Source organism: Enterococcus sp. AZ129, assembly GCF_051714505.1.
GTDB lineage: Bacteria > Bacillota > Bacilli > Lactobacillales > Enterococcaceae > Enterococcus > Enterococcus faecalis.
This window is the reverse complement of sequence record NZ_JBIORY010000001.1, coordinates 1,338,872-1,454,214: the sequence shown is the minus strand read 5'-3', so window position 1 is coordinate 1,454,214 and position 115,343 is coordinate 1,338,872. Positions and strand designations below refer to the sequence as shown.

Sequence of the window (115,343 nt, the reverse complement as noted above, 5' to 3'; positions counted from 1 at the left end):
GTGCTGGCAAACGCTTGGGTACGATTATTTTAGCGCGTGTTGAAAAATCCTTTAACGAGGATGATTTAGTGTTAGCTGAATATAGTGCGACCGTTGTCGGCATGCAAATTTTGTATCATCAATCCAGAACAATTGAAGCAGAAGTTCGCAGTGCGACTGCCGTGCAAATGGCCATCAACACTCTTTCCTATAGTGAATTAAAAGCCGTCCATGCCATTTTTGAAGCCTTAGATGGCGAAGAAGGTCGTTTAACTGCTTCAAGTATTGCAGATGAAATAGGCATTACTCGTTCCGTAATTGTGAATGCCTTAAGAAAATTAGAATCAGCTGGAATTATTGAATCACGTTCTCTTGGTATGAAAGGGACTTATTTAAAAGTATTAAATCAACAATTTATTAAAGAGTTGGAAAAATAAGCAATTGCTCGTATCAACTAGGAGGACAACGCAATGACTGTACAAATTGAAAATGAATTTCTAATCGCAACATTTGCTGAAGAAGGAGCAGAATTAGTAAGTTTACAATCAAAAGAAACCGGCATTGAATATATTTGGCAAGGAAATCCTGAATTTTGGGCCCGCCATGCGCCCGTACTTTTTCCGATTGTCGGTCGTCTAAAAGAAGATACGTATATGTACCAAAATCAAGCGTATCATTTAACTCAACATGGTTTTGCTCGTGATCAAGTATTTGATGTGATTGAAAAAGGTGGAGAAGAAGTTTCTTTTTCACTAAAATCAACAAAAGAAACCAAGAAGAAGTATCCTTTTGATTTTGAACTAGTGATTACTTATACATTAGAACACCAAGAATTGACTGTAAACTACCAAGTAGAAAATACAGGGAAAGAAGAGATGTATTTTGGGATTGGTGGTCATCCAGCCTTTAATGTACCTTTAGAATCTTCACTAACGTTTGAAGATTATTATCTAAGTTTTTCACCTAAAAAATCACGGACACAAATTCCCTTAGCAGGCCCGTTTATTGATTTAGCGAATAAAACGCTAGCCCAAACGAATACCAGCTTTGACTTAACGCATCAATTATTTGAAAATGATGCAATGATTTTTGAAACAAAAGGTCAAACAGCGATTACAATTGCCACAGACGAAAGTGAGCATCAAGTCACTTTGAGTTATCCAGAAATGCCTTTTGTGGGGATTTGGTCACCGACACCGAAAGAAGCGCCTTTTGTCTGTATCGAACCTTGGTGCGGGATTGCTGATGCTGTCGACGCAACTGGCCAACTTGCTGAAAAATTTGGCATCAATAAGTTACCAGCTAACGAACTATTTAAAACACAGTATATGATTAGTGTAAAATAAAGAAAAAGGCTGTGAACATTATTTGTTCACAGCCTTTTTCTTTATTTTTTTGCACGTAAGCCAAAAGAAAGGCGACTTTCTGTTCCATTTTTAATTCGCTGAATGTTTTCACGATGACGGACAAAGATAAAAGTAGTCAAAGCAATCGCAATCACGGTTAATAACCAGTTAAATGTTGGTAAAATAGCTGGTACAGTGAAAGGCAAAATAATAGTAGAAAGTGTAATTAGTACAGCGCTAATCATACTTGTTAAACTCACCATACTGGTTAGATACAGACAAATCACAAAAATAAGAGCAGAATAAATAAAAAATGTGGGGCTGTATGCTAATAACATGCCAGCGCTAGTGGCTACGGCTTTACCACCTTTGAAATTGGCAAAAATAGGGAAGGTATGCCCTAAAACAGCTGCTACCCCAAAGAAGAGCGGATTCACGCCTTGTAAACCAAACAAATAGGGTAATGAAGTGGCTAACGTTCCTTTCAAGATATCCATTAATAATACCGTAATTCCGGCAGGTTTCCCTAAGACACGAAATGTATTGGTTGTTCCTGTATTCCCACTCCCAAATTGGCGTATATCTTTTTTAAAGAAAAGTTTGCCAATCCAAACACCTGAGGGAATCGAACCTAATAAATAGGCAACAAGTAACAAAATGACGATTTTCATCAAGTTAACCTCTTTCTTATTCAAACTAGGATTTATTTTATCATGAATAGAAAAACGGAACAACGTCTAATAACTAAAACAAGAAAAGTTTTTCTTTTGCTTGAGGAAGCGTTGACAAATGGTTGATAACCGTTATAATAAATGTGTGTCATTAGACAAAGACGTCTAATCACTGGTTTGAAAATTAGTTATCAACGAAGATACAATATATATGTACTTATGAAGTGTCAGGGAAAGAGGTGCGAATCCTCTACAGACCTACCTACTGTATGGTGGATGAAACCAATAAGACCACAGATTATTCTGGAAGGATTGGGAGTAAGAAGAAGCTAAGTCAGGATACCGGCTTGATAAGTCTAATCATTCTTTTGTAGGAAAAAGAAGGGGCTTTGAAGATAACTGGCTGAGTATATCATTAGCATAGTTAAGTGACTGCTTTTTTTCTATTGGAGAAAAAAGTGGTTTTTTTGTATTGTTTTGACGTTGAGACAAAGGAGGTTCATTTCAGAAAATTTTCCCCAAAATAAAATAGACGAATGCGAGGATGAAAAAATGAAAAAATTTACTTTAACAATGATGACTTTAGGTTTAGTAGCAACACTTGGCTTAGCAGGGTGTGGTAAACAGGAAAAGAAAGCAACTACCTCTTCTGAAAAAACAGAAGTAACGTTACCAACCAAAGACCGTAGCGGCAAAGAAATTACTTTACCCAAAGAAGCAAACAAAATTATTTCCTTAGTACCATCAACAACAGAAGTGATTGAAGACTTAGGTAAAACCGACCAATTAATCGCAGTTGATACTCAAAGTAGCACAATGATGACTGATTTAAAAAAATTACCACAAATGGATATGATGGCTGTCGATGCAGAAAAATTGATTGCCTTGAAACCACAAATTGTTTATGTGAATGACATCAATTTAGCTAGCTCAGAAAGTGTTTGGAAACAAGTGGAAGATGCTGGAATTACAGTCGTTAACATCCCCACTAGTACAAGTATCAAAGCAATCAAAGAAGACGTCCAATTCATCGCGGATAGCTTATCTGAACATGAAAAAGGACAAAAGTTAATCAAAACAATGGATCAAGAAATCGACGAAGTAGCCAAAATTGGTAAAACCATTAAAAAACCAAAAACTGTTTTGTTTGAAGTAGCTGCCTTACCAGACATTTATAGTTTTGGTAATGGGACATTTTTAAATGAAATGATTGAAACAATTGGGGCAAAAAATGTTTTGGCAAATGAAAAAGGCTGGTTACCAGTGACAGAAGAAGCGGCCATTGCTGCAAAACCAGAAGTCATTTTAACCAATGTTAACTATATGAAAGATCCCGCCAAAGAAATTTTAGCTCGTAAAAACTGGGAAAGCGTTCCTGCAGTTCAAAACAAAGAAGTTTTCGAAATTGACAACATGTCTAGCTCTTTACCAAATAACCACATTACCAAAGCATTAAAACAAATGGCAAAAGCTGTTTATCCAGAGGAATACAAGGATTTAAAAGATGAGTAAAAAAACGTGTCTCATACTGATGCTCTTGATTAGTATGAGCATGCTCTTTTTGGGTATTAAAATTGGAAGTGTTCAGATTTCGTTAACGGATTTGCTTCAAATTTTAGTGAAAAAGACGGTTTCAGAAGATGGGATTTTAGAAGGAATCATCTGGAATGTTCGGTTACCGCGTGTCGTGATGGCCTATCTCGTGGGCGCAGGCTTAGCAGTAAGTGGCACGGTGATGCAATCGCTCTTAGGTAATCCTTTAGCTTCTTCGTATACTTTGGGCGTATCAGCGGGAGCATCCTTAGGTGCTGCGTTAATCATGGTAACTGGAGTAACTGCTTCGATCTTAGGGGCATTTTTATTGCCTTTAACTGGTTTTATCTTTGGCTTAGCAACGGTCTTTTTAGTTTTGTTATTTACGCAAACAATGGATAGTCAAATGTCCAATCAAACAGTTGTTTTAGTAGGAATGATTATGACCTTGTTTGTCGGTGCTATTTTGACGTTGATTACAGCACTTTTCCAAGATTATTTGAAACAATTAGTCTTTTGGCAAATGGGTAGTTTTTCTGGCAGTAATTGGCAAAAAATTGCTATTTATTGTCCAATCTTGCTTGTCAGCAGTCTGTTTCTTTGGTTTGATGCCAACGCATTGGATGTTCTCGGTTTAGGAGAAGAACATGCGATGTTAGCGGGAGTAGAAGTCAAAACAGCAAAACTACGCATTATTCTTTTGGCTAGTTTACTAGCAGGAAGTGCGGTTTCATTTGTCGGTGTGATTGGTTTTGTTGATTTAATAGCACCACATATTGTCCGTCGCTATTTAGGGGCGACTCATCGCTGGCTGATTCCCGGTTCAGCAATCTTAGGTGGGACCATCATGGTACTAGGGGACACAATTGCCCGCACGATTTTATCACCAAGAGAAATTCCCATCGGGGCTGTAACAGCCTTGATTGGAGCGCCATTCTTCTTGTATATTTACTTTAAAAAAAGGGGCGTTGCTGCATGATTGAATTAAAAAAAACAGCTGTAACGCTCCAACAAACCCCCATTTTAAAAGATATTTCCCTCGTTTTTCCGACAGGTAGTAAAACTTGTATTTTAGGTCCAAATGGTTGCGGTAAAACGACACTTTTAAAAACGATTGCCGGACTTGTCCCTTATAGTGGTTCTGTTTTAATTGATGGTCAAGAAGTTCATGGACAAAAGCGGAAGGAATTGGCAACGAAAGTAGCGATGATGAGTCAATTCACGACAGTTGCTTTTGATTATACGGTTTACGAAACAGTTTTGATGGGGGCGTATCGACAACAAGCACAACGTTTTTTACCTATTGTTTCTAAACAAGAAAAAGAACGAGTCCTTTATTATTTAGAACGCACGGGTTTATTGCCTTTAAAAGATAAAGTTGTCAATCAGCTTTCAGGAGGACAACAACAACGAGTATTTTTGGCTAAATTATTTGTACAAGATCCAGAAATTATTTTATTGGATGAACCCAATAATCATTTGGATATTCGGTATCAACAAGAATTGATTCAGCAGTTAAATGAGTGGAGTGCGCAAGAAGGGAAAACGTTAATCGGGGTGTTTCATGATATCCGTTTAGCGTTAACGCTAAGTGAAAAAATTGTGTTTATGAAGCAAGGGAAAGTGGCCGCGCAAGGTGATTTTCAAACGTTGGCTTCCAAAGAATTTTTACAAACAATTTTTGAAACAGATATTGTCTCCTATTTTCAGAAACAACATAAAGTTTGGGAAACTATTCAATAATTTTGACAAGTTTTTTGGAAACAGGTAAGATAAAGGCAAAGAATCAGAAACACAATGGCGTGTTTTAACAAATCGGCAAAGGAGCCCAAGACTAAGTACGTGATGGTACTTGCTTTGGGCTCCTTTTTTATGGAGGTAGCGATGAAACGAATCATTCTAATGGGAGCTATCGGGTGTGGCAAAACCACGTTATGTCAAGCTCTGCAAGGCAAAGAATTAATTTATGATAAAACACAGGCGGTGGAATTTCATGCAGAAATGATTGATACACCGGGCGAGTTTATTTTGCATCGGCAATATTATAATGCGTTAAACGTCACAGCGGCAGAAGCAGATGTGATCGGTTTGGTCCAAAGTGCTGTAGAAACACAACAAGTTTTTTCACCAGGATTTGGTAGTATTTTCCCGAAAGAAATCATTGGTATTTTAACCAAGATTGATTTAGCAAAAGATTCTCAGCAGTTAGAGATTGTTCGGCAACAATTAAAAAGTGCGGGTGCAACAAGAATTTTTGAAATTTCTTCTGTTGAAAAAATTGGCTTGCAAGAATTAGTAGATTATTTAGAGGAGGATGAAGCAGAATGAAAATTTATACAAAAACTGGCGATAAGGGAATGACGAAATTAGTCGGCAGCTCAACCGTCGCTAAGGATTCTGATCGAGTTGAAAGTTATGGAACGATTGATGAATTGAATTCTTGGGTCGGCTATATTATCAGCCAACTTCCACAAGAAAATCAAGAAATTAAAGAAGAACTAGAAGCTTTACAACATTTACTTTTTGATGCGGGAACAGATTTGTCAACACCGATTGAAGCACAACGACCATTTAAATTACAAAAGGAAAGTGTGCATTGGCTAGAACAGCGGATTGATTTCTACACTGCACAATCACCAGATATTGATCGTTTTATTTTACCTGGCGGAACCCCAGCAGCCAGTATGGTTCATGTGGCTCGGACGATTGCACGGCGCGCAGAACGCATCATTGTTCGTTTAAATTGGACAGCCAAAATTAACGAAGAGGTATTAATTTTTACCAATCGTTTATCAGATTATTTTTATGCGTTGGCTCGCTATTTAAATGTTCAAGCACAACGACCTGATGTTTTTTATGAACGAAGCGAAAAAGTTTTCCACAAAATTAAAGAAGATGGATTGTAAACAGTTGCTTTTCTAAAAAACTTATGGTAAATTTCAGATAGATTAAACGAATATTTTATGAAAAATATGAATGGAAGCCAGTGAGAATCTGGCACGGTCCCGCCACTGTGAAGAAGCAAGGTTGCTTTTAAGTCAGGTCTTTTCATTTTTTCATTATTGGGCATGCTGTTTCGAGGCAAAACAGGATGTTTCTTAACAACGCTTGTGTTGAAAATCCAGCCCAAGATATTTGTATTAATCCAATTAATGGCACGAGGAAGTGCTTTTGGGAATTTTGGGCTGGTCTTTCAATGTTGAAGGAGATTTCAGGTACAATGACGTACTGCTATATTCCCTTTTTTATTGACAATTAATTAAAGGCGTTGTACTCTATGGATAAGGTTTCGTGTACAATGGCGTATACATAAGGAAGCAAAGACGCTTCAGACAGATGATTTTTCGTTTGTTTGAAGTGTCTTTTTGTATTTTATTAAGGAGGAATTGAGATGAAAACAATTCATTTCCCTACCGAACTATGGGTAGGAGAAGGCGCATTAGCCAATTTGGAAACACTTCATGATAGACGTGTTTTCATTGTCACAGATCCATTCATGGTTGACTCTGGATTTGTGAATGAAGTGACAAAGCATTTAACAAAAAGTGAATGGCAAATTTTTAGTGATATCATCCCCGATCCACCAATTGATAAGATTGCTGCGGGAATTAAGCATTTAGCGGCATTTCAAGGAGATACGATATTAGCTTTAGGTGGGGGATCCGCTATTGATGCGGCCAAAGCAATGAAATTTTTTGGCAAACGTACTTTGCAAACTCAGATTGCTGAGTTTATTGCGGTTCCTACAACTAGTGGGACTGGTTCAGAAGTTACGAATTTTTCAGTGATTACGGTTGCTGAAACTGGCACCAAAATCCCGCTTGTAACAGATGAAATTCAACCAGAAATTGCGATTTTAGATACAAATTTAGTGATGAGTGTGCCACCAAAAATCACAGCGGATACAGGAATGGACGTCTTAACGCATGTTATTGAAGCGTATGTTTCAACAGAAGCAAATCCGATTTCAGATGCGTTGTGCGAAAAAGTCGTTCGCTTGGTATTCGACAATTTAGAAATAGCCTTTAATGAGGGTAGCAACCAACAAGCCCGTGAAAATATGCATTTAGCTTCATGTATGGCAGGGATGGCGTTTAATGTTACTTCGTTAGGCTTGAATCACGGTATTGCTCATGCGGCCGGTGCGCGTTTACATGTGCCACATGGACGAATGAATGCAATGCTCTTACCTGAAGTCATTGCATATAACAGTGGCTTAGCGAATGGCAAAGTCACCAACGAACCAACAGCCAAACGTTATGCGCAGTTAGCAAATTGTCTAAATGATACACAGACAACCAATGCACGGATTGGTGTTCAACAATTTATTCGACAAATCAAGCAACTCCGTCAAAAATTAAACATGCCTGCCACTTTTAGTGATTATGGTTTACCAAAAGAAGAAGTCCAAGCTGCGATCCCAAAAATAGCTGAAGGCGCATTGATGGATGGCTGCACCAAAACAAATCCTGTCCAACCAACGGCAGCAGAAGTGACAAAAATTTTAAATTCTATCTTATAAGCGATTGACAGGATGAAATCGATAACATATAATGTGGGTAGCACAACGGCGTGCTTCAAAATTTAAGAGCAAAGAAGCTCCTTAGTAGAAAGCGAAAGTGGAACCTTTACGTTTTTTATTGAGGATTTTTTATTTGCTAAATTAAAGGAGCGAGTCTGGTTGGAAGAAAAACAACGAATGATTCAAGAATATGTTCCTGGGAAACAAGTAACGTTAGCGCACATCATTGCTAGTCCTAATAAAGAAATTTATACAAAATTAGGATTGCCAGAAGGCACCAGCAATGCACTAGGTATTTTGACAATCACTCCGAGCGAAGCGGCAATTATCGCTGTTGATATTGCGACTAAAAGCGGAGATATCCAAATCGGTTTTATTGATCGTTTTTCTGGATCGGTAGTCATTTCTGGTGACGTAAGCTCAGTGGAAGCAGCCTTACAAGCGGTGATTGAAGGTTTACAACAGATTTTAAACTTTTCTGTAACTTGTAAAATTACCAGAACATAGCGTTGAAAGGACAAGGGCGTGAAGAAAATGGATGGACGAATTGTAATAGTCGATGATGAACCTATTACGAGACTCGATATTCGTGATATTGTGATAGAAGCAGGGTACGAAGTAGTCGGTGAAGCAGCTGATGGTTTTGAAGCAATTGAAGTATGTAAAAAAACACAACCTGACCTAGTATTAATGGACATTCAAATGCCAATTTTAGATGGTCTAAAAGCAGGTAAAAAAATTGTTCAAGACCAACTAGCCAGTAGTATTGTCTTTTTATCTGCATACAGTGACGTACAAAATACGGACAAAGCTAAAAAATTAGGCGCACTGGGTTATTTAGTTAAACCTCTAGATGAAAAATCATTAATACCTACAATTGAAATGAGCATTGAACGAGGCAAACAAACGCAGCTGTTACTAAATCAAATCGATAAATTAAGTTTAAAATTAGAAGAACGTAAAATTATCGAAAAAGCCAAAGGTATTCTTGTAAAAGAAAATCATATATCGGAAGAAGAAGCCTACCAAATGTTGCGTACGTTAAGTATGAACAAACGCGCACGTATGAGTGAAATTGCAGAATTGATTGTAATGGATGATGAATAAATGAAACGATTAGAGCAATTATGTCACCAATATACCAATCTTTCAGAATCAGACATTAAAGAATTACAACGTACAGCACGTTATCTTTCTTCGACAACACTCTATCAAAGTGCAGATGTTTTTATTGATGTGTATAAGGAAATGTCACAGCAAGCACTAGTCGTTTATCATAAGCCGCCTGCGAAGACAACTTCTTTATATAGCGGAGATGTCGTCGGGATGGAAGCTTTATTAAAAAATGAACCTGGTGTTCTGCGTACCATGCAAACTAGCTTAAATAGCATTGGTTTGTTAGCAGTGACTCAGGAAAATCGTTTGATTAAGCAAAATATCTATCCCATTCGCAATGAACATCGAACGATTGGTGTCATTATTGTCGAGATTGCGGCAGATGAAGAGATTCAAGCGGATTTACAAAAAGAGGAGCTAAATAACTGCCAGTTAGCAAAAGTAGCGAAATCAACTAGTCAAGTCGACGCATTATTTATTGATCAATTGGCAGAAGCCGTTTTGATTTTTGATGCGGCGGGTCACTTATTAATTACCAATCACAATGCACAAGAGCTTTATCGCAAACTTGGTTATCGGGATAATATCATTGGAATGAATTATGACAATTTGTCCATCGATTATACAACTTTTGAATATGTGTTGTATCAAATGAAATATAAAATGAGTAATCAACCAATTGAAAGCAAAACGACCTACCTTAATTATTATTTTAAGGTTCGGAAAGTGTGGTTGGCATCAGAAGAACAACTGATTATGATTATTCAAGACAATACAGAATTTAAAGAAAAAGAAGCGGAAATTATTTCCAAATCTGTTGCGATTCGTGAAATTCATCATCGTGTTAAAAATAACTTGCAATCGGTGGTTTCCTTATTGCGTATTCAAGAACGGCGAACGCAAAGCCCCGAAGCAAAGAAAGTCCTTCATGAAAGTGTCAATCGAATTATGGCGATTGCAGCCACCCATGAATTGCTGTCAAAACAAGTCAAAGATGACGTTGCTTTACGGCAAACATTGGAAGCAGTGATGTATAATTTTAGACATCTTTTTCAAGGCGCACAACCCATTGAGATGATGATGGATGTTGATCCAGCCATTATGGTTTCTAGCGAACAAATGGTCACCATTTCCCTTGTTGTCAACGAACTATTACAAAACATTTTTGATCACGCATTTGAGCCACAAACAAGTGGCGTTGTTAAACTTAGTGGAACATTAGATAATAAAATGATTACCATTACTGTTACAGATAATGGTAAAGGCTATGACGTTCATCAAAGTAACGAGACCAGTTTAGGTTTGATGATTGTCAAAAGCTACGTAAAAGATAAATTAAAAGGAAAAATTACAATTGAATCCAATAAACAGGGAACTAAAACCTGTTTCTATTTCGAACAGAACACCAGTGATGTTGTTCATTGATTAAGCAAAGGCGCTTAAAGAAAAGTAGAAAGAAATTTTCTAACGATTCTTTAAGTGCCTTTTTGTATGCAAAAGGAGGCGAGTCAGGCGATGTCGAAGGAAACACTTTTAACCGTAGGGATTGATTTAGGGACGTCTACAACCCAATTAGTCTTGTCAGAATTAACTGTTGAAAATTTTGCCTCTGCGTTTACAGTACCACGTATCAGCATTTCTGATAAAAAAGTCATTTACCGAAGTGACATTATCTTTACACCCTTACTTAACCAATCAGAAATTGATGCAGAACCTATCAAAGCGTTTGTAGCGGAGCAATATCGCCAAGCAGGCATTCATAAACAAGATATTCAAATGGGTGCGGTAATTATCACAGGTGAAACTGCTCGAAAAAGCAATGCCAACAATGTGCTACGAGCACTTAGTGGCTATGCAGGTGATTTTGTCGTTGCTACGGCTGGTCCTGATTTAGAAAGTATCATTGCTGGGAAAGGCGCTGGTGCTCAAACTTATTCTGAAACGAAACGCAAACCAGTGGTTAATTTAGACATTGGTGGGGGAACGACAAATTTAGCTGTCTTTAAAGATGGTGAAGTGATTGATACGGCTTGTTTCGACATTGGCGGACGCTTAATTAAATTAGATCAACAACAAAAAATCACCTATATAGCTCCGAAGATTCAAGAAATTATAAATAAAAAAGGGCTAACCTTGCACCTTGGTGACCAAGCCACCGAACAAAACTTACTGCCAATTATTTTGGAATTAGTTGCCGTGTTAGAAAATAGCATTGGCTTGGGGACACAAAGTCCGTTCTACCAGTTATTAGTAACCAACCATCCACTACGAAAAGCTGAGGAATTACCAATTGTAACATTTTCTGGTGGTGTGGCTGATTGCTTAAATACGACAAGTACGAATCTCTTTAAATATGGGGACATCGGCTTACTTTTAGGGAAATACTTGAGAAAGTCACTGGTTTTTTCGGAAAAAGAAGTCTTAGAAAGCGCAGAAACAATCCGAGCGACGGTCGTCGGAGCAGGTTCACATACTGCTGAAATTAGCGGAAGCACGATCGCTTATCGTGAGCAAATTTTGCCGGTAAAAAATATCCCAATTCTAAAATTAGCGCAAGAGGATGAAACCCTTACTGTGACAGAACTAGGCCAGCGAATCCAAGAAAAACTCAATTGGCATCGTATTGAAGAAACGCCCCAGATTGCCCTAGCAATTAGAGGCATGAGCAATCCAACATTTGCTGATATTCAACGCTATGGTCAAGGGATTGTGGAAGGATTAGCTAGTTTAGTTGCTGAACAAATTCCCATTATTGTTATGGTGGATGAAGACATGGCGAAAGCTTTAGGGCATGCCTTAAGTGCCCATCTGCCAAAAGACTATCCGTTTATCTGTCTTGATTCGGTCAAAGTAGAAAACGGTGATTATGTAGATATCGGTTTACCAGTGGCAGAAGGAGCCGTCCTTCCAGTCATTGTTAAGACCTTAGTATTTAATTAAAAAGGAGCGACACAAAGATGATTTTAAAAACCAAACTATTTGGCAAAGTCTATCAATTTACATCCGTTAAAGAAGTCTTAGCCAAAGCCAATGAAGAAAAGTCTGGCGACAAGTTAGCTGGCGTAGCTGCTAATTCAGCCGAAGAACGCGTGGCAGCGAAAGTCGTTTTATCGGAATTGTCCTTAAATGACTTGTTTAACAATCCCGTTGTTGATTATGACGAAGACGAAGTGACACGCATTATTATTGACCAAGTCAATATGCGAATTTTTGAAAGTATTAAACATTGGACAGTCGCAGAATTACGCGAATTTATCTTATCTTCGGAAACAACCGATTTTGATATCAAACGAATTTCCCGTGGACTCACTTCAGAAATGATTGCTGCTGTCTGTAAATTAATGTCCAACATGGATCTAATTGTTGGCGCAAAAAAAATCAATATTGAAAAAACCGCCAACACAACGATTGGCCGTCCCGGAACTTTTTCAAATCGTTTACAGCCGAACCATCCAACCGATAATGTCGATGGCATTATGGCTTCAGTTATGGAAGGTCTTTCTTATGGCGCCGGTGACGCGTTAATTGGTTTGAATCCTGTTGATGATTCTACAGAAAGTGTTAAACGGATCTTAAACAAATTTGAAGAGTTCCGCAGCGAATGGGAAATTCCAACACAAACTTGCGTGCTTGCTCACGTAACGACACAAATGGAAGCCATGCGTCAAGGCGCGCCAACTGGCTTAGTCTTTCAATCCATCGCTGGTTCAGAAAAAGGGAACACAGCATTTGGTTTAAATGCAGAAATTTTAGCTGAAGCACAAGATTTAGCGCTTCACAGTGGTCAAGCAGCTGGTCCTAATGTGATGTATTTTGAAACAGGTCAAGGCTCAGAACTTTCTTCTGAAGCAAACTTTGGCGCAGACCAAGTGACAATGGAAGCGCGTTGTTATGGCTTAGCCAAAAAATTTGATCCGTATATTGTAAATACCGTTGTCGGCTTTATTGGACCAGAATATCTTTACGATTCAAAACAAGTCATCCGCGCTGGTTTAGAAGATCATTTCATGGGAAAATTAACTGGAATTTCAATGGGCTGTGATGTCTGCTACACCAACCATATGAAAGCTGATCAAAATGATATGGAAAACTTAGCAATGTTATTAGCAACAGCTGGTTGTACGTATATCATGGGGATTCCTCATGGCGATGATGTCATGTTAAATTATCAAACAACTGGGTTCCATGAAACTGCGACGATTCGTGAAACATTAGGCTTACGTCCAATTAAAGAATTTGAAGAATGGATGGAAAAAATGGGCTTAATGGAAAACGGAAAATTAACAAGTCGCGCTGGCGATGCATCTGTATTTATTAAATAAACGAGGTGAGAATACAAATGAACGAAAAAGAATTAAAAGAAATGATTGCCGGAATTTTAACAGAAATGGTCGCTGACAATCAAGCGGTTTCGACTGCCACTGTGACTGCTGAAGAAAAACCAGTCACAACACACGTCACTGAAACGACAGAAATTGAAGAAGGCCTAATTCCTGACATTACTGAAGTAGATTTACGTAAACAATTACTATTGAAAAATGCCGTAGATCCTGAAGCACTATTAAAAATGAAAGCTTTCTCGCCAGCTCGTTTAGGCGTTGGTCGTGCAGGGACGCGTTATATGACTAGTTCAACATTACGTTTCCGAGCGGACCATGCGGCAGCACAAGATGCAGTCTTTTCAGACGTAAGCGAAGATTTGGTAAAAGAAATGAATTTTATTTCTACAAAAACAATCTGTAATAGTAAAGATGAATATTTAACACGTCCAGATTATGGTCGTCAATTTGATGAAGAAAATAGTGAAATCATTCGGAAAAATACGACACCAAAAGCCAAAATCCAAATGGTCGTAGGGGATGGCCTTAGTTCAGCTGCTATCGAAGCGAATATTAAAGAAGTCCTACCAGCAATTAAACAAGGATTAAACATGTACAACTTAGATTTCGACAATGTAGTTTTTGTTAAATATTGTCGTGTGCCAGCAATGGATAAAATTGGTGAAATCACTGACGCTGATGTTGTTTGCTTGCTAGTTGGCGAACGTCCTGGTTTAGTAACAGCAGAATCTATGAGTGCCTACATTGCCTACAAACCAACTGTCGGTATGCCAGAAGCACGGCGGACAGTTATTTCAAATATTCACAAAGGTGGGACACCGGCTGTTGAAGCAGGGGCCTACATTGCCGAAATTATCAAAAAAATGTTAGACAAGAAAAAATCTGGTATTGATTTAAAAGAAGCTGAATAAAGGAGGATTTCTCATGAAAAATGATCGTCTAGGCGCAAATGTCCTAAGTATGAAAGTCATTCCCAATGTCGATCCGGCATTAGCAAAAGAATTATCATTGAAACCAGAACATCGCTCATTAGGAATTGTTACTTCCGATTGTGATGATGTCACTTATGTTGCATTAGATGAAGCAACCAAAGCCGCCGATGTTACTGTAGTTTACGGTAAAAGTATGTATGCTGGCGCAGCAAATGCTTCAACCAAATTAGCCGGTGAAGTGATTGGCATTATTGCTGGTCCGAGTCCTGCCGAAGTCAATAGTGGCTTGAGTGTCATTACGCAAGTCATTGAAGAAGAAGCCAGCTTCTATAGTGCTAACGAAGATGACAGTATTGTTTATTTTGCACATGTAGTGTCAAGAACGGGTAGCTTTTTATCTGAACAAGCGAATATTCCTGAAGGTGAAGCGATTGCTTATCTGATTGCTCCACCGCTAGAAGCAATGGTTGGCTTAGATGCAGCAATGAAAGCTGCCGATGTTCAAATGGGTGTCTTTTATGGCCCACCTTCTGAAACGAACTTTGGCGGCGCCTTATTGACAGGTAGTCAATCTGCATGTAAAGCTGCTTGCAGTGCGTTTGAACAAGTCATTCAAAATATCGCTGACAATCCGTTGAGTTATTAAGGATGTGACTTGAATGAAAGCATTAGGAATGGTCGAAGTCAAAGGATTTTTAGGTGCCATTAGTGTGGCCGATGCGGCATTGAAAGCCGCCGACGTTACTTTGTTAAAAGCTGAAATTATTAATGGCGGTTTAACAACTGTGGAACTGATTGGTGACGTTGCCGCGGTCCAAGCTGCCGTTGAAGTAGGCACGGAAGTAGCTAAAGAATTAAATTGTTTAATTGCTCATCATGTGATCTCACGGGTTGATGCTCAAACGGAAGTGATTTTATCAGATCCAGAACCTAAGTCAGCACCTGAACCGATGGAACAAGTAGAAGTAATTGAAGAAGAGATTGAAACACCAGATTTGGAAGAACACACTGGCACACGCCAAAAATTAGAAACACAACGCGTGGTTGATTTACGCAAACAAGCCTACAAAATGAACCTAAGTAGTTTAAAGAAAAGTGAGATTAAATTTGCCAATAAAGAAGCTTTAATTCAAGCAATCATGGCTGAAATAGAAAAAAGTGAAGACGAGTGGAATTAGTAGATAAAGACTTACGTTCCATCCAAGAAACAAGAAATTTAATCAGAAAAGCCAAAGAGGCACAACAAGTATTAGCAACATTTTCGCAAAAACAAATCGATGCGATTGTCCAAGCAGTTTCAGAGGCTACGTTTAACCAACGAGAAAAGTTAGCGAAAATGGCCAATGAAGAAACAGGATTTGGTATCTATGAAGATAAAATCATCAAAAATGCTTTCGCTTCAAAAGTAGTATATGACGAAATGAAGGACAAAGCTACAGTTGGTGTGATCCATGATGATGCTGCCAAAAAAGTCACTGAAATTGCTGTCCCAGTTGGTGTGATTGCAGGATTAATTCCTTCTACCAACCCGACATCAACAGTCATTTACAAAGCATTAATTTCATTAAAAGCTGCCAACAGCATTGTTTTTTCACCACATCCCAATGCGTTGAAATCGATTATTGAAACAGTGGAAATTATCCAAAAAGCGGCTATTGCTGCAGGGGCACCAGAAGGTTGTGTCTCGGTCATCAAAACGCCAACCATGCAAGCGACCAGCGAATTAATGAAAAATAAAGAAACAAATTTAATTTTAGCTACTGGTGGAAACGCAATGGTTAAAGCCGCGTACTCTTCTGGAACACCAGCAATCGGTGTTGGGCCTGGTAATGGACCAGCCTACATCGAACGAAGCGCAAATGTTCCTCATGCAGTGAAACAAATAATGGATTCAAAAACTTTCGATAACGGTACAATTTGTGCATCGGAACAATCAATTATTGTTGAAACTGTCAACCGTGAAGCGGTCAAAGAAGAGTTAATTAAGCAGGGCGCGTATTTCTTAAGTCCAGCCGAAGCCGACAAATTAGCTAAATTTATTTTACGACCAAACGGTACAATGAACCCGCAAATCGTGGGTCGTTCCGTTCAACATATTGCTTCATTAGTTGGTTTATCTATTCCAAAAGATCGCCGCTTAATTGTTGCCGAGGAAACACATGTAGGCTTGAAATATCCATTTTCAAGAGAAAAATTGGCACCGATTATTGCTTTCTATACAGTTGAAAACTGGGAAGCAGCTTGCGCGTTATCAATTGAAATTTTGAAAGGTGAAGGTGCGGGTCATACGATGGGTATTCACACAGAAAACAAAGAAGTCATTCGTGAATTTGGCTTAAGAAAACCCGTCTCTCGTTTGCTTGTTAACACCTCGGGTACACTTGGCGGCATTGGTGCTTCAACTAACTTAGTGCCAGCATTAACACTTGGTTGTGGCGCAGTTGGTGGCAGCTCAACTTCTGATAATATTGGAGTTGAAAATCTGTTCAATTTACGTCGTGTTGCTTATGGCGTGCGTGATTTAGAAGAGATTCGTCAAGAATTTGGTCAAACACCAACCACATCTGTGGCTACTTCTTGCGAAACAACCAATCAAGAAGAACTAGTAAATGCCGTGGTGGCTCAAGTTTTAGCTCGCTTAAACTAACAAGAAACGAGCGAGTAAGAGTAAAATAAATGAATTATTGGATTTAGGGTTTGGGACCTAAGTCAAATTGCTAATTGTCCCAAATTTTTAAAAATAAAACATACATCTTAGGAGGAAATTATAATGTCAAGTACAAATGCTTTAGGAATGATTGAAACTCGTGGTTTAGTAGGTGCTGTTGAAGCAGCCGATGCAATGGTGAAAGCGGCAAACGTTACTTTAATTGGAAAAGAACAAGTCGGTGGCGGTTTAGTTACAGTAATGGTTCGCGGTGACGTTGGTGCTGTAAAAGCAGCAACAGATGCTGGTGCTGCCGCAGCAGAACGTGTTGGCGAATTATTATCTGTCCATGTAATTCCACGTCCACATACAGAAGTAGACGCTATTTTACCACACGCAACAACTGAATTATAATTTTGATTTTTTGGGGCAGAGGTAGGTGCATTACTTCTGTCCTAAACTTTCATTGAGGAGGGGTGTTATGACAGTTATTACAGAAGATATGCTTCGCAACAAAAGGCTTAAAAAAGAACTAGAAGATGGCACGGATTTTGTGTTTCCTGTAGGCAGTTTTCTGACGCCTGCCGCCAAAAGCTATCTACGCGAGCATCGGATTAATAGCAGCTTCTCTTCAACAAACCCATTGCTTTCTGAGGTTCATTCAGTGAAGGCCTCCTCACAAAAACAAAAACAAGAACATTTATCAAAAGAAACAATTTATGAGATTCGGCACTTAAGCCATCTATTGTATTTGCCTTTCTTAACGAATGAAGCGTTATCAACAGAAGGTTGGTTATATTTCGAACAACAACAACTGTGGTTAGAGAAATTTATTTTAGAACAGTCGCTTGTAATGGAACCAGTCATTTTGGAATCAAAGGTAACTATTCTAACTAACCAACAGAGACAATGGCGCTATTCCTCAAAAGAAATTCAATTACAACTAGATAAAATTATTCTCCAGTTAAAAGGAGAATCACAACTGTTCGGCCTTTTTCAATCTTGGGCTACAGAATTAATTAGCACCATGGCTGAAATATCACGAAACTAGGAGATGAACAAATTGGATTCAATGAATGAAATTGTTGAAGAAGTTGTTAAACGAATTCAGCAACAACAACAAAATACTTTTGAAGTTGAAGCTTCTGGCCGACATGTTCATTTGTCTCGTCAAGAGATTGATGCATTATTTGGACCGGGATATCAACTAACAAAAGTGAAAGATTTATCACAACCTGGACAGTTTGTTTGTAAAGAACGAATTACGGTTGCTGGACCTAAAGGACTTTTTCAAAATGTGGTTATTTTAGGCCCTGAACGTAGCGAATCACAAGTCGAAGTTTCTATGACGGATACACGTATTTTAGGAATTAATGCCCCAGTTAGAGAGAGTGGCAAGACAGAAGGGACACCAGGCGTCACGCTGATGAACGGATCAGCAGTTGTGACATTAAGTCACGGCTTAATTGTTGCCAAACGTCATATTCACATGACACCCGAAGACGCCTTGAAAAATAAAGTAAGCAATAGCCAAATTGTGCAAGTCAAAGTGGAAGGCACACGTCCGTTAATCTTTGATGATGTAGTTGTGCGAATCAGTCCGCGATTTGCAACGTACATGCACATTGACTACGATGAAGCCAACGCTTGCGGCTTAACCAAAGGAGCTCGTGGCTATATTCTTAAGTAAAAGGAGGAAGGACAATGAACGTTTCTGAAATGGAAAATTTGATTCAACAGATTACTGATCGAATTTGCCAACAATTGCTGTCGTCGTCTTATTCAGTGGCTTTAGCAGAAGCAAAAGAAGCATTGCCTGAAGAAATGTTTGTTCGTTTTCCTGATGTAAATTGGGTAACCAAGGAGCAGAAGCTAGCACGAGGCTTGGTTGTAAAGAGGCTAACGATTTCCCAAGTAAATGCGATTGCGCATTTACAGGAAACGGATGAATTAGTCAAAAACATCTTAGCATTCTTATTTGAAGGTAAGCCGGTATTGGTTTTAACCCCAATACCTTCAGTGACTAAAAATTCACGATTGAAGTATCGTTTGAAACAAACGATTCAGGAAAACGTGGACATGTGCCAACAGTTTGGGCTGATTTTTTATCATGATTCAGAAAATTACGCTGTGTTTCAGGCGGCCTGTCAAAAACAACTTCGTTCTTTGGCGGAGACCAAACGAACCTACATTACTGAAAAACAATTGATAAGAATGACAGAAGCAGGTGTTTCTTTAAGTAAAAATGCCTATTTAACCCCGTTAGCGAAAGATTATGCTAGGAAACATCAATTGCTGACGTAAGGAGGAAAAACGATGCTTTTAGGAAAAGTGACTGGTAGCCTTTGGTCAACAAGAAAAGATGAAAAATTAAATGGCTGGAAATTTATGATGGTTGATATTTTGAATCAAGAGGACGAAAAGCAAGGATTTTTAATTGCTGCTGACAACGCTGGAGCTGGTGTCGGGGACAAAGTGTTAATTAGTCAAGGCAATGCTGCCCGTATTTCGGCAGAAGATCCGAATGTCCCAATTGATGCAATGATTGTTGGTGTCATTGATTCTACAGAGGAAGAATAGGGAGGACGAGACATGAGCATTAATGAAATTATTATGTATATTATGGTTCTTTTCATGATTATTGGAGGAATCGATAAATGTATTGGCAACAAACTAGGTTTAGGGGAGCAATTTGAGGAAGGGATTATGGCTATGGGTTCTCTAGCGCTTTCTATGGTAGGGATTATCACTTTAGCGCCTGTCTTAGCCAATCTTTTAAGTCCGATTGTCGTTCCTGTCTATGAATTACTAGGGGCTGATCCAGCAATGTTTGCCACAACCTTATTGGCTAATGATATGGGGGGCTTTGCGTTAGCGCAACAATTAGCCAATGATCCACAAGCTGGTTTATTTGCGGGGGCAATCTTAGGTGCAATGATGGGGCCAACGTTAGTCTTTACAATTCCAGTAGCGCTTGGCATTATCCAAAAAGACGACCAACAATTCTTAGCAACAGGTGTTTTGAGCGGGATTATTACAATTCCTTTTGGTTTATTAGCAGGCGGTTTAACAGCTGGCATGCCATTGTCATTGATTATTCCTAACTTAATTCCAATTATTATTGTTGCTGCTTTAATTATTTTAGGTTTATGGTTAGCGCCAAAGGGCATGATTAAAGGCTTCCAAATTTTTGGTCAAGGCGTAGTGATTGTCGCTATCTTTGGTTTAGTTGTCGGGGCGATTCAACTATTATTAGGAATTACAGTGATTCCTGGCATTGCACCAGTTACTGAAGGAATTGAAGTCGTTGGCGGGATTGCTTTAACTTTAGCTGGCGCTTTCTGTTTAGTAGCAGTGATTACGAAAGTCTTTAATAAACCATTGATGAAACTAGGAAAAGTTTTAGGAATGAATGAAGTAGCGGCTGCAGGAATGGTTGCTACATTAGCTAACAATATTCCCATGTTCCAAATGTTAAAAGACATGGATAATCGAGGAAAAATTATTAATATCGCTTTTGCTGTTTCGGCTTCTTTCGTTTTAGGTGACCACCTTGGTTTTACTGCAGGCGTAGCAAAAGAAATGATTTTTCCAATGATTGTTGGCAAATTAGTTGGAGGGATTACCGCCATTTTTGTGGCTATCTTTATGGCAAATCGAATGCTAGGGAAACCCGAAACAGAAGTGAAATAATGAGGTGTAAATATGACAGAATTAAATCGTGAAATGATTGAAACGCTTGTTCGACAAATTGTCACAGAAAAATTAATGCCGACTAAACAAGTGGATCCAAGTGGGATTATGTCCATCAAATTACCCGAAATCGACGTAACAGAAGACGACCGCTTAGATACAGGCAACCCAGCGGACATTGTTTACACAAAAGATCTGTTTTCTTTAGAAGAAAGCCAGCGCCTTGGTTGCGGTTTAATGGTGATGAAAGATACCACCTTCGACTGGACACTAGAATACGATGAAATTGATTATATTATTTCAGGACAATTAGATATACTGATTGACGGACGTAAAATTTCTGCAACAGCCGGCGAAATTATTTTAATCCCGAAAAGTAGCAAAATTCAATTTTCAGTGACGGGTGATGCCCGCTTTGTCTACGTGACCTATCCAGCAGATTGGCAAAGTCAATAATTATTTTACCGGCAGTCAGAGAATAATTTTGCCAAAACCCTTTACTCAGCGTTATAATAAATAAGAACGAAAAAAGGGGTTGAGTGAATGACATTTGAGAATCCAAGTCAAAATCAAATTTTTGATATTTTAAAACAAGCAAAAAATATTGCGGTAGTTGGTTTGAGTAACAAGCCCGACCGCACGAGTTACAAAATTGCGGAAATTTTACAGCAACATGGCTATCGTGTGTTACCTGTCAATCCAGTTTTAAAAGGTGAAACGGTGCTTGGCGAAACGGTTTATGGGGCATTAACAGAGATTCCTGAAAAGATTGATATTGTTGACGTCTTTCGGCGGAGTGAATTTTTGCCAGAAGTGGCCGCAGAAACATTGAAAACAGAAGCGCCTGTCTTTTGGGCCCAACTAGGTTTGGAAAATGAAGAGGCAGCGAACTTGTTATTAAATGAAGGTCGTCAAGTTATTATGAACCGTTGTATTAAAATTGAATTGGCAAAAATGGCAGATGCTGAATAAACACGTGTAATTTTATAAAGAAAGAGCGTCCTGAACGGAAAGCTCTTTTTTTTTTGACCCAGATAGAGTATTATTGTAATGATGGTTTTAGAAGGAGCGAACGGAAAACGCAAGAAACCCGCTCACTCTTCTTCTAATTCTTTAAGAAATAGTTAATGTACGCTTATTAACTAAACGAGAATCTAAGTATAAGGAGTTTTTTCTTTGGCTAAAAAAATTAACAATGAGTACAATGATGCCTCTATCCAAGTCCTAGAAGGATTGGAAGCAGTGAGGAAAAGACCTGGTATGTATATCGGTTCAACCGATAGCCGTGGACTCCATCACTTAGTCTATGAAATTGTCGATAACGCAGTCGATGAAGCGTTATCTGGCTACGGGAATGAAATCAACGTAACTATCCAAAAAGATAATAGTATTTGTGTTGCAGACTCTGGCCGCGGAATGCCAACAGGGATGCATGCTTCTGGTATCCCAACAGTAGAAGTTATTTTTACTGTCTTACATGCGGGTGGTAAGTTTGGCCAAGGTGGCTATAAAACTTCAGGCGGACTCCATGGGGTGGGTGCCAGTGTTGTTAATGCCTTATCTAAGTGGTTAGAAGTTCATATTGTTCGTGATGGCGTAGAATACATGGAACGATTTGAGGACGGCGGTAAACCAGTTGGTACCTTAAAAAAAATCGGCAAAACAAAAAAACGCAACGGCACCTCCGTTACTTTTTTACCTGACGACACCATTTTCTCTACGACAAATTTTTCTTACGAAATTTTAGCAGAACGTTTGAGAGAATCAGCTTTCTTATTAAAAGGCGTCAAAATTACTTTAACAGATGAACGTGGGGAAGAACCCAAAGAAGAAGTCTTTCACTACGAAGAAGGCATTAAAGAATTTGTTGCCTATCTAAATGAAGAAAAAGATACATTAACACCCGTTGTTTATTTTTCAGGAGCCAAAGAAGGTATTGAAGTTGAATTAGCCTATCAATACAACGACGGCTATTCTGAAAATGTTTTATCTTTCGTTAACAATGTCCGCACAAAAGATGGCGGTACCCACGAAGTCGGTATGAAAACGTCAATGACAAAGGCGTACAATGAATATGCACGGAAAGTGGGACTATTAAAAGAAAAAGATAAAAATTTAGAAGGTAGCGACTTCCGCGAAGGCTTAGCAGCCGTCCTTTCTATTCGAGTACCAGAAAACTTACTACAGTTCGAGGGCCAAACCAAAGGGAAATTAGGTACACCTTTAGCAAGAACCGTTGTCGATAACGTCGTAGGCGAACAAATGGGCTTCTATTTACAAGAAAACAGTGAAATGAGTCAATCATTAATTCGGAAAGCGATTAAAGCCCGTGAAGCCCGTGAAGCGGCTCGCAAAGCTCGTGAAGAAAGCCGGAACGGTAAAAAACGGAAAAAAGGTGAATCGTTACTTTCTGGAAAATTAACACCGGCTCAATCTAGAAATCCTAAGAAAAATGAACTATATCTTGTCGAAGGAGACTCGGCCGGTGGCTCAGCAAAACAAGGACGCGACCGGAAGTTTCAAGCCATTTTACCGCTACGAGGAAAAGTCATTAATACGGAAAAAGCGAAAATGCAAGACATCTTGAAAAACGAAGAAATCAATACTATGATCTATACAATTGGCGCAGGCGTCGGTCCTGAATTTTCAATTGAAGATTGTAATTATGATAAAATCATCATCATGACCGATGCGGATACCGATGGTGCCCATATTCAAGTGTTGCTATTAACGTTCTTCTATCGTTATATGAAACCATTAATTGAAGCCGGCAAAGTCTACATTGCCTTACCACCACTTTATAAAGTCTCTAAAGGAACTGGAAAAAAATCAGTCATTGAGTATGCTTGGACCGATGGTGAATTGGCAGAAGTGATTGATAAAGTTGGTAAAGGCTATATGCTCCAACGCTATAAAGGTCTGGGGGAAATGAATGCAGAACAACTTTGGGAAACAACGATGGATCCTGAAACTAGAACCTTAATTCGTGTTCGGATTGATGATGCAGCTCAAGCAGAACGCCGTGTGACCACATTAATGGGCGACAAAGTCGAACCTCGTCGAAAATGGATTGAACAACATGTTCAATTTACATTGGAAGAAGATGGCAGTATTTTAGATCGTTCAGAAGAAGACACTTCTGCACCAACAGGAGAAAGTCTTTTAGATGCGGAAAAAACAAAAGAAGCAGAACAAACCGATGACACTGAAATCAGTTTGTTTGACATAGAGTAGGGAGTGACAATTTTGGAAAAACGCCAAGAAGTTCAAGAATTAACCCTTGAAGAAGTAATGGGCGATCGTTTTGGAAGATATTCCAAATACATCATTCAAGAACGGGCCCTACCAGATATTCGAGATGGGCTAAAACCAGTACAACGCCGCATTCTCTTTTCAATGAATAAAGACGGCAATACCTTTGATAAAGGCTTTCGTAAATCAGCAAAATCTGTCGGAAACATTATGGGGAATTATCATCCCCATGGCGACAGTAGTATTTATGAAGCGATGGTCCGTCTAAGTCAAGACTGGAAATTACGGGAAGTACTAATTGAAATGCACGGAAACAACGGAAGTATGGATGGCGACCCACCAGCGGCGATGCGTTATACAGAAGCTCGTTTATCACAGTTAAGTGGTGAGTTGTTAAAAGATATCGACAAAAATACCGTCGATTTCGTCTGGAATTTTGACGATACAGAAAAAGAACCCACTGTTTTACCAGCCAAATATCCTAATTTATTGGTAAACGGCTCAACGGGAATTTCAGCAGGCTATGCAACAGAAATTCCTACGCATAATTTAGCGGAAATCATTGATGGAACTGTGTATTTAATTGATCATCCTAATGCAAGTTTAGAGAAATTAATGGAATACATTCCAGGACCAGATTTCCCAACAGGTGGGATTCTACAAGGAAAAGCAGAAATTAAAAAAGCCTACGAAACCGGCCGTGGTAAAGTAATTTTACGTGCGAAGACAAAGATTGAGCCTTTAAAAGGCGGCAAACAACAAATTGTTATTTCTGAAATTCCTTACGAAGTCAATAAAGCAACGCTAGTGAAGAAGATGGATGAAATCCGTTTAAATAAAAAAGTAGACGGCATTGCCGAAGTTCGTGACGAAAGTGACCGAACTGGCTTGCAAATTGTTGTTGAACTAAAAAAAGATGTCAATGCAGAAGGTATTTTAAATTATCTGTTTAAAAATACTGAATTACAAATCAATTACAACTTTAACATGGTAGCCATCGACAACATGACCCCGCAACAAGTGGGCCTAAAACGGATTTTAGAAAGTTACATTACGCACCGCAAATCAGTTATCATTAACCGTTGTCAATTTGAGTTGGACAAAGCTCGCAAACGTGAGCACATTGTTGCTGGTTTAATTAAAGCATTGTCTATCTTAGATAAAGTGATTGCAACAATCCGTGGCAGTAAAGATAAAAAAGATGCGAAGAAGAACTTAGTATCCGACTACGCGTTTACTGAAGAACAAGCAGAAGCAATCGTCACTTTACAGCTATACCGTTTAACCAATACAGATATTACTGATTTACAAGAAGAAGCGAAAACTTTGGAACAACAAATTGCTGAGCTATTGAACATTTTAAACAATGAAAAAGAACTATTCTCAGTCATGAAAAAAGAACTTCGCGAAGTTAAAAAGCAATATGGCAATCCGCGCTTAACTCAAATTGAAGAGGAAATCCAAGAAATCAAGATTGAAACAGCTGTGTTAGTTGCGCAGGAAGACGTGGTCGTAACCGTGACGCACGAAGGCTATATCAAGCGGAGTAGTATTCGTTCTTATACAGCATCAAAACCAGAAGAAATCGGCATGAAAGAAGGCGACTTTTTACTATATGCTGGCGAAGTCAATACATTAGATCATCTTTTACTAGTAACAAATAAAGGGAATATGATCTATCGCCCCGTCCATGAGTTGCCAGATTTACGCTGGAAAGAAATTGGCGAACATATTTCTCAAACCATTTTAAATCTTGCTATCGATGAATCGATTATTGCTGTATATCCTTATAAAGAGTTAAGTCCGACAAAAACCTTTGTTTTCATTACAAAAGCTGGCATGATTAAACAAACCAAAATGGCTGATTTTGAGCCTTGGCGCACGTATAAGAGCCGCCCGACATCTTGTATGAAATTAAAATCAGACCAAGATGAAATTACCAATGTTTATTTAACAAATGATCAAGACTTATTGGATGTTTTCCTCGTTAGCAATCGCGGTTTTGGCTTACGTTATCCATTATATGAAGTACCAGTCGTGGGTAGTAAAGCGGCTGGAGTTAAATCAATGAACCTCAAAGAAGACGATTATGTCGTTAATGGTTTACTGGTTCATTCTGAAGGGGATACACCGATTGTCATTGTTACCCAACGTGGCGGTGTTAAACGCATGTTAGCCCAAGAATTAACACAATTAGGACGAGCAAAACGTGGATTAATGGTCTTACGAGAATTGAAGAAAAATCCACATCGTGTTGTCTTTATGTCTGAAAGCACCGATTTAGATTTATTAGTCACTACGCAAAAAGGCACACAAGAAGTTATTCAGTCGAAAAATTATCCAATCAGTGAACGAACATCCAACGGTTCCTTTGTCATCGATGAACAAAAAGATGGCCAAGTAATGGAAGTCCACGAGATGCATTCTGCAGTGATTGAAGAAGAACAAACAAACTAAACTGTGTTATAAATATCTCCACAGCAGCCATCTGTATTAATACAGATGGCTGCTGTTTTTAATACAGAAGTACATTTTTCACAAGTGATAACAACTATAAATCGTTCTTATTTTCACAAGTATAAATGTTTATATATCAGCATTTAGAATCTTTGATCCCCATTTATTTATTAAGAAAGTGCAATAAATAATAAAAAAACGCTTGCATCTAAAAGGTTATGTGTTATACTAATCACATAAAGCTGTTACATACAATCAAGTAGCAGTTAACTAAGGAGGCAAACACTTCATGAAACAATGGGAAGGCTTTAAAGGCGACAAATGGAGAACAAGCGTTGACACTCGTGATTTTATTCAAAACAACTACACAGAGTACAAAGGCGACGACAGTTTCTTAGAACCAATCGCTCCGAGCACTGACAAATTATGGACAAAACTACAAGAATTATTTGAAATCCAACATGAAAAAAATGGCGTTTATGACATGGATAGCGATATCCCAGCAACTATTACGTCACATGAACCTGGTTACTTAATCAAAGAAGAAGAAAAAATTGTCGGTTTACAAACAGATGTACCATTAAAACAAGCATTTATGCCATTCGGTGGTATTAAAATGGCGAACAATGCCTTAGTTTCAAATGGTTATGAAACTGACGAAGAAATGACAAAAATCTTCACAGAATACAGAAAAACACATAACCAAGGTGTTTTTGATGCCTACACAGCTGAAATGCGTTTAGCACGTAAAAACAAAATCATTACTGGTCTTCCAGATGCTTATGGCCGTGGCCGTATTATCGGTGACTATCGTCGTATCGCATTATACGGTATCGACTACTTAATGGAACAAAAGAAAAAAGATCATGATAACACTGGTAACAAAGAAATGACAGACGATGTTATTCGCTTACGTGAAGAAATTTCTGAACAATACCGTGCGTTAAATGACTTAAAACAAATGGCTGCTTCTTATGGTTTCGATATTTCTCGTCCTGCTGCAAATGCGCAAGAAGCAATCCAATGGTTATACTTTGGTTACCTAGGTGCCATTAAATCTCAAAATGGTGCGGCAATGTCAATTGGTCGTATCTCAGCATTCTTAGATATCTATATCCAACGTGACTTAGAAGCTGGTTTAATCACTGAATTCGAAGCACAAGAAATGATTGACCATTTAATCATGAAATTACGTATGGTTAAATTTGCACGGACACCAGAATACAACCAATTATTCTCTGGTTATCCAATTTGGGCAACATTATCTATTGCTGGTATGGGTATTGACGGTCGTTCATTAGTTACCAAAAATGACTTCCGTATCTTACACACCTTAACAAACATGGGACCATCTCCAGAACCGAACTTAACTGTATTGTATTCTTCTCACTTACCAGAAGGCTTCAGAACATATGCAGCTAAAATCGCGAAAGAAAGCTCATCTATCCAATTTGAAAACGATGACTTATTACGTGAAAACTGGGGTTCTGACGACTGTGCAATCGCATGTTGTGTTTCTGCAACAGTTATGGGTAAAGATATGCAATTCTTCGGCGCTCGTGCGAACTTAGCGAAAGCTGTTCTTTATGCAATTAACGGCGGGGTCGACGAAAAAACTAAAATGCAAGTAGCACCAAAATATCGTCCAATGACTGGTGACAAATTAGATTACCACGAATTCATGGAACGCTATAAAGACATCTTAGACTGGTTAGCTGAATTGTACGTTAACACATTAAACATTATTCATTACATGCATGATAAATATGCATATGAAGCACCACAATTAGCTTTAATGGATACTGATTTACAACGGACATTCGCAACTGGTATTGCCGGAATCTCTCATGCGACTGATAGTATCATGGCAATTAAACACGGTGAAGTAGAAGTAATCCGTGACGAAGATGGTATGGCAATTGATTATGTACCAACAAAAGAATTCCCAACATACGGAAACGATAACGAAGAAGCCGATGCAATGGCTAACTGGATTTTAGATTACTTTATGACACAAATTAAACGTCAACACACATACCGTAACTCTAAACCAACGACTTCATTATTAACAATCACTTCAAACGTTGTTTATGGTAAAGCAACAGGGAACACGCCTGACGGACGTCGTGCCGGCAAACCTCTTGCACCAGGTGCGAACCCAAGTTATCAAGACGGTAAATTCTTAGGTGAGAAAAATGGCTTGTTAGCTTCATTAAACTCAACAGCTCGTTTAGAATATACAATCGCTTTAGATGGTATTTCTAATACACAAACCATCAACCCTAATGGTTTAGGTAAAGACGACGACACAAGAATTAACAACTTACGTAACGTATTAGATGGCTACTTCGATAAAGGTGGTTACCACTTAAACGTAAACGTATTTACAAACGAATTATTATTAGATGCACAAGCACATCCAGAAAAATATCCAAACTTAACTATCCGTGTATCTGGATATGCCGTGAAATTCCGTGACTTAACTCCTGAACAACAAGCAGACGTTATTTCAAGAACTTCACACGACAGACTATAAAAAACATTTACATTATTTAACTGAAAGGGTGACATTTAACGTGTCATCCTTTTCGTTTGAAAGAAGAGGGATCATTATGACAACACCAGTTACAGGTAGAATTCATTCAACAGAAAATTTTGGTACCGTTGATGGCCCAGGTGTCCGTTTTATCGTATTTACACAAGGGTGTCGCATGAGATGTCAATTCTGTCATAATCCAGATACTTGGAAAATTGGTTCCGGTGGTCGTGTGGTGACGACTGACGAAGTATTAGAGGAAGCATTACGTTTTCGCTCTTATTGGGGCGAAAAGGGTGGTATCACTGTCAGTGGTGGTGAGCCGCTATTGCAAATGGACTTTTTAATCGATTTATTTAAAAAAGCCAAAGCACAAGGCATTCATACAACCTTAGATACGTGTGGCAAGCCTTTTACTCGGGAAGAACCCTTCATTAGTCAATTTGATGAATTGATGAAGTACACAGATTTACTCTTATTCGACATCAAACATATTGATAACGAGCAGCATAAACTGTTAACAACGCAATCAAATGATAATATTTTAGAGATGGCTACCTATTTATCTGAAATTGACAAACCTGTTTGGATTCGCCACGTATTGGTGCCTCAACGTAGTGATTACGACGAATATTTAATCCGTCTGGATGCCTTCATAAAAACATTAAACAATGTAGATAAAGTTGAAGTGCTTCCTTACCATACGATGGGCAAGTACAAATGGGAAGAACTAGGTATTCCTTATCCATTAGAAGGAATTGAACCTCCTAAAAATGATCGTGTTGAAAATGCGAAAAAACTACTACATGTCGAGGACTATCAAGGTTATCTAGCACGTTAACAAACGAAAAAATAGAAAAGAAGACAATTTTTTTGTTGTTTCTTTTCTATTTTTTGTTATCATTAAGAGTGAATCAAAACCAAGGAGTGTGTATTATGTCAAAAATTTTAGTTTTTGGACACCAAAATCCTGATACAGATGCTATCGGAGCAGCAATTAGTTTTGCTTACTTACAAAAAGAATTAGGAAAAGAGACAGAAGCTGTCGCTTTAGGAACACCAAGTGAAGAAACTCAATATGCCTTAGATTACTTCAATATTGAAGCACCACGTGTTGTCACTGAAGCAGCTAGCGAAACAAACCAAGTCATGTTAGTGGATCATAACGAATTCCAACAAAGCATTTCAGATATCGCTGAAGTAAACATTTTAGCAGTAGTGGATCATCACCGGATTGCCAACTTCGAAACAGCAGATCCATTGTATTATCGTGCAGAACCAGTAGGGTGTACCAGTACAATCATCTATAAAATGTTTAAAGAAAATAACGTGACAATTCCAGCTCAAATTGCTGGTATGATGGTCTCAGCGATTATTTCTGATACATTATTATTTAAATCACCAACTTGCACACAAGAAGACATCGATGCAGCGCACGCCCTAGCTGATATTGCTGAAATTAATTTAGAAGGCTATGGTCTTGACTTATTAAAAGCAGGAACAAATTTAAGCGATAAATCAGCTGAAGTCCTTTTAGATTTAGATGCTAAGAGCTTCCCAATGAATGGCAAAACAGTTCGCGTTGCTCAAGTAAATACCGTCGATTTAGCAGAAGTTTTAGATCGTCAAGCTGAATTAGAAGCAGCTATGGCCGCAGAAAATGCAGCCAATAATTATGACTTGTTTGTCTTAATTATTACGAATATCCTAGACAGTGATTCTGAATTATTAGCGATTGGTGCGGAACAAGCCAAAATTGAAGCAGCGTTCAATGTAACATTAGTTAACAATCGTGCGTTCTTACCAGGCGTTGTTTCTCGTAAAAAACAAGTAGTACCACAATTAACAGAAGTCTTTAACTAAAACCGTAAGCGCCTAAGCAACGCGATAAATTCCTTGTTGCTTAGGCGCTTCAATAGTAAAGGGGCGTTAACATGAATGATTTAGCAATTTACTATCATTCTCCGCAACAAACGAAACAATACAATCATTTGCTCAACCAATCACTTTTTTTCCCTCTTGTTACTTTTATGTATGAACATCGGGAAGAAAGAATCATTTTAAGACAATTAAAAGCGGCCTTTGCAACAGAAGCCAAGTTAGAACAATTTTTATCAGAAGTGATTGATTGTCAGTTAATCATTCGGGAAAATCGTCAATATCGTTTGAATTTTCCTATTTATACGGCAGCTGAAGTTGCGAGTTTGACTTTGGCTGAAGACGAACTTCCTAAGTTTCAAGGAACTGTAACAGAGCAATTATTTTGGCTAGCTGAATCTTTTTGGCCACAAGTGTTTCCAGAAGAGGAATACTATTTTTTTGGCGTGAGCGGTGGCCCCTCATTTTATCAAAAACAAAGATTGGCCTCGGCACAACTATCTATGATTACGCTTGAAAAAGAAAAGACAGAGGTTCCAACAATGCCTCGTTATTTTGATTACTTGGGCAAAGAGCAACCCTTGCCAGAAGCCTTCAGCGCTTTATATGACTTGCTAGGGGACGTAAATCCTGAATACTATCTTTCACAAGCGAGAAGAGTCATTAAACAAGCTCTGCGAGGCCGCAAAGTCAGTACTGTGCCTAATATTTTTCAAGAAAGTTTGCACTTGACCCAAGTGATTGCGATTGACCAGGACCACTTAAAACTCCTTTTACCAGTAGCAACGGAACAAGCCGAGCCTTTAGAAGCACAGTCGGATATTCTAGCATTTTATTATGAAAAAATTGCTAACCGATCGGCCATCGAACGCTTAGTTTTTATGCAACAATTGATTGAGCAACTAGGTACGAACTCTTTAAGTTATCTTAGAATAAATTAAAGTTACGATAATTATATTATGTAAACTAAAAAATCAATAACAAGAAATGACGCCGCTTCTTAGTGAGAAATGGCGTCATTTCTTTTGCGAACTTTTTTCGTCCAAAACCCACCAGAAATGAACTTAGGCTCATAGGAAATGATAAATGCTCTCGGCTCTAATTGATTGATTAATTTGTACAATGTACGTTCGTTTTTTCTTGGGGAAAGAATTTCTAAAACCATTCGTTCTCCTTCGCGTCCGTAGGCAACACTTTGTGTAACACCATAGCCGTGTTCACGAAGTGTTTCTGGTAAATGAAATTGTTCAGTAGTAGAAGGGAGGATAACCGATACCATAATATAACCCAAGGCCAAATAGTCTTCGATTTTAATTCCTACACTAATGCCAACAGCGTAACCAAGCGCATAAACAAGTAAATTTAAAGGATTGTCTAAACGATTCAGAACCATACTTAGCCCTAAGACATAAATTGTTATTTCACCCATACTAACCAGCGGTGCAATAACCCGATAACCTTTCATCGTTAACATAAAACGAATAGTATTTAAGGTAATATACGCAAAATTAATGATAAAAATCATAGCTAACATTTTCAAATCAACGACCATAAAATAAGTACCTCTTTTCAAAATCTTTACATCCAGCCCTCATTATAGTACAGAAAAACTGAGAATCAAAGGCGAAACACTTATAGAAATGAATTCTTTTTTGAATACTCGCTCATATTATTCGCCTAATTTAACTGTTATTTGATATAATCTTAGTATGAAGTAAGAAGGAGGTAAGCGATGAAAATTTTTGTTTGGATTTTGTTATTTTTATTAGTAATTAACGTTATTGCTGCCTTAATTACTGTTTTTAGAAAACCTCGTAGTATTTCCAGCGTTTTAGCATGGATGATGACGTTGATTTTCTTGCCTGGTATCGGCTTTATTATTTACTTATTCTGTGGGCGAGGTATCGATGGACAAGAAGTTTTTAAATTGTCTGATGATGAAAAACAAATGGTTCAACGAATTAAAGAAAAAGTGGACGTTGATAACAAAAAAGCAGGGCGCGATAAACGTTATGATTTACTTTATGATGCGAAAGTTTTAAATCGTTATTTCCGGAATATGGACGCATCACCGTTGGCCAAAAGAAATAGTTTGCAATTATTTACAGATGGCCAAGAAAAATTCCAAGCATTATTTGAAGATATTCGTGCAGCGAAAGAAACCGTTCATGTGGAGTATTATGCGTTTTTTAATGACACAATTGGCAATCAATTTTTAGATGTATTAATCGAAAAGTTGCATGAAGGCGTGGAAGTTTACTTAATTTACGATCCTTGGGGTTCACCCGGTGCAAATAAAAAGTTTTTTGCTCGTTATGTTGACGCTGGAGGAAAAGTAGCTCCCTTTATTACTTCTCGCGATATGATCCGTAAAACACGTCTAAATTATCACTTGCATCGAAAAATTGTTGTCATCGATGGGAAAATTGGCTGGACCGGCGGGTTCAATGTTGGGGATCAATATTTGAATGTCACCGAAAAATTTGGTTACTGGCGAGATACCCATATTCGTTTGGTCGGGACGGCCGTATTTTCATTACAAGAGATATTTATCATGGATTGGAATGCTTCAGTCAAATATCCTGAAGAACGTATGACGTATCATGAAAAATATTTTAAATTACCAGAAGATCATGAAGTGGAGCATTTGTCCTTACAAGTTGTTTCAGATGGTCCTGATTCAGAAGAAGAAATTTTGAAAAGCGGGTTTGTTCGGATGATTTTTTCTGCAGAAAAGAGTGTCTGGATTCAAACACCGTATTTAATCCCTGACGATAGTATGATTAATGCGTTGTTAGTGGCGGTTCGTTCAGGTGTCGACGTGCGAATTATGATTCCTTGTATGCCTGACCATCCCTTTATTTACCGCGCAACACAATATTACGCGAATTACTTACACAAACGCGGCATTAAAATTTATATTTATGATAGTGGGTTTATTCATGCAAAAACAATGGTGATTGATGATGAATTAGCTATGGTTGGGACAACAAACCAAGATATTCGCAGTTATTCATTGAATTTTGAGGTAAGTACGTTTATTTACAATCCCGACATTGCGTGGATGTTAGCGCAAGTCTTTGAAGAAGATATAGAAAAAAGTGTCTTACTAACCGACGAGATAATTAAAAAACAAGGGTACTGGCTACGCTTCAAGCAAAACTTTTCACGCTTGTTGTCCCCAGTCTTGTAATCAAATAAATCAGCAGTGAATGTAGTAAACTACTATTTTCACTGCTGATTTTAGTAACAAAACACTGAGGTGGTCTACCTAATTCATTGATAATCCCTCTAAATAATGGTAAATTAAAAATAAATTCAATCAGCTATTCTATCGTGAGAAACATAGTTATTACGTAGATCAGATCAAAGGGACATTCACGACGAGCAAATATTGAGTGTGTTTGCTGAAACGTGCATGTGTGATTTGGTCTTTTTTATTGAGCTGTTATTTTATAGATAAGGAGTGGTCATCATGGACTACCAAGCAATAGCAAAAGAAATTTTGAAAGACGTAGGTGGCAAAGACAATATCGTGGATGTCACACATTGTTATACACGATTGCGTTTCGTATTGAAAGATACGAAACAAGCGAACAAAGAAGCCTTACTACAAACAGAAGGTGTCATTTCTGTTGTTGAAAGTGGCGGGCAGTATCAAGTGGTTTTAGGCAATAAAGTCGCGCATGTCTATAATGCTCTAGAACCTTTGTTGGCTCAGCAACTTACGACCAAAACATCCACAAAAGAAAAAAATTCATTAGGCAATCGAATTTTAAATACTGTTGCCGCGATTTTCACACCTGTCGTACCAGCAATTGCCGCTTCAGGCATGTTAAAAGGAATTATAGCCATCGCTGTGATGGTCGCAAACAATTTTTACCAGGTCGATTTAAAACCTTTGAATACGTATATTATTTTAAGCGCCGCTTCCGATGCACTTTTTTATTTTATGCCAGTTATTTTAGGTTATTCAGCTGCTAAGGTTTTCAAAACAAACGAATATATCGCCATGGTAATTGGTGCCACCTTATGTTATCCAACCATCGTTTCATTAATGACTGAAAAATCAGCGGTTACCTTGTTTGGATTACATGTGACCAAAGCCAATTATGTTTCCACGGTAATTCCAATTATTCTTGCAATTTTTATTTTAGCTTATGTGCAACGCTTTTTGGAAAAAGTTATTCCAGAAGTTCTAAAAATTATTATGGTTCCTACGCTATCATTACTTTTAATGATTCCAGCCACTTTATTATTATTTGGACCGATAGGGATTTATTTAGGTGACGGCGTGAATTGGTTGTATTATTATATAATGAATTTTAGTCCCATCTTGTTAGGCGGTTTTATCGGCGGAATTTGGTGTGTCTTAGTCATTTTTGGGGCTCACCGCGGACTTGTGCCAATTGGGATTAATGATGTCGCTCGAACAGGACGGCAAAATTTGCTAGCGTTTGCTGGTGCAGCGAACTTTTCTCAAGCGGGCGCCGCATTTGGCGTGTTTGTCCGCACAAAAAATAAAGACTTGAAAGCTGTTGCTGCCTCTGCAACAGTGACTGCATTATTTGGTATCACAGAACCAGCCATTTATGGTGCAAACTTGCGGTTAAAAAAACCGATGATTTATGCGGTGGCTAGCGGAGCAGCAGGTGGGGCCTTAATGGGCTGGGGCGGTTCCTACGGGACAGCCTTCGCTAACCAAGGACTCTTGACCATCCCAGTTTACGCAGAAGCAGGAACCAAAGCCTTTATTTGTTATTTATTAGGTTGTGGCATTGCTTTTTTTGGTGCATTTCTATTAACGATTTTTCTAGGCTTTAATGATTTACCGATTGACGAGTCACGTCAAGAACCCAGCTTAAAGACCGAGGCAACGACCGTCAAAGAAAAACAACGGATTCAAGCACCTGTTCAAGGACAACTCGTATCTTTAGACCAAATCAACGATGAAGTCTTTGCTTCTCAACAAATGGGAAAAACGCTAGCTATTTATCCGACAGAGGAACAAATTGTTTCACCAGGAAATGGGCAAGTGACGGTTTTATATCCAACTCATCATGCAATTGGCTTAAAGTTAGACAATGGTGCTGAAATCCTCCTTCACATTGGAATCAATACCGTCGAATTAAAAGGACGGGGATTTGAAACGTTCGTAAAAGTAGGAGAAAGGGTCAGACTAGGACAGAAACTGCTCTCTTTTGATAAACAAATCATCCAAGCTGCTGGTTATGATCCAACCGTCTTAGTCATCGTAACAAATACTGCGGAAATGGCTATAATTGAGACAACCAAACAAACAGAGATTACACCACAAACAAATTTATTTTTCATGCAAGTAAAGGAGCAAAACTAATGGTTAAACAATTTAAGAACGATTTTTTATGGGGCGCTTCTTCCTCCGCTTTTCAAATTGAGGGCGCTTGGAATGAGGACGGCAAAGGCCTAACAGTAGCTGATTATAATTCTTTTAAAAAGTCAGCTGTTCAAGCAGATACGAAAGTCGCCAGCGATTTTTACCATCATTTCAAAGAGGACATTGCGTTAATGAAAGAATTAGGCTTAAAAACCTATCGTTTTTCTCTTTCATGGGCACGAATCATTCCAACAGGTGATGGCGAAATCAATCAAGCCGGCATCGATTTTTATAATGCCGTCATTGATACACTTTTAGAAAACGATATTTTGCCGTTTGTCACACTTTATCATTTTGATTTACCTTTTGCGTTGGTGGAAAAATACAATGGTTGGGCGGATCGTCGCTGCGTTTCCGCATTTCAACGCTATGCGCAAGTCTGTTATCAAGCGTTTGGTGATCGAGTCAAAAATTGGCAAGTTACGAACGAACAAAACTTAATGATTCGTGTCGATGAACGAATGAATATGTACGATGTTGCACCAGAAAATACTGAAAAAATTCGTGCACAAATGGATTACCATATGTTTGTTGCCCATGCGCTAGCGACGAATGATTGTCACCAATTGGTCGCTGGGGGAAAAGTCGGTCCCTCTGTTTCCTCAACGATGACTTATCCTAGTTCCAATAAACCTGAGGATGTTTGGGCAGCTCGTATGAATGATAACTTTAAAACAAATTATGCTCTAGAAATGTATTGTTTTGGCGAATACCCTGGTTACTATCAAGAGTATTTAACCAAATGCGGCATTTATCCCGAAACACAGCCAGAAGATCAAGCAATTCTGAAAGCCGCTAAACCAGATTTTATCGCCCTTAATTATTATCGGACGTTAGTTGCTAGCTATTTACCGACAGATGAGCAACACCCATTGGGTACGAAAGAAAAGGACATTGATTTTGATCTATACGGTTATTTTAAAATCGAAAAAAATCAACATTTAAAAACCTCTAAGTATGGTGCCCAAATTGATCCAACTGGTCTACGTTTAGTTTTAAATGATTATTATCGTCAATACCGTTTACCGTTAATCATTACAGAAAACGGCTTAGGCACACCAGATCACCTAACAGAGGACGGAAAAGTTCATGATGACTATCGAATTGCGTATTTGCATGACCATATTGCTGCTTGTCATGCGGCTATTTCTGACGGTGTTGAGTTGTTTGGCTATTGCCCTTGGTCGGTCATGGATATTTTAAGTTCTCATCAAGGATTCAAAAAACGCTACGGTTTTATTTACGTCAATCGTGAAGACCATGAGTTAAAAGATTTACGACGTATTAAAAAAGATAGTTTTTATTGGTACCAATCAGTGATTAAAAATAATGGGTTACCAGAAGAATAATGACCAAAAAGGATCATCCGTTGGCATAAGCGGGTGATCCTTTTGTTTTCAAGTTTTGTCGTTCCGTGTTAGGCTTAAGTTAATAAACCCATTAAAGGTGGTGAGAGAGATGAATAATTACGATTTATGGAAATGGGCTGCCGGGAAACGAACCGAAAAAGATAAAAATGAAACCTATAGCGCCAAAAATTGGTGGTATGTTTTACTAATGCTCGGTGTATTTGTAGGGATCATGTTGTTGTATTATTTAATCTCTGTGCTTTGGAATTAAGGGAAAATGGGCAAATGAGGAATTAAGAGTAAATATCCACCCGCATAGCGGGTGGCTTTTTAATAGCCCTAGAAGGGCTCGCTACCTGCTGCTCCCTTTAAGGGAGCTTTTTTTAGAGACCGCCAACCGCTACCATTCTATTCTTATCTAGTTGTTACTTACTAAATGGATCTCTATACTCTCTTTTGTTTATACTATCCCTTACTCGATCTTCTGCTTCTTGTTCTCGTATATACTTAGCTATCGTTTTTTGGTTCAGACCTACAGTGCTCACATAATAGCCTTTTGACCAAAATGATCTATTCCCATAATTATATTTTAAATTCGCATGACGTTCATGAATGATTACTGCACTTCTTCCTTTTAAGAAACCCATGAATCCTGATACACTCAACTTCGGCGGGATTCTTACCAACATATGGATATGGTCAGGCATTGCATGAGCTTCAATGATTTCGACTTCTTTCATTTCACACAATTTTCTCAGTATTTTTCCAATATCCTGCCTTAACTGACCATAGATTACTTTTCTTCTATATTTTGGTGTAAATACAAGATGGTACTTACAATTCCAACGAGTATGTGCTAAACTTTTATCGTCGTTCGACATACAAAAACTCCTTTCGATTAGATAACGGTTGGTAGCCTTTATCTATTATATCGAAAGGAGTTTTTATCGCTAAAGCTCTGAGCTCCACGCGCAGTACGCGTGGTTTTTTTGTCGAAATCTCTTTAGAGATTTCAACTGACTAAAGTCATTAATAAAAAAAGACACCTTTTCAGGTGTCTTTTTTAACAGGATTCAGACAATGATAGCTGAATCGGAATAGGATAATTTTCCTCGAGTGCAACATCAGGATCCTTCATTCTACGAAGCAGTAAGTCAATCATAACGTCACACATCTCGTCGATTGGCTGAACAATGGTTGATAGTTGTGGGGCAATTCTTTTGATTAATTTTGTCCCATCATAACCAATTACTTTTAATTCTTCAGGAATGGATATCTTCAATTTTTGAGCAATATTCATAACTGTAATTGCTGTCAAATCATCTGTACAAAAGATGCCGTCTACAGTTTTATTTTGAAGCAAACGTTCGATTTCTAGATTTTTTAATGTTGTAGAGGTTCCATTATCAATTTGTAGAATCGTTTTTTCTGCGCCATATTTTTCCATCGTTTGTTTATAACCAGCCAATCGATAATCGCTAGGTGCGCCTGTGTTATTAGCACCAGTAATAATTGCAATCTTTTGTGCACCACTTGCAAATAAGGCTTCAGTGGCTTTTTGGCCACCTTGAAAGTTTTGCGAAGAGACAATTGGAATGCCAGGTGCCAAGAAACGGTCAAAGGAAACAATAGGTAGTGAAACATTTTCATATTCGTTAATAGCTAAGTTATGGCTACCAGTGATTACACCGTCCACTTTATTTGCAGCGAGCATTCGTAAATAGGTGCGCTCTTTTTCTGGATCTTTTTCACTATCACATAAAATCACTTTATATCCTTGAACAAAAAGCTTTCTTTCCAGTGTTTCAATTAATTCACCAAAAAATGGATGACTAACAGAAGGGAAGACTAAACCAATCAGCTGCGTACTTTTTCCTTGGAGGCTTCTGGCTAATCCATTGGGTTGATAATTTAATTCTTCCATCGCTTGATGAACTTTATCAATTGTTTTTTGACTAAGATAACCATAATTATTAATCACGCGGCTCACCGTTGTCGGGCTCACACCAGCAAGCTTTGCTACATCCGTTAATTTAACCACCATTAAAATTCACCATCATTCCTAATTATTCGTATTTTCCAGCTCATAAAAACAAGCTTTTGCCGTCTTGGATAGATGAAGATACCGTTGCGCTTTATCTGGAAAGAAGCGACCAGTCATCGTTTTTTCACCTTTATTTACATAGATTTCTGCAACAGAGCAATCAACAAAAATAGTTAACTGAACTGACTTATTTTTCCTAATTTTAGTTTCACGAATTGTGCCATACTTTTCAGCAAAAGGTTGGCCAGCAAATGTTCGATCAAGGGTTATTTTACCATGAATCGTATCAATTGTAATTAAAAGTCCTTTTGAACCCGTTTCGTTCGCTAAAAGCCGAATAAAAGCAATCTCATTTTTGGGAATATCCACTTCTAATTCAAAAGAAGCAGTAGATAAAAAATGGCAGCCATTTGATAAAGTAGTAGCGGATTGACGAAGCATTTCTGTTTCAGAAACTGGATATTGAAATAGTTTCCCGTTGTGAATTGTGAGTTCTTTAATCAGACTTAAGCCATTTGCCCAACCCTCCACATCACTTGGGTAAGTGATTTCTGGCAACCCAATCCAACTGACCGCAAGTGCACGACCATCTGGCGCATTAAAGGCTTGAGTAGCGTAGACATCAAACCCTTCATCTAAATTTTCAAAAGGCCCAGCCTGAACTAAAGAAAGATTCTCCAAATCAAACGTTTCGGCCAATGTGTACATATTCGGATAGATATTCTGATAACTTTTTACAGATGGAGATAGACCTTGTGGGCAAAATAATAAGACAGGCTGGCCATCAATAAATACCAAATTGGGGCATTCAACCATGTAGCCTAATTCTTGGTCGGTGAACGTCAATTCGCCAAGTTGATGAAAATTGTGTACGTTTCGATCTTTAGAAAAATAGACCACAATTTTTCCTTGTCTATTTAAATCACTAGCACCAATTAATAAAACAAGTCCTTCTTGATAAGGAAATACCATCGGATCACGAAAATGGGAAGAATAATTGGGGTCAATTGGTAGGAATGGTGTTGATTCCTTTGTGATCGCACCTAAAGAATTCAGCCATGCAATATTTTGATATGCAAATCGTTGCCAAGTTTGATCACGAACATTCCCTGTATAAAATAAACATAGTTGGTTATCTATTGGTAAAGCTGAACCTGAATAGACGCCATGAGAATCATATTCAGAGTCGGGATAAAGGGCAATTCCTTCATACTCCCAGTGAATTAAGTCGGAGGAAGTTAAGTGGGCCCAACTTTTTAGTCCGTGAACACTCCCGAAAGGAAACGCTTGATAAAATAAATGCCACTGGTTATTGAAATACGAAAAACCGTTGGGATCATTTAGTAGTCCTGTCTGTGGTTGAATATGATACTTAAAACGCCAACTAGATTGCGCGATAATAGAAGTTAGATTTTCGAGGTGAGCAGATGTCCAAGAAGAATAAGGCGCATAACGTAATTCATCAGTCCATTGGTTCATGATGCTTGACATAAGTAATGTCTCCTTTATTAGAAAATAGTAGTTAGTCTAATAGTATAAACAAATCAGAAAAAAGTCAAACGTATAACATATATAAATCTATTTAAATCAAAAGGATATTATAATTTACATTTATTTATGATAAACGTTTGACATATTACGCAAAAACGAGTATCATACAAAATGTAAAAACGGTTACAGAAAAAAATTAACAGGACTAGTTTAAGAGTGAGGAGAACCAGAATGAACAGAAATTGGTGGCAAAAAGAAGTGGCCTATCAAATTTATCCATGTAGCTTTTCGGATAGTAATAATGACGGAATCGGTGATTTACAAGGCATTATTCAAAAACTGGATTACTTAGAAAATTTAGGAATTACGCTGATTTGGCTGAGTCCAATGTACCCGTCGCCAATGGCTGACAATGGATATGATATTTCAGACTATTATGGTATTTCTAGCGATTTTGGTACAATGGCAGACTTCGATGAACTCATTGAAGAAGCAAAAAAACGAAACATAAAAGTTATTTTAGATTTGGTGGTAAACCATACATCTGATGAACATGCTTGGTTTCAAGATGTTTTAAAAAATCCTCAAAGTCGTTTTCGAGACTTTTATATTATAAAAGAAGGACGAGAAGCACCTACAAATTGGCGGTCTAACTTCGGTGGTAGTGTTTGGGAAAAATTACCTGGGGAAGATGCCTACTACTTTCATGCCTTTCATAAAAAACAGCCGGATTTAAATTGGGAAAATCCTGAACTACGCAAAGAAATCTATCAAATGATTCGTTTTTGGTTAAACAAAGGAATTGCTGGTTTTCGTGTAGATGCGATTAATTTTATTAAGAAAGATTTGACTTGGACAAACTTACCTGCTGATGGGGCAGATCAATTAGCCAAAGTAACAAAAGCTAGTAGAAACATGCCAGGAATGAGTGACTTTCTGAACGAGTTAAAAGAAAAAGCTTTTGCTGGTTTTGATATTGTCACAGTTGCTGAAGCGGCCGGCGTCAATTATCCAAATTTATCAGAATTTATTGGAGAAACAGGGTATTTCGACATGATTTTTGACTTTAAATGGGCTGATTTGGATGTGAAATCAGGAAGCGAATGGTTTTATAGAATCGATTGGTCTTGGAATGATTTACGCACATTAATTTTCAAACAGCAAGAAGCCATGCAAGAGGCTGGTTGGAGTGCAAATTTTATTGAAAATCATGATCAACCTCGAGCGACAACGAAATATTTAAAAGAACAGGCTCAACAGCCAAATGCGGTTAAAACATTCGGCGCCATGTATTTCTTTTTAAGGGGCACGCCTTTTATTTACCAAGGACAAGAATTAGGAATGACCAATTTTGAAAGGGGTTCGATTGATGAATTCGATGATATTTCTAGCATTGATCAATACTATCGAGCAATAAAAGAAGGATTTACGCCCAAAGAAGCCTTGTCACTTGTCAATTTGCGTAGTCGAGACAATGCCCGCACGCCTTTTCCATGGAATGATTCTATGTATGGCGGTTTTTCAAGCGTCAAGCCTTGGTTAGGAATGGTGGATAATCATAAAGAAATCAATGCCGAAGCAGAAATAAAAAATAGTCAAAGTATTTTTCATTTCTATAAGCGGATGATTGCATTTCGTCAAAAGAGTCCCTATACAGACATCTTACTTTATGGAACATTTGAGGGACTATCAAATCTTCCAGATAATGTTATTGCTTATAAACGCAAATTAAATGAAAAAACAATTTACGCCTTTTTTAATTTTGGTGAGGCGGTTCCAATCCCTCATTATTTAGTTAATGGCACAGTTATTTTTGATACACAGTCTGAAGAACGAGAGCAATTAGTTCAGCAGGGAACATTATTAAAAAGCTATCAAGGACTATTGATTACTATAAATGAGTAGCTAGGAGGAGTATAACATGGCAGAAAATTATCAGCAGGCAGCCAAAGACATTATTCAATTAATCGGTATGGATAACATTATATCGGTCACCCATTGTCAAACGCGGTTACGTTTTATTTTGAAGGACCATGAACAAGTAGATGGTAAACAACTAGAAAAAATTGATTTAGTCAAGGGTGTTTTTTATAATGGTGGTCAATACCAAGTGATTTTAGGAACTGGTATTGTGACTAAAGTGTATGATGAAATAGAAAAACTTGGAATCAATGTTGTGTCAAAAGCAGAGCAAACAGCAATTTTAAAAAATAATGAAACGGGCATGCGCAAAACAATGCGCATTTTAAGTGAAATATTCATTCCAATTGTTCCAGTAATTGCAGCAACAGGATTGTTCCTAGGGTTAAAAGGTGTTATTTTTAACGACACTTTTTTACAATTATTCGGAGCAAGTGTAGCCAATATTCCTGAAAGCTTTCAACAAATTGTCTCTGTCATTACAGATACCGTCTTTGCTTTTTTGCCAGCTTTGATTGTTTGGTCTACCTTTAAAGCATTTAATGCGACGCCTGTAATCGGGATTGTTATTGGTTTAATGATGGTATCACCCATTTTACCAAACGCTTATGCAGTTGCAACACCAGATTCTGGCGTGAAAGCTATTATGGCTTTTGGCTTTATCCCAGTTGTCGGTGCACAAGGGTCCGTTTTAAGTGCAATTGCTGCTGGTATAATTGGCGCAAAGATTGAACTTTTTTTCCGAAAAAAGATGCCGAATATTCTCGATCAAATTTTTACACCTTTTATGACTATGTTAATTACTTTTTTAATCATGATTCTCGGAATTGGCCCAATTTTGCATACCGTTGAGTTAGGCATGGTAGATGTTGTCCAATGGTTGATTGGGTTGCCCTTAGGATTAGGTGGTTTCGTGATTGGTGCCTCATATCCTTTAATGGTTTTGATTGGTATTCATCATACACTAACTATGGTAGAAACATCATTATTAGCAAATACAGGATTTAATGCATTGATTACAATATGTGCCATGTATGGGTTTGCCAACGTTGGCAGTTGTTTAGCCTTTGCGAAAAAAGCGCAAGATAGCAAAGTGAAGTCGACAGCCATTGGTTCTATGTTGTCTCAATTATTTGGAGTTAGTGAGCCTGTGTTATTTGGATTACTTATTCGTTGGAACTTAAAACCGCTGCTATGTGTCTTGTTTACATCAGGTTTAGGCGGAGCAATTTTAGCTATTTTTCATATTCAATCAAATTCTTATGGCTTAGCCGTTATTCCTTCTTTCTTAATGTATATCTATAGTGCACATCAATTAGTGATCTATTTATTAGTCGCACTTTTATCTGTCGGTGTATGTTATGCATTAACCAGTCTATTTGCAATTCCACAAGAGGTTTTAATTTCAGATAAAGTAATCGAAGAGGAAGAACGCGAAGTCTTTGAAATGCAACATAACACCTTAGATGAACAACTTTTTTCTCCGGTAACTGGTTACGCCATGAATCTTACTGCTGTTAATGACCCGGTATTTTCAAGCGAGATGATGGGCAAAGGTTTAGCAATCATGCCAACAGCGAACAAGGTTTACGCGCCTGCAGATGGTTTATTAAACTTGGTTGCAGAAACTGGGCACGCTTATGGTATCCAAACGGACGCAGGAGCTGAAGTATTAATTCATATAGGAATTGATACCGTCACATTGGGGCAGGAGGTCTTTCAGACACAAGTAACCCAAGGTCACCGTGTTAAAAAAGGAGATCTTTTAGGAACGTTCGATCGAAAAGCCATTAAAGAAGCTGGGCTTGACTCAACTGTCATGGTTATCATTACAAATACTTCAAGTTATTTAAGTGTAGAGCCAATGATGTCAGATCATAATGAAATTACGCCGGAACAAATCATTTTAAATCTAAATACACCTAACTAAACAAAAGAACAGCAAGAAGTAGTTATCACTTCTTGCTGTTCTTTTTCTTAATAAAAAACCAATGATTTTCGGTTGTATTTGTCTATCCGTTTGTAGTATGATTGAGTCAGTTTTAAAGGAAACATGCCAAGTATGGAAGACCATACTTGACACGCATTGACTAATTAAACATGGGGAACGTTGCCATAAGTTGATGTTCCAGTCAATAATGCAAGTAAATCAAACATAGCATGTACCTCCTTTAATTGATAATCAAAGTATAACATTTTTTAATGAATTTACATAATAATACAAGTGGAGGTCTGTTCGTGAAGGTAGCAGGAGACAAAATAAAACAAGCGAGAAAACTTAAAAAAATCACACAATCAGAGCTGGCTAACGGCATCTGTACGCAAGCAACAATTAGTAATATTGAAAACCGTAATCTATGTGACAGTTTAGATATTTTCTCATCTATTTGCCTCCGATTAGATTTAGAAGTAGAAGAATGCATGATGATTTCTGAAGAAAAGAAAATTGAAAATCTACTAAACAAAGTCGAGGATTTATCTTTACGGCTATTTCACTTAGAGGCCTACAATTTATTACAAGAAGTGCCTGAAGGTCTTATCTAATAATGAACTAACGACTAAATTGTTATATTATAAGGGAATTACTTGTTTATTAGGAAAAAAAGATAAAGCAGAGGCCTTGTTTTACCTATATCGGGGCGCGGAAATTGACCGTAAAGTCAATATTTACAACATTTTAAGCCTGAATGCGCTAGGTACGCTATATGAACTGGAAAAAGATATGAGAAAAGCGCAAGTGTATTACGAAAAATCATTACAAGAATTGGAACAATTTAAATTAGAATGTTCCTTGGAGCGTTGTAGAATTTATTATAATTCTGCTAAATTCTACTCGGAAATGAAAGACTACCAAAAAAGTGTCATTTTAAGCGAAAAAGGGATTCAGATTTGTCGTGACAAACACTCCATTTATTTGCTAGATTATCTTTTATATGAAAAAGCCTTTAACAAACAAATGCTCGGGGAAGACACAGCCGATGACTATCGTCAAGCCTATTATTTTACACAATTTTTTGGCAATACAGAAGTCCTACAATATATTGAGAAAGATATGAAAGCCTTTAATATTTCCTATTAATTTAATCAAAAAGCCGATAAAAGCTGAAAACCCAGTTTTTATCGGCTTTTTGAAAAGTCTAGGCAAGTTGCTTTTAAAAATCAGCAGTCACGGTTACGATAAGCAAGACGAAGTATTTAGGAGGATTTAAAAATGAAAAGAGTAATGTGGTTTAGACGTGATTTACGATTACAGGATAATAAAGCATTAGCACACGCGTTACAAAATTCTGCAGCTGATGAATTGATTTTATTATTCCAAATGAATCCTCAACAATTTATTCAAGAAAGTGCTAATCATAACGCTTTTTTTGCAAGTTTAGCCTCGTTTAAAGAACGAATCGATCAAGAGGCACATTTACAAATCATGGTCGGCGAACCGTTAGATTTATTTTTACGTTTGAAACGCAAATTACCCGATTGGCAGGCCATTTATTTTAATGAAGATACTTGTGGCTTTGGGGCAAAGCGGGACCAGCAAGCTATGCGCTTTTTTGAAGAAAATAATATTCAGTCTTTCTCTTTTCAAGATGCCTATTTGCATGGCTCTGAAGAAATTAAGAAGAACGATGGCAACAAGTACCAAGTGTTTACGCCCTATTACAATAAATGGAAAGAGGCGCCTAAAGAAACACCGATTCCTGTTTCCTATACAGCTGAAAAAATTTTTAGTGCGTGTCTTTTTCCAGAAGAGGAAGCAGCATATGGGGAACAGATTGCGAGGATTCCTTTAACACACTATAGTGTCGGCGAAAAAACAGCCAGAAGGTGCTTAAATACTTTTATTGATCAAAAACTTCGATCCTATGAAAATAAGCGTGATTTCCCTTATCAGGATCAAACGAGTCATCTGTCTACTTTTTTAAGAACGGGAGAACTTTCGATTCGCACCATTTGGCAAGAGCTTGCATCTGCGCCTTCTAGCTTAAGTAAAGAAACCTTCAAAAAAGAATTAGCTTGGCGCGACTTTTACAATATGATCTATAGTACGTTTCCACAACAAAAAGAGGAAGCTATTCAAGAAAAATTTCGTTATATTCAATGGACAAATGACCCAGAAATGTTTGTCAAGTGGCAAAAAGGGGAGACGGGGTACCCTATAATTGATGCCGCCATGCGACAACTGAATCAAACTGGTTGGATGCACAACCGCTTAAGAATGATAACTGCCTCTTTTTTAGTTAAAAATTTACACATCGATTGGCGTTGGGGTGAAAAATACTTTCAAAAAATGTTGATTGATTATGATGCCGCCAATAATATCGGTGGCTGGCAATGGGCTGCTTCGACAGGAACGGACGCTGTCCCGTATTTTCGGATTTTTAATCCAATTATCCAGTCAAAAAAATTTGATAATGACGGCCAATTCATCAAAAAATATGTTCCAGAACTTAAGCAAGTGCCACAAAAGTATATTCATCAACCAAATCTAATGAACGAAGCCTTACAAACGCAATATCATGTACATTTAGGAGAAAATTATCCAAAACCCATTGTCGATTATGCATCAAGTAAAAAACAAACATTGTTTCTATATGAAGCGAGCAAAGAAATTCATCAAGAAATGAACAATCCAACGTTTCAATAAACAGTAAACCCAACTAGCTTAGCAAACAACTTGTAAGGTTAGTTGGGTAAATTAATTAGTCGAAAGAGAAGTGCAATTTATCGGCTAAAGTTTTTTATTTTATTCTAGTTTACATAATATACATTATACAAAGTAGAGTAAAAAGCATTGGAAAGCAAACAAAACCAGTCCTTAGTTTATCTAGACTGGTTTTGTCACGTACGTTATATAAATTATGCTTGTTGATTAATTGCTTGTGCGACACGTGCTCCATATTCTGGATTTACTCTAGTGAACAAATCAATTTGACGCGCGATGATTTCTTGATTTTTCACTTGACCTAAAGATGCCGCTATATTGTTAATTAAGTTTTCTTTTTCTTCGCTTGGCAGCAAATTATACAAAGCGTTTGCTTGTGTAAAGTGATCTTGATTATAGCTATAATTACCAACATTTCCCTCAACTTCAAAGGAACTAATTTTCGCCGTAGGATCTTCTTTTGGTGTTTCAGTGTAACTATTTGGTTCGTAATTAATTTCGCTATTGCCATTGTCAAAACGCATATTGCCGTCTTTTTGGTAGTTATTTACAGGCGCTTTTGCTTGGTTGATTGGCAATTGGTGACTATTAGCGCCCACGCGATGACGATGTGCGTCCCCATAAGCGAACAAACGTCCTTGCAATAATTTATCTGGAGAAGCTTCAATACCAGGAACGAAATTCCCTGGTGAAAAGGTTACTTGTTCAACCTCTGCAAAATAATTCTCTGGATTTCTATTTAAAGTCATCGTGCCAACTTCAATCAGCGGATACTCTTTTTGAGAAACCGTTTTTGTTACATCAAAAAGAGTTTCTTTCATTGTTAACGCGTCTGCATATGGGATAATTTGCACAGATAATGTCCAAGAAGGAAATTCTTGATTTTCAATTGCATTATGCAAATCTTCAATATGGAAATCTGGGTTTTTCCCAGCAATTTCTTCTGCTAATTGACTCTCTAGATTTTTGATTCCTTGATTCGTCTTGAAGTGATATTTAACAAAAAATACTTCTCCAGCAGCATTGACCCATTTGAATGTATGGCTACCAAAACCATGCATGTGACGGAACGACAACGGAATGCCACGATCACTCATTAAAATTGTTACTTGATGAAGGCTTTCCGGTGAATGAGACCAAAAATCCCAAACAGCTTCTGGACTTTTCAAATGCGTCCGCGGATTTCTTTTTTGGCTATGAATAAAATCTGGAAACTTAATTGCATCACGAATGAAAAAAATGGGCGTATTATTGCCAACTAAGTCGTAATTTCCTTCGTCTGTATAGAATTTAAGCGCAAAACCGCGAGGATCACGCAATGTATCTGATGAACCTAACTCTCCAGCTACAGTTGAAAAACGAGCGAATAAAGGTGTTTCTTTGCCAACTTCAGATAAAAAATCGGCTTTAGTATATTGTGCCATTGATTGGCTCACCTTGAAAATCCCATGAGCACCAGCACCTTTGGCATGAACAACCCGTTCTGGTACGCGCTCACGATTAAAATGAGCTAATTTTTCTAATAAATGAACGTCTTGGATTAGGACAGGTCCAAATTCTCCTGCAGTTAGCGAATTTTGATTATCGCCAACTGGACTTCCTTGTGACGTAGTTAAATGTTGATTTTTCACCTAAAACACTCCTTCATCTAAAATTATACTCATTGTATAAAAAAACCACTCTGCATAACAAAAATAATGCTTAAAAACACTCGAAAACATTTGTTATTTAATAGAATGATTAAAAATAGCAGTAGAATTTAAATCAAAAACAAATGTATTAATTTTAAACTGTTTACACCATCTAAAATAACAACCAATAATTCAAAGAAAACTAAAATGCTGTTTTTTTATTCAAAAAAGACCTAGCATCCCAATCATGCTAGGTCTTTCGTTACTTTTTTTGAGGGACCGTTTTTATTGGTCATTCAGCGTTATTGATTGATCGCAACAGTCGTGTCTTCAGTCGATAGACCTGTCATAGAGGTGCTATCGGAAAATATTTTTTCAACTTCTTGTTCTGATAAAATATTTTCTTTCTTAGGCATTGAAATCGTCGCTTTTTTGGCTTTTTGTGTAATGCTAATTTTACTAGATAATGATTCAAGTCCCATGTCAACGTTCTTGTCTTGCTGCGGTTTCACATTAATCAACATATTTGTTTTATTTTCTTTTGTATTAACAGAAACTTTGGCAGAAACATCTTTGACTTTTTCGAAAGGATCTTGTTCTTTACCTTTCTCAGATGCTTCTGTCGTAATTTTGATTAACTTTTGTAATTCTTTTTTTGTAAACGTATGGGTAATGGTGTCCCCTTTTTTCTCGAACGTATCCTTGTCTAATCCTTCTAAAAACTCTTTGTATTCCTTAGCAGACTGTTTTCGTTCTTTTTCCGATTCTTGATACTCTTTGATTGTATCTTGCCATTCTTTCGTACTTTCCTCGTTCATGGCTAAAAGATCAATGTATTTTCCTTTTAGTTTTTCTGTATCTAACTGAGAACTATCGATAGCACCGTCAGTCATTGAGTCTGCGACAGCGACAATATATTCCATCATATCTGTTGCTAAATAGAGTTTTGGCTCTTTGCCCTCGTTATCTAACGATCCAACCAATGAAATCGGTACATCCATTCCCATCGCTTTTAATTTCATCTCTAAGTTGAATGCTTTTTCTTTTTTGGCATCTACTTGAATCTTCCCAGAAAGCGATGCGTCTTTGATTTGCGTGATGAGCATCCCAATCATAGGATTCGTTTGTGCACCATCTTCTTGTGAAAATTTCATGTCACTAATTGACATAGAGAAATCCCAAACCCCAGATTCTTGTGCGTTTTGATTGCCAATCCCTTGAATGAACTCATCTTTCGCACTTTTGCCACAGCCTGTCAGTAACAAAGCTGAACAGAAAACGCCTGCGACAATCCCCACTTTTCTTTTTAACACACTTTTTCCCCCTCATTATATAAAAAATTAATTCCCTTTTATTAAGAATAGCAAACATTGCTTATAAATAGCAATGTTTAATTTTAGATTTCCTCTCTTTTAATAAGTGGGATTGATTTAATCTTTTAGGTTTGAATCATTAAGCTGTATTATTTTTAAAATAAAATTGCTTTTCGCCAAAAAATACTGGGAAAAGTTCTGCTAAACTGCCAGCTAAAGGACCTTCTCGCAATTCTTTTTCAGTGACCCAAAACAAGGGTTGTTCCGTTTCTTCTGGTAGTTCATCCGCTGTTTCTGCAATGAATAATGTGGCTAATTCCCGCGCACCTGAACAATCATTCAGCCATTCTGCAACACCTACTAATTGTGGCTTCAGCACTAATCCTGTTTCTTCAAGGAGTTCGCGAACCATGGCTGTTTCCATGCCCTCGTTTTTTTCAACATGTCCGCCAGGGAACGTCCAACCAGGCCAATCCTTTTTTTGTCGTTCTTGCACAAGGATTTCATTTTTCTGATTTCTAATCATACATAATGTTGTTAATTCTACTTCAAAATTCCGATTCATTTGGCACCTCATCATTTTTTCCTTTGTTAAGGTTACGATACAGAAAAACAGAGAAAGATTCAACTAAGAATTTTCTCTGTTTTATCATCTAACTCTTTAATAAGTCGTATTGCGATTGATATAAATGATGATATAACGCATGTTTTGCCATTAGTTGATCATGAGATCCTTCTTCCACAATACGACCACCATCAATATAGAAAATTTTATCGCTATTTTTGATGGTAGAAAGTCGATGAGCAATAATAAACGATGTCCGTCCTTTCAGAAGTTGTTGTAGTCCTTCTTGTAACAATTCTTCTGTTTTTGTATCAATACTGGAGGTTGCTTCGTCTAAAATTAAAATTTTGGGATCTGCCAGTAAAGCACGAGCAAATGAAATTAATTGGCGTTGTCCTGCCGAGAGTGTACTACCCCGCTCTTCCACAACTGTTTCATAGCCATCTTTTAAATCCTTGATAAAATCGTGCGCACGAACAATTTTTGCGGCTTGGATGACTTCTTCCTCTGTGGCTGCTAAATTTCCGTACCGAATGTTTTCAATAATCGTTCCTGAAAAAATAAACGTATCTTGAAGCATTACCCCCATTTGTTTTCTTAACGAACGGAGTGTCACATCGCGAACATCATAACCATCAATTTTAACGGCCCCTTCATTCACATCATAAAAACGACTTAACAAATTGATGATTGTTGTTTTACCCGCACCTGTTGGCCCAACCAAGGCGATTGTTTGTCCTGGCTCAATATGAAAACTAACATCGGTCAAAATATTTTTTCCTTCTTCATAACGGAAATAAACATGCTGAAAGTCGACGGTTCCTTTAATTGGCGGCAACTCAATAGCGTGCGGCGCATCTTGAATTTCTGGAACAACATCCATCGTTTCAAAAATCCTTTCCAAATAGGCAGTTGCAGTAATCAGAGAATTGTAGAAGTTACCAATATTGATGACCGGATTCCAAAAGTTATTGATATAACCGATAAAAGCAATTAGCATCCCAGTGGTAACGGACACACCTAATTGACGGATTCCTACGAAATAGATAAAACAAGTCGTAATGACGGATATATTTTGCACTGCTGGCCATAATAAATACTGGACACGCACAGCTTTCATAAAGGATTGACGATATTCTTCGCTTACCTCGTTAAAAATCTGGAAATTTTCATCCTCTCGTGCAAAAGATTGTGTAATTTTAATTCCTGAAATACTTTCATGAATATAGGCATTTAAGTTTGATTGTTTATTGCTAAGCTCTTGGTAAGCTTTCCGTTGTTTCCCTTGGATAAACAGAACCATCACGAACAACACAGGCAATAGCAGCAAACTGTATAAGGTTAATTTCACATCAATAAATAACATGAAAATTAAGGTGATAATCACATTAAATAAATCAGAAATTAAATTGATCAATCCGTTACTTAGTAAATCACTTAACGTATTGATGTAATTGACCACCCGAATTAAGATTTTTCCATGCGGCCGACTGTCAAAATAAGAAAATGGTAATTTTTGTAGATGCTCAAAAATTGAAAAACGCATATCTTTTAAAATATCTTGTCCAATTTCTGTGATGGCATATATCCGATAACGCATACACCAACCAATAATCACCAAGGAAAATAGGAAAATAGCCCCTAGTATTAAGAGTAACGAGAGATTCTTTTGTGGAATTACTTGGTCAATCGCAATTTTAGTAAAGTAAGGGCCTAACATACTTGCCAGATTAGCTAATATGATGACAAATAATGTTTTAAAAACAGCTTTTTTGTAAGGCTTAATATAGGCGCCTAATCGTTTATAGTGAGACCAATTAAATTCTTTTTCTAAAGTCTCATCCACATCAAACGTATTTCTAGCCACGCGACTCACCTTCCTTTGTCAGACCTAATTGTTTTTGATATACGTCAAAATATTTGCCTTTTTGTTCGACTAATTCGCTATGCGTACCGCTTTCCACCACGCGGCCTTTTTCCATCATCAAAATTAAATTGGCCTCTCTCACAGAAGAAATTCGGTGGGCAATAATAAATGTCGTTTTCTTTTCCGTCAAACGGCCTAGTTCTTTTTGAATTTTTGATTCTGTTTCCATATCAACAGCGGAAGTTGTGTCATCTAAAATTAAAATAGCTGGATCTTTGGTTAAAGCACGGGCCAGTGAAATCCGCTGTTTTTGGCCACCAGATAGGCCAACGCCGCGTTCACCAACAATTGTTGCATAACCTTCGGGCATTCTGGAAATAAAGCTATGGGCATCAGCAATTTCAGCCATCATTTGCACTTGTTCCAAGTTAGCCAATGTGTTACCAAAAGCAATGTTATCTTCTATTGTATTGGAAAAAAGAAAGACATCTTGCATAACCATGGAGATATTTTCTCGCAATTTACGAACAGAATAGCTTTTAGCATCTTTTCCATCAATATAAACAGTGCCTTTTGTTGGATCGTAGAACCGAGCGATTAAGTTAACTAAAGTGGTTTTGCCTGAACCAGTTTCCCCTAAAATACCAATTGTTTCACCAGGTTTTGCTGAAAATGAAACATCCGATAAAATGGGGGTTTCAGGATCATCTGAAAAATGAAAGGACACGTGATCAAACGTCACATAGCCTTGGATTGGTTCTGCTTCTTTTTCCCGAGCAATGGGAATCTTCGGTTTCGTTGCTAATAACTGACGAATTTTAATGGACGATGCCGTAAAGCGTTGCACATCATTGATCAACCAGCCACTCATTCGCATCGGCATGTTCAACATCCAGAGAAAGCCGTTAAAGGCCACTAAATCACCAATTGTCATCCGACCTTGAATTACAAAGAGGCCACCAAGAACTAAGGCAATAACATTTAAACTACCTGCAAAACCGTCTAACCACGGTAAATATTTTTTAGAGACATCTGCGGAAGCCATATTCCATTTTTTATAGTCTTCATTGTGCTTGTTAAACTTTTCAATTTCATAAGGTTCTTGAGAAAAAGCTTTAACCACCCGATTTCCACCAATATTTTCTTCGACCATTGAATTTAACCGAGAAAAACTTTCCCGAATCTCAAAAAATACCGGATGCGATTCCTTCGACATTTTTTGTGTTAACAGAAAAATCAAAGGCGTAATTAAAATTAATGCCAGCATCAATTGCCAATTGATCGTCCCCATCACAATCACGGCTGCGATGAACCATAAAATACATTCTAAAAGGTTATAAGTGACCCAAGAAACGAAATGGCGGATAGCGTCTGTATCCCCTGTCATTCGCGCCATAATGTCGCCAACACGTGTATGATTAAAGAAATCAAAATCTAATTCTTGAAGTTTGATATACATATCTTTTCTTAAGTCAAATAACGCAGATTGTCCGACCGATTCAAACAAGACTTGATAACTATAACGAACAACTGTCCGAATAACGGTCACCCCAATCATAATCCCAAGAATTGGGACAAGCTCTTCAATCTTCCCCTGATTGATTACTTGGTCTACAATTCTGCCAGATAACAATGGAATAATAACAATTAAAATAGCGTTAATAACGACAAAAATAACAGCTAGCAGTAACTTATTCTTATTTTTTTTAGCATATTGCCAAATCCATTCAAAACTATTCATTTTCTCCCCTACTCTCTCTTGTTTTTATGGACGTGTATAAGATTACTGTTTTTTTATAGGAAAAGAAATGGGCATTCTTGTATATTTTGATGTACAATATAGTATAGAAAGCGGATACAAGTAGGAGTGATTTTTTATGAACTACACAAATAGTCGAACGTTTAATCCTGAAATTTTATATGCCTTTGATCCTTGGAACGAAGAGACCCACCCTTATAATTGTCATCATCATGAATTTCTGGAAATATCTATTCTTTTAGAAGGTGAATCTGAATATATTGTTCAAGGGCAACAGTACCATGCCACTGCTGGTACAGTGTTTCTTTTTAATCCACGAACGGAACATGGTGAGCAACAAAAAGCAGGAACTTACTCACATCAACTACACATTGGCATTTCAAATCTCTATTTAGAAGGCTTAGCGCGAAACGTATTTCCAAATAAATCAGCTTTATTAGATTTAAGTCATTTACATGGTGCTTTTTTAGAAAAAGCTTGGCAAATTGTTCATGAATTAAACCATCAAGAAGTTGAATCAGCGTTACAAATTAAAGCTTTAGTTATTGAACTATTGGTCTATATTTTAAGAAGCTTAGCAGTTGATCAAGAAAATAAAATTGAAACTCGGCTATCGAAAACGGAAAAAAGAAAAAGAAATTTAGTCAATCATACGATTTATTATCTGGAAACCCACCATGACGAAGAAATTACTTTGGAACAGTTAGCTGAAATGTTATATGTTACCCCGACTTATTTGTCGAAAACCTTTAAAGCGGCCACAGGCGTTGGGCCAATCAATTATTTAATTCAAATCCGCTTAAACCATGCGAAAGAATTGCTGAAAAATGATTCCTTAAGTGTCAAAGAAGTGGCAAAAACGGTTGGTTACGAAGATGCCTATCATTTTAGTAAATTATTCAAAAAATATTATGGAAAATCTCCTTCACAATTTTAAGATAAAAAAACAAGGAATCGTCGGCTTCATTGCGTCCGTTTCCTTGTTTTTGCTTTACGTTGACTCTTTTAACTGTTTCGTCATTGTATAATCGGTGTGGCGTTCATTTCCCATATAAAAATCATGTTCATCTGTTTTGACGAAGCCCAATGATTGATAAAATTTTTGCGCTGGATGATTATGTTCCCAAACACCTAGCCAAACCGTCTCTTTTTCTGCTTCTTCTGCTAATTCAATTGCTTTCGTAATCAAATGTTTGCCTAAGCCTAAACGCTTAAAAGATTTACGAATATAAATGCGCTCAACTTGTAACGCTTGTGGATGTTGATAGGTAATCTGAGCATCACCGTGATTTAATTTCACATAACCTGCAAGTTCATTATTATAAAAAGCAAAGAAATATTGCGAATCTTTATGTAAGATTTCGCTTTCTAAAACTGCTGGACTAAATTTCCTCTCATAATGTGCCTGTAAATCCTCTTCGTTTTCGCCATCTCCATAAGTATCTGCAAAAGTCTCTTGGCAAATGGCCTCTAATTCTGGTACGTCTGCGACGGTACACTCTCTAATAAATACTGACATACTAAAACTCCTTTGTAGATTAAATCAAGTGTTTAATTAAAATTAAACAAGGATTCCAAGCGTCCCATAATGTCGGAAAAACCTCAAGGCGCTTAAAACCCAATGATTCGTAAAAACGAATAGTATGATCGTACACGGAATAATTTCCTTCGTCAACTGTTTTGACTTGAATAAAAAAATAGTTATTTTTAGAATACGTTTCCACGCTTTCTATCAATAACTTGCCGATACTTTTGCGATGATACCGCTTTTTAACTGCCATACAATGGATTTCTACTGTATCTTTACTTGTTTCTGAAAGTGTTATAAAACCGAGTATTTTATTCTCTACATCCTTTGCCACCCACATAGGTAAAGTGCTAGCTATATCGATATACTTGCGGGTCTCTTTTTCAAGGCCAAACCATTCTGGAAGATTAAACAATACTTCTTGTGCTGCCTGAGTCTTTTTATCTGCATTTTTTTCCCTTATAATTGTAAATTCTTTCAATTTACAACCTCCTTTTTGTTTACATAACAAAATTATTGTATACCCAATCCTTTTTATTAAATAATAGCATAGGTAGTTTAAAAATGTAAGTTAGTCATTTATTCTTTATTATTTCCTTAAAACGACGCCTTTTCTCGCTAAATCTGCCCTTCCTTTGTTTTTTTCTGTTAAACTAAACGTATTAAGTCTATGAGGAGCGTGCGTATATGGATTATCTGAACACCTACAAGCGATTGCTAGCATTGGCAGATGCAGGTCTTTTTTACGGGAAAGATGCTTTTGATCAAGAACGTTACCAAGAACTACGGGAACTTACGTTACAACTTATTAGCGCAACCGGACACGAAGCGACTGTCTTGCCCGACTTAGAAAAAATCTTAACTAAAGAGGAAGGTTATCCAACACCGAAAGTAGATGTTCGCGGTTTGATAAAAAAAGAGAATCGTTTTTTATTAGTTGAAGATTTACGGACCAAAGAATGGTCATTACCTGGTGGCTATGCCGAAATTGGCTGCTCTCCTAAAGAAAATATTGAAAAAGAAGTATTGGAAGAAACTGGCTTAGTTGTTACAGCAAAAGAATTGCTTGCTGTTTATGATACAGATAAACGAAAAGACATTCCTCAACTATTTCAGTACTATAAAATGATCTTTTCTTGTGAGATTTTAGAAAATCATCCCTTTGAAAAAAACATTGAAACCTCGAATTGTGCTTATTTTTCTTTAGATAATCTCCCCCCTCTTTCTATCAAACGAACAACGAAAGAGCAATTAATGGCATTAATGAACCAAACAACTGGAGCGCTTAGTGACTAACAAAAAAGATGAAGAACTTCTGTTCTTCATCCTTTTTCTATTATTATTAATTACATATTTTCTAAAGCGGCTTGGGCTAATAAGTTTAAGTAGTTCCAAGGGCGATCAAAATGTGGTTGGAAGAAGAAATCAGAAATCGCTAAATCTTCGACAGTCATTTTATTTTGGACCGCTAACGATAAAGTATTGGCAGATTGTGTGATATCATATTTAGACATCAATTGACCACCAACAATGCGTTGTGTTCCTTTTTCATAGACTAATTCCATCAGAACTTTTTCAGTTGTTGGCATAAACTCTGGACGATAGTTATCTTCGAAAACAGTTGCTTCGACATCTAGTCCGTTTAATTTGGCACTTTCTTTTGTCACACCTGTTGAACCAATTTTCCAACCGAATAAATATAAACCAGAAGTTCCCTGTGTGCCACGATAAGCCAATTTTTGTTCAGTCAAATTACGACCTACTAGCATACCTTGACGAACAGCATTCGTTGCTAATGGGATATAATTTTTTGTTTGACTTGGGTTGTAGTGAACAACTGCACTATCACCCGCAGCAAAAATATCAGGATTGCTTGTTTGCATATACTCATTGACTTCAATTGCACCATTTGGTAACATGTCAACTTTATCTTTTAATAATTCTGTATTTGGACGGAAACCAACACACATAATCACCATATCTGCTTCGAATTCTTGACTTGGTGTAATGACTTTTGCTACTTTTCCTTGCTCATCTGCTACGAATTGTTGGACATTTTCACCTAAAGCTAAATTAACGCCACGATCAACTAATTCTTTTTCTAGAACATCTGTGAATGGCTTATCTAAATATTTATTTAAAATGCGGTCTAACCCGTCAACTAAAGTAACTTGTTTACCTGATTCTACAAAAGCTTCTACTAATTCAATACCAATATAACCGCCACCAACGACAACGACACGTTTGGCATCTTTCGCTTTTTCGATGATCACGTTGGCTTGTGAATAGTTCTTACATAATAAAATATTTTCAGCATCAATTCCTGGAATTGGTGGAATAATTGGCCAAGAACCAGTTGTCATTACTAATTTATCATAAGAAACGGTCTCTGTTGCACCCGTTTGTAAGTTTTTCGCTATAACAGTTTTGTCGTCCACGTTGATTTCTTCAACATTGTGTTCCATCTTCACTGTTGCTCCTAAAGAAGCCAGTTCTTCTGGATTTGAATAAAATAAATCAGCAGCATTTTTAACTACGCCTCCAACGTACAAGGCAATTCCGCAAGATAGGAAGGAAATATTGTCATTTCTTTCATATACAGTGACTTCCGCCTCCGTGTGATTTGCTAAAATACTTTTAACTGCTGAAGTTCCAGCATGGGTACATCCTACGACTACGACTTTCATGTTGTAAATCCCTTCTTTCACAATCTTTGTTTTGCAGAGGTGACGTCTCCCTCTGTCTGTTTAAAATATATCAGAGGAATCAAGCTTATTCGAGTTCTATGCTTGTGAATCGCATATAAAAAAATTCACAAAATGTTGCTAATTCTTAATAATAGCTAGTTAATTTTTTGTTTTTAAGAATTTAAAAGTCAATAACCACACAAAAAAACAAGCATAAGAGTGAAAACTCTTACGCTTGTGAAATTTGCCTAGACAAGTGACTTATCTTTTGATAAATTTTTAACAGTATGTAATTTTTTACACATTCTCCTGTTGTGCTTGTTGGCAATCTGGACATAATCCATATAATTCTAAACGATGTTCATTAATTTCGAAGCCTGTTAATTTACTAGCGGCCATTTCAACGTCCTCTAACCCTGGATAATGAAAATCAACGATTTTACCACATTTTTGACAAATCACGTGATAATGTTTCTTCGAACTAAAATCAAAACGACTAGATGCATCGCCATAACTCATTTCTTGAACGAAACCGATTTCAGTAAATAAACGTAGATTGTTGTAAACCGTTGCTACACTCATATTTGGAAAATGATCTTCTAGTGCGCGATAAATTTCATCAGCTGTTGGGTGTGTATGATTTTCGATTAAATATTCCAAGATAGCATAACGTTGCGGAGTAATTCGGATATTGGCTTCTTTTAATTCAGCAAGTGCATTTTTAACCAATACGTTGTCCATCTTTGTATCCCTCCCCTGTCTATCTTTCTTAAATAATACTATTTCTTATTACGATTGACAAGAATTATTGTAGGATTCTCGTGGAAAAAACGAGCATTTTACTAAACTAAGAGAAATGCTCGTTTTTTGGCGTGTTTTTTATTCTGGAAATTCGTAAAGAGCTGTCGAAAGATAACGTTCACCGTTATCCGGAACCAGCGCTAAGACACGTTTGCCTGCGCCTAATTCGACTGCCAAATCAATGGCGGCTTTAATTGCTGCCCCTGCTGAAATCCCCACAAGGATGCCTTCTTTTGGCCCCATTAAACGAGCAGTTTCTAATGCGTCTTCACTAGAAACAGCGGCAACTTTTTGATAAACGGTGGTGTCTAAAACGTCTGGGACAAAACCAGCGCCTATTCCTTGGATTTTATGTGGACCTGGTTCGCCACCTTCTAAAACAGGCGACTCCGTTGGTTCTACTGCAACAATTTCAATATCTGGAAAAATCCGTTTCAATTCATGGCCAACTCCTGTAACGGTTCCTCCAGTGCCAACACCAGAAACAAACGCATCTAAGCCACGTTTACCGAAGACATCAACAATTTCTTTTCCTGTTTTTTGTTCATGTACCATTGGATTAGCTGGATTATTAAATTGCAAAGGCATGAAGTATCCGTGTTCTTCTGCTAATGCTGTGGCTTTTGCAATTGCCCCTTTCATTCCTTCGGCACCAGGGGTTAATAATAGATCAGCCCCATATGCTTGCATTAATTTGCGGCGTTCAATACTCATAGTATCTGGCATCACAATCTTAACTGGATATCCCAACGCAGCACCTACCATTGCTAACCCAATGCCTGTATTACCACTAGTCGGCTCAATAATTGTTTGTCCAGGTTTTAGGCGACCATCTGCTTCGGCTTGTTGGATCATGCTTAAAGCAATTCGATCTTTCACACTGCCACCAGGATTAAAGAATTCTAGTTTAACAAAAACATCTGCAGCTCCTTCTGGTACCATCCGTTTTAATTTCACAACTGGGCTTTGACCAATTAACTCTGTTACTGATTTTACATAACCTTTAGTCATAATCCTACATCCTCCAATTTTACAAACAATATAATAATTCTTTCTCTAAGCATAGCTCAAAAAAACGATTTCTACCAGAAAAACGAATTTTAGTTTGTGAAAAATTAAATAAAAAAACGGATTATGCTCATCAAATAATTGCTGCTGGCCCTACCTATTTTCACGATAAAAGACCTTACAAAAACTACTGCTTTTGTAAGGTCTTTCTTCAACTAAATAATTGCAAAATTAACCGATTTGGATGGTTTGACCCACCGATAAAACAGAATCCAATGTTAATCCATTTAGTGACATTAAATTATCAACTGTCGTTCCAAAACGTGCAGCAATGTCCCACAATGTGTCGCCGTTTGCGACAGTGTAACTTTGACTAGCTACAGTTTCTGCTGTTGCTGTTGCAGAAGCCGCTGTATCGATTGTTGTATCAACGGTTCCCGTTGTATCTGAATAACTAGTGGTTTGAGCGACTGGTGCTCCCCAATCATATTGAGTTAAATTATATGCTTCAATTAACCAATTCAATTTTTCGGCATAGCCTGGATCAGTTGCATAACTTCCAGCTAAAGCGGCTGTTGCATCGCGATAACTGCTAGTATTACTCTTCCAAACGCCTGAATAATGGTATGTATCCCCAAAAGCAGTGGAACGAATAACATTGGCATGATCTTGGAACGATTCCGCATAAGAATTATAACTTCTAAATGCTGCTGTGACGGTCACCCATTGTCCGTCTAAATATTCTTTTGTTGGCATATAAACAGATTGTCCATTATAACTTCCTTTTACACCAAACAAGTTATAGTTCGGTGCAGATGCTAACCCAGAACTACCATAACTACTTTCTAGCAACGCTTGAGCAATCATGACGGAAGCATACATATCATTGCTATTGGCAACGGCTGCTGCTGAATTTCCGATTTCATTAATAAATGCTTGCTGGCTTGATTCTGCTTGGGCAGGTACCGCAGCACCAACCACAGGTGCTAAAATCATTGAAGTCCCCGCAACGGCGGTAGCACGTTTATAAGCTTTTTGCTTTTTAAGAGCTTTTTGAATATGTTTACTACTTCTTGTTAACTGTTCGCTCATTCATTTTTCCTCCTCACTGTCTCACTTTTCTATTTTACCGTTAATTTCCTATTGAAACAAGAAATAAACGTATTAAATTTTGAGTTTTAAAATTTCTGTAATGTAATTGAAATCTTGTTTGTATTTAATTAACCCTCTTCACACTTGTGAAAACAACCACTTCTTCTTTTCAATTTGATGAGATTTTTGTTATTTATCCTCTTACTTTTCTTTATTTATTGTGATAAAATTTTTAATGGACTTGTCACTTTTTGAACAAACTTTATAAGAGAAGTCTGTTTTTGTAGTCAAAACAACTATTACCGAGTAGTTGTTGTATTACAAAATGAATTACATAGAAATGTAGGTGGTTAGATGAAGAAACAACAATCGGGTTTAACAAATCAAGTGACGTTTTTATTAGCGTTAACTTGCGGGGGCGTGGTCGCCAATATGTATTATATTCAACCAATTGGCACCCAAATTGCTCAGGCCTTTCAAGTCAGTATTGGTTCTATTGGTTTTGTTACTATGCTGACCCAATTAGGGTATGCGCTAGGCTTACTTTTTCTTGTTCCATTAGGCGATGTCGTTGATCGCCGCAAATTAATCATTCGAGTAGCTGCGCTCTCCTCGCTGTCTCTAAGTGCTGCGTTTTTTGCACCAAGTTTTCTCCTGTTTGCACTCTCTTCTTTTTTTATTGGGTTGCTCTCTATTGTCGCCCAAATTATTATTCCTTATGCAGCGGTCATGGCGGGGCCAGCGAACCGTGGTAAAGTAACAGGTCGAATGCTGGGCGGACTATTGACAGGGATTTTATTGTCTCGAACGATCTCGGGTTTCATTGCTAGTGCAGCTTCTTGGCGAACAGTCTACTTAATCGCCGTAATATTCGTGTTAGCATTGGTCGTTCTACTTCAATTAAAATTGCCCAAAACAGTGATACATACTCAAACTTCAAATCGATTAACTTATTTAGGTTCTTTGAAAAGTCTTCCTAAGCTAATCAAATCGCAACCTTTGTTAAGAGAAGCAACTGTCAATGGCTTTTTTATGTTTGCAACCTTTTCAATCTTTTGGTCTACATTAATTTTCTTTGTTAGTAGTCCAGCTTATTATTGGGGACCGAAAGAAGTCGGTATTTTAGCAATTTTTGGTTTATCGGGAGCATTCGTAGCACCCATCATTGGTCGTCTATCCGATTATTATCCAGAACGGAAGATTGTTTTGATTGGCCTGTTGATGCAGTTCGGTAGTTTTATCTTACTTTTTCTAGGTGGAACACATGTGGTCTTACTAATCTTAGCAATTATTGTTTTAGATATCGGTACTCAATTTGGGCAAGTAGCCAATCAAACACGCGTCCAAAATTTAGGAGAAGAAGCCAGCAATCGTAACAATACCGTCTTTATGTTTTTCTATTTCATCGGCGGTTCACTGGGTTCATTGATTGGTACATTAATGTGGCAAAACTATGCTTGGTCTGGTGTTACTTTAACTGGTATTGGGTTCCAATTGTTCGCATTATTTTTCCACTTTATGCTCTTTGCTCCCAAAAAGAAATGAAGCAAAAAAACCTGAATGCTATCACAAGCATTCAGGTTTTTTATCGTTTATTTATAGTGATTTATAGGTATTAACCACATTTTCAGGAGTAAAGCCGAATTTTTCAAGAACTAGACCGCCAGGTGCAGAAGCGCCGAAGTGATCAATTGTAATTGTTTTGCCTTCTGTTCCTACATAGCGTTCCCAACCAAAGCTTGCTGCAGCTTCAATCGCCACACGTTTGGTCACAGCTTTAGGTAACACACTTTCTTTATATTCAGCAGATTGTTTTTCAAATAAATCAAAACTTGGCATTGACACGACAGATACATCGATGCCTTCTTCCGCTAATTTCGCTTGTGCTTCCACTGCTAGATTTACTTCAGAACCAGTCGCAATTAAAATCCCTGCTGGTTGTTCACCTTTTTGTGGTGACAATACATAAGCACCTTTTTGAACAGAATCAGAAGCGTGTTCTAACGTTCCTTCTAAAACAGGTAAGTTTTGACGACTTAGAACTAAAATAGTTGGTGTTTCCGTAGAAGTCATAGCAATTTTCCAAGCAGCAACAGTTTCATTGCCGTCTGCTGGACGAATCACATGAACATTTGGAATGCAACGAACACTTGCTAATTGCTCAATTGGTTCGTGTGTTGGCCCATCTTCACCCACCGCAACAGAGTCATGCGTTAAGACGTAAGTTACAGGAACTTTTTGTAAAGCGGCTAAACGGATTGCTGGACGCAAGTAGTCAGTAAAGACGAAGAATGTCCCGCCATAAACATGGCTACCACCGTGTAATTGAATCCCGTTCATTGCTGCAGCCATTGCAAATTCGCGAACACCAAACCAAATATTACGGCCTTCGTATTGACCAGGTTCGAAATCTTTTTCTGCAGCAACCATTGTATTATTTGAGGCTGATAAATCAGCTGAACCGCCCCAGAAACTTGGAACAACTTTTGAAATAGCTTGAATCGTTTCTTTACTTGTTACACGACTTGCGGCACTTGTTCCTAGTTCATATTTAGGTAATTCTTGTTCCCAACCTTCAGGTAATCGGTTGGCAAAAGCTTCTTTAAATTGTTTGGCTAATTCTGGATGCGCATGTTCATAGTTCTTAAACATCTCATTCCAAGCCGCTTCTGCTTTTTGGCCTTCGTCAATCATCGTTTCTTTAAAACGAGCAGCGACTTCCTCTGGCACAGTAAAGTCAGGATATTCCCAACCATAAACAGCTTTAGCCGCTGTAATGCCCTCTTCACCAATTGGCGCGCCGTGAACGGAAGAAGTTCCTTCTTTTGGTGCTCCGTAACCAATGACTGTTTTAACTTCAATCAATGTTGGTTTATCTGTTTCAGCTTTAGCCGCTTCAATCGCAGCCTCTATTTCATCTAAATCATTGCCATCTTTAACTAAAATATGTTGCCATCCGTATGCTTCATAACGAGCCCCAACATTTTCAGTAAAGGCTTTAGAAGTTGGTCCATCTAATGAGATGTCATTTGAATCGTACAAGACAATTAATTTACCTAATTTCATATGACCAGCCATTGAACTTGCTTCTTGAGAAACACCTTCCATTAAATCGCCGTCACCACAAATTGCGTACGTATAATGATCCATAATAGGGAAACTATCACGATTATAAGTTGCAGCTAAATGCGCTTCAGCCATTGCCATACCAACAGCCATAGCAATCCCTTGTCCTAGAGGTCCTGTTGTTGCTTCAACACCATCTGTGTGGTGCACTTCTGGATGCCCTGGTGTTTTACTATCCCATTGACGGAAATTTTTCAAATCGTCAATTGTTACGTTGTATCCTGATAGATGTAATAAGCTGTACAACATTGCAGAGCCGTGGCCTGCTGAAAGTACAAAACGATCACGATCAACCCAGTTTCTAGAAGTTGTTGGGTTCACCTTTAAATGTTTTGTCCAAAGTGCATACGCCATTGGGGCAGCACCCATTGGTAAACCAGGATGTCCTGAGTTCGCTTTTTGTACGGCTTCAATACTTAATGTCCGGATTGTATTAACGCCCAATTGATCTGTCTTGTCAAACAAAAAAATCATCTCCTAATTTAGGTTTTTTTTACCTTTATTCATAGTGTAGCTTATTTCGACAATGAAAGCAATTACTTTCTGTTGTGAAGTCCTTTTTCACGTTGAATTTGTTTTAGTTTTTCAGGAGTCACATCGGTCCCTTCTTGATCCACGACCTTCATTCCTTCAATATGGTGACGCATCCCTCCACGAAATGCTTCTAAATACTCTTTACGTAATTCTTGTTGTTCGACTTTTTCTTTCGCACTAAGTTCTTCCACTTTTGCTTTATTCGCTAATTCATTTATACGGGCAATTTTTTCTTTCGATAACATCAAAATCCCTCCTTACTCTCACTGTCTATATTATAAGAACTGCCTTAAAAAAACAACTATATTCTGATATTTATAAAACACGAACGCTTGTTTGATTTCGTTCGCATTTTATGGTACACTAATTTTATCAATTGAAAGAAGGTGCGGGTTTTGGCGAAACGTACAGAAACAAGACAATTAGAAGTACTTAAATATATATACGAACAAGTCGAATTAAAGGGTTATCCGCCAACCGTTCGCGAAATTGGGAAGGCTGTTGATTTATCCTCAACTTCTACCGTTCACGGACATTTAGCTCGTCTTGAAAAAAAGGGTCTAATCTTACGTGACCCAACAAAACCGCGAGCAATCGAATTAACACCAGAAGGCTTGGAAAAGATCGGGATTCAACCGACAACTATTCCGATGTTAGGTGTCGTAACTGCTGGTGAACCAATTTTAGCGGTGGAAGAAGCATCAGATTTCTTCCCGTTACCTCCTGATTTACGTACAGAAGAAAATGCTTTATTTATGTTGACGATTCGAGGAGAAAGTATGATTAACGCAGGTATTCTAGATGGCGACCAAGTGATTGTTCGTAAGCAATCGAATGCCAATAATGGCGACATCGTAATCGCAATGACCGATGAAGATGAAGCAACCTGTAAACGATTCTTCCGAGAAGTAGATCATATCCGCTTGCAGCCTGAAAATGATGCATTAGCGCCTATTCTTTTAGATAACGTTACAATTTTAGGTAAAGTTGTTGGTTTATATCGCAATCATATTTAATAAAAAAAGGAAGTCACTCCGTTGAGCGGCTTCCTTTTTTGCTTGTTAACAAGTGAATAGCCTTTTGGGCTTCCTCGATAACCTCTTCTTCAGTTTCTACAGAAAGTAGATAATTTAAAGCTTCTAAACTTTGCTCGGGTTCTCTTTTTGCGAGCTGACCTAACGACCAAGCAGCTGTTCCACGAATGACAGGACGCTGATCATTTAAACAGAGAATAATTTGTGGGATAGCTTCACGGCCGCCCAAATTCGCTAACGCAATTAAAGCATTCCGTTGCAATGGTTTTTTACCACGCCAAGAGCCTGCTAAGTGTCCGAATTGCTGTTTAAATTCTTTATTGGAAATAGTTAATAACGGTGCCAATTTGGGATAAACTTCTTCAATCTTTGGTTCCATCTCTTCATGAAAATGAAAATCTTTTCCTTTATTATAAGGGCAAACCAGCTGACAAATGTCGCAACCATAAATGACGTTACGCATTTTTTTCCGATACTCTTCAGGCATCATGCCTTTTGTTTGCGTTTGATAAGACAAACATTTTTGAGCATTCATTCGACCGTCCCCTAACAAAGCCCCTGTAGGACACCCTGTGATACAACGAGTACAATCACCGCAACCATTTGGAACAGGTTCATCTGGTTCAAATTGAATGTTGGTGGTCACCTCACCTAAATATACAAAGGAACCAAATTCTTCGGTAATCAGTAGACCATTTTTACCAATGAATCCTAAACCCGCCCGCTGAGCAACAGCGGTGTCAACATATTCGCCAGTATCTACTTGCGGCCGAAAGCGCCAGTGTTCTTTTTCTGCTTCAGTGGCAGCTTGCTCTTCAATAAAAGCAATTAATTTTTGCAACCGATCCTGCAAAATGTGATGATAATCAATTCCCCAAGAGGCTCGCGCAAATTGTCCACGCTTTTCATCTCTAGGCATTTTTTCCTGAGCTTTGGTGGGATAAGCTAAAGCAATGGAGATAATACTTTTAGGATGCTCAAACGTTTTTTCTGGGTAAATTCGTTCTTCCACATTTTGATGTTCAAATCCCGAGTTATATCCTCGCTCTCGTTGTTCATGCAGAGAATCTTCTAATTCAATAAATGGTTCAGCATGAGTAAAGCCGATTTTATCGATGCCTAAACGTTGACTCTCTTGAATAATTTTTTCTTTCAATGTCGGCATTGCTCATGCCTCCCTTCATTTTATTATTTATCGTTTCGATGATACGTTTCATAGTCATGTGCATAGAGATTTTTCTCGTCCACGACGCCGGGAACAGTGGCAACTTTTTCCCAAACAGACCAGTCAATTTCTGGAAAGAAGGTGTCGCCTTCAAATGTTTCATGAATCATCGTCCGATATAAGACATCGCATGCGGGAATCAGTTCTTTAAAAACGACAGAACCTCCACCAATAACGGTCACGCCTTCATAGTTGTCAGCATACGCAAGAATCTCCTCTACGGAATGCATAACCAAAACGCCTTCAGCTTGGTAATCCAGATTACTGGTAAGAACAATCGTTGTTCGATTTGGTAACGGACGACATCCCATGCCTTCGAAAGTTGCACGTCCTAAGACCAATGTATTATGAATTGTTTTTTCCTTGAAAAATTTCAAGTCGTTGGGTAAATGCCAAGGCAATTTGCCTTCTTTACCAATCACTCCTTGTTCATCTTGGGCCCAAATGGCTGCTAACATAGCTTCTCTCTCCTTTTTATACGGCAATCGGCGCTTTAATCGTTGGATGTGGGTCATAGCCTTCTACTTTAATATCTTCCATATCAAAATCAAAAACAGAAGCCTTGTCTGGATTCAAAACGAGCGTTGGGAAAGAACGAACTTCTCGTGATAATTGTTCTTGCATTTGTTCCACATGATTTTGATATAAGTGGGCATCTCCTAGCGTGTGTACAAACTCCCCCACTTCTAAACCTGTTTCATGCGCAATCAGATGTGTCAATAAAGCATAGCTTGCAATGTTAAAAGGAACACCTAAAAAAACATCGGCACTGCGCTGATAAAGTTGACAGCTTAATTTTCCTTCATTTACATAAAATTGAAACATAGTGTGACAAGGCGGCAACGCCATTGAAGGCACATCTTCTGGATTCCAAGCGGAAACAATTAAACGGCGAGAATCAGGATTGGTTTTAATCATTTCAATCACATTAGCTAATTGATCAATAAAGCTACCATCTTTGGTTTCCCAGTGACGCCATTGCGCACCATAAATATTCCCTAATTCACCATATTTTTCTGCAAACTCTGCATCATTTAAAATGGCGTCACAGAACTTTTGATGTTCTTCTTTGTATTGTTCTGCAAACGCTGGATCTTGTAAGACACGATGCCCAAAATCCGTCATGTCTGGTCCTTGATAATCTGCGCTTTTTACGTAACGTTCGAACGCCCATTCATCCCAAATATGATTATTTCGCTCTAACAAATAGCGAATATTCGTGTCGCCTTTTAAAAACCACAATAACTCACTTTTAATCAAGCCAAACGGTACTCGTTTGGTTGTTAGTAAGGGAAATCCTTTGGCCAAATCAAAACGCATTTGATAGCCAAATAAACTATACGTACCAGTTCCTGTACGGTCTTCTTTAAAATGACCATCTTCTAAAATCTTTTTTCCTAGCGCTAAGTATGCTTCTTCCATCTTATTCCCTCCGTCTCTTAATCCGCGTATTCACTCAAGTATTCCCAACGATTCATTTTTTCTTCTAACAATTGTTCCGTTGCTGTTATCGCTTCTTGTAGTTCTTGTAAACGAACAAAATCATCACCCTGATGATTCATTTCTTCAGTTAATGTTTCTAATTTCGTTTCTAATTGTGTGATGTCTTCTTCAATTGTTGCCCACTCTTTTTGTTCCATATAAGTCAGCTTTGTTTTTTCTTTCTTTTCTGTCGATGCTTCTTTTACTGGTTTATTGAGTGGTTTTTCTTTGACCTTTTCTTGTTCTTTTTGGTTCGCCAAATATTCACTCATCGTGCCATAAAATGATAGGATCTGACTATTTCCTTGAAAAACTAACAATTTATCCATTGTTTTATCCAAGAAATAACGGTCATGAGAAACCGCAATTACCGCTCCTTTGAACGTTTGAATATAATCTTCTAAAATGGTCAACGTATCAATGTCTAAATCGTTGGTTGGCTCATCCAATAATAACACGTTAGGCTGACTAATTAATAATTTTAAGAGATATAACCGGCGTTTTTCTCCACCAGACAGTTTGCCAATCAGTGTGCCATGCATAAAACGAGGAAATAAAAAGCGCTCTAACATTTCAGCGACCCCAACGCTGCTTCCATCACTGCGTTTCACTTCTTCTGCTGCTTCTTGCAAATAAGCAATCATCCGTTGATTAGGATCCATTTCTTCGTTTTGCTGGGTATAATAGCCAATTCGGACGGTTTCACCGATACTATATAGACCACTCTCTAAAGGAATGCGGCCAGCTAAAATATTTAATAATGTGGATTTGCCTGCACCGTTTTTACCAGTAATGCCAATTCGATCGTTTGCTTGAATGAGTAAATTAAAGTCTTTCAAAAGCTGTTTATGATCAATGGCATAATTTCCTTCCTTGATTTCCAGAACTTTTTTCCCTAAACGCTGCGTGGCAAAGTCTACTTCTAAGGTGCCATTGGTTTGTACCTGATGCAAGTTTTCTTTTAAATCCTGAAACCGATCAATTCTTGCTTGCTGTTTCGTTCCTCGTGCTTGAACGCCTGCTCGCATCCACGCAAGTTCTTGTTTGAAGAGGCGTTTTCTTTTTTCTTCTTGTTCTACAGCGACACGTTCACGTTCGGCTTTTTCCATCACATACGTTTCATAGTTTCCTTTGTATTCATACAGTTTTCCAAAAGAAAGTTCGAAAATCCGATTGGTTACTCGATCTAAAAAGTAGCGGTCATGGGTCACCATTAAAACCGCGCCACGATAGTTATTTAAAAAGTTTTCCAGCCATTCAATCGTTTCATAATCCAGATGGTTCGTTGGTTCATCCAATAACAGTAAATCAGGCGCTTCAATTAAGACTTGCGCCAAGCTTACTCGTTTTAACTGCCCACCAGAAAGCTCACCTATTTTCTTTTCCAATGTGGGAATGCCTAATTTTTGTAAAATAATTTTTGCATTGGTATCTGCTGTCCAAGCATCTTGTTTATTCATGGCTTCTTCTGCTTGCGTGTAACGTCTTTGAACCCCTTCGTCTAAACCATTCTCACTTAAAGCAGCTAACGCTAATTCATAATTTTTGACCGCTTTTATGATCGGGCTGTCTCCCTGAAACACGGCTTCTGCAATCGTAATATTCTCGTCAAATGTTTGATTCTGGGAAAGGTACCCAATTTGATAATCACTTGGCTGCTGAATTGCAGCAAGATCACCATCACCGCTATCTACGCCAGCAATAATATTTAATAAACTGGTTTTCCCTGTGCCGTTAATCCCAATTAAACCAATGCGATCTTTTTCATGAATCAAAAAAGAAAGATGATCAAATAGTGTTTTTTCCCCATATGTTTTGGTTAAATCTGTTACTTTTAATTCTTTCACCGACACTACCAACTCCTTCTATTTTGGTCTTGCTTATTGTATCAAAAATTGGATTATAAAAAAAGTGCATGAGATAAAAATCGTCTTGGTTTCATCTCATACACTATTACTTATTCTTTATTAAAATTTTTAACAAATCGTTTCAGCGGAACGTTATTCACTTCGCCGCTAATCGAATAACTCTCTAATAAATTGACATTTTTTCGTAACTCGTTCGCTTCGATAATTGAAATGCGTTCAGATTGTTCGTAATGATCAATCATCCGTCGTTCTTCTTGGAAGCCTAATAATAGGTCTTTGACATAGTCTGTCTCCGTATGAACAATATACGAATCAATAAATTCGCCTTTTTCAAACTTATGGGCTAAATCCAAGCGTCCGTCAATGAAGAAATCAATTAAATCATCATCATAAACACCGCGCAAATTATCTAAACTCTTCAGAATAACTTGAGAATTTCTTAGAAAAACTTGGCGAATATTTTCTAGTTCTTCATTTCGTAATTCTTTTTCTTCTTCAGAAGCTTCACCACGATTGAAAAATAGCTTAGGATGTAAAAGAATCGAAATGATTTGTCGAGCAAATAATAACCAAAAGCCTACAATCGATAATAATTGTTTGGCAATCGACCGTTGCATCCGTGTAATCAAGCGTTGATACATACGATAACTTCTGACACTAATTTCTCCTTGTTTCAGACTTTCTTCTAAGCCGTCTCGTTCAATGGACACAATTAACGTCCGCAACTCTTGCACTTCTTGTTTTCGTTCCGCACTTAGCTGCTCGGTATACAATTCTTTTAAACGATCTTGATAATTTTCAATGACCGCATTCATTTCACCACGAGGATTCTCTTCATTTTGCTGTTTTAAGACATCAATGACATCACGTAATAAATCAATTTCGACTGACTCTTCATTTTCCACTTCCGTCTCTGAATCAGTTAAAAATGGTAAAACTAGAATCCCGCCAATCAGAGTCACCAAAATAACACAAGCCGTAATGAATAGTAATAACGGTCGTTCTTTAAAATGCTCGCCGTTAATCGCTGTTGGCAAAATAAAGATGGTGGCTAAACTCACTGTTCCTTTAACACCGCCAAAAGTTAAAATCAGCATTTCATTCATTGCGTTTTTAACTTTTTTAAGGCCATGTTGAAGCGTGTAAACACTGAAAATGGCTAAGAAACGAATCAAAAAGACAACGGCGCTAATAATTAGAACAACCATTAGTAGGAACCAGTTTGAATATTGTTGGTCAATCCAAATTGGCGAAAACACTTGAGAAAGTTCAATTCCTAAGAATAAGAAAACTAAAGCATTTAAAGTGAACTCAATCATACTCCAAATACTTTCGCCAACATTTGACAGTTCTGCTTCAAAAAGCGAAACTTTTTTCAAACTAGACGCTTGCATAATTCCAGCAATCACAGCGGCAATAATTCCAGAAACGCCAATCAACTCTGAAATTAAATAAGCAATAAATGGCAAGAGTAATTCAATCAACAAGTAGCCTGTAACATCTTTTGCCACTGCAGTTTCAAGTAAATGAACAATTTGCTGTTTTAATAGAACTAACACGATTCCGACTACCGCTCCACCAATACTGGAAATAACCAAGGTCCCTGCCGCTTCCACCGGCGAAAATGACCCCGTTAATAAAGCCGCTAATGCAAATTGAAAGGCTGTAACGCCTGATGCATCATTAATGAGTCCTTCACCAGATAAAATGTTCATCGAACGTTCAGGAATGTCAATTCGACCTGATAACGAACCTACCGCCACCGCATCCGTTGGCCCTAAAGCCGCCCCAAAAGCGAAGCAAGCGGCTAATGGTAAAGTAGGCAAAATCATATGCAAGGTCCAGCCGACTCCGACTAAGGTAATTAACACACCAAAAAAGGCCAAGAAAAGAATCATCCCGAAATTTTTCATCATTGCTTTCAGATTGATTAGCTCCCCTTCTCTAAATAAAAGCGGTGCAATAATCATTACTAAAAACACTTCAGGCTCAAATTCAATTTCCTGCCCCATTTTAGTTAAACCAATTAGAACGCCTACAATAATTTGCACAATTGGCAGCGGAATGACGGGAACAATCCGGTTGAATATGTTTGAGAAGGTAATAGACAGTGCAAAAACAATGATTAGAAAGGTAAATTCCATCCTATCATTCCCTTCTATATTAAATTTTTATTGACTTACCGATCAAAACATTTAAGTAATTTTTTCTTTTTAAGAATAATTTTCTTTTCGACTTCTTCTAACTCAGAACTGCGTTCGCAAAGTTCCAATTGAGCGCGTCGTGCTTCTAAACGAAGAAGTTCTCCTTTAATTAATTCAATTTTTTTGTAGCGTAAGAAATTTTTCTTTTGCATACGTTCTGCAAAGTGTTGTCGTTTTTCTTCAGGGATTGCTTGATATTTCTTTTTCAAGTCAGCGACACACTTTTCAAATTCTTCACTCACCGAAACAACTTCCTTCCAAAATTTAATCTGACTAATTATAACAAATTTTACCAAAAGTACAAGCAAAATTGCTTTCTTTTTTTCAAAAGAAATTCAGACAAAACTTAACGCGGGAAAAGCTGATTTCTAGGAGCTGAACATGGTTAATCTTCATTAACAATAATATCAATTTCTGCCTCTTCATTCATCCGTGTTGAAAGAAAAAGAACCATTTCTTCTAGTGGCGCAGAAAAGCGTAAAACCACCCCTCTTCTGCCTTTTTTTAAATACCCTAAACGAATACCATTCGGCTTTTGAACAAGGACAATCTTTTCGATATCTTTAAAGGCCGTGCCCCGATTGTCAAAAGGATGCGTAATAATACAGTCCTCCGCAAAACCTCTTGCATCGTAAAGAAAACTGAAGATGATCAAAATATATAACACACTTCGAATCATTTCAATTTTATCTCCTGCCGAAAATGCATTGGCCAGAATCATTAAACTAAAAAAAGCAACTAGATATTTTGTTGTAGGATGTTTTGCAGCCGGAATTACAATACTTTTACGTACGAAGTAAAAGTAACCATACATAACGACGACAAATAAAAATAGCAATAACGTAAATCCATCGATAATCACAAACGACTCCTTTATTTCTTTTTCTTTTGAATATCTGTTAATATATCATTTATTTCTTTAATTTCTTTTTTTGATTCATTAATCTTTTTGATAACCGCCTCACGGTTTTTTCCAGGCGGTAAGTCAATTGATTCTTGGTAGTAGTTTGCTAAAGCTTGAACTTTTTTCATTTTTTCGCTTTGCAACAAGGCTATATTTCTTTTCATTTAACCGCCTCCTCTTCCTTAGTATACATTACTTTGTAAGGAATTGCTTAATTTGCAAGATATTTTCTAATAAAAAGGAGTAATTTTACATTTTCTTATAAACAAAAAGTATTCGGCTGAGTAACAGCAGCAAACGACAAAATAATAGAATAAAAGATGAGACAGAAGTAGTTTACTTTTGTCTCATCTTTTATTATTGAGCTGAAATCGCTAAACCAATTGCTTTTTCCCCTAGGTGGGTCCCAATAACTGGACCAAAATGACCGATTTCAATTTCTGCATTTGGGTATAACTTTTGTAATTTTGCTTGTTCTTTTTCAGCAACGATGCGGTTATTAGCATGAATCACATACAGTTTAACTGGTGCTTCAATCCCTGCGTTTCGTTCACCAATAATCTTTTCTGCACGAGCAAAAGCTTTCTTTGTTGAACGGATTTTTTCAAATAATACAATCTTTCCATCTTCAAAAGTCAAGATAGGTTTAATCTTCAATAGTCCAGCAATCAAGGCTGCGCCATTCGTTAAGCGACCGCCACGAACTAAGTTGTTCAGATCTTCTACAATTAGATATGCATACGTATTGTCACGAATTAAATCTAATTTGGCAAAAATTTCTTCTAAGCTGGCTTTTTCTTCTGTTAAATCTAAAGCAGCTTCTACCATGTGTCCCATTGGCATACTTGTAATTTTTGAGTCATATGGATACAAAGCAACGCCTGGGATTTCATCAGTAAGTCCGTGCAATGTATGAACAAAACCAGAGATTCCTGAAGAAAGATGAATGCTGATGATGGTGTCGTACCCTTGTTCAGCGATTGATTTGTAAAGCTCTAACACTTCTCCTAAAGCAGGTTGTGAAGTCGTCGGAAATTCTTTACTATTATTTAGCAATGCATAATATTCATCTGCTTCAATGTCAATGCCTTCGTTGTATATTTTTCCATCTAAAATGACTGGGATGGGAATTACAAAAAGATTCGGATGATCTTTAATGCGCTCGGGTAAATAAGCTGTACTATCTGTCACAATAGCAATTTTCATTTTGTAACCTCGTTTCACTAATTTTCCACGTTGTTTCTAATATAGCATAAAAAAAGATATTTTAAAATGCTTTCCTTATTCGTTCAGGAATTTTTCGATGGCGTCAGCATTTTTTTGTTCATCTACTTCTAAAATACTGCCTGCATAAGAGGATTCACCAAAATTCCAAGAATCTGGTACCGGAACCGATAATGACTCAACCCCTGCTTTTCCTTTAATCAGCAATGATGGTCCGTTCGTTAACATGAAACTAACAGGCACATCTGTCGACATATAGCCGACTAATTTCCCAAGTGATTCTGGGGTTCTTAATAAAGTCATTGGGTTTTTCATTTGGCTCATTACAGCTGACATAACTTGTTGTTGGCGACGAACCCGACCAAAGTCGCCTTCTTCATCCATCCTAAAGCGAGCGTATTGAAGTAAGACATGTCCATCCATGACCTGTTGCCCTTTTTCAATATCAACGCCATCTAAATTCAGTGATTTTTCTGCATCGATTTTGACACCTTTTGGAAACATAGAGTCAACAATTTTTTCAAATGATTGGAAATCTACCTTAGCATAATATTTCGTATCTAAATTAAAGTTTTGTTTTAACGTTTCACGAACCAGTTCAGCACCGCCATAAGCGTATGCGGCATTAATTTTATTCGGCCCGACACCAGGAATGTCCACGAATGTATCACGCATAAATGAAATTAATTTCGGTTTTTTTGATGGTCCATTTAGTTGGAGAACCATTATTGTGTCGGCTCGTCCAGCATCTTCCCCACGTGTATCGCTGCCAAGAATTAAAATATTCTTAGCCCCGTTGCTACTTTTGACACCATTAAATGTTTCTACTTTTTCTTGAGGCAACGAGTCATCATGTTCTGCTGCAGATTTTCCTTTTAAAAACATGACTGTACTATAGGCAAATAATAGAATCAATAGGATCACTAGCCATTTGAAAAAGCGTTTTGTTTTTGATTTTTTACGTTTCTTTTTTGGTTTCTTGTCTTTTTTTCCGCGGGGTGGTTGGTCAGAACCGTTGTCACCACCTGAATCTGTTTGATGTCGCCTCTCACTTCTGCGACTGTCCTCAGTATAGCTGTCTTCGTAAACTGTCTCTTGAAGGCTTTCAGCTAGTTCTTCTGGTTCTTCTTCTCTATGTTCACCCATTGATTTTCGGGGATTAAAGGTCTTTTTATGCTCTGCTGGTCTCGATTTTTCATGAATATGTTTATAACGATCTACACGACTCATCGTGTCACTCCTTTACCTCTGTGTTTTATCACCTTTCTTAGGATACCTCATTTCGCAGGAAATTCCTATTACAAATATGTAATTTAATAAAAAATGAAACTCACTTTATCTAATAAGTAAGCTTCATTTTCATTTTTAACTCTTTAAAGTGTGGACAAAACATAGATCGGGTAATCCCCTAAAATTTTTATTTCTGCGCCAATCAGTTCCAGTTCTGTTATAGCTGCTTCAATTAATTTTTCTGGTTGATCTTTCACTAAGTCCATTAAAAAGAAGTACTCTCCGAGCTTTGTTTTCAACGGCCGCGATTCTATTTTGCTAAGATTAATCCCTCGCCAACTGAACACGCTTAATGCTTTGTGTAAAGAGCCAGGAACATTACTTGGCATCGTAATCGCCAGCGTTATTTTTTTCTCAGATAGCGGGAAAGAAATCGCTAAATTTTCAGAACCAAGAACCCAAAATCGGGTTTGATTTACCGATAAATCTTGTATATTTTTTTCAACGATGGTCAAATCATACATTTCCGCAGAAAGTTTTGGTGCAATAGCTGCAAAAGGTAATTCTGGATGTTCTGCAATGTATTTGGCGGCGTAAGCTGTTGAAGGCGTTGCTTCTAAAATCGCTTCTGGAAAGTTTTTCGCTAGAAACATCTGCGATTGAGCTAATGCTTGCGGATGTGATAAAATTTTCTGACTTTGTTGCCAGATCGCTTGATTCTCTTTTGCCACCATTAATTGTTGTTGAATCGGTAAAACTAACTCTGCTTGGACAGGTAACTGCGCTTGATGATACAAATAATCTATCGATGCGTTAACAGTTCCTTCAATCGTGTTTTCTATTGGGATAATACTACATGCCACTTCTTGCTGTTCAATTGCTTTCAAGCAAGCTGGAATCGATGCGTACGGTATCAACGTAGCATCAGGAAAAGCAGCCAACGTTGCACTGTACGTAAAGGAACCAATCGGACCTAAATAACCAACTTTCATCGTTTCTCTACTCCTTTAATTGTTGCAGAATTTCATTGATAATTTCTTCTGGTGAGCGATTGGTCGTATCAATTGTCATCTTCGCACATTCTTCGTAAAAATTTTTACGAGACTCAAACAAAGCAATGATTTCTTTTGAAGAACGTTCTATAGCTAAGGGTCGTTGGTTTTCAGTATCTTCTTTGATTCTTTTTAACAGCTCTTCTGGTGTCGCATGTAAATAAATCACTTGCTGAAAAGATTTTAATAAGCTACGATTTTCTGGTCCGACAACAATCCCGCCCCCAGTTGAAAGGACGGCTGTATTTTTTGACAGCTCCTTTAAAAGTTGGGTTTCCTGTTCTCGGAAAGCTGCTTCACCATATTTTTCGAAATAGTCAGGAATTGAGCGTCCTATTTTTTCAATTAACGCTGTATCTAAATCAAGATGAGGCATCTTTAGTTTATTGGCCAAACTTTGGCCGATAGTTGTTTTACCCGCACCCATGAAACCAATTAAAACAATGCTTTCCATGGTTCGTTATCCTCCTTCGTTAACAACTTAAACGTTCTAAGTCGTCAAAAAATGCTGGATAAGAAACTGAAACTGCTTCAGCCTTATCTAATTCAACAGTGCCTTCTTTTACAAGTAATGCAGCAATTTGTAACATCATCCCGATACGATGATCCCCATAACTGGTAACTCTTCCACCATGTAAAGAAGTTGGTCCATGTATAATTAAGCCATCATCAGTAGGCGTGATGTCGGCGCCTAAAATTGTTAATTCTTTCGCTACTGCATCAATCCGATTGGTTTCTTTGACTTTCAATTCTTCTGCATCTCGAATGATTGTCGTGCCAGTAGCCTGAGTAGCTAACAAAGCAATAATCGGTAACTCATCAATTAAACGTGGGATAATAGCGCCACCAATCTCTGTAGCTGTTAATTGACTCGTTTTTACAAGTAAATCGCCAGAATGATTGGCCTCATCTTCATTTAAAATAGTGACGGAACCGCCCATGTTTTTAATCACATCTAAAATACCTGTCCGCGTTTGATTTAAGCCAACATTTTTCAGAAGTATCTCGCTATCTGGGACTACTAAACCTGCAACTAAAAAGAAAGCCGCAGAAGAGATATCTCCAGGAACTACCACGTTTTGACCTGTTAATTGTTGCGGTCCAGTTAACATAATTTTTTTACCGTCTACTTCAAGCGTCCCACCAAATTGTCGAATCATCTCTTCTGTATGATCACGTGTCTTTTCTTTCTCAACCACTACAGAAGTGCCCTCGGCTTGCAAAGCGGCGAATAAAATAGCCGATTTCACTTGAGCACTCGCAACAGGCATTGTGTAGTCAATAGGTTGCAAATTTTGAGTCCCGCGAATAGAAATTGGCGGAAACTCCGTTTGTTGAACCCCTTGACATTCCGCTCCCATTTGGTTTAAAGGAAGCATCACACGATTCATCGGTCGTTTAGCAATAGACGCATCACCAGCTAGGCGCGTTTCAAAGGGACAGCCAGCTAAAATGCCCAGCATCAGACGAATTGTTGTCCCTGAATTTCCAACATCAATTGTATTCTTCGCCTTTTTTAAGCCTGCAAATCCTTGCCCCTCAACGGTGATTGTCGTCCCGTCATCTTCAATGTTCACACCTAAAGAACGAAACGCCGCTAAGGTACTTAAACAATCTTCGCCTCTTAGAAAATTTGTAATCGTCGTTTTTCCAGAAGAAATCGCTCCAAACATAATACTTCTATGGGAAATCGATTTGTCGCTAGGAACCATCAGAGTCCCTTGTAAATGTTTCACATTTGTACGTAGTTGCACCCTCATCACCTCTTATTTTTCGTAACACGTATAGTTCGTTTTTTTAGATAAAATTTGTTTTGCAGCTTGGCAGTCTGATTGATTTTTAAAAGACAATTGAAGAATCCCATAGATTTCTTCTCTCGTTTCTAAAATTTTAATATTTGTAAGAGAAAGGTCCGCTTCGCCTAAAATTTGCGTAATTTCAGCAATGATTCCTGGTTGATCTGGTACATCAACAAACAGATCATAGAAAGCTGGGATTGCGCCTTCTTTATGAATGGGCAACTGAGCACGTGTTTCTTTGGCCTTATCAAAAAAATTACGAATAGCTGGGGCATTTTTTTCTGTTAACCATTGGCAAACAGTAGTCATCTCTTTTTGCCAATTTTCTAGTAAGTCCAATAATACTAAGCGATTGCTTAATAAAATATCCGTCCACATCGTTGCATCAGAGGAAGCAATTCGAGTAATATCTCTGAATCCTCCAGCCGCTAGCTGCTGTGCTCTAGGGTAAGTGGTATTCAGTTGCTGACTTTCGTTCACTAAAGCTGCGGCAACAATATGTGGCAAGTGACTTAGAGCACCAGTAATTTCATCATGTTCCTGTGCAGGCATCGTAATAAACTTCGCATGCGTTCCTTTTAGTAACGTTTGTAACTCCTGAATCTGTTTGCTTTTTTCGCCATGGTCATCGGTAAAAATATAGTAGGCATTTTCAAACAAACGTTCATCAGCGGCTGTTACGCCGGATTTATGTGAACCAGCCATTGGATGACCACCAATAAAATTTTTCATGTTAAGCTTTGTTGCTAACTGATTAATTTCCACCTTGGTACTACCCACATCTGTGATCAGAGCAGTTTCTGGTGATAATTGGTTTAATTCTTCTAGTTGTACTAAAGTTGCTTTAACTGGGGAACAAAGAAAAATAATCTCTGCTCGTCTTGCCCCACTTGTTAAAGATTCAGCTATCTCATCAATTAGACCCGTTTTCTTAGCAAATTCAGTTGACTCCGCTTGATTATCAAAACCGATAATCTCACTGTTTGGATGCCCTTTTTTGATACACAAAGCCAGTGAACTCCCGATTAGCCCTAATCCTACGATTAAAATACGTTTCTTCATTTTTTCCCTCCATATACTTGCGACTTTCTTCCATTAAAAGTTTTGAGTATATAGACGATAACGTTTCACTGCTTCTTTCATTTGTTCAAATGAGTCACTATCAAATTTTTCGAGCATAGCCTTCGCTACTTCCGTTGCAACAACGGCTTCACAAACAACGCTAGCGGCCGGTACCGCCGTGCTATCAGAGCGCTCAACGCTGGCCTTATAAGGCTCTTTTGTATCAATATTCACGCTTTGTAATGGTTTATAAAGGGTTGGAATAGGTTTCATGACACCACGAACGATGATTGGCATTCCGTTGGTCATTCCTCCTTCAAAACCGCCTAAATTGTTGGAAGTTCTGGTATAACCTGTACTTTCGTCCCAAACAATCTCGTCCATCACTTGACTACCAGGGCGTTGCGCCATTTCAAATCCAATGCCAAACTCAGCACCTTTAAAAGCATTGATGCTTACAACAGCTTGCGCAATTTTGGCATCTAGTTTACGATCCCATTGAACATAGCTACCTAAGCCAGCTGGAACGCCACCCACAAGTACTTCTACTACCCCACCAATTGTATCGCCATTTTTCTTGGTTTGGTCAATTAGTTCTTTCATTTTTTCTTCTACGGAAGGATCTAATACGCGAACGGCAGATTGTTCAGATCGTTCTTGAATTTCACGAATCGTTAAATTTTCAGGAATCGTAGCTTCAATCCCGCCTAATACCGCGACATGCCCAGCGACTTGGATATCCAGTTCAGCTAAGAGTTTTTTAGCAACCGCACCAATCGCCACACGCATCGTTGTTTCTCGTGCCGAAGAACGTTCTAAAACATTCCGTAAATCATCATGTTGATATTTCATGCCACCAACTAAATCAGCATGTCCTGGACGTGGTTTACTGACGCGGCGGATTTTCTTTTGTTTTTCAGGAACTGGCTCTACTGACATCACGGAGGTCCAATTTTTCCAGTCTTTGTTTTCGACAATCAACGTTACTGGTGAGCCAAGTGTTTTACCATGCCGAATGCCCGAAGTAATACGTACTTGGTCTTTTTCAATTTTCATCCGTCCCCCACGACCGTAACCGCCTTGACGTCTTGCTAATTCTCGGTTAATCTCTTCGCTACTTAAAGGCAAGCCGGCTGGTAAGCCTTCAATAATAGCAGTTAATTCAGGTCCATGTGATTCGCCTGCTGTAATAAAGCGCATCTTAAATTCCTCCTTCTCTGTTTAAAAATGCTCGAATTTCTTCCGTTGGTAAAGAGACAATTTTCGCTTGACCAATTTTTTCTAAGACAATGATTTTAATCTGTCCCCCACGTGTTTTTTTATCATGTGTAATTGCTTGATAGAGACGTTCTTCTGGCCAACGATCTGTCGTTACTGGTAAATCGAACTTTTCTAGCATGGTGACCAACTCTTGGGTAGTCCCAAGTGGGGAAAGCCCTCGTTGTTCTGCGACTTGAGTTATTTGAATCATTCCTAAAGAAACGCCTTCACCGTGAGCAATCACCCCGTAACCAGCTGTATTTTCTAATGCGTGGCCAATCGTATGCCCAAAATTCAGAATCAAACGTAAGCCCAAATCTAATTCATCTTCTTCGACGACATCACGTTTAATCTTGCAACAGGCCGTGATAATTTCTTCTGCATGTGCCACTAAATCTTGTTCATTTTCCAAAGAGGATAAACGGTGCCACAATTCAACATCAGCGATAGCTGCTGATTTTACAATTTCTGCAATTCCTTCACGCACACGTCTAGGTTCTAATGTTTTAAGTGTATTAGGATCAATTAAAACCCCATCTGGTTGGGCAAAAGTACCGACAAGATTTTTGGCTTTTTTAGTGTTAACCGCTGTTTTACCTCCAATGCTACTATCTACTTGTGCCAGTAAGGTTGTTGGTACTTGCAAAAAGTGAATACCGCGCATATAGGTTGAAGCGACAAATCCAGCTAGATCTCCCACAACGCCTCCACCTAGAGCAATTAGACCATCACTTCGAGTCAATTGCTGTTCCGCTAAAAAATCATAAAGCAGCTGAGCTGTTTCGAGGCTCTTACTTTGTTCACCTGCCGCTACAGCAATCAATGATGTTTCAAAACCAGCAGCTTGCAGTTCTTTCTCAACAGCTACGCCATATAATTTATTCACCGTTTCATCGGTAATAATCGCTACCCGTTGTGGCTGCCACAGGCTACGTACCCAGGTGCCAATTTTATCTAAGGCACCTGTTTCGATGGTTAAATCATATGAATGTGTAGGTAACGTTACGGTTAATTTCATGTCCACTACTCCTCTGTCTTTACTAATCTTCTAAAGCATTAATTTCTTTCATTGCTTTTTCGATGATATGAACTTCTTTCATCATACGTAGGTAAGTTTTTTCATTCAAGGATTGTGGCCCATCTGACCACGCATTCGCTGGATCTGGGTGAATTTCTACAATCAAGCCGTCTGCACCTGAAGCAACACCTGCTCGGGCCATTGGCGGTACTAAATCCCAGATACCAACACCATGACTCGGATCAACAATAATTGGAAAATGACTTAATTTTTTAATTAAAGGCACCGCACTTAAATCAAGTGTATTGCGCGTAGCGGTTTCGTACGTACGAATCCCACGTTCAATGAAGATCACATTGAAATTTCCTTGCGCAGCAATGTATTCAGCTGCGTTTAGCCATTCATCAATCGTACCGGCAATCCCGCGTTTTAAGCCAATAGGTTTTCCAGTTTTACCAACCGCTTGTAATAACTTGAAATTTTGCATGTTGCGCGCACCGATTTGTAAAATGTCACTGTATTTTGCGACAAGTTCTAAATTCGCTTCATCCATCACTTCTGTAATGACTTGCATATCTAATTCATCAGCCGCTTGGCGAATGTATTTCAGTCCTTCTTCTTCTAGTCCTTGGAAAGCGTATGGCGACGTTCTAGGTTTGAATGCACCACCTCGTAAAATTGTTGCACCGCCAGCTTTAGCAATTCGCGCACATTCACGAATCTGATCTAAGCTTTCGATTGAACAAGGGCCCGCCATCATGGTCATACTGCCGTCACCGATTTTAACACCGTTCACATCAACCACTGTATTCTCTGGATGAAATAAACGACTCGTTAGTTTGTATGACAACGAAATGCGGACACTTTTTTCCACGCCTTCTAATGCTGTTAACTCTGCTTCAACTAATTTTTCTGTATCACCAATCAAGCCTATCACTGTTTTTCCATTATCTTGACTTGTTTGAGTAGTTAAGCCTGCACCTGTTACTAAATCAATGACTTGTTTCATTTGCTTTTCGGTTGCATTTTCTTTCATAATTACGATCATTATATTCTCTCCTCATGCCTTTAAACGGCGCTCTTTTTATCTATTTTCAATTTTACGTTTTACGACTGATACAGGCATTTTTTGTCCTGTCCATTGTTCAAAAGCAGCAGCGCCTTGATAAAGTAGCATGTCCAAGCCGTTGCTTGTTTCTGCGCCACGTAAACGGGCTTCTTTTAATAACTGTGTTTCTCTGGGATTATAAATAGCATCATACACAAATAACTTCGGTTGAATCATTGCATAATTTTCTATAGGACTACTATGTGCATGTGGATGCATACCCACACTCGTTGCATTAACTAACAAGACGCTTTCAGCAACATCTTTTACTAGTTTTTCAGTATCCGCTAAATCGTTTAAATGAATTACACAGTTGGTTCGTTCAGTGAAATTTGCCAGTTTTTTTTGACTGTCGTTAAACCCCGCGCTTTTCCTGTTGTAAACGGCGATTTCTTTCACGCCATCTAAAGCAGCTTGGGCAATGATTGATAAGGCTGCACCACCTGTTCCTAAGATGGTCATTTTATTCTGAAAAACGTCAACCTTTTTCTCTTTCAAACTCCACATAAAACCAGTACCATCCGTGCTGTCTCCGTAAAGTTTTCCATCTTTGTTGACGATCGTATTAATTGCGCCAACCAGTTGAGCGGTAGGACTTAGTTCATCCATATAACTTACAGCCGCCACTTTATTGGGCATTGATAAGTTGGCCCCTAACATGTGAAACGTTCGAATCGCTTCAATTGCTTGTGACAATGTCTCTTGTCCAACGTCAAACGCCAGATACCGAGCATCAACTCCTAAATTTTGAAATGCTGTATTATGAATCAACGGTGAAATACTGTGTTGGCTGGGTTTCGCGAATAACCCAGCTAAACGAGTGGCTCCAGTTATTTCTTTCATCCTGTGTGCTCCTTTACGAAATTTTTTTAGTAAGTTTCTGAAATCCTAATTTTTGGCCAAACAAAAAGGATATTCACAGTAAATTTTAAGAAAAATCTACAGTGAATACCCTACAAAAAAGCAATATAAAAGCCACTATAGATTTTCTTAAATCTACATGGCTGAAAGTCATCTTAAATTTCCCTAGCCATTATAGATACAAACGTTTGTTGTCTGTACCCATAATGTTATGAATACAAACCTATCTAAAATAGCTAAAGTAAAAGTTATTCAGTTGTGTATGGTTTTTCTTCGTTGTTGTCATAAGAATCACTCCAAAACTGATTTAATTAAGAATTGTTAACAGTATACCGCTAGAAAAAACATGTGTCAACACTTATTCGCTTATTTTTTCGACTATTCCATTAAAAACAATGTTATTTTATTCGTCAAAAGACTGAAAAAAGCCACAGGAACCAGTCATTTCACTGATTCCTGTGGGGCAAAAATTATTTTAATTCTTCAGCGTATACATCGTCAACTGTTTGTGTTGGGTCGATAACAATGTATAAGTTTTTAGTTTTTTCGCTGACTTTTGTAGATTGATAGATGTTATCCAAGCCCTCATCTGTTTTATCTTTGTAAGGGAAATAAACTAAATCTGGTGTGCCATTTTTGTAAAGAATTTCCATACGTTCGATATCTTCATATTTTAAAGCACGAGAGAACATCCCTAATTCTAAGCCACCTAAGTTAATATCGTGGGTTTGAACATGATCTCCTTCTTGGAAAATTTCAATTTTGAACCCTTCACATGGATGAATTTCAACAAATTCACTACCATGGATACGGCCAAAACTTGTTGTAATATGTTTGATCCATAAATCACCAATAAAACGACGATCAATCGTCCAAGTTTCACCATTTCTGAAATAAAATTTAAGTCCTGTCATTTCTCTAGCCATAGCACAAATCTCCTTACTTAAAAATAATTTCTTACATTATTAGTTTACCATACTTTTGATAAACGGTCACAAACTTTCGCTATAGATTCTTAATCTTTTGTTATTCTTTTTAAAAAAGAATCAATCTCAACTACTGCACGTTGGTGAGAACCTTTGGCAATTTGTCGTTCTCCTTCATAAGCAACAAATTCATAGCGTATTTTGTGTGCAGTCTGTTCAATGCTGGTCATCGTAACAACGATTGTCGCCCCTACCGCGGATGGATATAAGTGGCGCAATTCTAACACCGTTCCGACAGTTGTTTCCCCAACTGATAATTGCTCCTTCACAGCTTCTTTGGCTGTTTGTTCAATCATGGCAGCTAAAGCAGGGGTTCCTAAAACTTCTAAGTCACCAGAACCGAGCATTTTAGCCGTTTGTGATTCTTTCACCAAGAATTCTTTTGTAAACATTTCTGTTGGCATTATGCTTTCTCTCCTTTTGAACGTTGTTTTTTGGCAAACGAAAGCAGAACTTCTTGTTTATTCTCTAAGCTACCTTCAACAACGTGTTGCTCGATTTCAGCAATCAGTTCCCCTAACCATTTGCCTGGTGTTTCTTCTAAGATGGCTAAAAGGTCTTTTCCTGTGATGGCCAATTCATGTCTTTGATGGATGGGTAATGCCTTAACTAACTCTTTTGTTACTTGTACTTGACTCTCTTGTTGGTAATAATATAAAAGCCTTTCAACAAGTACTGCTGATTCTTCGCCTAATTCATAAAGCATCATTGGCTGCCAGTCGTTACTCAAGCGAAAACGCAAACCGCGTACTAATTGTGAAACGTTTTGGATTAATTGATTGGAAAGTTTCCAAGCCTTTAAGAAGGAGCGAATTTCTGCTTCTGGTAAATTCAACGATTGGATAAGTAACGTCCACGCTTCTGCTTCTGTTTCAATTTGACGAGCAGGCAAGTCCATTAAACGAAAAAGTCCAGCCCCTTGTTCTCGTAATTTGGGACAATATTGATAGCATTCTGTTTCAATAAACGGAGCTAAGCCACCTTGTCGATTAACCCCTAAAAGCATTTTTACAAATTCAATTGTAATGCGTTCTACTGAAATTTTTTCCAATAAAGGATGAAATTCAGCGATAGCAGCTAAGGTTTTTTCTTCAATTTTAAAATCTAATTGGCTAGCAAAGCGTAAGCCCCGCATCATCCGCAGAGCATCTTCATGAAACCGCTCATGGGGATTGCCGACTGCACGAATGGTTTGATTAGTTAAATCTTCGATACCATCAAATAAATCAATGATTTCGCCTGTGCTGTCGAGCGCCAAGGCATTAATCGTAAAATCTCGCCGTTTTAAATCTTCTTTCAAGGAGCGAACAAAGGTGACTTCATCTGGTCGACGAAAGTCTTGATAAGTTGACTCGGTACGAAAGGTTGTTACTTCATACTGTTGGTCTTCCATCAATACAAGGACTGTGCCATGTTCGATGCCCACATCAACGGTTCGTTTAAAAATTTGCTTGATTTCTTCTGGATAGGCACTTGTCGCAATATCGACATCATGGATTGGTTTATTTAATAAAGCATCACGGACACTGCCCCCGACAAAATACGCTTCAAAGCCCTGTGCATTGATTTCGCGAATAACGGGAGCGGCTTCTTTAAATTCGTTTGGAATAGTTGTCAATTTCATAGCATCTGTTCCAATCCGTAAAGTAGTTCTGTTCTCTGTACCACTTGCCGACAAGCTAACGCCACTCCTGTCATGAATGAACGCCGATCATAAGAATCATGCCGAATAGTGAGCCCTTCACCTACACTGCCAAATTGGACTTGTTGGTGTGCCACTAAACCAGGTAAGCGGACACTATGGATTCGCAGACCCTCGAAATCAGCCCCGCGTGCCCCTGGTATTGATTCTACCTCTTGCGGATTCCCTTGTTTTTTTGCTGGCCGAACTTCTTGAATCATTTCTGCAGTTTTTATAGCCGTTCCGCTCGGTGCATCCAATTTGTTATCATGATGTAATTCAATGATTTCCACATCTGGAAAATACTGCGCCGCTTTTTGGGCAAATTGCATCATTAAAACTGCCCCAATTGCAAAGTTTGGCGCAATTAAGCCGCCGATGGCTTTTTCTCGAGATAGGTTTGTCAATTCGTTGATTTGTTCCTCCGTAAAGCCTGTCGTCCCAACAACAGGCGCCATACCGTGTTCCAACGCAAAACGCGTATTTGGATAGGCGGCTTCAGGAACCGTAAAATCAATCCAAACATCTGGGTTGACAACTAGGACTTCTTCTAAGCGCTGAAAAACGGGAATTGCTGTTTCATCATTGAAAGAAACAGTTTCTTGTGCTTCATGAGGATCATACACACCTACTAATTCAAAGTCTGCAGTTTCTAAGACCATTTGTGTAGCAGTACTGCCCATCCGTCCTTTAAACCCAGCGACAATTATTTTAATCATGTGTTTTCCCATCCTTTCTTTCAAAGCGATAGCGATCCCGCTTGTTAAATTTGGCCATATTTTCTTCAAAAACTTCGGTTAAATCAATCTCTAAAGAATTTGCCATGCTAATCAATACAAAAAAGACATCTCCAAGTTCCTCTGATACTGTCTTTGGTTTTTCGTCTGCTTTTTTCTGTTTTTCACCATAATAATGATTGACTTCACGGGCTAATTCTCCGACCTCTTCCGTCAAACGAGCCATTTGTCCTAATGGTGAAAAATAGCCTGTTTTAAACTGTTGAATATAATCATCAACTTCTGTTTGCATCGATTGCAAACTACGTTGTTCTGATTCTGACATTTTACCCCAACCTTTCTTACTCTACCTCCTACATCTTATCAAAAACTTGGCTATCTGGAAAGGTTCTACTTGTTGTTTTATATAGAGAATGATACAGTTTATACTGTAAAAGGACGTGATTAAATGGAAGAACAAAGATTTTATTTTAAAGATGTGTTATTTATTGTATTAGGAAGCTGTATCTATGCCTTTGGTTTGGTTACTTTCAATATTGCCAATGACCTGGCCGAAGGTGGTGTCACGGGGATTACTTTGATTTTAAGGGCCTTATTTCATTTTAACCCAGCATATACGACATTATTAATCAATATTCCGCTCTTATTAATTGGTGGTAAAATTTTAGGCAAACGTTCCCTCTATTATACGCTAATTGGTACCGTGTCGTTATCGGTATTTTTGTGGTTTTGGCAAAAATTTCCTGTTGAAATTAATTTAGATCATGATTTATTGATTGCTGCTCTCCTAGCTGGTTTGGCCGCAGGATTCGGGAGTGGCCTTGTTTACCGCGTAGGCGGAACCACTGGTGGGACCGACGTCATTGCCCGCATTTTCGAAAAATACTTTGGGATTAGCATGGGCCGCTCGTTGTTACTTTTTGATGTTGCAGTCTTACTCCTCTCGTTGACCTATATTGATGTCAAACGAATGATGTATACTTTAATTGTGTCCTTTGTTTTCAGTCGTGTTGTTGATTCTGTACTCGATGGAGCCTATGCTGCGAAAGGAATTTTAATTGTTTCCAATCATTCCGAAGAAATCGGTCAAAGTTTAATGGCTTCTTTAGAACGCGGGGTAACATATTTAAATGGTGAAGGTGCTTATTCACAAGTGGAAAAACGGGTTCTCTACACGGTAGTCAGCCCTCGAGAAATAATGGAAGTCAAACGGATTGCTAATGAAATAGATGAAAAAGCCTTTGTGTCCATCATTAACGTACATGAAGCAATTGGCGAAGGCTTTACTTATGCAAAACCCAGCAAACAACGGCGCTTTAAATTAAAACAATAAATAAAACCCAGCATTTTCAATAAATGCTGGGTTTTATTTATTGTTGTTTCAAACGATTTAATTCATCGGATAATTCTAAAAACGCTTCTTTGTTGCCTGTTTCTAAAGCATCATCAATTTGAGCTTTAAGTAATGCCATTCGTTGCGTTTGTTCTTCTTGCTTAAAGTATTGATCAATCGCTCTGGCAACTTCCTGATCCACTTGTTCATTCCATGGCGCAAACGGATTGTCTTCTAAAACAGATAAATACTGGCTCGTTTGCCAAGCCTCTGGAAATACACATTCTAAATAAAGAGCTTTCCGCCAATTCATCCGAATCTCATGAAAAATTTGTTCCGGATCTGTAAATTCTTGTGCTTGGATAAAAAGCAATAACGGCTCCTTACCTAAACCATCCGCTACCACACGGATCCCCCGATCGGTTTTCTCTACGTTCTCAACAAAATGAACATTATTTAAAATCGCATCATGCGTTAATAAGTAATTTAAAATCCACAGTACTTCTCTTCTTCCAAAAGGCACGGTATTCACTAACCAAGTTAAAAATTTTTTCTTTTCTGATAAACTAACAAACATCGTCGTTTCCTATCTTTCTTCCATATCTGCTAGCACAGATTGCATGTCTACATCACCAGGTTCATGTTCCAAATAGTGGTATAACAAGTGTTTTGCTTTTTCAAGTTCGCCTTCTTCTCGTAAGAACAATGCGTATTCTTTTAGAAATTCTGGTTCGTGAGACAATTCTTGCGCTGCTTGTTCATAATGAACTTTAGCGACGGCAAAGTTTTCTAATTCGTTGTACGCTTTTGCTAAGTTCCATTCAGCATAAGGATGATCCGTTTCCTCTAAATCATTTAAGATAGTAATTACTTCCTCAAAACGCTCTTCCGTGATGTAGAGATTACTTAAGGTCAAACGACTTTCATCTGTTTTCTCACCTAATTCCAAAGCTTTTAACAACCAGTTTTCAGCACCAGCAATATCGTGTAAGCGATAAGCATTTTCAGAGGCAAATTGGTATAACTCTACTTGGAAGGGGTTTTCCGCAATTCCTTCTTCGATCACCGCTTTTGCTTCCTCTAATTGCTCTTCTTCTTGGAGCGCTTCCGCTAAATATAGATAAAGTGATTGATAATGTGGGTTTAGTGTTTTTAATTGCTGGAACAACGCAATGGCTTTTTGATTCTCATGTAACTGTAAATAAGTGAAAGCTAACTGGAATAAACGATCGTCTGTTTGTTCTTCTTTGACCGCGGCTTCCAAATAAGGAACTGCTTCTTCAAAATCACCTAACATGCTGTAACTACTTCCTAAGCGTTCATTCAAGGAAATAGCAGAGATTTGCGCTGTCCCACTTTCTACAATGCTTTGATAACGAGTAATAGCCTCAACAAATTGACCATTTGTAAAATATAGTTCTCCCAAAGCAAATTGAATTAACGGCTCTTCTGGCATAAGATTGGCTGCTTCTTTTAATTTCGCTTCACTGACTTCTGGAATCCCTAAAACTTGGTACAAATCCGCAGTGACTAAGAGACTTTGGATATAACTGTCACTAGTTTCTGGAATTTTTTCTAAATAGATGAATGCGTCATCTATTTCATTATTTTCAATGGCGATTTCTGCTAATGGAATGTTTAAGCCATCTGCATCGGGAAATTGTTCCAACAACTGTTGGAAAATTTGTTTGGTTTCTTCTAGAAAACCTAAAGATAATAACGTTTCCCCTAAATCAGCTAAGGTATTTTCATCATCTTTCTTTAATGCTTCTTCAAACATCAACTGTGCTTCTGCTAAATTTTCAGCTTGTAATGCTTGAACCATTTTTTCACTATATGACATAATTTCCCCTCAAATCTCTTTTAAAATTTCTTGGTATCTTTCAATCGTTGTTAACAGTTGATCGGGCGTTGGCTTTAAAGCTGCTCCTAGTTGACCGATTTTTTCCAACACCATAGGAGGACCTAGTGTTTCTGTGTGAGCCAAGACTTGTTCTGCGTAATCAGCACTTAAAATTTCTTTTGGAAACGCCACCGGAAAACCTAAGCGAATAAACCAAACGATAAAATTTTTAAATTGAAAGTCAAAGTGATTGACTTGCTGGCTCCATAAAACTTGTAACAATAATCCCAATAATCGTTTCATGGGACCTGATAACAAATGGCCATTTTCGGTTGTAGCAAAGGCCGCTTCAAAAACTCGGCCAAATTGATCCACTTTTTCCCCTGCTTGTTCATAAAAAGATAACAACTCGTCTAAAATACCATTAAATGACGTTTGATTCAACCGTTTTTTATCTGGATACGTTTGGTATAGCATTTGTAAATAAGCATAATCACAGACAAGACCCGCTCGAATAAAAACGAGCAAATCAATTAAAGGAGCGGCACCTTTTTTATTGGTCAAGGTACTATCAAACAAAATTTTTTCTGAATGATTTTCTATATGCATGGTTGCATGCTGTGCTTGCTGAATTGTGACACTTGGTAAAAGCCCTTGCCGTAACGCTTGAACAGACACAGGCATCAGCCAACATTTGGAGGAACACTTACTTACTTGGTGCAAAAATGCGGTTAATTGTAGTACCCCTTCATTACCCAAACCAATCAATAAAACATCCTGATTTTCTGGCCAATCAGCTAAGAAACGTAACACACTTTCTAATTCTGATAAGTCATTGCAATGAACATCATTGCGACAAATATACCAGTTTAATCCCAACTGTTCCCCAAAGGCATAATTAATCTTCTCCGAAAAAAGATCATAGTAACGCTGATTCGCCAAAACAACGATTGACTCCGTCGTTACTGGTCGTTTTTTTAGGACAGAAACGAATGTTTCTCCATAAATAATAGCGACCTTGTTTTCCCCTCTAGAATAGTTGTATTTCATTGATTCACCACCTTAAGACTGTTTCCTCTTCCTTCACCCCAAGTCTAGCATAACCACTAAAAAACAGCTACTGGCAACAACTTATTTTTGTCCTTCATTCATAAATCTTTCTCTTTTTATCAAAAAAGCAAGGAGCGAGTGTCGAACCGTTCCCGCTTGATTCTCGGAGCGAAGCACGTTTTTCTCACCCAAGGTTCGTTACAATTTAGCCTTTTAGCGTACTGTTTCGACCACCTCTTAAAATAACATTTTTTATGTATGATTCAAAAAAGAACCCTTGGAAACCAAGGGTTCTAATTGTCTGTCTTATTTCACTGCATCTTTCAATGCTTTACCTGGTTTGAATGCAGGTACTTTGCTTGCAGCGATTTGAATTTCTTGTCCAGTTTGTGGGTTACGTCCTTTACGAGCTGCGCGTTCGCGAACTTCAAAGTTACCAAAACCGATTAATTGAACTTTTTCACCTTTAGCAAGAGTTTCTTGAATTGTTGAAAAGACAGCGTCTACTGCTGCAGTAGCATCTTTTTTAGTTAAACCAGTTGAAGATGCAACGTTTTCGATTAATTCTGCTTTATTTGCCATGGATCATTTCACCTCCTCTATAAGAGATACGATGTTTTTACACACCTAAAGTTCCGTCTATTTTTGAGTGGTCCAAAAACAGACAGCAAATATTGATCTGGTTCAATATTCTGTTAACAAGATAGCATAAGAAAGTTGTAATAGCAAGGTTTTTAGTGTATTTTAACCAGTTTTTTCAAAAAATAATCATTTTTTCTCAAAGTTGATAAATTTATTTGAATATCTAAAAAAAGTATGGTAGAATGCACTATTTTCGGCGTCGCGGAATGATTTTAATTGGCGTACCTTCAAACGTAAATGCTTTTCTGATTTGATTTTCTAAAAACCGGGCATAAGAAAAGTGCATTAGTTCTTCTTCGTTGACAAAAATAACAAATGTAGGTGGTTTGACTGCCACTTGTGTTGCATAAAAAATCTTCAAACGTTTTCCTTTATCGGTTGGTGTTGGATTAATTGCTACAGCATCCATTACAACGTCATTTAACAACGCTGAAGGAATCCGTAAGTTTTGATTCATACTTACTGTTTCAATTAGTTCAGGCAGTTTATTTAAACGTTGTTTGGTTAATGCAGACACAAAAATAATAGGTGCATAATCTAAATATTGGAATTCATCACGAATTTCCGCTTCAAAATCACGCATTGTATTTGTATCTTTTTTGACTGTATCCCATTTGTTGACCACGATAATAATACCGCGACCTGCTTCATGGGCATAGCCCGCCACACGCTTGTCTTGCTCACGAATACCTTCTTCTGCATTCAAGACCATTAAAACAATGTCTGAGCGTTCAATCGCCCGCATTGCGCGCATGACGCTATATTTTTCAGTTGATTCGTATACTTTCCCACGTTTACGCATACCAGCCGTATCAATCATTAAGAACTTTTGACCTTCTTCAGATTCAAAATACGTATCGATTGCATCTCGCGTTGTTCCTTCAATATCTGAAACAATCACACGATCTTCACCAAGAATAGCATTAATCAATGATGATTTACCGACATTTGGACGCCCGATTAAACTAAATTTAATTGTATCTTCGTCCTCTTCTTCTGAAGTGTTAGGAAAATGTTTAACTGCTTCGTCTAACACATCGCCAATGCCTAAACCATGACTACCAGAAACTGGGAAAGGATCCCCTAGTCCTAAAGCATAAAATTCATAAATATCATTACGCATTTCAGGATTGTCAACTTTATTAACAGCTAAGATCACTGGTTTATTACTACGATATAAAATTTTTGCTACTAACTCATCTGCATCAGTAATTCCTTCACGGCCACTAGCAACAAAGATAATCACATCTGCTTCATCAATCGCAATTTCTGCTTGGTGTTTGATTTGGTCCATAAATGGTTCGTCACCTAAATCAATCCCACCTGTATCAATAATACTAAATTCACGCCCTAACCATTCTCCAGTTGTATAAATACGGTCGCGTGTTACGCCAGGAGTATCTTCTACAATCGAGATACGCTCACCGGCAATGCGGTTAAAAATAGTCGATTTACCGACATTCGGTCTACCGACAATCGCAATAGTTGGATTTGCCATTTGATTCCCTCCTTGAGAATTTCAATCCTTACTAGTTTACCTAATCAAACCTTAAAGTGCAAGAAAAGTTTTAGTTTCTGCTGATTTTCTAACCAATTCAAGAAAAAATGAGTTTGACACAGCCGATCTGTTTACGGCTATGTCAAACTCATAAATTTCAAGAAAGTAACGTGTTATTCCTCTTCTTTCGCATCAGATAAAGCGTCACCTAAAATATCGCCCATGGTAAAGCCAGTATTTTCTTCAGGCAATTCATATTCCTGTTCTTCTTTTGGTTCTTCTTGAGACTCAGGTTTTGGTTCTAACGCTTTGATACTTAAAGCAATACGATGTTCCTCTGGATTAACTTCTAAAACTTTCACTTGTACTTGATCCCCTTCATGAAGGACTTCATGAGGCGTTGCAATATGCTTGTGAGAAATTTGAGAAATATGCACTAATCCTTCCACACCAGGGAAAACTTCCACAAAGGCACCGAAGCTTGTTAGGCGTTTTACTGTGCCATCTAAAACAGTCCCAGCGGCTGCTTTTGTTTCGATATCTGTCCATGGTCCAGGCAATGTTTCTTTAATAGATAAAGAAATACGTCCTTCTTCTGGATTAATTGAAAGAATTTTTACTTGAACGTCTTCGCCAACAGTTAACGCATCACTTGGTTTGCCCACATGCTGATGAGCAATTTCAGAAACATGAACTAAACCATCCACGCCACCTAAATCAATGAATGCACCGAAATCTGTTAAACGAGCTACTTTCCCTTCAACAACGTCTCCGTCATGTAAAGAAGAAAGTAATTCTTCTTTTTTCGATTCTTTTTCAGCTTCAACAACTGCTTTATGTGAAAGAATTAAGCGGTTTTCTGAAGGTTCGATTTCAATAATTTTAAATGCTAGTGTTTGACCTTTATATTCAGAAAAATCTGCAACAAAATGATCTTCAACCATTGAGGCAGGAACAAATCCGCGAACACCGACATCAACAACCAAACCACCTTTAACAACATTTGTAACAGGTGCTTCGATTACTTTGCCCGCTTGGAAATCTTGTTCAATTTCTTCCCAAACTTTTTTAGCATCTAAACGGCGTTTTGACAGTAAATAACTGCCGTTTTCTTTATCTTTGCCAATTGATGTGATCACAACTAAATCTAACACATCACCGACTTTCACAAGTTCGTGTACATCTTCAACTGGTAAAGTCGATAATTCCTTTGCAGGAACAACGCCTTCAACGCCCGCTCCTTCAATGCCGACAACAACTTGTTTGTCTTCAATGGCTAAAACTTCGCCTTTAACAATATCGCCAACACTGACTTCTTGAACGCTGTTCATTGCATCTTCCATTGTTTCGTTGTTTGCTACTTGTTTGTCTTCAAAATCTGTCATGCCTCTTATCCTCCTATGCCAACAAAAATTCCAAAACTTAGCTATATATACTTACATAGTACGAGATTTTTGTAAAAAAATAAAGCGATTTCTTCTATTTTTCTTAAAATTCTTTAAAAAAGTTCAAAACCTTTTTGTTTAATCACATTTTGTATGGCGGCGACGACTTCTTCAATCGTCAACCCTGTTGTATCGATTTTCACAGCATCACTTGCTTGGACAAGGGGTGATACTTCTCTGGTTGAATCTAAATAATCCCGACGTTCAATCTCCGCCTTCAAGGTTTCAAAATCCGTCTCAATCCCTTTTTCTTGATTTTCTTTAAAACGACGTTCTGCACGTTCTTCAACGCTAGCCACCAAGAATATCTTTACTTCGGCCTTTGGTAAAACTGCAGTACCAATATCTCGACCATCCATGACAACTCCGCCGGCTTGACCAATTTTCTGTTGTAACGCCACCATTTCTTCTCTAACTTTTGCATGTTTTGAAACAGCTGAAACAGCATTCGTTACATCTGGCTGGCGAATCGCTTCGGTCACTTCATGACCGTCGATAAAAACACGTTGGCCATTCTCTGCTTGCTGAAAAGAAATAGTGTGGTTGACACAAAGCGCTACTAATGGCTCTTCCGCTTGAATGTCGATTTGATTTTGCAAGGCCAGATACGTAATCGCTCGGTACATGGCACCCGTGTCACAATACACATAATTCAATTGTTTTGCTAAAATTTTTGCAACTGTACTTTTGCCTGACGAAGCTGGTCCGTCAATAGCAATACTGATTTTCCCCATGAAAAAACTCCTTAACTGATATGCATCCTTTAAAATGCGCTTCTTCTTTTATATTAAAATCAGAAGAAAAGAACTTGGATTTAAACTGATGACGAGTTTCTAACGAAAAAGCAATAAGCCGAAATCCCTCGAAAGACGCAAACCATCTTTCGGAAATTTCTGCTTATTGGCATTCTCATGTAATCATCCGTCGCGGTTTAGCCCTTGAAAGTGCTGTCCAAACCTCTTTTTCTGGATTATTTAATACGTAATGGTTGTCCCGGATAAAACACAGATGTATCAATCCCAGGATTTAACGCTAAAATTTGTTCTAATGTCATTCCGTTACGTTCGGCAACTTGACGTGCCCCTTCGCCACTTTGAACGGTATCATAAACAGGTTGTTGGTTCTGCGCTTGTTGCTGTTGTTGATTTTGAGCTTCTTGTTGTTGCTGCTCTTGTTGTTGCTGTTGCTGTTGTTGTGCTTGTTGGTCCTGTTGTTGCTGTGCAGCAGCATCTGAACTTGAAGGTGTTGTATTTTCAGCTGGTTGGCTGCTTGCTGGTTCTGAGCTTTCCACTGATTTTGACGTACTTTCTTTTTTCTTCTCTTTTGATGATGATTGGACTAATGAAGAAGATGGCTGGCTATTTTTGCTAGCACTTTCGTTAGGTTTCTTGTCTTGCATCATCCATAAGAAAGTCCCAATTGGAATGGCAATAATTAATAATAGCAAAATAACTAAAACAGTTAGAAATAATGAATTTCCTCGTTGCTGTTGGCGTTTTGCTAAACGAGAACCACCACCATTTTGATCAGGTTCATAAATTGATTGTTCCCATGGCTCACGAGCTTGGTTTTTCTTTTTGTCCTTTTTACTCACTGCTAATTTCCTCCTAAACTTCTCTCGCTTGTTATTATATCATAGCTTTTGCCAACTGCCGACTAAAAAAAATGAATTAATCACGTTCTTTAAATAATTTTAGAAATTTAGAACGCCAATCTTCTTCATTTTGATTGCTGGTCTTGTTCGATTTTACTATTGAATCTTGGTAAATGTCAAAGAATAACGCACAATTATCACAACAAGTTTCCGGTGATTGTTTGACAATCGATTCTTGAAAATAAGTTTGAATCAACGTTCTTCGACAGGTTGTGGTTTCAATATACGTCAGCATCCCTCTTAATTGCGCTTGACGATCTTTTTCTTTCTCCTCTAAACGATGCTCTAGCTCTTCAAAAGAATAATCCTTGGCTAAATAGCCTTGAACCCATTTTTGTTGTAACTCGGTGGCATTTTCTAACAAACCTGCTTGTTCTTCTCCTTCAATCAGCGATTTTAAGGTCGCTCGATTCGCTCTTGTCTCTTCTAAGAAAAACCGATGAATAAATTCATCCCCTTTTTTATACAATAATAGCGCCCAACTTTTTTGACCATCACGTCCAGCTCGCCCGATTTCTTGCAGGTAATTTTCTAAGCTATCAGGCAAATCAAAATGAATCACTCCACGAACATCAGGTTTGTCGATTCCCATCCCAAAAGCATTCGTTGCACAAAGAATATCGATTTGATTATCAATAAATTGTTCTTGCAAGCGACTACGTTCACTAGCCTCCAAGCCCCCATGATAATAGGCCACCTTAAAACTGGTTTTCGCCTGAATAAGTTGACTAATTTGTTCTGTTTTGTTGCGCGTGGCGCAATAGATAATGATTTTACCAGCCGTTTTAGATAAGTAATCTAGTAACACTTCTTCTTTTTCTGACGTTTCCTTCACGAACAAGCCAATATTTTTTCGATTCACTGAAGAAAGAACTTCTTGATAGCTACCATGAGAAAATAATTGTTTTATAATTGCGTGCTGTACAACGGGTGTCGCTGTGGCAGTTAACGCCAAGGTCAAAGGAAAGTCTAGCTGTTTTTGGACCAGATCTAATTTACTATATTCAGGACGAAAATCGACGCCCCACTGATAAACACAATGGGCTTCATCCACCACAAATAATGCAATTTTTTGGCGTTGTAACACACTAAGTACTTCTTGCTGCAAAAGCATTTCTGGGCTTAAAAACAGATAATCGTATTGGAACATTTTCGCTAAAATATAACGCTTTTCTGAATACTGTAACGTACTGTTTAAGGCAACCGCACCTTTAATTCCTTGTCTTTGTAATTGACGCACCTGATCTTCCATTAACGAAAGTAAAGGAGAAACAATTACCGTTAGTCCCTCTAACTTCTGGCCCACAAATTGATAACACAATGATTTACCGGTGCCTGTTGGCAAAACAGCCAATGTATTCATACCGTCAAGTAAGTTTGTAATCACTTCTTTTTGACCAGGCTTAAACGCTGCATAACCAAATCGAGTGAATAATTCTTGTTCTAATGTCAACAACACTCACTCCTTTTCTTGCCAAATTTGTTGGATTTGATATAAGCGGAAATCTAAATAAGAAAGCGTCGCTTCTTGCGCTCGCCAATCCCGATACACCCACAACCGCGGATCTTGTTCTGTTTGAGCCAAGTTTTGGAGTATTGCCTCCTTTTCAAGATAAACAGACGCCTGCAGCTGCCCTTGAATAGCCAACTCTAATAGATGGTCATGAATGGTACTCGGTTTTATTTTTCGCTGCTCAGCAATTTCCTGAAGCGTCTTGCCTTCCGTTAAAAATCGTTGGGTTTCTTGCATACTTTGGTTTAGATTTTTTTCTAGATACGGCCATACAAGCGTTTGTAAAGCAGGATAGTTTCCTCCGTACATTATCAACAGCAGTAAATGATGAACCGCTTGCGTGTGCCACAAACGCTGTTCAAGAGCTGTCTTATGGCTTGTTAATTGCTGAGGAACTTTGCCAGTTTGCTGATAACCAGAAAGTTGCGCAACCAAATAGTCGCTTTCTGCTTCAGGTAGTAACTCAAACCCTCGCAACAGTTCTTCTTTGATTGATTGAACGCGCTGCTCTTTCTTGTCTTGTTGTAACCATCGTTTCAAATATAGTTGCGGAATCGGTGTTGATAAAAGTGGAATATACTGTTTTTCCTCAAATGATAAATACGAAGTCACTTGCACGGCAAATTGAATGAGTTGCCAACTTTCTCGATCACTTCTGCCAAAACGATAAAGATCAATTGCAGGATAATCCAGCAACGAAAAATGGTGCTCCTTTAAAAATAGTTGCCCTTCTTTTGTTAGTTGAATTTCATTTGTCTCTTTGTGATACTGAATTTGTTTCGCCTTCGAAAGTTTTTCAAGAAATTGAAAATAGGCTTGTTCGGAAATCGTTGGCCACCAGCCAATGAATCGTAAACAATCATATAAAAAACCATAAATCAAAACAGAGCTAGTCCGTTTGCCTTTTAAAAGATGATACAAAGTTGATGCACGTACCTTGTATCCATGAGATAATAACGCTAAAATAAAAGTTGCTTCCATAGTAAACCTCTTTTAGATAGGATGTGTCACTGTTTATGCAATCACGTTTAGTTCCTGAAAAATGTATTGCTTGTGGACTTTGTCAAGTTTATGCGCCCAATATATTTGATTATGATGATCATGGGATTGTCCTTTTTAAAGACGAGCCGCATGCTCGACAACAATTTATTCCAGAAAACGAACGCGAGAATGTGTTAAAAGCGTACCGCAAATGTCCCACGCGTGCAATAGAAATAAGCAAAAATGAGTGCTAAATTATTTAGCACTCATTTTTGCTTAGAGTATTTTTTCGAGCCAAGCAAGTGTTTGCTCATCTATCGAAACAAACTGTAATTGTCCTTCTTTTAGCGGTTCTTTGACTAAATGAATTTGATCATTTAGGCCATTGATCCATTCATAACGAAGACCATTTTCTTTTGCTTTAGAATTTTTAGCTTCTAAATAATAATTGACATGGTAATTTTCTTTACCATCCAATTGTAGTGTATTAATGGTTACTTCAAAATCTGGTGAACCATCGGTCGATTTCTTTTCACGTAATCGTTCAAGTGCTTCTATAAAAGAAGGAAATTGAGGATTATTTTCCCCACCAACGAGATATTTTTTAGCAAATTCTGTACTATCCGTATGACTTTTCACTTGTTTGGCAAATGCTTGATAAAAGGTTTCTAGCGCTTTGCGGGCATCATAGTCGCTAGCTAACGGAAAATTCAATTGTAGCGTTGGATTATCGGAGAGCGCTTCGACAAAATCATTTTCACCAATCGTTTCTTTTGATGTTTGAATTTCTTCTCCATTAATCGTCTTTTTAAGTTGAATCGTCATCCCTTTGGACCAGAACAAAGGGCCAATCGTTTTGCTTCCATTCGTTAGCGTACCAACTTTCCGATCATTAATATAAATATCTGCGTCTGGCAGATTGCTTTCCACAACAAAATTCATTCGTTTAAAATCTAAAGGAATACTAGAAATATAATTTTCCTCTTCTAATAAACGATACTCTTCTGTGATAACAGGTTCACCGGTGCTATCTTTCACTGTGGCTGTAAAGGTATATTGTCCTGGCGCTAAGGGTCCCAATTCCTTTTGATAAGTGGTTGAGTCGGAAGTGCCCACTTCCCGCCCGTTCATTGCCAGCGTCACACCGCGCTGATTCGTCGTTAACTGAACAGAAACAGGCGTTAAAATGAATTGATAACGGTGAAAGAAAAATGCTGTTTGACTTGTTTCACGAATAGTTAAACCATGTAGCTTTTTATCCTTTAATAACGCTTTTTCTAATTTTTTTAGCTCAGTTGGATTTTTTTGATAATAAGTGATTAAGGGCTTAATGCTTTGCGGATTCACTTGAAATTCAGACTCGTTCGTCCTCATTTTTTTACTTAATTCTTGGGCATCACCATTCTCAATCGCTTCAATAAAATGAGAAATTTGTTGTTCCTTAGAAAAATAATGCGTCCCGAGAAAATAGCTACCCGCTCCAAGAACGATGAACACAAAAAGAAACACCCAGATCCAGCTTCTTTTTGATCTGAGAGGAGTAGATTCGTTCCCTTTATTCATTGATGGTTGTGCTTGGTTTTCCTCTTGATGCATTGATTCATTCATTAGCGGAGCGCCGCATTCTTCACAAAAGGACTCCGTATCACGATTCACGTGACGACAATTTTTACACTTTTTCACTCAGGAAAACTCCTCTTTCTTTGATGATTTCTATCATACCAAGGGAAAGTTAAAATTACAATGCAGATGGTTTAGTATTTTTTAACAGAATGATGACAGATTATGACAACCTCTTTTCTTTTAGGCGTAAATTTTAAAAACCCACTGTCAAACATTGTTCAACAGCAGGTTTTTTATCATTTATTTTGTTAACGGTGTTTTTTTCTGAATAGTATGTTGTTTTTTTGATAGCCATGGCAATAACTTCGCATGTAGTACTAGAAAAACACCACTGACTAAGAGGCCTTTAATAAGGTTGAATGGCACAATACCAATCGCCACATAGCTTGCTAAAGATGTTCCTAAAAATTGTTGTGTGGTCACACCATATAATTGTAAGTAAATGGGTGTAATGACAAAATAATTCGCAATACTCATGAAAATTGTCAAGGCTAAGATCCCACTTACTAAGCCCACTATCCGATTTGTACGGATATTTTTCTTTTTACCAAAGAAATAAAAAATTGGCAAGGTGAAGATACTACTTGCTAAAAAGCTAGCGAAATCTCCCACCATATTTTGCGGTGCTAGTCCGGTTAAGAACAGGTGTAGCAACGAACGAACAAAAGCAGTAATTACTCCTGCTAACGGTCCGTACAAGAACATTCCGAGTAAAATCGGAATATCACTAAAATCGATTTTCAAAAAACTAAACGCCGGCATAATCGGAAATGCCACAAATTGTAATACTGTACCGATTGCGGCCAACATTGCAATGCTGACCATTTTTTGTACCTTGTTGTTCATCTGAAATCCTCCAATTAAGGACCCATCTTCAACGAACTTTTTGATTCGCTTCTTTGTCATACAAAAAAACCCTATTTTTCTGCAGGGAAAAATAGAGTAGGATTATCTGATGAAAAAGCGTCTCAAATAAGCCCTATCTTCTTTATCCAGACTATACTGTCGGTATTGGAATTACACCAATTCAATCGTTAAAAACGAGTCGTGGACTATAACCACCGGTCGGGAATTACACCCTGCCCCTGAAGACGAACCTTGTATTATATTTTTTTACTTACTTAGTGTAACCGATTTGAACAATGAATGCAACTAACTAAGCTTTTTTATTAAATTTCATTGATTGTTTCATTTCTCAAAAAAAACAATCCCTCCGCCATAAGCGCGAAGAGATCGAGTCATTTTATCTTATTTAGCTTGATTTAATAATTGACTGATTTCTTTTTTAGTTAAATCACGATATTGTCCTGGTCGCAAACCTTGTAAGGTCAACTCACCATAACGTTCACGTTTTAATTTTTGAACAGGGAAACCAACAGCTTGAAACATTTTCTTCACTTGATGATTACGTCCTTCATGAATCGTTAATTCCACGACACTGCTACCTGTTTTAATATCCGCTGAAAGAATTTGAAAATTGGCTGGTGCTGTGCGTTTGCCATCAATGCGAATGCCTTTGGCTAATGGCAATAGATCCCGTTTGGTTGGTACACCTTTAATTTTTGCTACGTAGACTTTATCTACTTCATGTTTAGGATGGGTTAATTTTTGTGAAAAACTTCCATCATTCGTTAAAAGTAACAACCCAGAAGTATCATAATCCAGACGACCGACTGGATAAATTCGCTCAGTAACATCTGTAAAATAATCCGTTACTACTTTACGGCCTTTATCGTCAGACACCGCAGAAATAACCCCTCTTGGTTTATAGAATAAATAATAACCATATTCTTCTTGATAAATTGGTACACCATCAACTTCAACGGTATCTTGTTTACTTACTTGTGTTCCTAATTCTTTGACCACTTGGCCATTGACTTTTACGCGACCTTTGACAATTAATTCCTCTGCTTTGCGACGCGAAGTCACCCCAGCATGAGCAATTGCTTTTTGTAATCTTTCCATTGTTTAAGCTTCCTCGCCTTCTGTTGTTTCAGACATTGGGTTCGTTTCTTGATAACGATCAAAAAATAGATCCATTGGTAGTTCTTCTTCTAATTCATCTTCCATTTGTTGGATATCTGGTAATTCATCTAAACTTTTCAACCCAAAGTAATCCATAAAATACTTCGTTGTGCCATACAAAATTGCTCTACCAGGACCATCTACGCGGCCTTTTTCTTCTATCAACTGACGGGCAACTAACTTTTGGATAGAGCCAGAAGTCTGTACGCCACGAATTTCATCAATTTCAATACGCGAAATTGGTTGCTTATAAGCAATAATGGATAATGTTTCTAGCGCCGCTTGTGATAAGGCGTTCGACATAGGCGATTGCGCATATTTTTTTAGTAATGAGGCATATTTTTTCTTAGTTGTTAAGACAAAATGATTGCCGACTTCTAAAATATTCAACGCCGATTTATTGTCAGAAGCATAATGTTCTTTCAATTTCGTTAATTCTTCATAGGTTTTTGCTGTTGACTTCTCTAATAAGTACGCAAGCTCTTCCAAGCCAATTCCTTCTTCGCCAACCACAAATAAAATTGCTTCAATTTGACTAACTAATGTCACTGTGTTTCCTCCACCTCTGTTGTATCTTCCTGCTGGGTTTCTGTATTAAATAACAAAATTTCACTATAATTATTTTCTTGTTCAGCATAAATCACGCCCGTTTTCATTAATTCTAAAAGAGCCATGAACGTTGTCACAATTTCTTGTTTGGAATAAGAATCGAAGAAAGAATCAAACGACACTGCCTTCCCTTTCTGTACTTGACGCATACGTTCTGAAATAGCGGAGATTTTTTCTTCGATGGAAACATCGTCACTGGCAACAGTTGTTTCAACAGGCTGGCGATTTTTTTTCTTTTCTAACATGGAATGAAAGGCTAGAAATAAATCAATTGTATTGATTTGATTAGGCGGTAGTGTTGTATCTTCCTCTTTATAATCATCCATATCCATTGGTTCTTTTGTATAATAGAGTTTACGTTCTTCTTCTTTTTCATGTAAAACAGTCGCTGCATATTTAAATTTCCGATACTCCAATAACTGAGCTACTAAAGCTTCCCGTGGGTCTTCCTCTTCAAAAAAATCTTCATCATCAATGATTTCAAGCTCTTGTTTTGGAAGCAACATCTGACTTTTAATAGCCATTAAGGTGGCAGCCATGACTAGATATTCTCCAGCGACTTCTAACTCTAAGGTTTGCATCGCATGAATATAAGACATGTATTGTTCAGTTACTGCTGTAATGGGAATGTCATAGATATCGATTTCTAATTTTTGAATTAAATGTAGTAGAAGATCCAGTGGTCCTTCAAAGACATCTAGTTTTAAATTAATTTCTTGCAAAAACGACACCTACTTTCTTTTCTCGACTTCCTAGTTTACCATAAATTTATTCGTTTGTGGGCATTCTCGCAAATTAAGCCCGAGGAAAATGTTCCTTATAAACATCTGCCATTCGTTGTTTGGTAATATGTGTATAAATTTGTGTCGTGGAGATATCTGCATGTCCTAATAATTCTTGCACGATTCTAAGATCTGCGCCATTTTCCAACAAATGTGTCGCAAAGCTATGCCGTAATGTATGCGGCGTAATATTTTTCTCTATCTGGGCTTCTCGAACAATCTGTTTTAAATTTTTCCAAATGCCCTGTCTAGATAACGGTTCACCATGATGGTTAACGAATAGGTGTGTTTCATTCGGATGATTTTTAATCAATTGAGGTCTGGCTTCGTTCATATAGCGCTCAATCCATTGAATCGCATAATCGCCTAAAGGAATAATTCGTTCTTTGTCCCCTTTTCCGATTGTTTGCAATAAACCAATGGATAAATGCAGATCCCCTAATTTTATTTCAATTAGTTCACTAACTCGCAGGCCCGTTGCATACATCACTTCTAAAATAGCACGATTCCGCATACCTAGTGGTTTACTTGTATCAGGCGTTTCAATTAATCGAGTCACCTCGTCAACAGATAATGTACTTGGCAATTTTTGAACTTTCTTGGGGGAGTCAATATGTTGCATCGGATTATGTTCGCTAAAGCGTTCTTGACGTAAAAATTGATGAAATCCTCTCAAACTAGAAATCATCCGAATCACACTTGCTGAAGCTTGCTGTTCTTCGTGAAGGGATTGCAAAAATTCTGTAATCATGTAACGGTCAACTTCGTCCCAAGAATGCAGGCCTTGTTCTTGTAAAAAGGCTACGTATTTTTTTAAATCTCGTTCGTAACTCCGTCGTGTGTTATTTGATAAGCCCCGCTCTATTTGTAAATAGTGTAAATAATCGACTAATTGTTCTTCCATTATCCTTCCCTCATTTCTAGTACTATCCTATCAGATTATGCCCTAGATTGCATGGGTAAATTCCAACTTATTAAAAAAAATCAACTGACAACAAAAGACTTGTTCACTAAGTCGTTAACTTAAGAACAAGTCTTTTGTTTTTGCTACTATTAGTAAAGAATAAATTTGTTATTTTATATATTTATCTAGAAAAGCAGCTACTGTTTCCTTATATTTTTCTGGGTTTTTATTATAAGCTTTCGCATGCTCTGCTCCAGGCACGACGTATTTCTCTTTAGGTCCTTGGGTTGCATTATAAACTTCGTCTAACATACTAAACGGCACAAACGTATCATTTTCACCATGAATAAAGAGCATTGGTAAATGATTCTTTTGCAATTGCTTAACAGCGCTTGCTTCCCCAAAGAAATAGCCAGCTCTAAGTTTCGTAATCCCGCTAGTAACATTAACTAATGGGAAACTTGGTAAATTGAAAAGCTCTTTCAATTGATATTGCAACTCCTGATTGACTGTAGAATAGCCACAATCTTCCACAATGGCTTTCACGTTATCTGGTAATTTTTCCCCGCTCGTCATCATGACTGTAGCAGCACCCATACTGACACCGTATAAAGTGATTTGTTCTTGCTGACCATTTTCGGTTAAAACTTTCTCAATCCATTGGACATAATCTTTACGATCGGGCCAGCCGAAACCAATATAATCTCCTTGACTTTTCCCGTGACCACGCGCATCTGGCGCTAACACATTGTAGCCCCAATCATGATACATTTTCGCAAAGACAGACATCGTTTCTGCCGAACCCATATAACCATGCGCCATAATAACGGTACGATTACTTTTTTTGTCGGCTGGTAAATAAATGGCCTTTAGACGTAGCCCATCTTCCGAAGTAATTGACCATTCTTGTCGATTTTTGTCATCTTTAAACCACGCGCCTTCAGGTGTCTGGACCACTTTTGACCCTGGGGTATTCTCATTTATAAAGTCTTTCTTTCCTGGAACTACTGCATAATTATAAAAATATAAGCCTGCCGCAATTAAACCAATTGCAATTACTACAATAAGCGCAATCAAAATTTTTAACCATCGATTCATCTACGTACTCCTTTTATTTAAACTGTATGATTCATTATAAGTTGTCGCCCTTTTTTTGACAACTACCATTCAAAGATTTAGCCATCTTTCTTTACCACTAAAATGAGACAATTTTGTTGCGACAAAAAAGCATAGCACAAAAATGTTACCTTTTGCGCTATGCTCCACTTATCTATTTATAGGAAACTAAAAATTATTTATTTTCAATAAGTTTAAAATTTGACCATGGTTTCAAAAATTCTAATAAGAAACGTTCGTCATCAGAAATACGACCAACCACATTTACACGGCCATCATTTTTCATTTCTTTTAAAGCAATTTGTGTTTCCCCTTTGTATTGTCCATAGCCAACGTTGTCAATCAAGACATCGCCTCGAACAATATCTCTCGTTGTATGAGCTGGGAAAGGACGATCTTTATAGTAAACACGTGTCATTGTTGAACGCAAAACGTAATCAGAACGATCTCCACGATAACTGTGTAAGTTATCGAACAATGCAATTCTTTCATCTTCTGTGATTTCTGGTTCTGTATCCACTTTGATCGAAGGATACGGTGCATGAAAGGCTTCTGCCATTGCTGCTAATTCTGCTTCTGAGGCATAAGCATTTCCGACAGAAATATCATCGATTAATCCTGTTAAAACTAAATGCTTAACTTGCGTTGCAATTTCTAAATCGCGGTGATCTTCCAAAGAACATAACCCATCTTGTGTCGGCCATGGCCCAAATGTAGCATCGTGTGAGTTCACAAACGCCATCGTATTTAAATTATATTTTCTAAATTTTTCTGAACAATAAACAAAATGCTCATAGCCTAAGCCGGTATAGCGATGTGGATAGAAATTATGTGAGCCTAGTAAATTTTCTGTGTTTGGTGAGTAGGCCATAATATTATCTACATAACTTGTCCCTGAACTCATATTAATTTCAATTTTAATGCCATAAGGGTTTCTTGTCATATTCGCCTCTTCTTGCCCAGTAAAACCAAGATCTAAACGAATGCCGTAAGCGCCCATATCATGGAAAAATGATAAATCATCATAAGAGATGCCTAATTGTTCAAACAATGCAGGATTAATATCGACCATCACTTCCATGCCTAATTGGTTGGCGTAATCTACGACTTTTTTAAACTCTGCTAATACCTTTTCCCGATCATCATTGATTTGCAATAAACTAGTAAAGACACGCTTAAAGCCGTATTTATGAGCCAAATCCAAATATGCTTTGTCCTTTTCAAATGTTGAACGTTCTGGATAAATTGAAATACCTAATTTTCCCATGTGATTGCCTCCTAAATTGTAAAACATAATAATGTATCTGCTTACATTGTAACAAAAAAAACAAAAGTGGTCTACACCTTTCCTATAGGAAATCTTATAAAAATTCCACTGGTTTGTTATCTTCTCTTTTGTTATGATAAAAAAGAACCTAATTGTCAGTGTGAAAGGAAGAGGAAAACAGATGAAACATAAGAAAATGCTTGCTGTTGCTTCAGTTGCAGCATTCACCTTGCTTTTAGCAGGCTGTAACACAACCAATAATAAAGGCACGACCGCAACGAGTGATTCTGTCGCTAAATCCAGTGAAAGCAAAACAAAGGATTCGGTCGACTTAAATTCACTAGATTTACCACAACTAGATGACAAAGTTGCCGAAGATCAAGACTTAGTCCAAATGGTTACTTCAATGGGAAATATTGAAATCAAACTATTTCCTAAACAGGCTCCAAAAACTGTCGAGAACTTTATGAAACATGCCAAAGATGGCTATTATGATGGCTTGACTTTCCACCGCGTCATCAATAACTTTATGATCCAAGGTGGCGATCCTAGCGGTGATGGAACTGGCGGAAACAGCATCTGGAATAAACCATTTGAAGATGAATTTTCAAACCAGTTATATAACATTCGTGGCGCGTTATCAATGGCGAATGCAGGACCTAATACTAACGGCAGTCAGTTCTTTATTGTCCAAAATACAGATGATCAATCTGATGGTCTTTTATATGATGATTATCCAAAAGCAATCATTGATGCTTACAAAAAAGGCGGCTATCCTTCTCTTGATAAAAAACATACTGTTTTCGGTCAAGTAACCAAAGGAATGGATATTGTCGATAAAATTGCCAAAGTCGAAGTTGGTGCCAACGATAAACCAAAAACTGATGTTAAAATTGAAAAAATCAATATTCTTCAAGAAGCAAAAAAATAACAAAAAGTCAGAACGTACGCTGAAGATACGTTCTGACTTTTTTGTTATTTTTGAATCGCTTGTAATGCCTTTTCTGGTACTTGGTCTTGATTGACCTCTTCATAGGTATTGATATGGGCCCCTTTATTTGAGACTTTTAGATAATGATCTGTTTTTAATTCATGGTCCGCTGTGAAAGTTATTTCTCGTGTTTTGCCTTCCTCATCTGCGGCTACTTGCGTATAACTAGCAATTCCATAGCCATTAACGCTATCGGCTTTCTTTGTTTTAACATACACATTTCCTTCTTTAACCAATGGATTTAATTGATCTAACACACCAGCTAATTCGCCAGAGTTCTTCTCTGCGTAAAACTTGGCCCCAAATAAACCACCACCAATAACAATTGCTGTCACCACTAAAAATTTAATAAATTTCATCACATAAATCCTCCCGAGTAATTATTCTCTGTTACTTCTTCCAAAGTATAGCAAGTTTTAAACAATCCTTCCTCGGGCGCAACGACCAGTTTTTTCTCAGACTTATGTCGTATTTTTGTTATTTTGAATAAATAACAAAACACTACTCTTCTATCAATAATTGACTTAATAATTGAATTTCTTGATTCTTAGTTAAGTCAATTGTTTTCATTGTAACCGCTGTGGCTAAACCTAAATAGATTACCACCATTTTAGGAAATAATTCGACAAATTTTCCTTTGTCCATTTGTACATATTTTTTATCCAATAATAAACGCTCTTCAAAAAAAGTTTGAAGCATTTGCTGCAATTCTTCTTCATAACCATGTGCTTTCATAAATAACGCCGTATAGATTTTTTGATGTTTTTGGGCAAATAATATAAAGTTCAGACCCAATGCAATCACTGGGTCTGAGGTACCGACATCTGCTTTGTAAAATAATTGCATACGATGAAATAACGATTTAATTAAGGTTCGTTTTAAATCGTCCATGTTGACAAATTCTAAATAAATTGGCTGTGTAGAAATCCCCATAGCATCTGCAATATTTCTAGCAGTTAAATTAGAAAAACCTTTATCTACTAAAATTTTTTCAGCTACGTTTAAGATTTTTTCCTTTGTATATACCTTCGTTCTAACCATTTTCATACCCCTTTTCTCTTTTAGTTAACAATAACTTTATTATGTTCACACAAAAGAAAACCATTTTCATTATATATATAATATTTTACACTTTTTTATGCGTTTCTTTTCTCAAAATTTTCTATACATTTCAAAAAAATTGAGAATTTTCATCACCTATAAACAAATAGTGTCCAGAACAAAAGGTCATCACCTTTTGTTCTGGACACTAAACGGCTGCACTCTTTATTCTTCTATTTGTTTGCCTTGTTCTTTGGCAAGCTCATTTTTATCATAAGCCACAAAGAACGGATAGTAAATCAAGATGGCCACTAGAATTAAAACAATATTCAAAACAGCAGCACGCCAATCGCCACCTGTCGCCATAAAGGCGCCAATTGGCCCTGGTAAGGTCCAAGGAGCGGTAAAGACAACTTCACTTACTAAACCTAATTTTGTGGCAAACCAAGCAATCGTTGCTAAAACCATTGGTGCAAAGATAAAAGGAATCATTAAAATAGGATTTAAGACAATCGGTACACCGAAAATAACTGGCTCATTAATATTAAAAATAGACGGTGCTAAAATAGCTTTTCCTAGTTTTGAACCATATTCAGATTTTGCCCGGAAGGCTAATAATATAGCTAAACCAATTGTGGCTCCAGCACCACCAATCCAAATAAACCATTGGTAAAAAGGTTCTGCCGCAATCCGAGGTAATGCTTCGCCAGCTGCTTTAGCAGTCGTGTTTTCCTCTAATAATTGTAGCCATAGAGGACGCGCCAACGATCCTACGATTGAAGCGCCGTGAATCCCAAAGAACCAGAAAAATGTGGTTAAAAAGACTAACAACAAGACACTCAATAAAGAGTCAGCTGCTTGAACTAGTGGTCCTACTAAGTTCCCTACAAATGTGTGCCAATCAAAGCCTAAATAATAAGTGATTGAACCAATCAATAACATGACAATTAACGTCGGAGTCAACGATTCAAATGAACGAGCAACAGCAGGTGGAACGTTATCAGGCATTGTAATTTTGAACTTAGACTTATCTGTCACTCGATAGATTTCGACAGCAATAATTGACGTCACAATCCCGACAAACATCCCTGCACCACCCAAATTAGCCATTGGTAAAACAAACCCAGAAACGCCAGTTGCTTTACTGGCTTCTTCAGGAATCGCCACAGGTACTAATGTTAATAAAAAAGCAATCGTAGCCAAAATCCCTCCAGAGACTTGATCAAGATTATAAGATTTCGCTAAACTAGCGCCAATGCCAAAAGTCGCATATAACGCCATAATGTACATTGTCATTCGGTAAGGCAGTAAAATTGTAGCAGCATTACTTGTTAAAAATTGAGTAATGCCCCAAGATTCTGGTAACGGCGGAAACGCAATAATTAGAAAAAAAGAACCGACAATAATTAAAGGTAATGTCGCAATAATCCCATCCCGCACCGCACGTAAATGGCGCTGATTGGCAATTTTAGCCATTGGTCCAGCTAGATGATTTTCAATCCAAACAGTCAGTTTATCTAACATAAATAACACTCTCCTCTGTTTTTCTCTTAAAAAATAACTCCTTTAATCAGCCATAAATAAGAGATAAGCTCTAATAAAATAAGAGAAATTAAAAACAACCAAATAAAACGCTTACAAAAACCTGTTTTCGTTTCAATAAAATAATGACTATACGCTAACGCAAAAGCAATCCCAACAGGCAAAAAAATCATGGCACCAATATTAAACGGCAGATTGAAAGTCCATAATAAAACACTCGGCAACAGGACACCACATAAGAGCCCCATACTAAAAAGAAAACCGGCACTTTTAACTGAAAACTTAGGAACAATTGCTTGATTGTTTTCCATTTCAATTTCGCTCCTTTCGTTTGTTATTTTGTTACATTTAAAATTATAAGCTATTAAAAATATTATTTCAATCTATTCGCTGATTTAATACTAATTTTAAAATAAAAAACCAGTTCACTCAGTGAACTGGTTTTATGCTTATTCGACAAATTCAAATTCAAAATTACCAATCCGAACAATGTCGCCATCTTTCGCACCACGTGCTCGTAATGCCTCATCGACACCCATACCACGTAATTGACGTGCAAAACGCATTACTGTTTCATCATGATCGAAATTCGTCATTTCAAATAATTTTTCTAATTTTTCACCAGATAAAACCCATGAAGCATCTGGTTCACGATCAATCGTAAATTCTGGACCTTCTGGTTGGAAGCCATAACGAACGGTTTCTTCCTCTACCACTTCATCTTCATATAATGGGAATTCAGGCGTTACTTCCAACAAGTCAGCTGTTGCATTTAATAAAGGTTCAATACCTTTACGAGTAACCCCAGAGATTGGGAAAATAGGTAGCTCATCAGCATACTCATCTGTGCGTTCCTTCGCAAGTTGCTCTTTAAATTTCGCTAAATTCTCTTCTGCTTCAGGCATGTCCATTTTATTGGCAACAATAATTTGAGGTCGCTCCATCAAACGTAAATTGTGTGAAGCCAATTCTTTATTGATTGCCAAATAATCTTCATAAGGATCGCGTCCTTCCATGCCACTCATATCAATGACATGTAAAATAACACGCGTCCGTTCAATGTGGCGTAAGAACTGTGTTCCTAAGCCGACACCTTGAGAAGCTCCTTCAATTAAGCCTGGCAAATCTGCTGCAGCGAAGCTTCGACCATCACTAGTAGTCACCATCCCTAAGTTTGGAACTAACGTCGTAAAATGATAGGCACCAATTTTCGGACGTGCGGATGAGATAACAGAGAGTAACGTTGATTTTCCTACAGAAGGAAACCCAACTAACCCAACATCTGCTAAAACTTTTAATTCTAATTCGATTTTACGTTCTTGACCCGGTTCGCCGTTTTCGGCAATTTCTGGTGCAGGGTTTCTTGGGGAAGCAAAGCGAATATTCCCGCGACCACCGCGTCCGCCTTTTGCTACTACTAAGGTCTGACCATTCTCAATTAAATCCCCAATTAAAGCTCCAGTTTCTGCATCACGAACTGTTGTACCTGGTGGAACTTTGACAAGTAAATCTTCTGAACCACGACCGTGCATTCCTTTACTCATACCATTTTCTCCAGGTGTCGCCTTAAAATGACGATTAAACCGGAAATCCATTAATGTGCGTAATCCTTCTTCAACAACTAAAACAACGTCGCCACCGCGACCGCCATCACCACCAGCGGGACCCCCGTCTGGTACATATTTTTCTCTACGGAAAGCAACCATTCCGTCGCCGCCTTTACCAGCTTTGACATCAATCGTCACTTGATCTAAAAACATGGACATATAATTTGTCCTCCTATTCTACTTCTACTATCTTTAATCACCTCAAAAAGCGTGATTCGAAAGTCTTTATTATTGTATCGGGAAAACAACCGTTTGTCTAGCAATTCTAGTTAGTTATCGTTGGAAAAAGCAAAATTTCTCATGAATCTTTCGCTTTCTTTTTGTCGCTTCGCTATCAGTCTTTTGACAAAAAAATTTTAGAGGTTCATACTATAGATAGTTGAAGAAAATCACTTTTTCAGCAAGGGTCCAAAGAAACACAAACATCTAAAGGAGGAATTTTTGTTATGACAGTCAAAGTAGGAATTAACGGTTTTGGAAGAATTGGTCGTTTAGCCTTTCGCCGAATAAAAGAAGTTTCTGATGATATTGAAGTTGTGGCAATCAATGATTTGACTAGCCCAACAATGTTGGCTCACTTATTACAATTTGACTCTACGCATGGCACCTATACTGGCACCGTGACAGCCACTGAAAATGGCATTGTTGTTGACGGCGAAGAAACCCGTGTCTACGCAGAACCAGATGCAAGTAAAATCCCTTGGGTTAAAGAAAACGGAGTAGACATTGTCCTTGAATGTACAGGTTTTTATACCTCTGAAGAAAAAGCACAAGCTCATTTAGATGCAGGTGTGAAACGTGTGGTTATCTCTGCTCCTGCAGGCGCAATGAAAACAATCGTTTATAACGTCAATGATGATACACTTGATGCCAACGATAAAATCATTTCTGCCGGCTCATGTACGACAAACTGTCTAGCACCGATGGCTTACTTTTTAAATAATGAATTTGGTATTGAAGTTGGTACCATGACAACTGTTCATGCCTACACATCAACACAAATGCTATTAGATGGCCCTGTTCGTGGCGGAAATCTTCGTGCGGCACGCTCTGCTGCAGACAATACTATTCCCCATTCAACTGGTGCTGCTAAAGCAATTGGCTTAGTTATTCCAGAACTTAATGGAAAATTACAAGGCCATGCCCAACGTGTTCCCGTTGTGGATGGATCTTTAACAGAATTAGTTAGCATTTTAAAAACAAAAGTAACAGCTGATCAAGTAAATGAAGCAATGAAAAAACACACCATTGATAACCCTTCTTTCGGTTATGATGATCGTGAAATTGTTTCTGGAGACATAATCGGCACGACAGAAGGTTCGATTTTTGACCCAACGCAAACAGAAGTAACGACAGCTGGCGATTTCCAATTAGTGAAAACTGTGGCTTGGTATGACAATGAATATGGTTTTACTTGCCAAATGATTCGCTTATTGGAAAAATTCG

At 37.8% G+C, this 115,343-nt stretch carries 110 protein-coding genes, 1 pseudogene and 3 riboswitches (2 of these 114 running past the window's edge); of the genes and pseudogenes, 47 read left to right on the top strand and 64 right to left on the bottom strand.

The window, feature by feature from the left end; all coding sequences use genetic code 11:
- On the top strand, positions 1-416 hold the 3' portion of the coding sequence (codY, locus tag IGJ90_RS07185; RefSeq protein WP_002357492.1) for a GTP-sensing pleiotropic transcriptional regulator CodY. It extends 367 nt beyond the left edge of the window; only the last 416 of its 783 coding nucleotides appear in the window; its start codon lies beyond the left edge, outside the window; its stop codon occupies positions 414-416.
- Between the two features lie 33 nt (positions 417-449).
- Complete coding sequence (locus IGJ90_RS07180) at positions 450-1,325, top strand: aldose 1-epimerase family protein (RefSeq protein WP_002366730.1); 876 nt, start codon at positions 450-452, stop codon at positions 1,323-1,325.
- 41 nt (positions 1,326-1,366) lie between these two features.
- Here the strand turns inward: IGJ90_RS07180 and plsY are convergent, their stop codons facing one another.
- Positions 1,367-1,996 (bottom strand): glycerol-3-phosphate 1-O-acyltransferase PlsY, encoded by a 630-nt coding sequence (gene plsY, locus IGJ90_RS07175; RefSeq protein WP_002360243.1) that lies wholly within the window; start codon positions 1,994-1,996, stop codon positions 1,367-1,369.
- Positions 1,997-2,201: 205 nt separating this feature from the next.
- Positions 2,202-2,361: riboswitch (cobalamin riboswitch) on the top strand.
- 118 nt (positions 2,362-2,479) lie between these two features.
- Here plsY and IGJ90_RS07170 point away from each other — a divergent pair.
- From IGJ90_RS07170 to IGJ90_RS07030, 29 genes are all read left to right on the top strand, one after another.
- The gene (locus IGJ90_RS07170; RefSeq protein ID WP_002396310.1) at positions 2,480-3,508 is read left to right on the top strand and encodes an ABC transporter substrate-binding protein; all 1,029 of its coding nucleotides are present in this window, start codon (positions 2,480-2,482) and stop codon (positions 3,506-3,508) included.
- Positions 3,501-4,508 (top strand): FecCD family ABC transporter permease, encoded by a 1,008-nt coding sequence (locus IGJ90_RS07165; protein ID WP_002360246.1) that lies wholly within the window; start codon positions 3,501-3,503, stop codon positions 4,506-4,508. Before IGJ90_RS07170 ends, IGJ90_RS07165 begins: the two co-directional genes overlap by 8 nt.
- Positions 4,505-5,272 (top strand): ABC transporter ATP-binding protein, encoded by a 768-nt coding sequence (locus IGJ90_RS07160; protein WP_002357498.1) that lies wholly within the window; start codon positions 4,505-4,507, stop codon positions 5,270-5,272. The genes IGJ90_RS07165 and IGJ90_RS07160 overlap by 4 nt, the downstream gene beginning before the upstream one ends.
- Before the next feature lie 141 nt (positions 5,273-5,413).
- Complete coding sequence (locus IGJ90_RS07155) at positions 5,414-5,857, top strand: EutP/PduV family microcompartment system protein (protein WP_002366728.1); 444 nt, start codon at positions 5,414-5,416, stop codon at positions 5,855-5,857.
- Complete coding sequence (locus IGJ90_RS07150; RefSeq protein ID WP_002360247.1) at positions 5,854-6,435, top strand: cob(I)yrinic acid a,c-diamide adenosyltransferase; 582 nt, start codon at positions 5,854-5,856, stop codon at positions 6,433-6,435. Before IGJ90_RS07155 ends, IGJ90_RS07150 begins: the two co-directional genes overlap by 4 nt.
- 44 nt (positions 6,436-6,479) lie before the next feature.
- Positions 6,480-6,629, top strand: a riboswitch (adenosylcobalamin (AdoCbl) riboswitch).
- 291 nt (positions 6,630-6,920) lie between these two features.
- Entirely contained in the window at positions 6,921-8,051 is a 1,131-nt protein-coding gene (locus IGJ90_RS07145) for a 1-propanol dehydrogenase PduQ (RefSeq protein WP_002366727.1), read from the top strand.
- Positions 8,052-8,210: 159 nt separating this feature from the next.
- On the top strand, positions 8,211-8,558 hold the full coding sequence (gene eutS / locus IGJ90_RS07140; protein ID WP_002345864.1) for an ethanolamine utilization microcompartment protein EutS: 348 nt from the start codon (positions 8,211-8,213) through the stop codon (positions 8,556-8,558).
- 27 nt (positions 8,559-8,585) lie between these two features.
- Positions 8,586-9,158 (top strand): ANTAR domain-containing response regulator, encoded by a 573-nt coding sequence (locus IGJ90_RS07135; RefSeq protein ID WP_002357503.1) that lies wholly within the window; start codon positions 8,586-8,588, stop codon positions 9,156-9,158.
- A complete protein-coding gene (locus IGJ90_RS07130) occupies positions 9,159-10,592 on the top strand; it encodes a sensor histidine kinase (RefSeq protein WP_002366726.1) in 1,434 nt (477 codons plus the stop codon).
- 66 nt (positions 10,593-10,658) lie between these two features.
- Entirely contained in the window at positions 10,659-12,107 is a 1,449-nt protein-coding gene (eutA, locus tag IGJ90_RS07125; RefSeq protein WP_025186620.1) for an ethanolamine ammonia-lyase reactivating factor EutA, read from the top strand.
- A gap of 17 nt (positions 12,108-12,124) precedes the next feature.
- Positions 12,125-13,489 carry an ethanolamine ammonia-lyase subunit EutB gene (locus tag IGJ90_RS07120; RefSeq protein WP_002357506.1) on the top strand — a complete coding sequence of 455 codons (1,365 nt, stop codon included), beginning with the start codon at positions 12,125-12,127 and terminating at the stop codon, positions 13,487-13,489.
- A 17-nt stretch (positions 13,490-13,506) separates the two neighbouring features.
- Positions 13,507-14,418, top strand: coding sequence for an ethanolamine ammonia-lyase subunit EutC (gene eutC, locus IGJ90_RS07115; RefSeq protein WP_002363986.1), 912 nt, complete (start codon positions 13,507-13,509; stop codon positions 14,416-14,418).
- A gap of 13 nt (positions 14,419-14,431) precedes the next feature.
- Complete coding sequence (eutL, locus tag IGJ90_RS07110; RefSeq protein WP_002357509.1) at positions 14,432-15,085, top strand: ethanolamine utilization microcompartment protein EutL; 654 nt, start codon at positions 14,432-14,434, stop codon at positions 15,083-15,085.
- Between the two features lie 13 nt (positions 15,086-15,098).
- On the top strand, positions 15,099-15,617 hold the full coding sequence (locus IGJ90_RS07105; RefSeq protein ID WP_438767865.1) for a BMC domain-containing protein: 519 nt from the start codon (positions 15,099-15,101) through the stop codon (positions 15,615-15,617).
- The gene (locus IGJ90_RS07100) at positions 15,608-17,086 is read left to right on the top strand and encodes an acetaldehyde dehydrogenase (acetylating) (protein WP_002366722.1); all 1,479 of its coding nucleotides are present in this window, start codon (positions 15,608-15,610) and stop codon (positions 17,084-17,086) included. The genes IGJ90_RS07105 and IGJ90_RS07100 overlap by 10 nt, the downstream gene beginning before the upstream one ends.
- A 123-nt stretch (positions 17,087-17,209) precedes the next feature.
- Positions 17,210-17,500 carry a BMC domain-containing protein gene (locus IGJ90_RS07095; RefSeq protein ID WP_002357513.1) on the top strand — a complete coding sequence of 97 codons (291 nt, stop codon included), beginning with the start codon at positions 17,210-17,212 and terminating at the stop codon, positions 17,498-17,500.
- A gap of 67 nt (positions 17,501-17,567) precedes the next feature.
- The gene (locus IGJ90_RS07090) at positions 17,568-18,137 is read left to right on the top strand and encodes a hypothetical protein (RefSeq protein ID WP_025186619.1); all 570 of its coding nucleotides are present in this window, start codon (positions 17,568-17,570) and stop codon (positions 18,135-18,137) included.
- A gap of 3 nt (positions 18,138-18,140) precedes the next feature.
- Positions 18,141-18,776, top strand: coding sequence for an ethanolamine utilization phosphate acetyltransferase EutD (gene eutD / locus IGJ90_RS07085; protein ID WP_002357516.1), 636 nt, complete (start codon positions 18,141-18,143; stop codon positions 18,774-18,776).
- Positions 18,777-18,790: 14 nt separating this feature from the next.
- Positions 18,791-19,390 carry a TIGR02536 family ethanolamine utilization protein gene (locus tag IGJ90_RS07080; RefSeq protein WP_438767863.1) on the top strand — a complete coding sequence of 200 codons (600 nt, stop codon included), beginning with the start codon at positions 18,791-18,793 and terminating at the stop codon, positions 19,388-19,390.
- A gap of 12 nt (positions 19,391-19,402) precedes the next feature.
- Positions 19,403-19,666 (top strand): EutN/CcmL family microcompartment protein, encoded by a 264-nt coding sequence (locus tag IGJ90_RS07075; protein WP_002357519.1) that lies wholly within the window; start codon positions 19,403-19,405, stop codon positions 19,664-19,666.
- Between the two features lie 12 nt (positions 19,667-19,678).
- Entirely contained in the window at positions 19,679-20,779 is a 1,101-nt protein-coding gene (gene eutH / locus IGJ90_RS07070) for an ethanolamine utilization protein EutH (protein WP_002357520.1), read from the top strand.
- A gap of 12 nt (positions 20,780-20,791) precedes the next feature.
- Positions 20,792-21,235: an ethanolamine utilization protein EutQ gene (locus IGJ90_RS07065; RefSeq protein ID WP_002366716.1), complete on the top strand. Its 444-nt coding sequence runs from the start codon at positions 20,792-20,794 to the stop codon at positions 21,233-21,235.
- 87 nt (positions 21,236-21,322) lie between these two features.
- Positions 21,323-21,751, top strand: coding sequence for a CoA-binding protein (locus tag IGJ90_RS07060; RefSeq protein WP_002360261.1), 429 nt, complete (start codon positions 21,323-21,325; stop codon positions 21,749-21,751).
- Between the two features lie 204 nt (positions 21,752-21,955).
- Positions 21,956-24,013 carry a DNA topoisomerase IV subunit B gene (gene parE, locus IGJ90_RS07055; protein WP_002381887.1) on the top strand — a complete coding sequence of 686 codons (2,058 nt, stop codon included), beginning with the start codon at positions 21,956-21,958 and terminating at the stop codon, positions 24,011-24,013.
- Between the two features lie 12 nt (positions 24,014-24,025).
- Positions 24,026-26,488, top strand: coding sequence for a DNA topoisomerase IV subunit A (parC, locus tag IGJ90_RS07050; protein ID WP_002357527.1), 2,463 nt, complete (start codon positions 24,026-24,028; stop codon positions 26,486-26,488).
- Positions 26,489-26,777: 289 nt separating this feature from the next.
- Positions 26,778-29,024, top strand: coding sequence for a formate C-acetyltransferase (pflB, locus tag IGJ90_RS07045; RefSeq protein ID WP_002357529.1), 2,247 nt, complete (start codon positions 26,778-26,780; stop codon positions 29,022-29,024).
- Positions 29,025-29,100: 76 nt separating this feature from the next.
- Positions 29,101-29,865 carry a pyruvate formate-lyase-activating protein gene (pflA, locus tag IGJ90_RS07040; RefSeq protein ID WP_002357530.1) on the top strand — a complete coding sequence of 255 codons (765 nt, stop codon included), beginning with the start codon at positions 29,101-29,103 and terminating at the stop codon, positions 29,863-29,865.
- 95 nt (positions 29,866-29,960) lie between these two features.
- A complete protein-coding gene (locus tag IGJ90_RS07035; protein ID WP_002360265.1) occupies positions 29,961-30,887 on the top strand; it encodes a manganese-dependent inorganic pyrophosphatase in 927 nt (308 codons plus the stop codon).
- A 71-nt stretch (positions 30,888-30,958) separates the two neighbouring features.
- Positions 30,959-31,843 (top strand): DUF1803 domain-containing protein, encoded by an 885-nt coding sequence (locus tag IGJ90_RS07030; protein WP_438767861.1) that lies wholly within the window; start codon positions 30,959-30,961, stop codon positions 31,841-31,843.
- A gap of 59 nt (positions 31,844-31,902) precedes the next feature.
- On the opposite strand, the gene IGJ90_RS07025 is transcribed toward IGJ90_RS07030, so the two are convergent.
- Positions 31,903-32,454, bottom strand: a complete 552-nt coding sequence (locus tag IGJ90_RS07025; protein ID WP_174121024.1) for a DUF2179 domain-containing protein — start codon at positions 32,452-32,454, stop codon at positions 31,903-31,905.
- Between the two features lie 180 nt (positions 32,455-32,634).
- Between IGJ90_RS07025 and cls the strand changes: the two genes are divergently transcribed.
- The 4 genes from cls (at position 32,635) to IGJ90_RS07005 (ending at position 37,938) form a co-directional block, all read left to right on the top strand.
- Positions 32,635-34,095, top strand: coding sequence for a cardiolipin synthase (gene cls, locus IGJ90_RS07020; protein ID WP_002371124.1), 1,461 nt, complete (start codon positions 32,635-32,637; stop codon positions 34,093-34,095).
- A gap of 282 nt (positions 34,096-34,377) precedes the next feature.
- The gene (locus IGJ90_RS07015; protein ID WP_438767859.1) at positions 34,378-36,258 is read left to right on the top strand and encodes a beta-glucoside-specific PTS transporter subunit IIABC; all 1,881 of its coding nucleotides are present in this window, start codon (positions 34,378-34,380) and stop codon (positions 36,256-36,258) included.
- Positions 36,258-37,667: a glycoside hydrolase family 1 protein gene (locus IGJ90_RS07010; RefSeq protein WP_010775848.1), complete on the top strand. Its 1,410-nt coding sequence runs from the start codon at positions 36,258-36,260 to the stop codon at positions 37,665-37,667. Before IGJ90_RS07015 ends, IGJ90_RS07010 begins: the two co-directional genes overlap by 1 nt.
- Before the next feature lie 109 nt (positions 37,668-37,776).
- Positions 37,777-37,938, top strand: coding sequence for a hypothetical protein (locus IGJ90_RS07005; protein ID WP_002361843.1), 162 nt, complete (start codon positions 37,777-37,779; stop codon positions 37,936-37,938).
- A 154-nt stretch (positions 37,939-38,092) separates the two neighbouring features.
- Here IGJ90_RS07005 and tnpA read toward each other — a convergent pair whose 3' ends face one another.
- The 3 genes from tnpA to IGJ90_RS06990 form a co-directional block, all read right to left on the bottom strand.
- Positions 38,093-38,548, bottom strand: a complete 456-nt coding sequence (gene tnpA, locus IGJ90_RS07000) for an IS200/IS605 family transposase (protein WP_002366027.1) — start codon at positions 38,546-38,548, stop codon at positions 38,093-38,095.
- Positions 38,549-38,730: 182 nt separating this feature from the next.
- The gene (locus tag IGJ90_RS06995) at positions 38,731-39,711 is read right to left on the bottom strand and encodes a LacI family DNA-binding transcriptional regulator (RefSeq protein WP_016630407.1); all 981 of its coding nucleotides are present in this window, start codon (positions 39,709-39,711) and stop codon (positions 38,731-38,733) included.
- Positions 39,712-39,729: 18 nt separating this feature from the next.
- On the bottom strand, positions 39,730-41,190 hold the full coding sequence (locus IGJ90_RS06990; RefSeq protein WP_438768320.1) for a sucrose-6-phosphate hydrolase: 1,461 nt from the start codon (positions 41,188-41,190) through the stop codon (positions 39,730-39,732).
- Between the two features lie 243 nt (positions 41,191-41,433).
- Here IGJ90_RS06990 and IGJ90_RS06985 point away from each other — a divergent pair, with 243 nt between their 5' ends.
- From IGJ90_RS06985 to IGJ90_RS06970, 4 genes and pseudogenes are all read left to right on the top strand, one after another.
- Positions 41,434-43,107 (top strand): glycoside hydrolase family 13 protein, encoded by a 1,674-nt coding sequence (locus IGJ90_RS06985; protein ID WP_438767856.1) that lies wholly within the window; start codon positions 41,434-41,436, stop codon positions 43,105-43,107.
- Positions 43,108-43,123: 16 nt separating this feature from the next.
- Positions 43,124-45,052, top strand: coding sequence for a sucrose-specific PTS transporter subunit IIBC (locus tag IGJ90_RS06980; RefSeq protein WP_002360285.1), 1,929 nt, complete (start codon positions 43,124-43,126; stop codon positions 45,050-45,052).
- Positions 45,053-45,324: 272 nt separating this feature from the next.
- Positions 45,325-46,201 (top strand): annotated as a pseudogene (locus IGJ90_RS06975) (helix-turn-helix domain-containing protein).
- 132 nt (positions 46,202-46,333) lie between these two features.
- Positions 46,334-47,767, top strand: a complete 1,434-nt coding sequence (locus IGJ90_RS06970) for a cryptochrome/photolyase family protein (protein WP_002366706.1) — start codon at positions 46,334-46,336, stop codon at positions 47,765-47,767.
- A gap of 212 nt (positions 47,768-47,979) precedes the next feature.
- On the opposite strand, the gene IGJ90_RS06965 is transcribed toward IGJ90_RS06970, so the two are convergent.
- From IGJ90_RS06965 to IGJ90_RS06945, 5 genes are all read right to left on the bottom strand, one after another.
- The gene (locus IGJ90_RS06965) at positions 47,980-49,416 is read right to left on the bottom strand and encodes a catalase (RefSeq protein ID WP_002366705.1); all 1,437 of its coding nucleotides are present in this window, start codon (positions 49,414-49,416) and stop codon (positions 47,980-47,982) included.
- 302 nt (positions 49,417-49,718) lie between these two features.
- The gene (locus tag IGJ90_RS06960) at positions 49,719-50,729 is read right to left on the bottom strand and encodes a hypothetical protein (protein ID WP_002366704.1); all 1,011 of its coding nucleotides are present in this window, start codon (positions 50,727-50,729) and stop codon (positions 49,719-49,721) included.
- Between the two features lie 139 nt (positions 50,730-50,868).
- Entirely contained in the window at positions 50,869-51,294 is a 426-nt protein-coding gene (locus IGJ90_RS06955; RefSeq protein WP_002385906.1) for an 8-oxo-dGTP diphosphatase, read from the bottom strand.
- An 88-nt stretch (positions 51,295-51,382) separates the two neighbouring features.
- The gene (locus IGJ90_RS06950; RefSeq protein WP_438767853.1) at positions 51,383-53,161 is read right to left on the bottom strand and encodes an ABC transporter ATP-binding protein; all 1,779 of its coding nucleotides are present in this window, start codon (positions 53,159-53,161) and stop codon (positions 51,383-51,385) included.
- On the bottom strand, positions 53,154-54,902 hold the full coding sequence (locus tag IGJ90_RS06945) for an ABC transporter ATP-binding protein (protein WP_002371139.1): 1,749 nt from the start codon (positions 54,900-54,902) through the stop codon (positions 53,154-53,156). The genes IGJ90_RS06950 and IGJ90_RS06945 overlap by 8 nt, the downstream gene beginning before the upstream one ends.
- 136 nt (positions 54,903-55,038) lie before the next feature.
- Between IGJ90_RS06945 and IGJ90_RS06940 the strand changes: the two genes are divergently transcribed.
- Positions 55,039-55,857 carry a helix-turn-helix transcriptional regulator gene (locus IGJ90_RS06940; protein ID WP_002357554.1) on the top strand — a complete coding sequence of 273 codons (819 nt, stop codon included), beginning with the start codon at positions 55,039-55,041 and terminating at the stop codon, positions 55,855-55,857.
- Between the two features lie 54 nt (positions 55,858-55,911).
- On the opposite strand, the gene IGJ90_RS06935 is transcribed toward IGJ90_RS06940, so the two are convergent.
- Positions 55,912-56,439, bottom strand: a complete 528-nt coding sequence (locus tag IGJ90_RS06935; RefSeq protein WP_002357555.1) for a GNAT family N-acetyltransferase — start codon at positions 56,437-56,439, stop codon at positions 55,912-55,914.
- Between the two features lie 19 nt (positions 56,440-56,458).
- The gene (locus tag IGJ90_RS06930) at positions 56,459-56,959 is read right to left on the bottom strand and encodes a GNAT family N-acetyltransferase (protein ID WP_438767851.1); all 501 of its coding nucleotides are present in this window, start codon (positions 56,957-56,959) and stop codon (positions 56,459-56,461) included.
- Between the two features lie 176 nt (positions 56,960-57,135).
- Here IGJ90_RS06930 and IGJ90_RS06925 point away from each other — a divergent pair, with 176 nt between their 5' ends.
- Positions 57,136-57,744 carry an NUDIX hydrolase N-terminal domain-containing protein gene (locus IGJ90_RS06925; protein WP_002360295.1) on the top strand — a complete coding sequence of 203 codons (609 nt, stop codon included), beginning with the start codon at positions 57,136-57,138 and terminating at the stop codon, positions 57,742-57,744.
- A gap of 50 nt (positions 57,745-57,794) precedes the next feature.
- On the opposite strand, the gene IGJ90_RS06920 is transcribed toward IGJ90_RS06925, so the two are convergent.
- From IGJ90_RS06920 to IGJ90_RS06905, 4 genes are all read right to left on the bottom strand, one after another.
- Entirely contained in the window at positions 57,795-59,135 is a 1,341-nt protein-coding gene (locus IGJ90_RS06920; RefSeq protein ID WP_002366698.1) for an NADH oxidase, read from the bottom strand.
- A 297-nt stretch (positions 59,136-59,432) separates the two neighbouring features.
- Positions 59,433-59,876 (bottom strand): Fur family transcriptional regulator, encoded by a 444-nt coding sequence (locus IGJ90_RS06915; protein WP_002357560.1) that lies wholly within the window; start codon positions 59,874-59,876, stop codon positions 59,433-59,435.
- A gap of 138 nt (positions 59,877-60,014) precedes the next feature.
- Positions 60,015-60,947, bottom strand: a complete 933-nt coding sequence (cysK, locus tag IGJ90_RS06910) for a cysteine synthase A (protein ID WP_002366697.1) — start codon at positions 60,945-60,947, stop codon at positions 60,015-60,017.
- A 228-nt stretch (positions 60,948-61,175) separates the two neighbouring features.
- On the bottom strand, positions 61,176-62,036 hold the full coding sequence (locus IGJ90_RS06905) for a glucosaminidase domain-containing protein (RefSeq protein WP_002357562.1): 861 nt from the start codon (positions 62,034-62,036) through the stop codon (positions 61,176-61,178).
- Between the two features lie 354 nt (positions 62,037-62,390).
- Here IGJ90_RS06905 and IGJ90_RS06900 point away from each other — a divergent pair, with 354 nt between their 5' ends.
- Entirely contained in the window at positions 62,391-63,581 is a 1,191-nt protein-coding gene (locus IGJ90_RS06900; RefSeq protein ID WP_002366696.1) for an MFS transporter, read from the top strand.
- A gap of 51 nt (positions 63,582-63,632) precedes the next feature.
- Here the strand turns inward: IGJ90_RS06900 and tkt are convergent, their stop codons facing one another.
- Together tkt and IGJ90_RS06890 are read right to left on the bottom strand one after the other, a co-directional pair.
- Positions 63,633-65,627, bottom strand: coding sequence for a transketolase (tkt, locus tag IGJ90_RS06895; RefSeq protein WP_002366695.1), 1,995 nt, complete (start codon positions 65,625-65,627; stop codon positions 63,633-63,635).
- 71 nt (positions 65,628-65,698) lie between these two features.
- Positions 65,699-65,941, bottom strand: coding sequence for a DUF896 family protein (locus IGJ90_RS06890; protein WP_002384502.1), 243 nt, complete (start codon positions 65,939-65,941; stop codon positions 65,699-65,701).
- Between the two features lie 150 nt (positions 65,942-66,091).
- Between IGJ90_RS06890 and lexA the strand changes: the two genes are divergently transcribed.
- Positions 66,092-66,712 carry a transcriptional repressor LexA gene (lexA, locus tag IGJ90_RS06885; protein WP_002357566.1) on the top strand — a complete coding sequence of 207 codons (621 nt, stop codon included), beginning with the start codon at positions 66,092-66,094 and terminating at the stop codon, positions 66,710-66,712.
- 13 nt (positions 66,713-66,725) lie between these two features.
- Here the strand turns inward: lexA and queG are convergent, their stop codons facing one another.
- The 23 genes from queG to IGJ90_RS06770 form a co-directional block, all read right to left on the bottom strand.
- A complete protein-coding gene (gene queG / locus IGJ90_RS06880; RefSeq protein WP_002366694.1) occupies positions 66,726-67,895 on the bottom strand; it encodes a tRNA epoxyqueuosine(34) reductase QueG in 1,170 nt (389 codons plus the stop codon).
- Between the two features lie 23 nt (positions 67,896-67,918).
- Positions 67,919-68,413 carry a trimethoprim-sensitive dihydrofolate reductase gene (gene dfr, locus IGJ90_RS06875; RefSeq protein WP_002366693.1) on the bottom strand — a complete coding sequence of 165 codons (495 nt, stop codon included), beginning with the start codon at positions 68,411-68,413 and terminating at the stop codon, positions 67,919-67,921.
- A 16-nt stretch (positions 68,414-68,429) separates the two neighbouring features.
- Positions 68,430-69,377 (bottom strand): thymidylate synthase, encoded by a 948-nt coding sequence (locus tag IGJ90_RS06870; RefSeq protein WP_438767847.1) that lies wholly within the window; start codon positions 69,375-69,377, stop codon positions 68,430-68,432.
- A gap of 17 nt (positions 69,378-69,394) precedes the next feature.
- Positions 69,395-71,284, bottom strand: coding sequence for an ABC-F family ATP-binding cassette domain-containing protein (locus IGJ90_RS06865; protein WP_438767845.1), 1,890 nt, complete (start codon positions 71,282-71,284; stop codon positions 69,395-69,397).
- Between the two features lie 110 nt (positions 71,285-71,394).
- Positions 71,395-73,449 carry a cation:proton antiporter gene (locus IGJ90_RS06860; RefSeq protein ID WP_002360309.1) on the bottom strand — a complete coding sequence of 685 codons (2,055 nt, stop codon included), beginning with the start codon at positions 73,447-73,449 and terminating at the stop codon, positions 71,395-71,397.
- Positions 73,450-73,484: 35 nt separating this feature from the next.
- Entirely contained in the window at positions 73,485-73,817 is a 333-nt protein-coding gene (locus IGJ90_RS06855) for an ACP phosphodiesterase (protein ID WP_002357572.1), read from the bottom strand.
- Between the two features lie 77 nt (positions 73,818-73,894).
- Positions 73,895-74,371 carry a hypothetical protein gene (locus tag IGJ90_RS06850; RefSeq protein WP_002369392.1) on the bottom strand — a complete coding sequence of 159 codons (477 nt, stop codon included), beginning with the start codon at positions 74,369-74,371 and terminating at the stop codon, positions 73,895-73,897.
- An 11-nt stretch (positions 74,372-74,382) separates the two neighbouring features.
- Entirely contained in the window at positions 74,383-74,577 is a 195-nt protein-coding gene (locus tag IGJ90_RS06845) for a hypothetical protein (protein WP_002357574.1), read from the bottom strand.
- A gap of 193 nt (positions 74,578-74,770) precedes the next feature.
- Positions 74,771-75,619 carry a DegV family protein gene (locus tag IGJ90_RS06840; RefSeq protein ID WP_002382324.1) on the bottom strand — a complete coding sequence of 283 codons (849 nt, stop codon included), beginning with the start codon at positions 75,617-75,619 and terminating at the stop codon, positions 74,771-74,773.
- 75 nt (positions 75,620-75,694) lie between these two features.
- Positions 75,695-76,867, bottom strand: a complete 1,173-nt coding sequence (locus tag IGJ90_RS06835) for an LCP family protein (RefSeq protein ID WP_002366689.1) — start codon at positions 76,865-76,867, stop codon at positions 75,695-75,697.
- Positions 76,868-77,010: 143 nt separating this feature from the next.
- On the bottom strand, positions 77,011-77,859 hold the full coding sequence (gene pheA / locus IGJ90_RS06830; protein WP_002366688.1) for a prephenate dehydratase: 849 nt from the start codon (positions 77,857-77,859) through the stop codon (positions 77,011-77,013).
- A 7-nt stretch (positions 77,860-77,866) separates the two neighbouring features.
- Positions 77,867-78,373 carry a shikimate kinase gene (locus tag IGJ90_RS06825; protein WP_002366687.1) on the bottom strand — a complete coding sequence of 169 codons (507 nt, stop codon included), beginning with the start codon at positions 78,371-78,373 and terminating at the stop codon, positions 77,867-77,869.
- A gap of 19 nt (positions 78,374-78,392) precedes the next feature.
- A complete protein-coding gene (aroA, locus tag IGJ90_RS06820) occupies positions 78,393-79,679 on the bottom strand; it encodes a 3-phosphoshikimate 1-carboxyvinyltransferase (protein ID WP_002363951.1) in 1,287 nt (428 codons plus the stop codon).
- 6 nt (positions 79,680-79,685) lie between these two features.
- The gene (locus tag IGJ90_RS06815) at positions 79,686-80,780 is read right to left on the bottom strand and encodes a prephenate dehydrogenase (protein WP_002366684.1); all 1,095 of its coding nucleotides are present in this window, start codon (positions 80,778-80,780) and stop codon (positions 79,686-79,688) included.
- A 33-nt stretch (positions 80,781-80,813) separates the two neighbouring features.
- On the bottom strand, positions 80,814-81,980 hold the full coding sequence (aroC, locus tag IGJ90_RS06810) for a chorismate synthase (protein WP_002357582.1): 1,167 nt from the start codon (positions 81,978-81,980) through the stop codon (positions 80,814-80,816).
- Position 81,981: 1 nt separating this feature from the next.
- Positions 81,982-83,058 carry a 3-dehydroquinate synthase gene (gene aroB / locus IGJ90_RS06805; RefSeq protein WP_002365657.1) on the bottom strand — a complete coding sequence of 359 codons (1,077 nt, stop codon included), beginning with the start codon at positions 83,056-83,058 and terminating at the stop codon, positions 81,982-81,984.
- Between the two features lie 22 nt (positions 83,059-83,080).
- A complete protein-coding gene (gene aroF, locus IGJ90_RS06800) occupies positions 83,081-84,106 on the bottom strand; it encodes a 3-deoxy-7-phosphoheptulonate synthase (protein WP_002363948.1) in 1,026 nt (341 codons plus the stop codon).
- Positions 84,107-84,142: 36 nt separating this feature from the next.
- Positions 84,143-85,009: a shikimate dehydrogenase gene (gene aroE, locus IGJ90_RS06795; RefSeq protein ID WP_438767842.1), complete on the bottom strand. Its 867-nt coding sequence runs from the start codon at positions 85,007-85,009 to the stop codon at positions 84,143-84,145.
- A 488-nt stretch (positions 85,010-85,497) separates the two neighbouring features.
- Positions 85,498-85,953 (bottom strand): hypothetical protein, encoded by a 456-nt coding sequence (locus IGJ90_RS06790; RefSeq protein WP_002357586.1) that lies wholly within the window; start codon positions 85,951-85,953, stop codon positions 85,498-85,500.
- A gap of 89 nt (positions 85,954-86,042) precedes the next feature.
- Positions 86,043-86,417: a thioesterase family protein gene (locus IGJ90_RS06785; protein WP_002366681.1), complete on the bottom strand. Its 375-nt coding sequence runs from the start codon at positions 86,415-86,417 to the stop codon at positions 86,043-86,045.
- The gene (locus IGJ90_RS06780) at positions 86,417-87,637 is read right to left on the bottom strand and encodes a CCA tRNA nucleotidyltransferase (RefSeq protein WP_002366680.1); all 1,221 of its coding nucleotides are present in this window, start codon (positions 87,635-87,637) and stop codon (positions 86,417-86,419) included. The genes IGJ90_RS06785 and IGJ90_RS06780 overlap by 1 nt, the downstream gene beginning before the upstream one ends.
- Complete coding sequence (gene dapB, locus IGJ90_RS06775; protein ID WP_002366679.1) at positions 87,634-88,413, bottom strand: 4-hydroxy-tetrahydrodipicolinate reductase; 780 nt, start codon at positions 88,411-88,413, stop codon at positions 87,634-87,636. Before dapB ends, IGJ90_RS06780 begins: the two co-directional genes overlap by 4 nt.
- Positions 88,406-88,756, bottom strand: coding sequence for a nucleotide pyrophosphohydrolase (locus IGJ90_RS06770; RefSeq protein ID WP_002363944.1), 351 nt, complete (start codon positions 88,754-88,756; stop codon positions 88,406-88,408). The genes dapB and IGJ90_RS06770 overlap by 8 nt, the downstream gene beginning before the upstream one ends.
- A gap of 123 nt (positions 88,757-88,879) precedes the next feature.
- On the opposite strand from IGJ90_RS06770, the gene IGJ90_RS06765 reads away from it, so the two are divergent.
- Positions 88,880-89,764 carry a YitT family protein gene (locus IGJ90_RS06765; RefSeq protein WP_002357595.1) on the top strand — a complete coding sequence of 295 codons (885 nt, stop codon included), beginning with the start codon at positions 88,880-88,882 and terminating at the stop codon, positions 89,762-89,764.
- A gap of 37 nt (positions 89,765-89,801) precedes the next feature.
- Here IGJ90_RS06765 and IGJ90_RS06760 read toward each other — a convergent pair whose 3' ends face one another.
- From IGJ90_RS06760 to IGJ90_RS06715, 10 genes are all read right to left on the bottom strand, one after another.
- Positions 89,802-90,341 carry a ReoY family proteolytic degradation factor gene (locus IGJ90_RS06760; RefSeq protein WP_002360333.1) on the bottom strand — a complete coding sequence of 180 codons (540 nt, stop codon included), beginning with the start codon at positions 90,339-90,341 and terminating at the stop codon, positions 89,802-89,804.
- A 9-nt stretch (positions 90,342-90,350) separates the two neighbouring features.
- On the bottom strand, positions 90,351-91,607 hold the full coding sequence (locus tag IGJ90_RS06755) for a tetratricopeptide repeat protein (protein ID WP_438767839.1): 1,257 nt from the start codon (positions 91,605-91,607) through the stop codon (positions 90,351-90,353).
- Positions 91,608-91,616: 9 nt separating this feature from the next.
- The gene (locus IGJ90_RS06750) at positions 91,617-92,657 is read right to left on the bottom strand and encodes a hypothetical protein (protein ID WP_438767837.1); all 1,041 of its coding nucleotides are present in this window, start codon (positions 92,655-92,657) and stop codon (positions 91,617-91,619) included.
- Between the two features lie 306 nt (positions 92,658-92,963).
- A complete protein-coding gene (locus IGJ90_RS06745; RefSeq protein WP_002357604.1) occupies positions 92,964-93,239 on the bottom strand; it encodes an HU family DNA-binding protein in 276 nt (91 codons plus the stop codon).
- Positions 93,240-93,486: 247 nt separating this feature from the next.
- Complete coding sequence (der, locus tag IGJ90_RS06740; protein ID WP_002357608.1) at positions 93,487-94,797, bottom strand: ribosome biogenesis GTPase Der; 1,311 nt, start codon at positions 94,795-94,797, stop codon at positions 93,487-93,489.
- A gap of 173 nt (positions 94,798-94,970) precedes the next feature.
- Positions 94,971-96,182: a 30S ribosomal protein S1 gene (gene rpsA / locus IGJ90_RS06735; protein WP_002360341.1), complete on the bottom strand. Its 1,212-nt coding sequence runs from the start codon at positions 96,180-96,182 to the stop codon at positions 94,971-94,973.
- Positions 96,183-96,295: 113 nt separating this feature from the next.
- Positions 96,296-96,976 (bottom strand): (d)CMP kinase, encoded by a 681-nt coding sequence (gene cmk, locus IGJ90_RS06730; protein ID WP_002357612.1) that lies wholly within the window; start codon positions 96,974-96,976, stop codon positions 96,296-96,298.
- A 236-nt stretch (positions 96,977-97,212) separates the two neighbouring features.
- On the bottom strand, positions 97,213-97,836 hold the full coding sequence (locus IGJ90_RS06725; protein WP_002357613.1) for a LysM peptidoglycan-binding domain-containing protein: 624 nt from the start codon (positions 97,834-97,836) through the stop codon (positions 97,213-97,215).
- Positions 97,837-97,912: 76 nt separating this feature from the next.
- A complete protein-coding gene (locus tag IGJ90_RS06720; protein ID WP_002397293.1) occupies positions 97,913-99,355 on the bottom strand; it encodes a RecQ family ATP-dependent DNA helicase in 1,443 nt (480 codons plus the stop codon).
- Positions 99,356-100,390 (bottom strand): helix-turn-helix domain-containing protein, encoded by a 1,035-nt coding sequence (locus IGJ90_RS06715; protein WP_002366673.1) that lies wholly within the window; start codon positions 100,388-100,390, stop codon positions 99,356-99,358. It lies immediately after the preceding gene.
- Between the two features lie 35 nt (positions 100,391-100,425).
- Between IGJ90_RS06715 and IGJ90_RS06710 the strand changes: the two genes are divergently transcribed.
- The gene (locus tag IGJ90_RS06710; RefSeq protein WP_002357617.1) at positions 100,426-100,644 is read left to right on the top strand and encodes a ferredoxin; all 219 of its coding nucleotides are present in this window, start codon (positions 100,426-100,428) and stop codon (positions 100,642-100,644) included.
- Positions 100,645-100,666: 22 nt separating this feature from the next.
- Here IGJ90_RS06710 and IGJ90_RS06705 read toward each other — a convergent pair whose 3' ends face one another.
- The 8 genes from IGJ90_RS06705 to IGJ90_RS06670 all read right to left on the bottom strand — a co-directional run bounded on the left by IGJ90_RS06705 (position 100,667) and on the right by IGJ90_RS06670 (position 108,716).
- Positions 100,667-101,998, bottom strand: coding sequence for a zinc ribbon domain-containing protein (locus IGJ90_RS06705; RefSeq protein ID WP_025187061.1), 1,332 nt, complete (start codon positions 101,996-101,998; stop codon positions 100,667-100,669).
- Between the two features lie 255 nt (positions 101,999-102,253).
- Positions 102,254-102,919 carry an ECF transporter S component gene (locus IGJ90_RS06700; RefSeq protein ID WP_002382314.1) on the bottom strand — a complete coding sequence of 222 codons (666 nt, stop codon included), beginning with the start codon at positions 102,917-102,919 and terminating at the stop codon, positions 102,254-102,256.
- Between the two features lie 71 nt (positions 102,920-102,990).
- Positions 102,991-103,110: riboswitch (FMN riboswitch) on the bottom strand.
- 151 nt (positions 103,111-103,261) lie between these two features.
- Positions 103,262-103,978, bottom strand: a complete 717-nt coding sequence (locus IGJ90_RS06695) for a pseudouridine synthase (RefSeq protein WP_002357624.1) — start codon at positions 103,976-103,978, stop codon at positions 103,262-103,264.
- A gap of 3 nt (positions 103,979-103,981) precedes the next feature.
- The gene (gene scpB / locus IGJ90_RS06690; protein WP_002357625.1) at positions 103,982-104,587 is read right to left on the bottom strand and encodes an SMC-Scp complex subunit ScpB; all 606 of its coding nucleotides are present in this window, start codon (positions 104,585-104,587) and stop codon (positions 103,982-103,984) included.
- A complete protein-coding gene (locus tag IGJ90_RS06685) occupies positions 104,584-105,378 on the bottom strand; it encodes a segregation/condensation protein A (RefSeq protein ID WP_002384532.1) in 795 nt (264 codons plus the stop codon). The genes scpB and IGJ90_RS06685 overlap by 4 nt, the downstream gene beginning before the upstream one ends.
- Positions 105,379-105,442: 64 nt before the next feature.
- On the bottom strand, positions 105,443-106,333 hold the full coding sequence (gene xerD / locus IGJ90_RS06680) for a site-specific tyrosine recombinase XerD (protein WP_347495872.1): 891 nt from the start codon (positions 106,331-106,333) through the stop codon (positions 105,443-105,445).
- A gap of 168 nt (positions 106,334-106,501) precedes the next feature.
- Positions 106,502-107,431 carry an alpha/beta hydrolase gene (locus IGJ90_RS06675; RefSeq protein WP_002357629.1) on the bottom strand — a complete coding sequence of 310 codons (930 nt, stop codon included), beginning with the start codon at positions 107,429-107,431 and terminating at the stop codon, positions 106,502-106,504.
- 193 nt (positions 107,432-107,624) lie between these two features.
- Positions 107,625-108,716, bottom strand: coding sequence for a DUF871 domain-containing protein (locus IGJ90_RS06670; RefSeq protein ID WP_075582686.1), 1,092 nt, complete (start codon positions 108,714-108,716; stop codon positions 107,625-107,627).
- A 181-nt stretch (positions 108,717-108,897) separates the two neighbouring features.
- Between IGJ90_RS06670 and IGJ90_RS06665 the strand changes: the two genes are divergently transcribed.
- Positions 108,898-109,647 (top strand): peptidylprolyl isomerase, encoded by a 750-nt coding sequence (locus IGJ90_RS06665; RefSeq protein WP_002374887.1) that lies wholly within the window; start codon positions 108,898-108,900, stop codon positions 109,645-109,647.
- A 44-nt stretch (positions 109,648-109,691) separates the two neighbouring features.
- Here the strand turns inward: IGJ90_RS06665 and IGJ90_RS06660 are convergent, their stop codons facing one another.
- The 5 genes from IGJ90_RS06660 to obgE all read right to left on the bottom strand — a co-directional run bounded on the left by IGJ90_RS06660 (position 109,692) and on the right by obgE (position 114,056).
- Positions 109,692-110,066: a YxeA family protein gene (locus IGJ90_RS06660; protein WP_002357632.1), complete on the bottom strand. Its 375-nt coding sequence runs from the start codon at positions 110,064-110,066 to the stop codon at positions 109,692-109,694.
- Positions 110,067-110,208: 142 nt separating this feature from the next.
- Positions 110,209-110,754 carry a TetR/AcrR family transcriptional regulator gene (locus IGJ90_RS06655; protein ID WP_002377438.1) on the bottom strand — a complete coding sequence of 182 codons (546 nt, stop codon included), beginning with the start codon at positions 110,752-110,754 and terminating at the stop codon, positions 110,209-110,211.
- 219 nt (positions 110,755-110,973) lie between these two features.
- Positions 110,974-112,272, bottom strand: a complete 1,299-nt coding sequence (locus tag IGJ90_RS06650) for a PTS sugar transporter subunit IIC (RefSeq protein ID WP_250858206.1) — start codon at positions 112,270-112,272, stop codon at positions 110,974-110,976.
- A 26-nt stretch (positions 112,273-112,298) separates the two neighbouring features.
- The gene (locus tag IGJ90_RS06645; RefSeq protein ID WP_010817272.1) at positions 112,299-112,601 is read right to left on the bottom strand and encodes a hypothetical protein; all 303 of its coding nucleotides are present in this window, start codon (positions 112,599-112,601) and stop codon (positions 112,299-112,301) included.
- Positions 112,602-112,739: 138 nt separating this feature from the next.
- A complete protein-coding gene (gene obgE / locus IGJ90_RS06640) occupies positions 112,740-114,056 on the bottom strand; it encodes a GTPase ObgE (protein WP_002384537.1) in 1,317 nt (438 codons plus the stop codon).
- A 287-nt stretch (positions 114,057-114,343) separates the two neighbouring features.
- Here obgE and gap point away from each other — a divergent pair, with 287 nt between their 5' ends.
- On the top strand, positions 114,344-115,343 hold the 5' portion of the coding sequence (gene gap, locus IGJ90_RS06635) for a type I glyceraldehyde-3-phosphate dehydrogenase (protein WP_438767833.1). Its footprint extends 11 nt past the window's final position; the window shows 1,000 of its 1,011 coding nt (coding positions 1-1,000); the start codon lies at positions 114,344-114,346; the stop codon falls past the right edge of the window.

Bases quoted from the DNA above. Each gene is read 5' to 3' on its own strand.
- IGJ90_RS07180 (WP_002366730.1), top strand. From the start codon at position 450: ATGACTGTACAAATTGAAAATGAATTTCTAATCGCAACATTTGCTGAA.
- plsY (WP_002360243.1), bottom strand. From the start codon at position 1,996: ATGAAAATCGTCATTTTGTTACTTGTTGCCTATTTATTAGGTTCGATT.
- IGJ90_RS07165 (WP_002360246.1), top strand. From the start codon at position 3,501: ATGAGTAAAAAAACGTGTCTCATACTGATGCTCTTGATTAGTATGAGC.
- IGJ90_RS07160 (WP_002357498.1), top strand. From the start codon at position 4,505: ATGATTGAATTAAAAAAAACAGCTGTAACGCTCCAACAAACCCCCATT.
- IGJ90_RS07155 (WP_002366728.1), top strand. From the start codon at position 5,414: ATGAAACGAATCATTCTAATGGGAGCTATCGGGTGTGGCAAAACCACG.
- IGJ90_RS07150 (WP_002360247.1), top strand. From the start codon at position 5,854: ATGAAAATTTATACAAAAACTGGCGATAAGGGAATGACGAAATTAGTC.
- IGJ90_RS07145 (WP_002366727.1), top strand. From the start codon at position 6,921: ATGAAAACAATTCATTTCCCTACCGAACTATGGGTAGGAGAAGGCGCA.
- IGJ90_RS07135 (WP_002357503.1), top strand. From the start codon at position 8,586: ATGGATGGACGAATTGTAATAGTCGATGATGAACCTATTACGAGACTC.
- IGJ90_RS07130 (WP_002366726.1), top strand. From the start codon at position 9,159: ATGAAACGATTAGAGCAATTATGTCACCAATATACCAATCTTTCAGAA.
- eutA (WP_025186620.1), top strand. From the start codon at position 10,659: ATGCAAAAGGAGGCGAGTCAGGCGATGTCGAAGGAAACACTTTTAACC.
- IGJ90_RS07120 (WP_002357506.1), top strand. From the start codon at position 12,125: ATGATTTTAAAAACCAAACTATTTGGCAAAGTCTATCAATTTACATCC.
- eutC (WP_002363986.1), top strand. From the start codon at position 13,507: ATGAACGAAAAAGAATTAAAAGAAATGATTGCCGGAATTTTAACAGAA.
- eutL (WP_002357509.1), top strand. From the start codon at position 14,432: ATGAAAAATGATCGTCTAGGCGCAAATGTCCTAAGTATGAAAGTCATT.
- IGJ90_RS07105 (WP_438767865.1), top strand. From the start codon at position 15,099: ATGAAAGCATTAGGAATGGTCGAAGTCAAAGGATTTTTAGGTGCCATT.
- IGJ90_RS07095 (WP_002357513.1), top strand. From the start codon at position 17,210: ATGTCAAGTACAAATGCTTTAGGAATGATTGAAACTCGTGGTTTAGTA.
- IGJ90_RS07090 (WP_025186619.1), top strand. From the start codon at position 17,568: ATGACAGTTATTACAGAAGATATGCTTCGCAACAAAAGGCTTAAAAAA.
- eutD (WP_002357516.1), top strand. From the start codon at position 18,141: ATGAACAAATTGGATTCAATGAATGAAATTGTTGAAGAAGTTGTTAAA.
- IGJ90_RS07080 (WP_438767863.1), top strand. From the start codon at position 18,791: ATGAACGTTTCTGAAATGGAAAATTTGATTCAACAGATTACTGATCGA.
- IGJ90_RS07075 (WP_002357519.1), top strand. From the start codon at position 19,403: ATGCTTTTAGGAAAAGTGACTGGTAGCCTTTGGTCAACAAGAAAAGAT.
- eutH (WP_002357520.1), top strand. From the start codon at position 19,679: ATGAGCATTAATGAAATTATTATGTATATTATGGTTCTTTTCATGATT.
- IGJ90_RS07065 (WP_002366716.1), top strand. From the start codon at position 20,792: ATGACAGAATTAAATCGTGAAATGATTGAAACGCTTGTTCGACAAATT.
- IGJ90_RS07060 (WP_002360261.1), top strand. From the start codon at position 21,323: ATGACATTTGAGAATCCAAGTCAAAATCAAATTTTTGATATTTTAAAA.
- pflB (WP_002357529.1), top strand. From the start codon at position 26,778: ATGAAACAATGGGAAGGCTTTAAAGGCGACAAATGGAGAACAAGCGTT.
- pflA (WP_002357530.1), top strand. From the start codon at position 29,101: ATGACAACACCAGTTACAGGTAGAATTCATTCAACAGAAAATTTTGGT.
- IGJ90_RS07035 (WP_002360265.1), top strand. From the start codon at position 29,961: ATGTCAAAAATTTTAGTTTTTGGACACCAAAATCCTGATACAGATGCT.
- IGJ90_RS07030 (WP_438767861.1), top strand. From the start codon at position 30,959: ATGAATGATTTAGCAATTTACTATCATTCTCCGCAACAAACGAAACAA.
- IGJ90_RS07025 (WP_174121024.1), bottom strand. From the start codon at position 32,454: ATGGTCGTTGATTTGAAAATGTTAGCTATGATTTTTATCATTAATTTT.
- cls (WP_002371124.1), top strand. From the start codon at position 32,635: ATGAAAATTTTTGTTTGGATTTTGTTATTTTTATTAGTAATTAACGTT.
- IGJ90_RS07015 (WP_438767859.1), top strand. From the start codon at position 34,378: ATGGACTACCAAGCAATAGCAAAAGAAATTTTGAAAGACGTAGGTGGC.
- IGJ90_RS07010 (WP_010775848.1), top strand. From the start codon at position 36,258: ATGGTTAAACAATTTAAGAACGATTTTTTATGGGGCGCTTCTTCCTCC.
- IGJ90_RS07005 (WP_002361843.1), top strand. From the start codon at position 37,777: ATGAATAATTACGATTTATGGAAATGGGCTGCCGGGAAACGAACCGAA.
- tnpA (WP_002366027.1), bottom strand. From the start codon at position 38,548: ATGTCGAACGACGATAAAAGTTTAGCACATACTCGTTGGAATTGTAAG.
- IGJ90_RS06995 (WP_016630407.1), bottom strand. From the start codon at position 39,711: ATGGTGGTTAAATTAACGGATGTAGCAAAGCTTGCTGGTGTGAGCCCG.
- IGJ90_RS06990 (WP_438768320.1), bottom strand. From the start codon at position 41,190: ATGAACCAATGGACTGATGAATTACGTTATGCGCCTTATTCTTCTTGG.
- IGJ90_RS06985 (WP_438767856.1), top strand. From the start codon at position 41,434: ATGAACAGAAATTGGTGGCAAAAAGAAGTGGCCTATCAAATTTATCCA.
- IGJ90_RS06980 (WP_002360285.1), top strand. From the start codon at position 43,124: ATGGCAGAAAATTATCAGCAGGCAGCCAAAGACATTATTCAATTAATC.
- IGJ90_RS06970 (WP_002366706.1), top strand. From the start codon at position 46,334: ATGAAAAGAGTAATGTGGTTTAGACGTGATTTACGATTACAGGATAAT.
- IGJ90_RS06955 (WP_002385906.1), bottom strand. From the start codon at position 51,294: ATGAATCGGAATTTTGAAGTAGAATTAACAACATTATGTATGATTAGA.
- IGJ90_RS06945 (WP_002371139.1), bottom strand. From the start codon at position 54,902: ATGAATAGTTTTGAATGGATTTGGCAATATGCTAAAAAAAATAAGAAT.
- IGJ90_RS06940 (WP_002357554.1), top strand. From the start codon at position 55,039: ATGAACTACACAAATAGTCGAACGTTTAATCCTGAAATTTTATATGCC.
- IGJ90_RS06935 (WP_002357555.1), bottom strand. From the start codon at position 56,439: ATGTCAGTATTTATTAGAGAGTGTACCGTCGCAGACGTACCAGAATTA.
- IGJ90_RS06925 (WP_002360295.1), top strand. From the start codon at position 57,136: ATGGATTATCTGAACACCTACAAGCGATTGCTAGCATTGGCAGATGCA.
- IGJ90_RS06920 (WP_002366698.1), bottom strand. From the start codon at position 59,135: ATGAAAGTCGTAGTCGTAGGATGTACCCATGCTGGAACTTCAGCAGTT.
- IGJ90_RS06915 (WP_002357560.1), bottom strand. From the start codon at position 59,876: ATGGACAACGTATTGGTTAAAAATGCACTTGCTGAATTAAAAGAAGCC.
- cysK (WP_002366697.1), bottom strand. From the start codon at position 60,947: ATGACTAAAGGTTATGTAAAATCAGTAACAGAGTTAATTGGTCAAAGC.
- IGJ90_RS06905 (WP_002357562.1), bottom strand. From the start codon at position 62,036: ATGAGCGAACAGTTAACAAGAAGTAGTAAACATATTCAAAAAGCTCTT.
- IGJ90_RS06900 (WP_002366696.1), top strand. From the start codon at position 62,391: ATGAAGAAACAACAATCGGGTTTAACAAATCAAGTGACGTTTTTATTA.
- IGJ90_RS06890 (WP_002384502.1), bottom strand. From the start codon at position 65,941: ATGTTATCGAAAGAAAAAATTGCCCGTATAAATGAATTAGCGAATAAA.
- queG (WP_002366694.1), bottom strand. From the start codon at position 67,895: ATGCCGACATTGAAAGAAAAAATTATTCAAGAGAGTCAACGTTTAGGC.
- dfr (WP_002366693.1), bottom strand. From the start codon at position 68,413: ATGTTAGCAGCCATTTGGGCCCAAGATGAACAAGGAGTGATTGGTAAA.
- IGJ90_RS06870 (WP_438767847.1), bottom strand. From the start codon at position 69,377: ATGGAAGAAGCATACTTAGCGCTAGGAAAAAAGATTTTAGAAGATGGT.
- IGJ90_RS06860 (WP_002360309.1), bottom strand. From the start codon at position 73,449: ATGGAATTTACCTTTCTAATCATTGTTTTTGCACTGTCTATTACCTTC.
- IGJ90_RS06845 (WP_002357574.1), bottom strand. From the start codon at position 74,577: ATGAAAAGAAATATAGCCTTGTTGCAAAGCGAAAAAATGAAAAAAGTT.
- IGJ90_RS06840 (WP_002382324.1), bottom strand. From the start codon at position 75,619: ATGAAAATTGCTATTGTGACAGATAGTACAGCTTATTTACCCGAGCGC.
- IGJ90_RS06835 (WP_002366689.1), bottom strand. From the start codon at position 76,867: ATGAGTCGTGTAGATCGTTATAAACATATTCATGAAAAATCGAGACCA.
- pheA (WP_002366688.1), bottom strand. From the start codon at position 77,859: ATGAAAGTTGGTTATTTAGGTCCGATTGGTTCCTTTACGTACAGTGCA.
- IGJ90_RS06825 (WP_002366687.1), bottom strand. From the start codon at position 78,373: ATGGAAAGCATTGTTTTAATTGGTTTCATGGGTGCGGGTAAAACAACT.
- aroA (WP_002363951.1), bottom strand. From the start codon at position 79,679: ATGAGGGTGCAACTACGTACAAATGTGAAACATTTACAAGGGACTCTG.
- IGJ90_RS06815 (WP_002366684.1), bottom strand. From the start codon at position 80,780: ATGAAGAAACGTATTTTAATCGTAGGATTAGGGCTAATCGGGAGTTCA.
- aroC (WP_002357582.1), bottom strand. From the start codon at position 81,980: ATGCGCTTTATTACAGCAGGCGAATCACATGGACCTGAATTAACTGCT.
- aroB (WP_002365657.1), bottom strand. From the start codon at position 83,058: ATGAAATTAACCGTAACGTTACCTACACATTCATATGATTTAACCATC.
- aroF (WP_002363948.1), bottom strand. From the start codon at position 84,106: ATGATCGTAATTATGAAAGAAAATGCAACCGAAAAGCAAATGAAACAA.
- aroE (WP_438767842.1), bottom strand. From the start codon at position 85,009: ATGAAAGAAATAACTGGAGCCACTCGTTTAGCTGGGTTATTCGCGAAA.
- IGJ90_RS06790 (WP_002357586.1), bottom strand. From the start codon at position 85,953: ATGGCTAGAGAAATGACAGGACTTAAATTTTATTTCAGAAATGGTGAA.
- IGJ90_RS06785 (WP_002366681.1), bottom strand. From the start codon at position 86,417: ATGCCAACAGAAATGTTTACAAAAGAATTCTTGGTGAAAGAATCACAA.
- IGJ90_RS06780 (WP_002366680.1), bottom strand. From the start codon at position 87,637: ATGAAATTGACAACTATTCCAAACGAATTTAAAGAAGCCGCTCCCGTT.
- dapB (WP_002366679.1), bottom strand. From the start codon at position 88,413: ATGATTAAAATAATTGTCGCTGGGTTTAAAGGACGGATGGGCAGTACT.
- IGJ90_RS06770 (WP_002363944.1), bottom strand. From the start codon at position 88,756: ATGTCAGAATCAGAACAACGTAGTTTGCAATCGATGCAAACAGAAGTT.
- IGJ90_RS06765 (WP_002357595.1), top strand. From the start codon at position 88,880: ATGGAAGAACAAAGATTTTATTTTAAAGATGTGTTATTTATTGTATTA.
- IGJ90_RS06760 (WP_002360333.1), bottom strand. From the start codon at position 90,341: ATGTTTGTTAGTTTATCAGAAAAGAAAAAATTTTTAACTTGGTTAGTG.
- IGJ90_RS06755 (WP_438767839.1), bottom strand. From the start codon at position 91,607: ATGTCATATAGTGAAAAAATGGTTCAAGCATTACAAGCTGAAAATTTA.
- IGJ90_RS06750 (WP_438767837.1), bottom strand. From the start codon at position 92,657: ATGAAATACAACTATTCTAGAGGGGAAAACAAGGTCGCTATTATTTAT.
- IGJ90_RS06745 (WP_002357604.1), bottom strand. From the start codon at position 93,239: ATGGCAAATAAAGCAGAATTAATCGAAAACGTTGCATCTTCAACTGGT.
- der (WP_002357608.1), bottom strand. From the start codon at position 94,797: ATGGCAAATCCAACTATTGCGATTGTCGGTAGACCGAATGTCGGTAAA.
- rpsA (WP_002360341.1), bottom strand. From the start codon at position 96,182: ATGACAGATTTTGAAGACAAACAAGTAGCAAACAACGAAACAATGGAA.
- cmk (WP_002357612.1), bottom strand. From the start codon at position 96,976: ATGGGGAAAATCAGTATTGCTATTGACGGACCAGCTTCGTCAGGCAAA.
- IGJ90_RS06715 (WP_002366673.1), bottom strand. From the start codon at position 100,390: ATGGAAGCAACTTTTATTTTAGCGTTATTATCTCATGGATACAAGGTA.
- IGJ90_RS06710 (WP_002357617.1), top strand. From the start codon at position 100,426: ATGCAATCACGTTTAGTTCCTGAAAAATGTATTGCTTGTGGACTTTGT.
- IGJ90_RS06705 (WP_025187061.1), bottom strand. From the start codon at position 101,998: ATGAATGAATCAATGCATCAAGAGGAAAACCAAGCACAACCATCAATG.
- IGJ90_RS06700 (WP_002382314.1), bottom strand. From the start codon at position 102,919: ATGACAAAGAAGCGAATCAAAAAGTTCGTTGAAGATGGGTCCTTAATT.
- IGJ90_RS06695 (WP_002357624.1), bottom strand. From the start codon at position 103,978: ATGGAAAGATTACAAAAAGCAATTGCTCATGCTGGGGTGACTTCGCGT.
- xerD (WP_347495872.1), bottom strand. From the start codon at position 106,333: ATGGAAGAACAATTAGTCGATTATTTACACTATTTACAAATAGAGCGG.
- IGJ90_RS06675 (WP_002357629.1), bottom strand. From the start codon at position 107,431: ATGAATCGATGGTTAAAAATTTTGATTGCGCTTATTGTAGTAATTGCA.
- IGJ90_RS06670 (WP_075582686.1), bottom strand. From the start codon at position 108,716: ATGGGAAAATTAGGTATTTCAATTTATCCAGAACGTTCAACATTTGAA.
- IGJ90_RS06665 (WP_002374887.1), top strand. From the start codon at position 108,898: ATGAAACATAAGAAAATGCTTGCTGTTGCTTCAGTTGCAGCATTCACC.
- IGJ90_RS06660 (WP_002357632.1), bottom strand. From the start codon at position 110,066: ATGAAATTTATTAAATTTTTAGTGGTGACAGCAATTGTTATTGGTGGT.
- IGJ90_RS06655 (WP_002377438.1), bottom strand. From the start codon at position 110,754: ATGAAAATGGTTAGAACGAAGGTATATACAAAGGAAAAAATCTTAAAC.
- IGJ90_RS06650 (WP_250858206.1), bottom strand. From the start codon at position 112,272: ATGTTAGATAAACTGACTGTTTGGATTGAAAATCATCTAGCTGGACCA.
- IGJ90_RS06645 (WP_010817272.1), bottom strand. From the start codon at position 112,601: ATGGAAAACAATCAAGCAATTGTTCCTAAGTTTTCAGTTAAAAGTGCC.
- obgE (WP_002384537.1), bottom strand. From the start codon at position 114,056: ATGTCCATGTTTTTAGATCAAGTGACGATTGATGTCAAAGCTGGTAAA.